Annotated in this window: 89 protein-coding genes and 1 other RNA gene (2 of these 90 cut by a window edge); 55 read left to right on the top strand and 35 right to left on the bottom strand. The window is 36.7% G+C overall.

All coding sequences use genetic code 11. The features are described from left to right. On the top strand, positions 1–1,143 hold the 3' portion of the coding sequence (locus H3T57_RS04985; protein WP_198193381.1) for a hypothetical protein. It extends 570 nt beyond the left edge of the window; only the last 1,143 of its 1,713 coding nucleotides appear in the window; its start codon lies off the left edge, out of view; its stop codon occupies positions 1,141–1,143. A gap of 243 nt (positions 1,144–1,386) precedes the next feature. On the opposite strand, the gene H3T57_RS04980 is transcribed toward H3T57_RS04985, so the two are convergent. Further along, complete coding sequence (locus tag H3T57_RS04980; RefSeq protein WP_198193380.1) at positions 1,387–1,872, bottom strand: ecotin; 486 nt, start codon at positions 1,870–1,872, stop codon at positions 1,387–1,389. Between the two features lie 183 nt (positions 1,873–2,055). Between H3T57_RS04980 and grxB the strand changes: the two genes are divergently transcribed. Next, positions 2,056–2,706 (top strand): glutaredoxin 2, encoded by a 651-nt coding sequence (gene grxB, locus H3T57_RS04975; RefSeq protein ID WP_122123307.1) that lies wholly within the window; start codon positions 2,056–2,058, stop codon positions 2,704–2,706. 7 nt (positions 2,707–2,713) lie between these two features. Here grxB and cysG read toward each other — a convergent pair whose 3' ends face one another. After that, the gene (cysG, locus tag H3T57_RS04970) at positions 2,714–4,105 is read right to left on the bottom strand and encodes a siroheme synthase CysG (protein ID WP_232349732.1); all 1,392 of its coding nucleotides are present in this window, start codon (positions 4,103–4,105) and stop codon (positions 2,714–2,716) included. 460 nt (positions 4,106–4,565) lie between these two features. Between cysG and H3T57_RS04965 the strand changes: the two genes are divergently transcribed. Beyond that, complete coding sequence (locus H3T57_RS04965) at positions 4,566–6,122, top strand: inorganic phosphate transporter (protein WP_155566674.1); 1,557 nt, start codon at positions 4,566–4,568, stop codon at positions 6,120–6,122. A gap of 336 nt (positions 6,123–6,458) precedes the next feature. Here H3T57_RS04965 and H3T57_RS04960 read toward each other — a convergent pair whose 3' ends face one another. Further along, complete coding sequence (locus H3T57_RS04960; RefSeq protein WP_122123309.1) at positions 6,459–7,040, bottom strand: YqgE/AlgH family protein; 582 nt, start codon at positions 7,038–7,040, stop codon at positions 6,459–6,461. A gap of 187 nt (positions 7,041–7,227) precedes the next feature. Here H3T57_RS04960 and H3T57_RS04955 point away from each other — a divergent pair, with 187 nt between their 5' ends. Genes H3T57_RS04955 through H3T57_RS04945 form a run of 3 tightly spaced genes read left to right on the top strand, consistent with a single transcriptional unit; the run spans position 7,228 to position 9,484 of the window. Beyond that, positions 7,228–7,983: an SDR family NAD(P)-dependent oxidoreductase gene (locus tag H3T57_RS04955; RefSeq protein WP_122124253.1), complete on the top strand. Its 756-nt coding sequence runs from the start codon at positions 7,228–7,230 to the stop codon at positions 7,981–7,983. A gap of 41 nt (positions 7,984–8,024) precedes the next feature. Continuing rightward, a complete protein-coding gene (locus H3T57_RS04950) occupies positions 8,025–8,981 on the top strand; it encodes a PPK2 family polyphosphate kinase (RefSeq protein WP_198193378.1) in 957 nt (318 codons plus the stop codon). A gap of 32 nt (positions 8,982–9,013) precedes the next feature. Then, positions 9,014–9,484 (top strand): DUF3465 domain-containing protein, encoded by a 471-nt coding sequence (locus H3T57_RS04945; RefSeq protein ID WP_155566555.1) that lies wholly within the window; start codon positions 9,014–9,016, stop codon positions 9,482–9,484. Positions 9,485–9,562: 78 nt separating this feature from the next. Here the strand turns inward: H3T57_RS04945 and clpA are convergent, their stop codons facing one another. Further along, positions 9,563–11,890, bottom strand: coding sequence for an ATP-dependent Clp protease ATP-binding subunit ClpA (gene clpA / locus H3T57_RS04940; RefSeq protein ID WP_155569034.1), 2,328 nt, complete (start codon positions 11,888–11,890; stop codon positions 9,563–9,565). Positions 11,891–12,013: 123 nt separating this feature from the next. After that, positions 12,014–12,334: an ATP-dependent Clp protease adapter ClpS gene (gene clpS / locus H3T57_RS04935; RefSeq protein ID WP_196424101.1), complete on the bottom strand. Its 321-nt coding sequence runs from the start codon at positions 12,332–12,334 to the stop codon at positions 12,014–12,016. Between the two features lie 414 nt (positions 12,335–12,748). Here clpS and H3T57_RS04930 point away from each other — a divergent pair, with 414 nt between their 5' ends. The 3 genes from H3T57_RS04930 to H3T57_RS04920 all read left to right on the top strand — a co-directional run bounded on the left by H3T57_RS04930 (position 12,749) and on the right by H3T57_RS04920 (position 16,899). After that, positions 12,749–13,822, top strand: coding sequence for a D-alanyl-D-alanine carboxypeptidase family protein (locus H3T57_RS04930; RefSeq protein WP_198193377.1), 1,074 nt, complete (start codon positions 12,749–12,751; stop codon positions 13,820–13,822). Positions 13,823–13,929: 107 nt separating this feature from the next. Then, positions 13,930–14,718, top strand: coding sequence for a type I methionyl aminopeptidase (gene map, locus H3T57_RS04925; protein ID WP_230881019.1), 789 nt, complete (start codon positions 13,930–13,932; stop codon positions 14,716–14,718). A gap of 519 nt (positions 14,719–15,237) precedes the next feature. Continuing rightward, complete coding sequence (locus tag H3T57_RS04920) at positions 15,238–16,899, top strand: dihydroxyacetone kinase subunit DhaK (protein WP_198193376.1); 1,662 nt, start codon at positions 15,238–15,240, stop codon at positions 16,897–16,899. Between the two features lie 79 nt (positions 16,900–16,978). On the opposite strand, the gene H3T57_RS04915 is transcribed toward H3T57_RS04920, so the two are convergent. Next, on the bottom strand, positions 16,979–18,328 hold the full coding sequence (locus tag H3T57_RS04915) for a discoidin domain-containing protein (protein WP_198193375.1): 1,350 nt from the start codon (positions 18,326–18,328) through the stop codon (positions 16,979–16,981). 179 nt (positions 18,329–18,507) lie between these two features. On the opposite strand from H3T57_RS04915, the gene ggt reads away from it, so the two are divergent. From ggt to folB, 7 genes are all read left to right on the top strand, one after another. Continuing rightward, entirely contained in the window at positions 18,508–20,343 is a 1,836-nt protein-coding gene (gene ggt, locus H3T57_RS04910) for a gamma-glutamyltransferase (RefSeq protein WP_198193374.1), read from the top strand. A gap of 91 nt (positions 20,344–20,434) precedes the next feature. Continuing rightward, positions 20,435–20,529: signal recognition particle sRNA small type (gene ffs, locus H3T57_RS04905), an RNA gene on the top strand. Between the two features lie 95 nt (positions 20,530–20,624). Beyond that, a complete protein-coding gene (locus H3T57_RS04900; RefSeq protein ID WP_198193373.1) occupies positions 20,625–22,619 on the top strand; it encodes a DNA polymerase III subunit gamma/tau in 1,995 nt (664 codons plus the stop codon). Between the two features lie 30 nt (positions 22,620–22,649). Further along, entirely contained in the window at positions 22,650–22,973 is a 324-nt protein-coding gene (locus H3T57_RS04895; RefSeq protein ID WP_198193372.1) for a YbaB/EbfC family nucleoid-associated protein, read from the top strand. 80 nt (positions 22,974–23,053) lie between these two features. Continuing rightward, positions 23,054–23,647 (top strand): recombination mediator RecR, encoded by a 594-nt coding sequence (gene recR, locus H3T57_RS04890; RefSeq protein ID WP_198193371.1) that lies wholly within the window; start codon positions 23,054–23,056, stop codon positions 23,645–23,647. Positions 23,648–23,731: 84 nt separating this feature from the next. After that, the gene (locus tag H3T57_RS04885; RefSeq protein WP_347400609.1) at positions 23,732–24,538 is read left to right on the top strand and encodes an SDR family oxidoreductase; all 807 of its coding nucleotides are present in this window, start codon (positions 23,732–23,734) and stop codon (positions 24,536–24,538) included. 14 nt (positions 24,539–24,552) lie between these two features. Further along, on the top strand, positions 24,553–24,948 hold the full coding sequence (folB, locus tag H3T57_RS04880; RefSeq protein ID WP_155566561.1) for a dihydroneopterin aldolase: 396 nt from the start codon (positions 24,553–24,555) through the stop codon (positions 24,946–24,948). Positions 24,949–25,122: 174 nt separating this feature from the next. Here the strand turns inward: folB and H3T57_RS04875 are convergent, their stop codons facing one another. Continuing rightward, positions 25,123–25,446, bottom strand: a complete 324-nt coding sequence (locus tag H3T57_RS04875; RefSeq protein WP_122123317.1) for a TIGR02300 family protein — start codon at positions 25,444–25,446, stop codon at positions 25,123–25,125. A gap of 155 nt (positions 25,447–25,601) precedes the next feature. On the opposite strand from H3T57_RS04875, the gene aroA reads away from it, so the two are divergent. The 9 genes from aroA to H3T57_RS04830 all read left to right on the top strand — a co-directional run bounded on the left by aroA (position 25,602) and on the right by H3T57_RS04830 (position 43,405). Beyond that, positions 25,602–26,945: a 3-phosphoshikimate 1-carboxyvinyltransferase gene (gene aroA, locus H3T57_RS04870; RefSeq protein WP_198193370.1), complete on the top strand. Its 1,344-nt coding sequence runs from the start codon at positions 25,602–25,604 to the stop codon at positions 26,943–26,945. A 42-nt stretch (positions 26,946–26,987) separates the two neighbouring features. Next, the gene (gene cmk / locus H3T57_RS04865; protein WP_155569018.1) at positions 26,988–27,632 is read left to right on the top strand and encodes a (d)CMP kinase; all 645 of its coding nucleotides are present in this window, start codon (positions 26,988–26,990) and stop codon (positions 27,630–27,632) included. Positions 27,633–27,877: 245 nt separating this feature from the next. Further along, positions 27,878–29,605 carry a 30S ribosomal protein S1 gene (gene rpsA, locus H3T57_RS04860; RefSeq protein ID WP_198193369.1) on the top strand — a complete coding sequence of 576 codons (1,728 nt, stop codon included), beginning with the start codon at positions 27,878–27,880 and terminating at the stop codon, positions 29,603–29,605. A 243-nt stretch (positions 29,606–29,848) separates the two neighbouring features. Further along, complete coding sequence (locus tag H3T57_RS04855; RefSeq protein WP_198193368.1) at positions 29,849–33,202, top strand: glycosyltransferase; 3,354 nt, start codon at positions 29,849–29,851, stop codon at positions 33,200–33,202. 95 nt (positions 33,203–33,297) lie between these two features. Further along, positions 33,298–38,370 carry a glycosyltransferase gene (locus H3T57_RS09215; RefSeq protein ID WP_198193367.1) on the top strand — a complete coding sequence of 1,691 codons (5,073 nt, stop codon included), beginning with the start codon at positions 33,298–33,300 and terminating at the stop codon, positions 38,368–38,370. A gap of 9 nt (positions 38,371–38,379) precedes the next feature. Beyond that, entirely contained in the window at positions 38,380–39,384 is a 1,005-nt protein-coding gene (locus H3T57_RS04845) for a glycosyltransferase (protein WP_110438749.1), read from the top strand. A gap of 60 nt (positions 39,385–39,444) precedes the next feature. Further along, positions 39,445–40,131 carry a DUF805 domain-containing protein gene (locus tag H3T57_RS04840; protein WP_198193366.1) on the top strand — a complete coding sequence of 229 codons (687 nt, stop codon included), beginning with the start codon at positions 39,445–39,447 and terminating at the stop codon, positions 40,129–40,131. Between the two features lie 323 nt (positions 40,132–40,454). Further along, the gene (locus tag H3T57_RS04835) at positions 40,455–40,913 is read left to right on the top strand and encodes a DUF805 domain-containing protein (protein WP_198193365.1); all 459 of its coding nucleotides are present in this window, start codon (positions 40,455–40,457) and stop codon (positions 40,911–40,913) included. Positions 40,914–41,008: 95 nt separating this feature from the next. Then, a complete protein-coding gene (locus tag H3T57_RS04830; protein ID WP_198193364.1) occupies positions 41,009–43,405 on the top strand; it encodes a P-loop NTPase fold protein in 2,397 nt (798 codons plus the stop codon). A 48-nt stretch (positions 43,406–43,453) separates the two neighbouring features. On the opposite strand, the gene H3T57_RS04825 is transcribed toward H3T57_RS04830, so the two are convergent. Both H3T57_RS04825 and bfr read right to left on the bottom strand, forming a co-directional pair. Next, positions 43,454–46,168, bottom strand: a complete 2,715-nt coding sequence (locus tag H3T57_RS04825) for a pitrilysin family protein (protein WP_198193363.1) — start codon at positions 46,166–46,168, stop codon at positions 43,454–43,456. A gap of 228 nt (positions 46,169–46,396) precedes the next feature. Further along, positions 46,397–46,885, bottom strand: coding sequence for a bacterioferritin (gene bfr, locus H3T57_RS04820; protein WP_110438757.1), 489 nt, complete (start codon positions 46,883–46,885; stop codon positions 46,397–46,399). Positions 46,886–47,104: 219 nt separating this feature from the next. Here bfr and H3T57_RS04815 point away from each other — a divergent pair, with 219 nt between their 5' ends. From H3T57_RS04815 to H3T57_RS04805, 3 genes are all read left to right on the top strand, one after another. Next, complete coding sequence (locus H3T57_RS04815) at positions 47,105–47,284, top strand: bacterioferritin-associated ferredoxin (RefSeq protein ID WP_155565201.1); 180 nt, start codon at positions 47,105–47,107, stop codon at positions 47,282–47,284. Positions 47,285–47,441: 157 nt separating this feature from the next. Continuing rightward, positions 47,442–47,966, top strand: a complete 525-nt coding sequence (locus H3T57_RS04810) for a hypothetical protein (protein ID WP_198193362.1) — start codon at positions 47,442–47,444, stop codon at positions 47,964–47,966. 127 nt (positions 47,967–48,093) lie between these two features. Next, positions 48,094–48,900, top strand: coding sequence for an STM4504/CBY_0614 family protein (locus H3T57_RS04805; RefSeq protein ID WP_198193488.1), 807 nt, complete (start codon positions 48,094–48,096; stop codon positions 48,898–48,900). Positions 48,901–48,930: 30 nt separating this feature from the next. On the opposite strand, the gene ccmI is transcribed toward H3T57_RS04805, so the two are convergent. The 7 genes from ccmI to H3T57_RS04770 are packed head-to-tail and all read right to left on the bottom strand — an operon-like array spanning position 48,931 to position 54,098. Beyond that, on the bottom strand, positions 48,931–49,659 hold the full coding sequence (gene ccmI / locus H3T57_RS04800; protein ID WP_198193361.1) for a c-type cytochrome biogenesis protein CcmI: 729 nt from the start codon (positions 49,657–49,659) through the stop codon (positions 48,931–48,933). Between the two features lie 15 nt (positions 49,660–49,674). After that, complete coding sequence (locus H3T57_RS04795) at positions 49,675–50,133, bottom strand: cytochrome c-type biogenesis protein (protein ID WP_122123330.1); 459 nt, start codon at positions 50,131–50,133, stop codon at positions 49,675–49,677. Between the two features lie 3 nt (positions 50,134–50,136). Then, entirely contained in the window at positions 50,137–50,685 is a 549-nt protein-coding gene (locus H3T57_RS04790; RefSeq protein WP_198193360.1) for a redoxin domain-containing protein, read from the bottom strand. Continuing rightward, on the bottom strand, positions 50,682–52,676 hold the full coding sequence (locus H3T57_RS04785) for a heme lyase CcmF/NrfE family subunit (RefSeq protein WP_198193359.1): 1,995 nt from the start codon (positions 52,674–52,676) through the stop codon (positions 50,682–50,684). The genes H3T57_RS04790 and H3T57_RS04785 overlap by 4 nt, the downstream gene beginning before the upstream one ends. 15 nt (positions 52,677–52,691) lie before the next feature. Next, a complete protein-coding gene (ccmE, locus tag H3T57_RS04780; protein ID WP_155565208.1) occupies positions 52,692–53,186 on the bottom strand; it encodes a cytochrome c maturation protein CcmE in 495 nt (164 codons plus the stop codon). After that, positions 53,176–53,316, bottom strand: a complete 141-nt coding sequence (locus tag H3T57_RS04775; RefSeq protein WP_196424223.1) for a heme exporter protein CcmD — start codon at positions 53,314–53,316, stop codon at positions 53,176–53,178. Before H3T57_RS04775 ends, ccmE begins: the two co-directional genes overlap by 11 nt. A gap of 2 nt (positions 53,317–53,318) precedes the next feature. Then, positions 53,319–54,098: a heme ABC transporter permease gene (locus H3T57_RS04770; RefSeq protein WP_155569044.1), complete on the bottom strand. Its 780-nt coding sequence runs from the start codon at positions 54,096–54,098 to the stop codon at positions 53,319–53,321. A 127-nt stretch (positions 54,099–54,225) separates the two neighbouring features. On the opposite strand from H3T57_RS04770, the gene H3T57_RS04765 reads away from it, so the two are divergent. After that, entirely contained in the window at positions 54,226–54,519 is a 294-nt protein-coding gene (locus tag H3T57_RS04765) for a YciI family protein (protein WP_122123336.1), read from the top strand. Between the two features lie 6 nt (positions 54,520–54,525). Here H3T57_RS04765 and H3T57_RS04760 read toward each other — a convergent pair whose 3' ends face one another. From H3T57_RS04760 to H3T57_RS04750, 3 genes are read right to left on the bottom strand one after another with little or no spacing between them, the layout of a single operon-like run. Further along, on the bottom strand, positions 54,526–55,290 hold the full coding sequence (locus tag H3T57_RS04760) for an ABC transporter permease (protein WP_198193358.1): 765 nt from the start codon (positions 55,288–55,290) through the stop codon (positions 54,526–54,528). After that, positions 55,287–56,027, bottom strand: a complete 741-nt coding sequence (locus H3T57_RS04755; protein ID WP_155571777.1) for an ABC transporter ATP-binding protein — start codon at positions 56,025–56,027, stop codon at positions 55,287–55,289. Before H3T57_RS04755 ends, H3T57_RS04760 begins: the two co-directional genes overlap by 4 nt. Continuing rightward, positions 56,020–58,029, bottom strand: coding sequence for a glycosyltransferase (locus H3T57_RS04750; RefSeq protein WP_198193357.1), 2,010 nt, complete (start codon positions 58,027–58,029; stop codon positions 56,020–56,022). Before H3T57_RS04750 ends, H3T57_RS04755 begins: the two co-directional genes overlap by 8 nt. A 187-nt stretch (positions 58,030–58,216) precedes the next feature. Here H3T57_RS04750 and H3T57_RS04745 point away from each other — a divergent pair, with 187 nt between their 5' ends. From H3T57_RS04745 to H3T57_RS04735, 3 genes are all read left to right on the top strand, one after another. After that, positions 58,217–59,758: an OprO/OprP family phosphate-selective porin gene (locus tag H3T57_RS04745; protein WP_198193356.1), complete on the top strand. Its 1,542-nt coding sequence runs from the start codon at positions 58,217–58,219 to the stop codon at positions 59,756–59,758. A gap of 209 nt (positions 59,759–59,967) precedes the next feature. Further along, positions 59,968–61,362: an OprO/OprP family phosphate-selective porin gene (locus H3T57_RS04740; RefSeq protein ID WP_198193355.1), complete on the top strand. Its 1,395-nt coding sequence runs from the start codon at positions 59,968–59,970 to the stop codon at positions 61,360–61,362. A 180-nt stretch (positions 61,363–61,542) separates the two neighbouring features. Then, a complete protein-coding gene (locus H3T57_RS04735; RefSeq protein ID WP_198193354.1) occupies positions 61,543–63,045 on the top strand; it encodes an OprO/OprP family phosphate-selective porin in 1,503 nt (500 codons plus the stop codon). A gap of 4 nt (positions 63,046–63,049) precedes the next feature. Here the strand turns inward: H3T57_RS04735 and H3T57_RS04730 are convergent, their stop codons facing one another. From H3T57_RS04730 to H3T57_RS04720, 3 genes are all read right to left on the bottom strand, one after another. Then, entirely contained in the window at positions 63,050–67,624 is a 4,575-nt protein-coding gene (locus H3T57_RS04730) for an AAA family ATPase (RefSeq protein ID WP_198193353.1), read from the bottom strand. Between the two features lie 21 nt (positions 67,625–67,645). Continuing rightward, positions 67,646–68,278 carry a thioredoxin domain-containing protein gene (locus tag H3T57_RS04725; protein ID WP_198193352.1) on the bottom strand — a complete coding sequence of 211 codons (633 nt, stop codon included), beginning with the start codon at positions 68,276–68,278 and terminating at the stop codon, positions 67,646–67,648. A 153-nt stretch (positions 68,279–68,431) separates the two neighbouring features. Beyond that, entirely contained in the window at positions 68,432–68,776 is a 345-nt protein-coding gene (locus H3T57_RS04720) for a DMT family protein (RefSeq protein ID WP_155565218.1), read from the bottom strand. Positions 68,777–69,036: 260 nt separating this feature from the next. On the opposite strand from H3T57_RS04720, the gene H3T57_RS04715 reads away from it, so the two are divergent. After that, positions 69,037–69,996 carry a carbohydrate kinase gene (locus H3T57_RS04715; RefSeq protein ID WP_198193351.1) on the top strand — a complete coding sequence of 320 codons (960 nt, stop codon included), beginning with the start codon at positions 69,037–69,039 and terminating at the stop codon, positions 69,994–69,996. 30 nt (positions 69,997–70,026) lie between these two features. On the opposite strand, the gene H3T57_RS04710 is transcribed toward H3T57_RS04715, so the two are convergent. The 5 genes from H3T57_RS04710 to H3T57_RS04690 form a co-directional block, all read right to left on the bottom strand. Further along, positions 70,027–71,010, bottom strand: a complete 984-nt coding sequence (locus H3T57_RS04710; RefSeq protein WP_198193350.1) for a hemolysin family protein — start codon at positions 71,008–71,010, stop codon at positions 70,027–70,029. Between the two features lie 2 nt (positions 71,011–71,012). Beyond that, complete coding sequence (ybeY, locus tag H3T57_RS04705) at positions 71,013–71,510, bottom strand: rRNA maturation RNase YbeY (RefSeq protein ID WP_198193349.1); 498 nt, start codon at positions 71,508–71,510, stop codon at positions 71,013–71,015. 14 nt (positions 71,511–71,524) lie between these two features. After that, positions 71,525–72,610, bottom strand: coding sequence for a PhoH family protein (locus tag H3T57_RS04700; protein ID WP_370552822.1), 1,086 nt, complete (start codon positions 72,608–72,610; stop codon positions 71,525–71,527). Between the two features lie 12 nt (positions 72,611–72,622). Continuing rightward, positions 72,623–74,005: a tRNA (N6-isopentenyl adenosine(37)-C2)-methylthiotransferase MiaB gene (gene miaB, locus H3T57_RS04695; RefSeq protein WP_198193348.1), complete on the bottom strand. Its 1,383-nt coding sequence runs from the start codon at positions 74,003–74,005 to the stop codon at positions 72,623–72,625. A gap of 275 nt (positions 74,006–74,280) precedes the next feature. Beyond that, positions 74,281–75,060, bottom strand: coding sequence for a 1-acyl-sn-glycerol-3-phosphate acyltransferase (locus H3T57_RS04690; RefSeq protein WP_198193347.1), 780 nt, complete (start codon positions 75,058–75,060; stop codon positions 74,281–74,283). A 566-nt stretch (positions 75,061–75,626) separates the two neighbouring features. Here H3T57_RS04690 and H3T57_RS04685 point away from each other — a divergent pair. After that, complete coding sequence (locus tag H3T57_RS04685; RefSeq protein ID WP_232349727.1) at positions 75,627–77,558, top strand: autotransporter assembly complex family protein; 1,932 nt, start codon at positions 75,627–75,629, stop codon at positions 77,556–77,558. Beyond that, positions 77,558–81,838 carry a translocation/assembly module TamB domain-containing protein gene (locus H3T57_RS04680; protein ID WP_198193346.1) on the top strand — a complete coding sequence of 1,427 codons (4,281 nt, stop codon included), beginning with the start codon at positions 77,558–77,560 and terminating at the stop codon, positions 81,836–81,838. The genes H3T57_RS04685 and H3T57_RS04680 overlap by 1 nt, the downstream gene beginning before the upstream one ends. Before the next feature lie 145 nt (positions 81,839–81,983). On the opposite strand, the gene dld is transcribed toward H3T57_RS04680, so the two are convergent. The 3 genes from dld to H3T57_RS04665 all read right to left on the bottom strand — a co-directional run bounded on the left by dld (position 81,984) and on the right by H3T57_RS04665 (position 85,482). Beyond that, positions 81,984–83,714 carry a D-lactate dehydrogenase gene (gene dld, locus H3T57_RS04675; protein WP_198193345.1) on the bottom strand — a complete coding sequence of 577 codons (1,731 nt, stop codon included), beginning with the start codon at positions 83,712–83,714 and terminating at the stop codon, positions 81,984–81,986. A gap of 205 nt (positions 83,715–83,919) precedes the next feature. After that, complete coding sequence (locus H3T57_RS04670) at positions 83,920–84,507, bottom strand: CarD family transcriptional regulator (protein WP_122123352.1); 588 nt, start codon at positions 84,505–84,507, stop codon at positions 83,920–83,922. A 93-nt stretch (positions 84,508–84,600) separates the two neighbouring features. Continuing rightward, positions 84,601–85,482, bottom strand: a complete 882-nt coding sequence (locus H3T57_RS04665; RefSeq protein ID WP_155565226.1) for a bestrophin family protein — start codon at positions 85,480–85,482, stop codon at positions 84,601–84,603. 407 nt (positions 85,483–85,889) lie between these two features. On the opposite strand from H3T57_RS04665, the gene H3T57_RS04660 reads away from it, so the two are divergent. Beyond that, positions 85,890–87,761, top strand: a complete 1,872-nt coding sequence (locus H3T57_RS04660; RefSeq protein WP_198193344.1) for a site-specific DNA-methyltransferase — start codon at positions 85,890–85,892, stop codon at positions 87,759–87,761. Positions 87,762–87,771: 10 nt separating this feature from the next. After that, positions 87,772–90,417 (top strand): DEAD/DEAH box helicase family protein, encoded by a 2,646-nt coding sequence (locus H3T57_RS04655; protein WP_198193343.1) that lies wholly within the window; start codon positions 87,772–87,774, stop codon positions 90,415–90,417. A gap of 94 nt (positions 90,418–90,511) precedes the next feature. Here the strand turns inward: H3T57_RS04655 and H3T57_RS04650 are convergent, their stop codons facing one another. Continuing rightward, on the bottom strand, positions 90,512–91,231 hold the full coding sequence (locus tag H3T57_RS04650) for a GNAT family N-acetyltransferase (RefSeq protein WP_198193342.1): 720 nt from the start codon (positions 91,229–91,231) through the stop codon (positions 90,512–90,514). Positions 91,232–91,344: 113 nt separating this feature from the next. Next, entirely contained in the window at positions 91,345–92,256 is a 912-nt protein-coding gene (locus H3T57_RS04645) for an AraC family transcriptional regulator (protein ID WP_198193341.1), read from the bottom strand. Positions 92,257–92,444: 188 nt separating this feature from the next. Here H3T57_RS04645 and H3T57_RS04640 point away from each other — a divergent pair, with 188 nt between their 5' ends. After that, positions 92,445–93,470: an aldo/keto reductase gene (locus tag H3T57_RS04640; RefSeq protein ID WP_198193340.1), complete on the top strand. Its 1,026-nt coding sequence runs from the start codon at positions 92,445–92,447 to the stop codon at positions 93,468–93,470. A gap of 76 nt (positions 93,471–93,546) precedes the next feature. Then, on the top strand, positions 93,547–94,440 hold the full coding sequence (locus tag H3T57_RS04635) for an aldo/keto reductase (protein WP_232349726.1): 894 nt from the start codon (positions 93,547–93,549) through the stop codon (positions 94,438–94,440). A 228-nt stretch (positions 94,441–94,668) separates the two neighbouring features. On the opposite strand, the gene rlmN is transcribed toward H3T57_RS04635, so the two are convergent. The 3 genes from rlmN to H3T57_RS04620 form a co-directional block, all read right to left on the bottom strand. Next, positions 94,669–95,874: a 23S rRNA (adenine(2503)-C(2))-methyltransferase RlmN gene (rlmN, locus tag H3T57_RS04630; protein WP_198193339.1), complete on the bottom strand. Its 1,206-nt coding sequence runs from the start codon at positions 95,872–95,874 to the stop codon at positions 94,669–94,671. Between the two features lie 35 nt (positions 95,875–95,909). Then, entirely contained in the window at positions 95,910–97,145 is a 1,236-nt protein-coding gene (argJ, locus tag H3T57_RS04625; protein ID WP_198193338.1) for a bifunctional glutamate N-acetyltransferase/amino-acid acetyltransferase ArgJ, read from the bottom strand. A 251-nt stretch (positions 97,146–97,396) separates the two neighbouring features. Then, on the bottom strand, positions 97,397–98,347 hold the full coding sequence (locus tag H3T57_RS04620; RefSeq protein ID WP_155569067.1) for a peptidylprolyl isomerase: 951 nt from the start codon (positions 98,345–98,347) through the stop codon (positions 97,397–97,399). 286 nt (positions 98,348–98,633) lie between these two features. On the opposite strand from H3T57_RS04620, the gene secA reads away from it, so the two are divergent. The 16 genes from secA to glmM all read left to right on the top strand — a co-directional run. Continuing rightward, positions 98,634–101,276 carry a preprotein translocase subunit SecA gene (gene secA / locus H3T57_RS04615; RefSeq protein ID WP_198193337.1) on the top strand — a complete coding sequence of 881 codons (2,643 nt, stop codon included), beginning with the start codon at positions 98,634–98,636 and terminating at the stop codon, positions 101,274–101,276. Between the two features lie 63 nt (positions 101,277–101,339). Continuing rightward, positions 101,340–102,089 carry a YebC/PmpR family DNA-binding transcriptional regulator gene (locus H3T57_RS04610; RefSeq protein ID WP_155566603.1) on the top strand — a complete coding sequence of 250 codons (750 nt, stop codon included), beginning with the start codon at positions 101,340–101,342 and terminating at the stop codon, positions 102,087–102,089. 5 nt (positions 102,090–102,094) lie between these two features. Next, a complete protein-coding gene (gene ruvC, locus H3T57_RS04605) occupies positions 102,095–102,601 on the top strand; it encodes a crossover junction endodeoxyribonuclease RuvC (protein WP_198193336.1) in 507 nt (168 codons plus the stop codon). Continuing rightward, entirely contained in the window at positions 102,598–103,224 is a 627-nt protein-coding gene (gene ruvA / locus H3T57_RS04600; RefSeq protein ID WP_198193335.1) for a Holliday junction branch migration protein RuvA, read from the top strand. Before ruvC ends, ruvA begins: the two co-directional genes overlap by 4 nt. Continuing rightward, entirely contained in the window at positions 103,221–104,279 is a 1,059-nt protein-coding gene (ruvB, locus tag H3T57_RS04595) for a Holliday junction branch migration DNA helicase RuvB (protein WP_155580231.1), read from the top strand. The genes ruvA and ruvB overlap by 4 nt, the downstream gene beginning before the upstream one ends. Positions 104,280–104,284: 5 nt before the next feature. Then, the gene (locus tag H3T57_RS04590; RefSeq protein ID WP_198193334.1) at positions 104,285–104,749 is read left to right on the top strand and encodes a YbgC/FadM family acyl-CoA thioesterase; all 465 of its coding nucleotides are present in this window, start codon (positions 104,285–104,287) and stop codon (positions 104,747–104,749) included. 152 nt (positions 104,750–104,901) lie between these two features. Further along, the gene (gene tolQ, locus H3T57_RS04585; protein ID WP_110439004.1) at positions 104,902–105,627 is read left to right on the top strand and encodes a protein TolQ; all 726 of its coding nucleotides are present in this window, start codon (positions 104,902–104,904) and stop codon (positions 105,625–105,627) included. Positions 105,628–105,632: 5 nt separating this feature from the next. Further along, positions 105,633–106,088, top strand: a complete 456-nt coding sequence (gene tolR / locus H3T57_RS04580; protein ID WP_110438801.1) for a protein TolR — start codon at positions 105,633–105,635, stop codon at positions 106,086–106,088. 25 nt (positions 106,089–106,113) lie between these two features. After that, complete coding sequence (locus H3T57_RS04575) at positions 106,114–107,115, top strand: energy transducer TonB (protein ID WP_370552871.1); 1,002 nt, start codon at positions 106,114–106,116, stop codon at positions 107,113–107,115. A 55-nt stretch (positions 107,116–107,170) separates the two neighbouring features. Then, positions 107,171–108,529, top strand: coding sequence for a Tol-Pal system beta propeller repeat protein TolB (gene tolB / locus H3T57_RS04570; RefSeq protein ID WP_155565242.1), 1,359 nt, complete (start codon positions 107,171–107,173; stop codon positions 108,527–108,529). A 224-nt stretch (positions 108,530–108,753) separates the two neighbouring features. Further along, the gene (gene pal / locus H3T57_RS04565) at positions 108,754–109,239 is read left to right on the top strand and encodes a peptidoglycan-associated lipoprotein Pal (protein ID WP_155565243.1); all 486 of its coding nucleotides are present in this window, start codon (positions 108,754–108,756) and stop codon (positions 109,237–109,239) included. A gap of 149 nt (positions 109,240–109,388) precedes the next feature. Further along, complete coding sequence (locus tag H3T57_RS04560) at positions 109,389–110,327, top strand: hypothetical protein (RefSeq protein WP_198193332.1); 939 nt, start codon at positions 109,389–109,391, stop codon at positions 110,325–110,327. A 14-nt stretch (positions 110,328–110,341) separates the two neighbouring features. Beyond that, entirely contained in the window at positions 110,342–111,622 is a 1,281-nt protein-coding gene (gene tilS, locus H3T57_RS04555) for a tRNA lysidine(34) synthetase TilS (protein ID WP_198193331.1), read from the top strand. Between the two features lie 201 nt (positions 111,623–111,823). Beyond that, entirely contained in the window at positions 111,824–113,797 is a 1,974-nt protein-coding gene (gene ftsH, locus H3T57_RS04550; protein ID WP_198193330.1) for an ATP-dependent zinc metalloprotease FtsH, read from the top strand. 118 nt (positions 113,798–113,915) lie between these two features. Continuing rightward, the gene (folP, locus tag H3T57_RS04545) at positions 113,916–114,935 is read left to right on the top strand and encodes a dihydropteroate synthase (protein ID WP_198193329.1); all 1,020 of its coding nucleotides are present in this window, start codon (positions 113,916–113,918) and stop codon (positions 114,933–114,935) included. A 50-nt stretch (positions 114,936–114,985) separates the two neighbouring features. Beyond that, on the top strand, positions 114,986–115,343 hold the 5' portion of the coding sequence (glmM, locus tag H3T57_RS04540; RefSeq protein WP_198193328.1) for a phosphoglucosamine mutase. The gene runs 998 nt beyond the window's last position; only the first 358 of its 1,356 coding nucleotides appear in the window; it begins with the start codon at positions 114,986–114,988; its stop codon lies beyond the right edge, outside the window.

The raw sequence follows: 115,343 nt of genomic DNA, 5'->3' as shown, positions 1-115,343 counted from the left end.
CAGGGGGTCGTTAAGCCGATTCCAATTGAATATAACCTTTTTGACAAATCTTATTTATCGCAAATTGAAAAATCATCAAGACCTGATATAAAAAGGAATTCATTGTGTAATGAGAATATTGATGTCAAGTCTATTCATACAGATGCATTTATATCTGGGAATCCTATAGGAAAAGGGATTTCTGTCGTTACAGAAGGAATGATTGCCGGACAAAGTCTTTATATTGGAACAGCAAGAATAAAACCTAAAAATATTTATCTTGGTTGTAACGGGGTTGTTTCGACTAAACATCTTTCAGCAGATTTTTTGCAACTCGCATTCTTTTCCATTAAAGAACTACCAAATTATGTTCCAATAGGCACATTAATATTATGCCATGATTATCCAGGTTATTCTTCACCAGTTTTACTTTGCTCCATCAAGGATAAACCGAAAAATTCTGGGGAATGGAATATTGTTAATGATAAAGTCTTGGTAAAAAATAACATATCGGGAAAACCGGATTTAACTGTAGTTTCTTCCAATTTATCATTATTGGATGATGATAAAATTGTAGAGATAAGACCCTCGGTCACAAACAATTCAAATCGGATTGTCAAGCCTGTTCCATCAGAAAAATCTTTTTCTGCAAATAATCACCATTATATAAGGTTGTCATCCAAAGATTCAATCATACCATATTCAAAGAAAATAGAAAATTCATGGACTAAACTTAAACTGGATAAAATATCCCCTGTTCAAAATATTTCAGATGAATGGCAAAATAAAAATGAATTATGGCGGATTCCCGCAACGGGCTTGTTACAAATAAATGGCTCATTCATATTCAAGGAAGAAAATATGGATTTGTCAGGACCAATCTCTTTTCATGGCGGTGATCAATTGGTTTTAAAAATTGTTAAAACCGATAAAACAATTCGGTTTCAACCTGTTAATCAAATTGAATTTCCCCTGATTCCTTATATCAATGATGTGATGAATACAATTTGTGCCAGTCCAAAGCTAACTTTTTCTAATGCGATTCCTGTAACAAAAGGAGATCAAATAAGTTTTGAAACGGTTTATTTGCATCAGCCTGATACCTTGAAAAACAATCTGGACCTGAAAATTAGTAAAGCTGTTTTCGAGATATACATTTTATAAGTAATTTTATCAGGTTCAAAGTGAAATTAATTGAATAACCATATGATTCTATAGCCTGAAACATATATTCATCAATAAATCCAAATTTGTTTGTATAATATATGACAGTATGACCAAGGAATATGAATCTTATAAATCAATGGGAAGTTATTTAAATAAATATTCAGTTTTGCTGAGGTAGATGAACCAAAAAAGTTTGTTTCAATCTTATCTTTGTTGTCTCTATGAAGTTATGCCGCAAATTTATTTATTTCTAGCTTGATGCATTGAAGAAGATGTCCAAATCCGATAAGCAAGAGTTATATCGTTTGGCACATAAACAACGAGGGGTAGTTTGCTATTGTAGTTTATAAAGGTTAAATTGGTCGTAATTGAAACCTGCTTCTCTTGTTCAATGTTCTGTGGACAGGCCATAAGGGTAGAAGCCGGTTTGCTGATTTTGTCTAATCTGTAAAAATCATATCCCCATCCTTGAATTGTTTGTGTTGTCATATGACCGTGGATTATGACCGTGTTACAGTCTGATTTAATTTTTTTCTGGGGAATCAATTCAACACGTGCATTGTATTCATTGGAAAGGGGTGGTAGTTGAATTACGATTCTTTGATATCCTTTTTCTGCTTTAGGCCATATGGATAGTTGATTTTTACCAAGATTAGCAGAAGCATGATATAGTGGTATTAAATAACACATGGATAAAAGAAGAAGAAATTGTTTTCGAATTAACATTTTTATTTCCTAAATGATAATTTTAGTTTTTAATTATAAGTTATGATAGTAAAATGATTCAATAAGACCTTGTAATTTTATTTTCAAATATAATTTTTAATTAAAGTAAAAGGGATTTAAATATATTAATTTAAATTTTGATAATTTGCAGGGTGATCATTTGAGGGGTGTTGTTTAATTGCTATGAAACTTTATATCTATGAACATTGTCCTTTTTGTGTCATGACAAAAATGATTTTTGTTTTGAAAAATTATCCCGTAGAAATATCATATTTACTATATGATGACATTCATGGTCCCATGCAAATGGTAGGGCGTAAACAGTTGCCTATATTGGAATATCAGCAAAATCGCTTTATGCCGGAAAGTCGTGATATTATTAACTATATTGATACAACCATAGATAAGCCAAAGATTACGTTGCCTGATAATGAAGAAATTATGGAATGGATCAGTCATGTTCAACGTTTTATTTATCGCTTGACCTATCCTCGTTGGGTAAATGCACCGTTTCCTGAATTTTCCACAGAAGAGGCAAAGAAATATTACCGTAAAAAAAAGGACCCCTCTGGCGGGGGATTTGTTTCTGATCTGGCTGATCCGAGCTTGATCCAGAGAACTCAAAAGGCGATTGACTGTCTGGAACCCTTAATGAAAAATTATCCTTTGTTGGATTTGAAACGGCAGCTATCTTGGAACGACTTTTCACTTTACAGTATGCTTCACTCGCTATCGATTATCAAGGGGATTACCTATGGCGTCAATGTTGATCGATGGCGTAAGAAAGTTTCTGAAACATGTTCCATTCCTTTGAATGATGCTTTTGCAAACTGAATGTGTTTTATGTAACTCTGTGATGAATGACTTGACCGATTATTATTAAAACGGGACTACCTATTTTTTTTTGCATAACCAAATCAGGTAAGGTTTTTAAATTTCCGATAATTACCTGCTGATCGTGAAAGGTTCCTTTTTCAATCGCAGCAGCAGGCCATGTTTGTTCCAATCCTTTATCAATAAGTGTTTTACATAAAAGAGGTAAAGAAGAAAGTCCCATATAAATGACCAAGGTTTGGTCTTTAAATATCATGTTCTCCCACGGTAGGTTAAGTTGATCTGTTTTCTTGGTATGACCGGTTAAAAATAAGCAGGCCTGTGCACATTCACGATGTGTTAGGGGAATTCCGGCATATGCCGCACAACCATTAGAAGCGGAGATGCCGGGTATAATTTTAAATGGAATTCCAGCATGCATTAATGCCTCGGCCTCTTCCCCACCGCGGCCAAATATAAAAGGATCACCACCTTTCAATCGTAAAACACGTTTGCCTTGTCGTGCATATTTGATTAGTGAATCATTTATTTCTTCTTGTTTTAAAGTATGGTGATTTTTTTGTTTTCCTACAAAAAATAATAATGCATCACGACGTATGTAATCTAGGATTTTGGGTGATAATAAATTATCATATAAAATGACATCAGCATTTTGCAGGTGATGAAGTGCTTTTATGGTTAGTAAATCCGGATCACCCGGTCCTGCCCCAACCAGCCATACCTCACCTTTCTTCAAAAAAGGTTCTTTTGCAATATTCTTGAGAAAATCAAATGCTTGTTTTTCTTTTTGTTGGCTAATAAGGGAAGTGCCATAGCCATCAATGAATCTTTCCCATAACCGTTGTCGTTCTTGATGGGTTGATAATATTTCCTTGGCCCAATTCCTGTGTTTTCCGATGAATGAAGCTAATGGACCGATGACTTGTCCGAGTAGAGGTTCAATTTTTTGACGTATTCGCCGTCCCAATACAGGAGCGGAACCTCCTGTGGAGATGGCGATTTGTACAGGATCACGATCAATAATCGAAGGGGTGATAAAGGTAGATAATTCCGCATTATCAACGGTGCAGACAGGAATATTTAATTTTTTTGCCCATAGGGAAATAAGAGTATTATATTCATGATCGTCAGTCGTGATAAAAATTAAGGTAGCGTCTTTCGCATTTTGAATAAAATCATTTTCGTTTAGTAAAGGGGAACAAAATTTAATCAGTTTTTCTTTTTCATAGGTTTGCAATTCTTTATTAAAGGTTTGCGCATAAACTTCAATTTGTACATTTTTCCTTAATAAAAGCCTGATTTTACGTGCCGCAATTTTACCCCCGCCAATTATCACTATTCGCGTTCCATCTATACGCAAAGTTATTGGAAAATAAGAGGGAACTTCCGAATTTATCAAATTGTCATTCATGGATAGTAGAGAGTAAATAGAGTTTCAACTGAAGAAATTTATCTGACAAAAAGCCTCATATTTATTTAAACAAATAATTTGTAAAAATAAAGAGAAAACAGAAAAAACACGTAAGAAAATAGTTCTTAATTATTCGGGGTGTATCTTTGCGATGACGGATATGATTTTTTATTCATAAATGTGAAAGATATAAATCTCATATCTTGTGAAGCATATTTTTCTTTTGTAAAAAAAGATTGATGATGATAAATATGAAAACATTATAAATTAAGGTTTGGATGACTATATGAAGACCTATGATAAAGGGGTCAGGCCATTGTAAACAATTAACCTATCCGTAAACAATTCTATCCAACTAAATTGTAGCGTTTCTGAAATAAAGTTAATTTTATGATCAATTTGATGATGCAAGAAACGGATTTTGTCTATAGTGAAAAAAGCCTTGAATATGATCCTACCTAATAATCCACGTTTCAACAAGATCGCTTTTATCTTAGTTTTATTGGGTAGCATAATCTACATTATCCTTCATTTGCGTGAAGATATAATAGGCGTTACCAATCCATCTTTTCTGGCATTTGTATTATTGGCTCTGGCTCTTGTTATTGCTTTGGGTTTTGAATTCATAAACGGTTTTCATGACACAGCCAATGCTGTTGCAACTGTAATTTACAGCAATTCCTTGCCGCCAATTGTAGCTGTTGTCTGGTCAGGTTTATGGAATTTCCTGGGTGTTTTGTGTTCAAGCGGCGCTGTTGCTTTTACAATAGTTTCTCTTTTACCTGTTGAATTAGTTCTCAAGGTTGGAAGTGAAGCTGGATTTTCAATGGTTTTTGCATTACTTCTGGCTGCAGTGATCTGGAATCTGGTAACCTGGTTTTTCGGGATTCCGAATTCTTCATCTCATACTTTAATTGGTTCGATTTTGGGCGTTGGTCTAATGAATCAGTTGCTTATGGGAAATAACAGGGCAAGTGGTGTTGACTGGGGACAGGCTTTGCAGGTTTTCAAGGCTCTTGTATTCAGTCCTTTGGCAGGATTTACGATTGCATTACTGGGAATGTTTCTGTTGAAGAATTTTTTGCCCATCACCTCTTTTTACAAAGTACCTGAAGCAGGAAAGACACCTCCTTGGCCGATCCGTTTATTATTGATTCTTACATGTACCGGTGTAAGCTTTAGTCATGGTTCAAATGATGGGCAAAAGGGTATGGGATTAATCATGCTTATTTTGATAGGAACCGTACCAACCGCATATGCGTTGAATAATGCGGTTTCATCAAAACAAGTCGAGAATTTCATGAATAAAGCGGTAGTTATTGATCAAGTTCTCATGAAATATAATAATAATCTGGATTTACCTACAATTGATCAAAGTCGTCAAATTCTGACAAAAACAATTCAGTCCAGTAAAATTTTTCCCGAAACTATTCCTGCTATTCGGATGATGTTGCAATCCATTCAGCATGATGTAAATAACAAGGAAACGTTTAAGCAAGTCCCTGTTGAATATCAGGCCAATTTAAGAAACGATTTGTATTTGGTTGAACAGAATCTGGTGCATTTTACCAAGGTATCTCCTCTGACATCTTCTCAAAAGGATTTATTTGAAAAATTCGAGAAAGAGATTGTCACGGCAATACAATTCATTCCTCCGTGGGTCAAGGCTGTAATTGCAATTGCCCTAGGTTTGGGAACAATGGTTGGATGGAAAAGAGTGGTTGTTACAGTAGGCAGAAAAATTGGTAAAAATGAAATGAGCTATGGTCAAGGTGCGGTTGCTGAAACTGTCGCAATGACAATGATACAAATGGGAAATCAGTTTCATATGCCTATTAGCACCACACATGTCGTGACTTCTGCGGTGGCAGGAACTGCACTGGCCAATGGTGATGGTATTCAATGGAGAACAATACGTAATATGGCAATGGCGTGGATTTTAACCTTGCCTGTTTCAATTATGTTATCTGCAGTTCTATTTTGGATATTTTTAAAATTTTTTTAGTTTGGAATTTATGTTCAATAAACGAATAAAATTTTTGTGTAAAATGTCTATCTACTACTTGAAATAAATAAAAAATCTGTAAATAATTTGGTAAAATTACATATCGTTTTTCTATATTTGTATATAGAAAAACGTAAAGATAAAAATCTATTTATTGTATGTTTTTATTTCATTCAATAACAAACTGTAAAGAACTAACAAATGAATCATTAAATAATCAAATTTGTTTTGTCATATTAGAAAAAAATCATAACATGCTTTGTTAAAGTTGAGCTGGCTATTCAGAAAACGGAAACGATTAAATATTTGAGTTATTTTTTTATGTATCAAACTAAATCACGCTTCTCCGGAATATAAAGATATTTTTCTTGGATTTGTTAGAATGGATTTATAGCAGTCTGACCATTTATTCTTGAAATTTTTGTTGTATAAAATGCTTTCCTGACAGGGAGCAACATACCAAAGATTATTATTAAGTTCCTCTTCTAGCTGTCCTGGTGACCAATTGGCATGACCAAGAGCTAGTAACGCTTTTGAAGGACCATGCCCTTCTGATAAATCACGTAAGATATCCAGGCTTGTACTCAATTTGATTTGTTTTGTTACATAGACTGATTCCTTACCTTTCCAGTCATTTGTGTGCAGAACCAGACCATGGGCATTTTCAATTGGACCACCCGCTGTAATAGAAAAATTATTTGATGTTGGCATCGTTTTAATTCCAAGCTGATTTAGCAATTCTTTTGGAGTTGGTTTGGCAATATGACGGTTAATGACAATGCCCATTGTACCTTCCTTCGGAGAATATGCACAAATAAAAACAACCGTCTGTGCAAATGCGGGTGAGGTTGTAAAAGGACTTGACATTAGAAAACAGCCTGCCAATCCTTTGGTAAGATCAAGGAAAGAATGTGTCATTTTTCAAAGAAACCAAATATAATAATTTATTTAAAATGAGATGATTCAAATTAAACTATACTATCAGATTTAATGAAATGTAAATGAACAGCTTTTAATGGTCCGTTTCAAAAAAATAATTTATAATTGCGGTAATGTAATTATTATAATTTACTTAGTTTTTTTTATAGTTAGGGGAACGAAAATCATGAGGGGAACGGTACTGGTCACAGGTGCATCGGCTGGATTTGGAATGGCAATAGCCGAAGTATTGGTGCAGGAGGGTTATCAGGTTGTTGCAGCGGCACGTAGGATGAATAAATTGGAATCCCTATCAAGCAAACATCCTGGAAAAATTTTTCCACTTGAAATGGATATGACCAAATCAGAATTGTTTTTGCGTCAATTAGGTAGTTTACCAGCCAAATTTCAGAATATTGATGTTTTGGTCAATAATGCAGGATTGGCACTTGGCGTGGAGCCAATTCCCAATATTGATTTAAAGGATTGGGATCGGATGGTTCAAACAAATATTATCGGATTAATTCATTTGACTCAGTTGGTTATTAGTGGAATGCTTGAAAGAAAGAGGGGACATATTATTTCCTTAGGCAGTATTGCAGGTACGTATCCATATCGTGGTGGGAATGTTTATGGTGCGACAAAGGCATTTGTTAAACAGTTTATGTTAAATCTTAAAACTGATCTGGTTGGCACTGCATTGAAGGTAACGAATATTGAACCGGGTCTTTGTGGTGGAACCGAATTTAGCGAGGTAAGACTAAAAGATTCTGCTAAAGGTAAAGAAGTTTACAAAGGTACAATTCCCTTAACAGCTATGGATATTGCTGAAACGGTACGTTGGATTTTAAGTCTTCCCTCTCATGTCAATGTTAATCGAATTGAACTTATGCCTGTTTGCCAAGCGCCGGGTGGGGTTGCAGTAGTAAAAACAGGAAATTGATATATCGTAATAATTTATCGTTAACATTAAAGGAGCTTTAAATGTCGGATCAATCAATACGTGAGTTGTTAAGAACAAAATATCGTGTAGAGGATGGAAAAAAATTTCTTATAACGGATTATAATGCGGATGATACTGCCGGATTATCCCTATCTCCCAAAGAAGCAAAAAAAGTGCTGAAGAAACGTATTAAACGGTTAAGCTATTTACAAGAGCTGTTATTTGCGAATGGGCATTCAGCTTTATTGGTCGCTTTGCAAGGTATGGATACTTCTGGTAAGGACGGTACGATTAAACATGTCACTTCTGGAATAAATCCGCAGGGCATTACGATAACTTCATTTAAGCAGCCTGGTCCTGTAGAATTGATGCATGATTATTTATGGCGTATTCATATGGCCGTTCCTTCCAGAGGCAAGATTACGATTTTTAATCGAAGTCATTATGAGGAAGTGCTTGTTACCAAGGTTCATCCCTCTATTTTGGCCAATCAAAAACTACCGTTGCGGGTACTTAACAATAAAAATTTCTGGTCTGACCGTTATGAAGATATTCGTAATTTCGAAAAATATATTTATCGACAAGGTATTGGAATAGTTAAATGTTTTTTAAATATATCCAAAGAGGAACAGCGCAAGCGTTTATTGGCACGTTTGGAAAATAAAGAAAAACAATGGAAATTTTCCCCCAATGATCCAAAAGAGCGTCAATTTTGGGAAGAATATCAAGGTGCATATCAAGAGGTCATTGTGCAGACAGCGGCACCAAACGCCCCCTGGTTTGTGATTCCTGCCAACAACAAATGGTTTGCACGTTTGGTTGTCGCGGAAATCATGATTGATGAATTGGAAAAACTTCATATTCCAGAACCCAAGCCAAGTCAAGAAGTTCTGGAATCTTTAAATTCACTGAAAGCTGAATTAGGAGGTAAATTTTCTGATAATAAAGTAGGAAAAAAATCAAAAAGAATAATAAAATCGGTAAAGATAAAAAAATAAAAAATCTAAATAAGTCTAAGGAATAATCTTCAATGATTATTGAAACTCGTTTTTTTTCTTGGCTGTTCATATTGTCCAGCCTCTTTTTTTACTCTTTTCAAAGTCTGGCACAACCTGCTTCTGATAAATGTGATAATGAAAATTTTTTACATATTCAACAAGAGTATGAAAATAATATTGAACATTTAACTTTTAAGGATGTTCCTGTTCATCTTTGTGGTAAGGTGATCACAGTAAGTGATGCACGTTATACCAGAAGTGGCTTACATGGCTATTTTTATCTTTATGTCGGGAAAGGTGTATCCATTCGAATTGTGAATAATCTCGATGAAATGAAAGCTCCAACCTGGCCTTGGGTAAAAAGAGGGGACTATGCTGAAGTTGTCGGGCGATATTATTATGATAGTCCAAGACATCAGGGAGTTGATTGGACGCATAAGGGAGCAAGCAGAAAATGGCCCTATCCAGGTTATGTGATTATAAATGGTATAAAATATTATTAATTCAATTAGAATTTTAAATATAATAATAAGATTATGCGTTTTGAAACATCATTTTTTTGATGATAAAGTAAAATTTATTTAAACCAGCTCGTTTTTTCTTGATAGAATTGAATTTATTTTTTTTAAGCAATTAAGGGATATTTTATTATTTTTTACTACTACATGAACTTTGCCACCTTTTGTTAATGTACCAAACAATATTTCATTAGAGAGGGGTTTGTTAATAAAGTCCTGAATAATACGATGCATAGGACGTGCTCCATACAATGGATCATATCCATTTTCAACCAGCCAATCCTTTGCCGATTTGGAAATTTCTATAATAATGTTTTTATTTGATAATCTAGTGTTTAGTTCATTAATGAATTTATCAACAATTTGAGCAACGATTGGTTTTGATAAAGGTCTAAAATTAATAATCGCATCGAGACGATTTCTGAATTCTGGTGAGAATTTTTCGTTTATGGCCTCGTTTGCATATCCAGCTTGATGATTTTTTACAAAACCAATTGCTGAACGAGTAAATTCTGTTGCCCCTGTATTGGTGGTCATAATAAGGATAATATTTCGAAAATTAATTTCCTTACCATTATGATCTGTTAAAATACCATGATCCATTACCTGTAAAAGAATATTATGTAAATCAGGATGAGCTTTTTCAATTTCATCAAGAAGAAGAATGGCATAGGGATTCTGGTCAATTATATCTGTCAACAATCCGCCCTGATCAAAACCGATATAACCGGGTGGTGCACCAATCATTCTTGAAACAGAGTGTTTTTCCATATATTCAGACATGTCGTATCGGATGAGCTTGATGCCAAGATGAATTGAAAGTTGTCGAGCGATTTCTGTTTTTCCAACGCCTGTTGGTCCTGCAAAGAGGTAGTTACCTATTGGTTTTCTTTCGGAACGCAACCCGGCACGGGAAATTCTTATGGCTGAAGCTAATGTCTCAATTGCTTGATCCTGCCCAAAAATAACTTTTTTCAGTTTATTATCAATTTGAGAGAGAACCTTTTTATCACTGGTTGAAACAGTATTTTCAGGAATGCGGGCGATATTAGCAATTGTTTTTTCAATGTCATTGACTGTAATCGTTTTTTTGCGTTTTTTGGCAGGGGAAATGGCCTGTATAGCACCAACCTCATCAATTATGTCTAATGCTTTATCCGGAAATTTACGGTCATGGATATATCTGGCAGATAAGGTAACCGCTGTTTCAAGAGCATCATGAGTGTATTTTACATTGTGATATTTTTCATAATTTTTTTTAAGACCTTTTAAGATGTTGATTGTTTCATCTATCGAAGGTTCGGGAATATCGATTTTTTGAAATCTTCTGACTAAGGCATGATCTTTTTCAATATATTGCCGATATTCCTTATAGGTAGTTGATCCGATACATCTTAAACTGCCTTCAGCGAGTGCTGGTTTCAAAAGGTTTGATGCATCCATGGATCCGTTTGTAGTGGAACCAGCTCCGACTATTGTATGAATTTCATCAATAAAAAGAATGGCATTTTTTTCTTGTTTAATGGATTGAATGAGGGATTTTAAACGTTCCTCAAAATCACCTCTATATCGTGTACCAGCCAATAAAATTCCCATGTCTAATGCATAAATTATGGAATTATGCAATAACTCAGGTGCTGTCTCGTTTACAATCTGTAAGGCCAGACCTTCTATGATAGCGGTTTTTCCTACACCAGGATTTCCAACCAATAACGGATTGTTTTTTGTCCGGCGTGCCAATATTTGGATTGCACGCTGAATTTCATATTGCCTTCCAATCAAGGGATCAATACGGTTTTGACGGGCTTTATCGTTTAGATTAACGCAATAAAGTTGTAAGGGATTGGTATTCTTAGAGTTTGATTTTTCTTTTTCAGTATAGGTGAACAGATCATTCAACTGGTTATCGATATCATTCTGAGGTAAAAAATTTGATCCAAAAAAATGGGTGGATTCTGTATTTTTTGTTATACCATGTGCGATAAAATTCAGAATGTCCAATTTTGACAAATTATGCATTTGTAAAAAGTAAACCGCATGACTTTCCTGCTCAGAAAAAAGAGCAATTAAAACATGCACGGCACTAATTTTTTCACTTGGGTCTGAAGAAAGATGGACAGACGCGTTTTGAATGACCCTTTGAAATGCATGCGTGGGTTTGGGGGATGGTTTTTTTTCAGTTACTAGAATATTCAGGTCATTTTTAATAAATGTGAAGATATCTTGACGTAATTTTTCAAGATTTATCTGACAGGCTTCAAAAATTACAATAGCATCGGGATCGCCTGTCAATGCATAGAGCAAATGTTCAAGCGTCATGTATTCATGTTGAAAATTTAAAGCAAACTCAAAAGCTTGTCGTAAGGAATGTTCTAAGTTATCAGATAACATCATTTAAACTTTCAAACTGTGAAATATCGAAAGAGAAATCCTACATATTCCTTTTATTTATTATATAGTTATTGAAAAAGGTTTATACAGTTAATATTTTGATCAAATCATATTTAATTAATTTTATTCTTTTTCTAATAGGCATTGCAGTGGATATTGATGTTGTTTGGCAAGATTCATAACCTGCATAACTTTTGTTTCAGCAACCTCGTATGTGAATATACCACATATTCCTATTCCATTGTGATGGATTTTTAACATGATTGAAACAGCATTTTCAGTTGTTTTTCTGAATATTGTTTCCAATGTGTAAATGACAAAATTCATGGGAGTGAAATCATCATTGAGCATAAGAACTTTATACAGGGTGGGTTTCTTCAAATTTGTTTTTGTCAGCGTTTTTGTGTTCTTTCTAGAATCATGCTGGTTCTGGTTGGAAGTCATACAATAAAGAGAAAATGATTTACTAAAGGGATTCATTATGATGTATTTGGAGTGCATTTTATAAATTTCATAAAATATTTTGTTAAGGTTCAAATTAAGGAAGAATCTAATTGAGTGATTTTGATTTGGACTTGTATGGTTGCAAAATATGGCGTAAATTCAGATGTATATTTTTTATATGAATATAAAGTCCCAAATATATATTCGTAAAGATAGTGGTGCAATTTCTTGTAACGTTTTGTTTAACATGGGGATTTGATTCCAAAATAAACAAAACAATTTAAGAAGTTAATCATTTTTAAAGGTCAAGTAAACGTTTAATGAAAAAGAAGCTGGAAAATTAAAGTGTCCACTTATTACAATCATATAAAAAAATTGAAACAGTTAAACTTTACCGTAAGTCTTAAGAAAATTATGAGAAAAACGTCTAGGAATTTTTTCTTAGGTTTTTTTACGGCTGTATATTCTTATACACTATTTTATGCGCATTGTGCCCATGCCCAGTATGTAGGAAGAATCAGTTCAATTGTAATGGACGTTAATGGCCGAGTCTTGTCAGAACAAGATGCTGATTTGAAACGGTTTCCAGCCAGTTTGACAAAAATGATGACCTTATATATGGCATTTCGTGCCTTAAATGCCAATGCCATACGATTTGATCAGAGAATTCCAATAACCATTCATGCAGCTTCAATGGAACCTTCCAAATTAGGAGTCCGTCCAGGTTCATATATTACTGTCAGGGAAGCTGTTTTAGGCTTGATTACTAAATCCGCGAATGATGCGGCTAGCGCTCTTGGCGAATTTATTGGAGGTGGAGACGAAGAACGCTTTGCCAAAATGATGACACAACAGGCCAAAGTTTTGGGAATGAATCGGACACGTTTTTATAATGCTTCTGGCCTTCCAAATTCTGGGCAACTAACAACTGCGCGTGATTTGGCAATTTTGGCACAACATTTGATTTCGGATTTTCCTCAATATTATCCTTTGTTCAGAACACCTTACTTTTATTTTCGTGGACGGACAATTCCCAATCACGATCCCCTGTTAAAAGGTTATGCTGGCGCGGATGGGTTAAAAACAGGTTATACAGCTGCGGCAGGGCATAATCTTGTAGGATCAGCCGTTCATGATAATGTCCGTTTGATTGGTGTTGTTATGGGTGCACCAAGTAATGGTTCACGAAATCAATACATGATGAGTGCACTAGATGACGGATTTGCAAAAAGTGGTGTGGCTCCTGTTGCTAGACCGGTTTATCTGGCAAGAACAAATTCCTTGAAAAAACACCCACGTTATAATAAACATCCAAAAGTAATTCTTGTTCGTGCAGCCCGTACTACAAGAGGTAAAAAGTCGGTTGAAGTGGCACAGGCCTCGTCACGTACTTCAATTGCAAAAAAACGGGATTCGATTTTTAAGCGTAATATCAAAAAGGCGGCTGTGAGACATCATACCATATCCAGACATAATCGGAAAAAGTAAGACTGGACAGGGATCATAATCCTAGCTAGGTATATAAGAAAAGTTCGTAAATTATACCAAGTTATTTATTATTGGTAATTTGATAAAGTCTTATTGGAGAGTTAGGAATGACAGATCGTCGCATGATGTTTTACACTCAAGAGGATTTTGTTGGGTTAAGAGCTGTGGGACGTTTGGCAGCAGAAACACTTGACATGATTACTTCTCATGTTCAGGAAGGTGTTACAACAGACGAACTTAACCAGATTATTCATGATTATACAATTGATAAAGGTGCCATTCCAGCACCACTTAACTATCGTGGTTTTCCAAAATCTTGTTGTATATCTATCAATCATGTAGTTTGTCACGGTATTCCTGGAGATCGTAAATTAAAAAATGGAGATATTGTTAATATCGATGTTACATCTATTCTTGATGGATGGTTTGGTGACAGTAGCCGTATGTATGTCGTTGGCAAGGCCTCACGCTTGGCACAACGATTGATAGATGTAACCTATGAGAGTCTGAAAAGGGCAATAGATATTGTTAAACCCGGGAACACTTTGGGAGATATAGGATACGTCATTCAGCAATATGCAGAATCACAGCGTTTTTCTGTTGTACGCGATTTTTGTGGTCATGGAATTGGACGCGTTTTTCATCAAGAACCCAATGTATTGCATTATGGAAAAAAGGGGCAGGGACTTGTGTTAAAACCAGGAATGGTTTTCACTATTGAACCTATGTTAAACGCTGGTAAGGCAGACGTTAAAATTCTTGATGATGACTGGACAGCCGTAACGCGTGATCGATCTCTCAGTGCGCAATTTGAACATATGATGGGAGTAACTGAAGATGGATGTGAAGTATTCACCTATTCATCCAAAGGTTGGAATTGTCCTCCTTATATTTGATGATTTTTATCAAAATGGAAATTAATAAATCAAAATTTGATAAAGAGTTATATAAAATGAATATTTGTTTGAAATTCTAATTTAAGACTAATAAATTCATCAAAACAATATAGATGAGAATTTCAAAAACGTTGTAATATTGAGTTATTTAGAATTTTTAAACAGAGTTGAAACTTAATTTCAATCAAGTTTTTTATTTTTGGAAACTCCAAATAATTATTTATTTATAAATTATTATAAATTAAAGTATTTACCATAGGATAAGAATGCTTTGGTCTTGTATTTAAACAATATATCAAGACCAAAAGTTTTAATTAGTGTTTTAAAAACGTTCATTAAACTGGCATTATTATAAAATTGACTATCGAGCATTATAAATGATGTTAATTTGTTTAGTTCAATTAAAATTATAAATAATAAAACAAACGGTTGTCTTATTAAGTCTTTATTTAATTATTATATATAGATATTATAAGTCAATTTATAGTGATTTGAACTTTCAAAAATGAAAGATATAAAATGTCCAATTTCTTTTTTAATGATCGTGCTTCATTAGTGAATGATGCTATTGAAGGTACATTAGTCACAGCTCCCTATAATAATCTTGTGAAACTTGATACTGACCCTTCTATGCGAATTGTGGTTCGTAAAGACTGGGATAAGAAAAAAGTTGCCGTTATTTCGGGGGGGGGATCTGGACATGAGCCTACTCATTTGGGATTTGTCGGTAAAGGGATGTTGACAGCCGCTGTATGTGGCGATTTGTTTGCCTCTCCTTCAGTTGATGCCGTATTGACCGCCATTACAACAGTAACAGGTGAAGCTGGCTGTTTATTGGTAATCAAAAATTATACAGGAGATCGTCTAAATTTTGGACTTGCGGCTGAAAAGGCAAAACAGTTAGGCTACAAGGTGGAAGTTGTTATGGTGAAGGATGATATTTCTTTACCTGAAAATAAACAGCCACGTGGTATTGCTGGCACTATTTTTGTCCATAAAATGGCCGGTTATGCTGCCGAGACCGGGTATTCTCTTGAGGAAGTTAAAAAATTTGTTGATTATGCAAATAGGCAGATTTTTAGCCTGGGAGTTGCCATGACTGGGTGTGATTTACCCCAGTCCCAAAGTGATGATAAACGAATTCCGGAAGGATCTATTGAACTGGGTCTTGGTATTCATGGTGAACCAGGCGCCACGACAATTAATACTCAAAATAGTCGTGAAATCATGGATATCATGACAGCAAAAATCAAGGCTTGTATAAATGATTCGGATCGTCTTGCCGTCATGTTGAATAATCTGGGAGGTGTTTCGGTAACAGAAATGGCCATTTTGGCTAAAGAACTTTCATATTCTGCACTTGCTTCAAATATTGACTGGATTGTAGGACCAGACTGGTTTACGACAGCGCTTGACATGAAGGGTTTTTCATTATCAGCCATGGTTTTGGATGACAAGATCGTCAGCGCTTTGACAGCACCTGTTGAAATTACAGGATCTTTTAAGGCTGTTCAACCTGCTAAAATTGTACATATGCCTGTTAATCCTGTTGAAACTAAAGTGCAATTCACACCTTCTGATAATCCAGTTGTGGCACATATTATCGCCGTTGTTACAAAGACATTAATTGATCTTGAAGGAAAATTGAATGATCTGGATGCCAAGGTTGGGGATGGAGATACAGGTTCAACATTTGCTGCAGGGGCAAGAGGTATTGCCGAATTGTTAAATACCAATCAATTACCCTTAACCGATCTGACAAAACTCTGTCTAGTCATTGGTGAAAGACTGGCTGTTGTTATGGGGGGCTCCAGTGGCGTTTTAATGTCGATTTTCTTTACTGCAACAGGTCAAAAAATTGCTGAAGGCTCATCATTTGTTGAAGGTCTTGTATTTGGCTTAAAACAGATGAAACATTATGGTGGGGCTGATCTTGGGGATCGTACGATGATTGATGCATTACAACCTGCTTTGGAAATATTGCTTAAAGATCAGAACGATTTAAAAGGTGCCGTTCAAGCGGCTGAAAAAGGCGTTGAAAATACGGCAAAAGCAACGAAAGCAAATGCAGGACGTTCATCCTATTTGAACAGTGGTAGTTTGGCGGGAAATCCTGATCCGGGTGCTGTAGCTGTCGCAGATGTTTTTGCAGCCTTGTCAAAACAATGTCCAAATAAATAAATTATAAATTATTCTTGAAAAGCTGGCTATGTTATAATAACAAGCTAGCTTTAATTTTTTGATAATGAGAAATCAAATTTTATTGGTCATATACTTCTACTTGATTTAAATGTAATACATTTTCATCATAAAGACTTATTTTGACATACTGGGCGTTAATATTATTCACTCTTATAATTAATGGGTTGCCATCGGCTCCACCAAAAATAATTCCGTCAGGATAATCAGCGACAATTATCCAGTTTTCGTTATCATCAGATATTTCAACTTTTATTTTTGAGGCACGATCTTCAAAGTTTAGACGGTTATAAATTATTATATGTTTAATGTTGATTGTGCGGGGTAATTCCAGTTTCCACCAAGGGTTATATTCCGTTGCAGTATGAAAATTGTAATCTGGACCAATACGTCCATTAACTGCGCCCGCAGCATCTTTGTATATGTCATTGAATTTTGAAAATGCACAAACGGATGATTGTGAAGCTTTACCGCCAAGCGCCCAGTTCACAGCCTCAGGTTTTTTTATCCACCTTTCCTGAAGTGCAATTTCATTGAATTGTTGATAAAAACCCACATTTCCTGTCTTTTTTATTGTATCATGAATATATTGGTAAAAGTCACTGGGCTTAAGATTCTTTAGACCTCTTCTTAATGAAGAACGTGGATTGAAAATTGGATTGATACCATCATGTGTAATGCAACGTTCCACAAAATCTTTGCCTTTGACAGGATGGCATATCGTGCCATGAATGTTAACATATGGATCAAGATAGTAATAACCACTACAAAAATCATATGGTTGTAATTTGCAGAAGTTGCGCAATTCTTCCACAACAGGGTTTTCCATTTCAAAAACAGCTGATGGAATAAATCCCTCACAATATGGCCATATGATGGAATTATCATTATTGTATAGGTGTGAAATCTCCTGTTTTTTTATAAGAAGATGGTCAATTGCCCGGGCGGATAGTGCCAATACCGGTAAAAAACAATATTTAGAATTTTTAAAATAGGGTATTATCGTATCTTTGAAAACCCAATGATCCGGTATGCTTAAAATGTTGTGGGCAATTAAATCTGTCTGTTTTTTTTCAAGGGATGTTATTAAGGGGTCTAGATTAATATTTATTAAGACATCATTTTCAATCATTATATAATGATTATAGTTAGGCAAGGCTTTGCGTAAGGCATATAAAGGATAATCAGCGTTATACCATAAAGTTTTTTGACCGGGAATATTCGGGATATTGAATTCAGAAAAATCAGAGGTATGACCTATTTTAGGAAAATCACCTACATCCAAGATCTCCCTGCTTTCATCAGCAAGAATAACAAAATCAGCTTTGCTAAAAGAACCTTTAAGGCGTCTTGCCATATATTCGATATCATCATTCCAAATATGAGTTCTAAATGCAATAATAACACTCATTGAAAAAACCTTAAAATAAAATATTGAAAGTTAATATATATTTTGTAAGTGTTATTTTGTCTATTTTTATATTAAAAATATAATTGTGTTATGTTTGTTTATGCAAGATATAAAAAATATTTCTTTAATAGATTTTTTCAGAAATATTTTAATTAAATAATACACGTTCAGGAAGTGATATGAAAAGCGTACTCAAAGAAATAAGACAAAAAAAATATAAATATTCATTAGGTATATTGCTCCTTTCAAGTGGTTGTTTTTCTGGGGCAGTTTATGCGCAGGTTGGTAATGGGGTTGATGCCTTAGCATTTGGTGAGGTTGCTCAAGAAACCATGTCTCCAGAACCTGTTGTGGCGTCAAAAGGAATGGTTGTTTCGGCAAGTAATCTTGCTGCAAAAATTGGATCTGAGGTTTTAAAAAATGGCGGAAATGCAGCTGATGCAGCTGTGGCAGTTGCCTATGTAATGGCGGTCACCTATCCTGCCGCTGGAAATTTAGGGGGCGGGGGGTTCCTCACGCTTCGTTTACCAAATGGGCAGGCTTATTTTATAGATTTTCGAGAGAAGGCGCCAAAGGCAGCAACTTCCAAAATGTTTGTTGACAGTAATGGTAAGAAAATTCCCAATGCCTCTATATTGGGATGGAAAGCTGTTGCTATTCCCGGAACGGTGGCAGGTATGGAAATGTTGCGTAAACGATGGGGAAGCAAGTCTCGTGCGGAATTAATGGCTCCAGCTATTAAACTTGCGCAAAATGGATATATCCTGACGCAGGAAGATATCGATCTGATGGCGACTTCTCTGTCTGATTTTGCTAAGGATCGCAATGCAGCTAAAATTTTTCTTAAATCAGACGGAAATCCATGGAAAAAAGGGGATATCTTTCGTCAAAAAGATTTGGCAGATACCTTGCAAACTATTTCAAAGCATGGGGAAGATGTTTTCTATCATGGTTCAATTGCAAAAAAAATAGTTGATGCCAGTAAAAAGCATGGTGGAATATTGTCCTTGAAAGATTTTGAAAATTATCATCCACGAATGATGCTGCCATTAACCTGTTCTTATCGAGGTTATCATATTGATACAGCCCCACCTCCAAGTGGTGGGGGAATAGCTTTGTGCGAAATGTTAAATATTTTATCCGGTTATGATTTACATAAAATGGGTCTTCAGACAGTTCCTGCGGTGGAAAGACAGGTTGAAGCAATGCGTCGGGCCTATTCAGATCGGAGAGATTTGGGGGATCCAGAATTTGTTGATAATCCTGTAAAACACCTGAATGATCCCGATTATGCAGAAAAAATACGCAAAAGCTTGACCTTTAAAAAAGCGGTTGTTTCCTCCGATTTGGTTCCAGGAAAGGTTACCGAGGCAACATCGTCGAATAAGAAGGAAAGAAAAGCATTACTATCACATGAAAGGAATGAAACGACGCATTTTTCTGTGATTGACAAGGATGGCATGGCGGTTTCATTAACCTATACGCTTAATGGCTGGTATGGAGCGAGGGTTGTTGCTGGCAATACCGGTATAATTATGAATGACGAAATGGATGATTTTACCACGGTGCCAGGTGAAGCAAATATGTATGGAATAATCGGGGGTAAGGCTAATGAAATTGCTCCGGGGAAAACGCCCTTATCTTCAATGACACCAACAATAGTTTCCAAAGACAATAAGGTCTTTATGGTTATAGGCAGCCCTGGGGGGTCAAGAATTCCCACTATTATTCTTTCTGTAATAACAGGTGTCATTGATTACAAAATGAATATTCAGCAGGCGATTAATCTCCCCCGTATACATGAACAATGGCAGCCTCAGGGAATTCAGCTTGAACATAATGCGTTAAGCGGTCAAGTTCGTAAAATTTTAAAAAGAAAAAACTATCCCTTGGATCTTTACTCTACTTGGGGAATTGCCGAAGGGATTCTTGTTGGACGTGATAAAAACGGAAAGACTATTTATTATGGCGGGGTGGATTATCGTCATGCTGGCGGGGGAGCTATAGGATACTAATTTTTTTGATTATTCATATGAAAAATAATTTTTTTGAAAAATCAAAAAAAATACTTGCCAATTTTTTTTTAATTTGTAATAGAAAGAAACTGGAAAGCTTGGGTGGACGAACACCTTGTGAACTCGGTCAGGTCCGGAAGGAAGCAGCCATCACGAGTATCGTTTGGGTCATTCAAGCTTTCCCTGGATTTAAGACAAATAAATTAGAATCTCAGGTAATTTAGTGGTATAATCAAAATCCGCAAAAACTGGTTTTATCATATTTTCTGGAATGGTTGTTAATGAAAGATATTCCGGACGAGCAATTACCCGCCCCAGATATTAAGCCCGCTGGATTATTTGAATCCTTATCGAACGATAATTCTGAGATCAAATCATCATCTGATGAAAAGTCCTATCGTGTCTTGGCACGAAAATATAGACCCCGGGATTTCAAGGATTTGATCGGTCAAGAAACAATGGTACGCACTCTGCGCAATGCTTTTGCAATGGGTAGAGTTGCTCATGCTTTTATGCTTACGGGAGTTAGGGGAGTTGGCAAAACAACAACCGCCCGTATTATCGCGCGTGCATTAAATTGTATAGGAATTGATGGTCAGGGTGGACCCACGGCAGACCCCTGTGGTGTTTGTCCAAATTGCCTTGCAATTTTGGCAGATCGACATCCTGATGTATTGGAGATTGATGCAGCTTCTCATACGGGTGTTGATGATGTAAGGGAAATTATAGACGGTTCACGTTTCCGTCCCATTCAGGCCAGGATGAAGGTTTATATCATTGATGAAGTTCATATGTTATCGCGTAATGCGTTTAATGCATTGTTGAAAACACTCGAGGAGCCACCTGACCAGGTTACATTCATTTTTGCGACAACTGAAATTCGCAAGGTTCCCGTAACGGTATTATCACGTTGTCAACGGTTTGATCTGCGACGTGTCCCGCAGGATCAGCTAAGTCAATTTTTTCAAAAAATTTCAAAACGGGAAAAAGTAAACATATCTGATGAGGCTATTCATTTGATTGCGCGTGCAGCTGATGGATCGGTCCGGGATGGTTTATCCTTGTTAGATCAGGCTATTGCACTTGGCCGTGCCACTATTCCTGATCAGCAAGAAAATGATAAGCGGGATCATGAAATAACGGCTGAAGCTGTTTCAGGCATGTTGGGATTTGCGGATAAAACCCTAATATTCGATTTACTTGAAGCAATTATGTCAGGAAAAGCTGATCAGGTTCTAAGCTTGACTGAACAGGCTTATGCAGGCGGCGTTGACCTAGGTGTGTTATTATCCGATCTTCTGGAACTAATTCATCTTCTTTCAAGAATGAAATCATTGCCAAATCTGCGAAATGGTTCTGAATTATCAGAACTTGAACGAAATCGTGGTGGTCATATGGCTTCCATGCTTTCCATACCCGTATTGGGTCGTGCATGGCAAATGCTGCTTAAAGGGATCAAGGAGGTTGATATGGCTCCCAATCGTAAGGCAGCAGCTGAAATGATTTTGATACGTTTATGTTTTATAGCCGATTTACCCACTCCTGGTGAAATAATCAATCATTTATCCAATTCCCCGGAACAGAAGTCAGACCAATATTCTCATCATTCCTCATTATCATTTTCAGATATGCAATCATCAAAGCCAACGTCACTGGTATCTGTATCAAAAGGGGGTAGCAATTTTCATGGATATGGTAAAACTTATGCCTCAAATTCATTGATACAACCAAAATCGGAAGTCCTGTCATTGCCTAAACAAAATTCCGAGATCAAAAACCCCCAAATTTTATGGAACAGTTGGCGGGAAATCATATCTTTTGTAAAGCAGCAACAGGCTGCAATTTTGCATGCCCATTTACGTAACGCGGTTCATCTGGTTAAATTCGCACCACCAATGATTGAAATAAGAATTGAAGATAGGGTTCCAGCAAATCTTCCCCAACAATTATCAAGATTGTTGAATGAACATTCAGGGTTGCGATGGACAATTGTTCTTTCCCAGCAAAAGGGTGAACCAACCTTGATGGAACAGGAATCTTTACAGGTTCAGGCCGATTTTGACAAAGTTGCATCTGAACCAATCGTAAAAGAAATTATGCGTATTTTTCCTGGGGCTGTTGTTAATAAGGTTATTAATCCACATCTTGATGAATATGGTCTATTTCCAGAACACAATTCATTTACAGACAGGGATGAGCAAAGTATGTCATCAGATCTTGAAACTGAAAAAAATTTAGCAATGATAGATGATTTTGACGAATTGACATATAATTAATCCCAAAATTAAATTTTGAAAGAGAATTGAATGAAAAATTTTGCCAATCTTATGAAACAAGCTTCTCAAATGCAAAGCAAGATGACCGAGATGCAAGAAAAGCTTGCCGCCATTACAATTGAGGGTGTTTCAGGGGCCGGTATGGTAACTGTAACATTGGGTGGAAAAGGTGACATGAAATCTATAAAAATTGACCCGAAATTGGTTGATCCGGCTGAAATGGAAATGTTGCAGGATCTTATTGTTGCAGCTTATAGTGATGCACGTAGGCGACTTGATGAAACAACACAGGAAGAAATGCAGAAAGTTACCGGGGGAATAAATCTTCCTGAAGGTTTAAAATTTCCTTTCTGATTGACCAGAAGTTATCTTGTGAATATTGGTAATAAAGGTAATTTGTTGTTAGTTAATTATCTTGGTAAGAAGAGGGTATCGTGGGTGGTCCGGAAATTGAACGGCTAATTACTTTATTTGGTAGATTACCTGGTTTTGGACCACGTTCGGCGCGTCGTGTTGTTTTGTCATTACTAAAACAGCCACATTCCCGTATGATTCCCTTGGCAAACGCGTTAGAACAGGCAGCCAAGATGGTGAGAATCTGTTCTTCTTGTGGTAATTTGGATAGCAGTGACCCATGCCAGATCTGTAATGATTTAAATCGTAATCGTGAATTGATTTGTATTGTTGAGACAGTTGGGGATTTATGGGCACTGGAAAAAACCGGAGCGTTCAGGGGCTATTATCAGGTGTTGGGCGGCACCTTATCCCCCTTGGTTGGGGTAGGGCCAGAGGATTTAAATCTAGCGCCTCTTTTAAAACGGTTAAAGCGCAATGAAGTCAAGGAAATTATTCTTGCACTTGGTGCTACGGTTGAGGGTGTAACAACTATGCATTGGCTATATGATCAATTGTTACCCTGGCATGTAAAAATAACCCGTGTTGGTCAAGGCATTCCAATGGGTGGCTCACTGGAAATTCTTGATGAAGGAACCCTGACAGCGGCTTTGACTGCCAGACGTCCAGCTTAGTTGTGCAAATTCGTAATTTTTTACTGCAAAAATCATGTTGTTTATGATAATAAGTTGCATCTTTACAAAATAAAGGAAATTTCTGTGTCCAATCAAGGGAGATCAATTAATTTTTTCCCAGTTTCTGATTCACTCCCTAAAGTTGCTTTTATTACGGGGGCGACCGTAAGGTTAGGGCGTGAAATTGCTTTAACCTTGGCAAGATTTGGATTTGATATTGTTTTACATGCCCGTAAGCGCACTCAAGAAGCTAAAACATTGATAGAGGAAATTCGGCAGCTTGGGAGAAATGTAATTCTACTGACAGCTGATCTTTCCGATGCTGATCAGGTTAAACGTTTGATTGAACTGGCAGTAGATCAATTGGGATCAATAGGTATTCTGATTAATAATGCAAGTGTATTTGAGCGCGATGAATGGGATAGTGTAACCTTGCAATCCTGGCAAGAACATTTAATGCCCAATTTATGGGCTCCTTTTCAGTTAATTCAGGATTTTGCAAAATTATTACCGAAGCAATCTAGTGGATGTGTTATTAATTTGCTTGATCAACGCGTATGGTCTCTAACACCACATTTTGTCAGTTATACAGTTTCCAAATCCGCATTATGGACATTAACACAAACAATGGCCCTAGCATTGGCTCATAAATCAATTCGAGTTAATGCTGTTGGGCCCGGTCCAGCAATGGCCCATAAACGTCAAACCGCCGAACAATTTGCCAATCAATGCAAATCTGTTCCGTTGCAGCGTGGCACGTCTGCACAGGAAGTGGCGCGAGCGGTACTAAGCTTGATATGTTTACCCTCTGTGACGGGACAGATGATCGCTTTGGATGGAGGGCAACATTTACAGTGGTCACCGACATTAATGCCAGATAAAAACGAGTAAAACAGGATTTATTTATGAATTTTTCCCTAGTATGGTCAGGGCATTATGACATACCCTTACGTCGAATTTTTATTCGTGACTTAATTTTGATGGCACGTATAGGTGTTTATGATTTTGAACAGAAAAAAACTCAGCGTATTCAATTGAATATTTCCATTGGAATTCAGGAAGAAAAAGGCGTTGGTCCAGATATTTTATCCCGGACGGTATCCTATGCGGATATTGTTGACGATGTAAAAGACACTGTTCTTCAGACCCATTTTCATTTGGTCGAAACGTTGGCTGAGACCTTGGCTGATCGTATCTTGAAGGATAAGAGGATTCAGGTTGTTCGCGTCATGATTGAAAAACTGGATATTATTCCGGAGACAGCTGGGGTCGGCGTAGAAATTGAACGATGGAATAGATAAAGTCTGCTATTAATACCAGAAAATTTGCAAAATACTTTTTTATCTTCAATTGATTAAATACAAATTTATTAAAATTCAAGTTTGTTATGATATCAAATGCGATTTAAATGGAAAGACTGGTTGATGTATTTATAACCAGAAAAGAGGAATTCATAATGAATTCCTGTATCATTTTTAAGAATCGTTATCGTCGTCGTTATTTTTAATTGCTTCTATTTCAGAGCCGATAGCATCAACATCGTCCTCAAGATCTGAAGCATCCTCAATTACATCATCGACATCAGCATCTGAATTTTCCAGATCATCAGTATCAATCATGGTATCGATTTCTTTTTCTTCGTCCAGATTGCCGCTTCCTTCAATTTGACGATGACGAGGTAGTTCAATGGGTTGTTCAGTGCCACATTTTGGGCATACAGGTAACATTTTGTTTAAATCATAAAAACGAGTCCCACAAGCACAACATGTTCTTTTAATACCCAATTCTAGCTTGACCATTTATGTATCCTGTTCTCTGATCGAAAAAATAAAACATAAATATGGCGAAATGCCAGTTTATTGTCTTATTGTCAAATGATAAAATACGATTTGTTGATTTAAATCAAAAGTTTTTTTGTTTTTATACTCTATTTGTTAAATTGGAAAATAAAATTATGACAGTTACTCACTCAAAACAACCACTTGTTGTTTCTTTTCTACAACAGCCTTTAAAAGGTAAAGTGAATGTTCCAGGTGACAAATCAATCAGCCATCGTGCTCTAATGTTATCGGCTCTGGCAAATGGAGAAACAAAAATCACGGGATTGCTTGAGGGTGAGGATGTTATGCAAACCGCTCAGGTCATGCGTGCTTTGGGAGCAATTATTCATCAAAAAGCACCCGGTGAATGGCAGGTTATAGGCAAGGGGGTTGGATATCTGAATGAACCCGATGATGTTTTGAATATGGGAAATTCCGGAACGTCGGCGCGGTTGTTGAGTGGGATTTTATCAACACATAATATTTTCAGCGTTATGACAGGTGATTGCAGTTTGAGAAAACGCCCCATGAGAAGAGTTATAGAACCCTTGAGCCAGACTGGTGCCCAGTTTAGTACGCGCGATGGGGGACGTTTGCCTATGGCGATCAAGGGAGTGGAAAAGGCTAATCCCGTTACATACCGGTTACCTGTTGCGTCTGCCCAGGTAAAATCCGCCATTTTGTTGGCGGGTCTAAATGCCAATGGCATGACAATTGTAGAAGAACCGATTGCAACAAGAGATCATACAGAAAATATGTTGAATCATTTTGGGGTAAAGGTTGATATTAGCACCTTAGCTGAAAAAGGGCGCAAAATCTGTTTGCAAGGCCCAACAAAACTAGTAGCTAAAGATGTTAATGTTCCAGGTGATCCATCCTCTGCTGCATTTTTGATGGTAGCTGGCTTGATTATTTCCGGATCAGAAATACTGATAGAGAATGTTGGACTTAATCCTTTGAGAACCGGGATAATTGAAGCGTTGAAAATGATGGGAGCAAATTTGCAGATATCTAATAAGCGTCAGGAAGGTGGTGAAATAACGGGTGATATCATTGTTAAAAACACGACATTAAAGGGTGTTGACCTTCCGGCTTCAATTGTCCCATCCATGATAGATGAATTTCCAATTCTATCGGTTGCTGCTGCGTATGCCAAAGGCGAAAGCCGTTTTAGAGGATTGGCAGAATTACGGGTTAAGGAAAGTGATCGGTTTAATAGCATCATAAACATGTTGCGGAAAAATGGTGTTTCTGTTGAATCTCATGGAGATGATATGATTATTGAGGGTACCTTTGGTAATATTCCAGGGGGAGGCGAAGTTGAAACCCATATGGATCATCGATTGGCAATGAGCGCTTCAATCTTGGGATTGGTTGCAAAAAAAACGATAACTATCGATGATATTCGTTTTATACGCACCAGTTTTCCTGGATATTTTAAATTGATGAATTCACTGGGGTGTGGATTTCAAATATAAAATATAATTATAACTTAATATAAAGGCTAATGAATATTCATTATGGATAAAAATATAATTATAGCAATCGATGGACCTTCAGGTGTGGGAAAGGGAACATTGGCCAAGTCAGTAGCTGATTATTTTCATTTACCTTATCTTGATACGGGATTGCTTTATCGGGCAGTTGGTAGAAAAATGCTGGATGCAGGTGAAAAACCAGATTCCAAATCTGTCCTGACTTTTGCTGAAAATCTTCGAGAAAAAGATTGGTTAAGAAATGATCTGCGTATGCCTGAAGTGGATAAAGCGGCCAGCCAGGTTGCTGCCAATCCAAAAATCAGAGCTGCTTTATTAAATGTTCAACGCAATTTCGCCATGTTAAGAGGCGGGGTTATGGATGGTCGGGATATTGGAACGGTTATTTTTCCTTCCGCTGATTTTAAATTTTATCTTACGGCTTCACCAAGGATACGGGCAGAAAGACGCTGGTTGCAATTTGCTAATTCTTCAAAAGCCGAAAATAAAGAACAGCAGATTAACAAAATAGAGATGGATTTGAAAACCAGGGATGAAATGGATTTGTCTCGAGAAGTAGCTCCGTTAAAACCTGCAGAGGATGCTATTGTAATTGATACAGATCATTTGACAGCTTTGGAGGTTCTAGAAAAAGTGGTTAATAAAGTAAAAAAACATAATAATTGTTAAAAAGATAAGAAATTTAAATTTATCTTTAATAAATTATTGAAAAAAAAGTAACTTCCTTATATGCTCCCCTTTATTCTTAAGGAATAGAATAAAATATTTTTTCGTTGAAATTGTTTCATGAATTTAATCGTGAAAAAGTCGTATTTTTATAAATAGATTCATTACTATTTTGGAAACGCGCAAATTAAAGTCTGTATATAAAAGGCAATATTTGTCTTTAAATGTGACTGGGATTACAGAAACTCATGGCTGCAGCCACCATACAAACCCCTAATGATCATTTTGGTGGGGAAGATTTTGCTACGCTTTTAGATGAAACCCTTGGACAAGATATTGGGTTCGAAGGCTCCGTTGTTGTAGGTAAAATTGTTCGTTTAACGGATGATTATGCGATCGTTGATGTCGGTTTAAAAAGTGAAGGACGTGTTCCTTTAAAAGAATTCGCGCCTGCGGGTGTAAAGGCAGAAGTTAAACCGGGCGATATGGTTGAACTTTATGTGGAACGTTATGAGGATCGTGACGGTTCAATTCTGCTTTCACGTGAAAAGGCACGTCGTGAAGAGGCATGGTCTGCTCTTGAAAAAGCATTTGAAAATAATCAACGCATAAACGGAACCATTTTCGGTCGTGTCAAAGGTGGATTTACTGTTGATTTAGGTGGGGCAATGGCTTTCTTACCTGGATCACAAGTTGATATTCGTCCTATCCGTGACATCAACCCCATGATTGGTGTGGCACAGCCTTTCCAAATTTTGAAAATGGATCGTGCCCGTGGGAATATTGTTGTTTCTCGTCGTGCGGTATTGGAGGAAACACGTGCTGAACAACGCAGCGAGTTGATACAAGGATTAAAAGAGGGCATGATTCTGGATGGTGTTGTAAAGAACATCACGGATTATGGTGCCTTTGTTGATTTGGGTGGTGTTGACGGATTATTGCATGTCACGGATATAGCCTGGAAACGTGTCAATCATCCAGCTGAAGCTTTACAGATTGGTCAGCCGGTACGTGTTCAGGTTATTCGTTTCAATCCTGAAACTCATCGTATTTCATTGGGTATGAAACAGCTTGAAGCTGATCCATGGGAAAATGTCACAACAAAATATCCTGTTGGCTCACGATTTACTGGTCGCGTTACAAACATCACGGATTATGGCGCTTTTGTTGAATTGGAACCTGGAGTCGAGGGGCTTGTTCATATTTCCGAAATGTCTTGGACAAAGAAAAATGTTCATCCTGGCAAAATTGTATCAACATCTCAGGAAGTTGATATTGTTGTATTGGATGTTGACAGTTCAAAACGTCGTATTTCATTAGGTCTGAAACAGGTTCAACCAAATCCTTGGCAACAGTTTGCTGATACACATCAGGTTGGTTCTGAAATTGAAGGTGAAATCCGTAATATCACCGAATTCGGTCTGTTTATCGGTCTATCAGCCGATATTGATGGTATGGTTCATATGTCTGATCTTTCATGGGATGAACCTGGTGAAGTTGCTATTACTCACTTTAAAAAAGGTGACGTTGTTAAAGCAAAAGTACTTGATGTGGATGTTGAAAAAGAACGTATTTCATTGGGTATCAAACAGTTAAGTGAAGATTCTGTTGCAGATGCACTTGCAAAAGTCAACAAGGGCAGTATTGTTACATGTACCATTACCGGTATTCAACAAAATGGTATTGATGTAAGTGTTAACGACATTTTAAGTGGATTCATACGACGTACCGAACTTTCTCGTGACAAGGCGGAACAACGTCCGGAACGTTTTAACGTTGGTGATCGTGTAGATGCCAAGGTTGTTTCAATTGATAAAAATGCACGTCGTTTAACCTTAACGATTAAAGGACGTGAAGTTGAAGAGGATAAACAGGCTATTTCTGATTATGGGTCTTCAGATAGTGGCGCTTCCTTGGGAGACATTCTTGGAGCAGCTTTCCGACGACGGAACGAAAACGAGCCGGATGTAGAATAGGATTTTTATATTTTTAACTTTTAAAAAACAGGCTTTGTAAAAAGTCTGTTTTTTTTATTGATACAATTTATTCTTTTAATGAAAACTGTTAAAAGATAATTTTTATAATTTTAAAAAATTATAATTCAAATTGGTTGTGATTACGCAATCTTTTGTAGTATATCGTATATAAATTATATTTTTTACTAAAATCATAGATTTTGTTACTTTTTCTAATTAATTAAGAATTATTAAGTATTTATCATGGCAGTCATTTACAATACAAATTATACGCATAACTCTAATTCTTACTTAACTCTTGCTGTTTTTTGGGCAGCAAAAAAACTATGGGGGGAAGATAATGTTGTTGTAGTTGATAATATGGATATCTTGTCAGTTGCAGCAAGTGGAGAACATGAAGTTATTATTTGTATTGATGGACAGCGAACTGATTATGAATTGATGAAAAGGCTTAGACCGTGTTTTAAAACCATGATTTTCTGGGCTTTTGAAGATCCCTTCATGTTGGATTTCAATGTTCAGGTAACGACTATTTTTGATTATGTGTTTACAAACGACCCTATTTGCGTGAAGGCCTATCAAACAGAAGCATTTTATTTACCTTTGGCTGCAAGTGATCAAATTCATTATCGTAAAGTGAAAGAAACTGATGCGCTGGATTATGATATATGTTTTGCGGGGACAATGTGGCCAAACCGTGTTGATATTTTACGTCGTGTTATAATTGCCTTTCCCCAAGCACGGTATAAATTGATTTGTCCTGGAAATGAATATTTGCCACCTTTGCCAGCTGATTTGAGTGAAAGGGTTATACATAGACCTGTAAGTATTGAAGCGTTTACTGATTTTGCCAATGCAAGTAAAGTTACCTTAACAATGTTTCGCAATTATGCCAGTCATGGAGATATAGGGCAGGCAACTGCACCTGGCCCACGTCTATATGAATTGGGTTTGGCTGGTACAGCACAGATTGTGGAATTGCCAGCAGGTATGGATGAAAAATATTTAAAAGAGATTAATGGCGTTGCTATTGCCCATAATACTGAAGAAATCATTAAACAGATCGCAGAGGTGATTGAAAAAAAGAATATCAGAAAGAAAATGGCGATTTCCTCCCAGCAATCTGTAATGAAATCACATTTGTATCAAAATCGTCTGAAAGTTATTGAAGATGTGACTCAGGCGGATTTTTCTCTAAAGAAAAAAGAGAAAAAAATTATTTTTGAATCTCAGTTTAAAAAAAAATTGAAGGTCTTATTTGTCACGCATTCCACTATTCGTGAACAAGTATGGGGTGGCATTGAAGTATATCAGCAGATTATTTCTTTTGGACTAGTAAAAGATGTGGAATTTTATTATTGGCTTCGTCGAAGAGGTGCATGTACGCTAACAGATTCCAATGGTCAAGAATTGGAACGGTTTGACATGCCAGATGTGGGCTGGTTGGATTCCATGAATGATGCCGGGGAAGAAACTGCCTTTTCGAATATAATTAATCAATATGGATTTGATGTGGTCCACATTCAGCATTTAGGCCATCACACTCTTTCCTTACCGATTATAGCCAAGGCTTGCGGTATTGGAACGGTTTTTTCTTTTCATGATTTTCTGGCGGTTTGTTCTCATTATAATCTTTTGAATTACGAACAACGTTACTGTCGTATTGAAGAAAATAAAGATGTTGGAACTTGTGATGTTTGCCTTAAAATTTCTGAAAAGCTGGATTTTGGTGTGCAACAGACACGACGTGCATTTGTTGGAAAAGTCATGAAATCCATTGATGCATTTTTATATGGAACACAACATTCGTTTGATGTGGCAAAATATATTTATCCTGTTGTTGAAAATAAAAAAAATTATATTCTTGGTATCCCTTCGCCAGACACAACAATACCTTTGATAAAAAAAGAGTTCAAACCCCTGGAAGGCAGAAAACTGAAAGTTGCGACTGTTGGTAATTTTATCCGTTCAAAGGGTGCAGATACGATTTTATCCATATTACAGACTGCCAATCCAAATTTGTATGAATTTCATATTTTTGGATATATGCAGCCTGACTATGAATCTGTCCTAAAAGATTTGAAACTTGATAATATTATATTGCATGGTTCATATGGATTGGGTGAAGTTTCGGCATTGCAGGTAGCAGATGTAGCCCTAATATTGTCAATATGGCCCGAAACATATTGTATATCGCTTTCTGAAGTTTGGCAGAATGGGTTAATTCCCATTGTGACAGATGTTGGTGCGTTAAAAGATCGTGTGCAGGATGGAATTAATGGATTTACGGTTCCCATCGGGGATGTGAATCTGGTTATTGATCGATTGGAACTGATACGTTCGGATGAAATATTGCGTCAGAAGCTTATCAATAACATTTCACCTGATTTATGGGTCAATTCAAAAGATTATTCTGAAAAATTATTGCAAGTTTACGATGAAGTCGTTCCTATAAATATGTTAGGTAACAGCGGGTTACGATGGGATATAGGGCGGCTTCATTATATTCCACATGCATCTTGGAAAGAGCAGGCACCACCTCGTCATATTTTTGATGCGCCCACAAGTAGCAGTCTTTATATCGAGCTTCCACAGGAAATTGAAGATTGGGCAGTTGTACAGGGAGCGCATTTTTATATCGATGATATCTGTTATCATATTCTTAATGTCGATGATGACAGCAAATTTAAAGAGGCAGATGAATTCCATATTCGTGGATGGTTTATTTATCCTGATATGTCCAATGCAGGAAATTTGTATACGGTTTTGATTCATCAGGATAGTGATTTGACAATTTTCTTAAAATGCGATCGAGAAAGTCGGGAGGATGTGGCATCTAATTTTGTTAATGCTCCTGTACGAAATGGATTTTCGTGTAAATCAGCATTGAGAGGAAAATGGTGTGAGGGCCGTTTCAGAATTGGCTTGATTAATGTTGTCAATGGAATAGCGGCATTTCAACTGGCTGGTTACGAAATAAAGGTTAACGCCGGAAAAGTTGTTAAAATCTATAATGAATTTCATGATAATCAGGTTATATTAGATGATTTTCTGCGTATTACTGAAAAAGATGGTATTATGCGTGGAATAAAATTAAGTGATATTTCTGAAAATAGATTGTTTCATAAAAATTTAGGTAAACTAGAATATTATATTCAAAATTTATCTACGGACGTTAATCCGGAAAATGAAAAAGCAGGGAATTTGCTTAAAATTTCTGGATGGGCCTTTGATCGCACAACAAGTAAGGCAGGGCAGATATATCTTGCCTTTGTTAATGAATCTTTTAAAAACTGTTTTTTTGTTGCCACATCAAGATTTATTCGTCATGAAACAATTTCAGTTTTTCAAAATGTTCCATTAAACAATGGCTTTTACATACAATTGGATTTACAGAAAGGATATTCTCTAAAATTAGAAGGAAAATTTCAAATTTTTCTGATTAATCTCATTCATAATGAATTTTTGGTTGTTCCAGTGAATATTTCTGTGAATTTTAAAAATAACCAGGTCAGTAATATTATGGATGATATAATAAATGAAGATACAATTGATCAATATACGGATTTTTTGAAAAGAAAATTATTTAGGGAGTGATTTTAATTAATAAAAATAATTTCAAATAAATTTTAACTAGCGATAAGTATAATTATTTAAGTAGCTATTTTAATTAAAATATAAGGTGGTAAATTGTGTATGATAGTGAAGAAAAACAACCCAAATGGATGGTTTTCGACTTGGAATGGTATCGTAATCGGTATAAAAGTTTTTCGTTACTGATACAGGATATATATCAAGGCGATGTTTTTGCTTATCATTCAACTAATGGGTATAAGGTTGGAAATTCGCCCAATCCGTATTTTGATGAAAAATGGTATTTGACAAAATATTATGATGTAAAGGAGCTTATAAAAAAGGGGAAATACACTTCTGGATTTGATCATTACTGTAAAATTGGCTTTAAAGATCATTCACCACATTGGTTATTTTCAGAAACATTTTATAAAAAGCATAATCCAGAAATAAATGACCTAATTGGCGAGGGAAAACCTTATATTAATGGTTATGATCATTATTTACGGGTTGGAGATAGATCCTGTCTTAAAGGAAGTTTTTTTTTCAATCCCTGTTTGTATTTATCCCAAAAAGAGAATTTAGACGAAATCACAGAATATGGTCCATATCAATATGTTTTAACAAATGATACGGATGATTTCGATAAATTCAGACTTTCATGGTTTTTTGATCCAAAATGGTATGGAAATACATATTCAAAGGAAACATTAAAAACCACCAATTATCAATACTTGAATCTTCTCCATCATTATCTATCCAATCCAACACCAACATTATTCTCGCCTTTGGAACAATTTTCCGAACAATTTTATCTTGAAAACTATCAGGATTTATCTCCTTCGATTTTGATGGATGGTCATGGACTTTTTCGAAATGGTTATGAACATTTTATTGTATGTGGATGCAAGGAAAAACGAAAACCATTGAAGGATTTTGATTATAATCAATTTTCTGATGAGATATTTGAAAAAATTGCAAAAGACAATCTATATCTGAATATATTTGAATATTGGGTGGCTCAACAGGATTTGCATCTTTTAAATAAATTCATGGAAATCCAAAAAAAATATTCAAACGATAAAGACAAAATCGAAAATAGTTTTGATATACAAAAAACAGTAAAGAATCAAGAGACCGTTGAATCTGGGGATGTTTCAGACTCCATATCTACGCGAAAAAATGAAAAAGGGTTTTCAGTTATCGAGGATAACATTTCTAATATTGAAAAGGAAATAGCCTCTTCAGATTATATGCCAATATGGCAGGCTTTTGATGAAAAATGGTATGTTCACAAATATGATCATGTAACTTCAAAAATGAAGGCACTGGAAGTTGATAGTGTTGAAGAATATTATAAAACATTTGGTTGTTTTGAAGGTCATTCCCCCAATCCTTATTTTGATGAGGAATGGTATTTACAGAAATATCCTGATGTAAAACTAATGGTTGATTGCCATCAATTTACCAGTGGTTTTCAACATTATTGCAAGGAGGGATATCATACCCATGATCCGCATTGGTTATTTTCTGAAAAATATTACAAAAAAGTAAATCCACATTTGACAAATGAGAATTTGGAAAGGAATGGATTTGTTAATGGATATGACCATTTTCTGAAAGTGGGAGATATTGAGGGAAATAGTGGCAGTCTTTTTTTTAACAGTAATTTTTTCATTGGAAAATATCAACAGGCCATTAAGGAAGGGTTATCGCCTTATCAACATTATCTAAAATATTTGGATGAAATTGATGGTAAAATACAGGTATCCTGGTATTTTGATCCAGAATGGTATGCGCAGAATTATCCAGAAATAACAAAGGCAATTTCAGAAGGAACATTCAACAATTATATTCATCATTATCTAGTAAACAGTCAAGCTTTCAATTTCAATCCAAATGCCTGGTTTGATGAATCCTTTTATGATCAAAAATATAAAAGCCAGCTTGAGAATGTTCAAGCGTTCAAAAAATATAGAAATGGATATGCTCATTTTATTTACGAGGGAATACAGCTTTTATGGGATCCCTGTGAAGAAATAAATTTACAGCAATATGCTGCGGATAAAGCTGTAAAACAGGATATTCAAAAGGGACTTTATCCAAATGCCTATATTCGATTGCTAGCTAGCGGAACAAATTATGGGGGACGGAATAAGGATTTACCTGTTTCGTCACAATCTGATAGTTTGCCAATTCAAAAAAATATAGAAAATGACAAGGATGCAGTTGATCAAGCATTATGGGCTAAATTTGATGGGGAATGGTATATAAAAACCTATCCTGACCTAAGTGAAAGAATGAAAAATTGTGGTTTGGATGATGTGGAAATTTATTATAATCAGGTAGGTTCAATTTTAGGTCATTCTCCCAATCCCTACTTTGATGAGGAATGGTATTTACAACGATATCCTGAATTAAGAAAAAATATTGATCGTGGAGCGTTTAAATCAGGTTTTGAGCATTATTGTAATCAGGGTTATTTGACACATGATCCTCACTGGCTTTTTTCAACACATTATTATTTAAAAAATAACGCTGATTTTATTCATGAAGTTATTAATGATTCCCAATATATTAATGCTTATGATCATTATTTGAAAAAAGGGGATGGATTACGTCGTACAGGATCCTTGTTATTCGATCCTTCAATCTATCAACAGGCATGTTATGAACGTGAAGATGTAAAGCGCAGTCAAAATCCTTATAGAAATTTTCTTTATTATCTTAGTGATGTTGAAAAAAATACAAATGTCTCTCTTTATTTTGACACATCATGGTATTTAGAAAAATATCCTGATGTAAAACAAAAAATTGCTGATGGTGAATATCTTTGTGCTCTACATCATTATTGTTTGAATGAAACACCAAAACTATTTAATCCATCTCCATGGTTTGAAGAAGAATTTTACCTAGATCATTATAAGGATATAAATCAAGCCATTGAATCAACAGCAAGTTTTAGAAACGGCTATGATCATTTCATACATTATGGTGCGTTAGAACTTCGTTCTCCAAGGATCGATATTAGTCTGCACGAATATTATCTATCAGGGGATATTCGTGATAAGGTTGAAACGGGTATATTCAGGGATGCTTTTGCAGCTTATGTATTTGAACAAAAACTTGATCAGTGGATAAATAAGCAACCTGATGATTCTCATTATCGCTTAACTAATGAAACAAAGGAAAGCAGAACATATTTTAAAAAAAAATCAAGACTTGTTTTACCATCGGTTGTTCATGAAAAGCTTGATTTCTCTTATAATGGTCAGGCGGATATCTGTGTAATTATGTTGATGCACAATAATCTGACGGTAACATTGACCGCGTTGGCATCCCTTCGTTCTAATTTTAATGGAAATATACAATTACTCTTGGGTGATAATCACTCGATAGATGACAGTCAATTTATCCAAGGTTGTTTGATCGGTGCTTCCGTAAACCGTTTTCCCTATAATTTTGGCTTTGGTAAGGCATGCAACATATTGATGGAAGACGTTGATGCCCCGATTGTTATTTTTTTGAATAATGACATTAATTTATTGCCGGGAGCAATTGATGCACTTTGTAAACGGTTGACTTCAGCAGATAATATTGGTGCAGTCGGAGGTAAAATAATTCATCCAGATGGATTGCTTCAAGAGGCAGGCCAGATTATTTGGCGGGATGGAACAACGACAGGGTATTTGAGGGGAAAAGACCCATTGATTCCCGAGGCGAATTTTGTTCGGGATGTTGATTACTGTTCAGCGGCGATGTTGGCTGTAAAATCAAAAGTGCTGAAGGAATTGAATGGATTTTCCCCTATTTATTATCCAGCCTACTTTGAGGATACGGACTTTTGTGTTCGGATGATAAAGGCGGGATATCGTATTGTATATGATCCCAATGCAGTTGTGGAACATATGGAGTATTGTTCAAGTAATCCGATTATTTCAAGTGGTTTGATAAAGCGAAACCATCGATTATTTGCTAGAGAACATGCGGATTTTTTAAGGTTTCAATCTCCCCGACATAGTGATAATATTTTAATTGCGCGACAGAGACGAAATATAAATAAAAGAATTTTATTCATTGAGGATAGGGTTCCTTTAAAACATCTGGGGTCTGGGTATATTCGTTCAAATGACATTATCTTTCAAATGTCTGAATTAGGGTATGAAGTGACGGTTTATCCTATAAATTACTTTTATCCCCATGTTTATCAGATTTATTCAAGCATGCCTGATACGGTTGAGGTGTTGTTCAATCATACAGTTGAACATCTTCGTGATTTCTTTAAGGAAAGAGCGGGATATTATGATTTGGTCTGGATAGGAAGAACCCATAATTTAAATAGAATATTGCCCATGATGGGTGAAGCTAGCCGTTATTTACCCCAGGAAATAATCCTTGATACAGAGGTTGTTGCGACACCCCGGACACGATTGCAGGCAAAGCTATTGGAAAAGGAAATAGACGAAAATTTTCAACAGGCTCTGGAGGAGGAGTTATCCTGTGCAAAACATTGTCAAGAAATTGTAGCCGTTAATGAAATTGATGCAAATTATATTCGACAGGCAGGATTTAACAATGTCGATATTCTCGGACATAGTATCAACATACGCAAATCACAAAAGGAATGGAAAGAGCGCAAAAATATTCTTTTTGTTGGTGCTTTGCATGATGATCAGGCACCTAATTATGACAGTTTGAAATGGTTTATAACTTCTGTGATGCCGATTTTGATTGATAAAATGGGATCGGATTTTACTTTTTCAATTGCAGGCTATGTAAATCCCTCTGTTGATATATCCGCCTTGATTAATTATCCTGATATAGATTTTTTGGGAATGGTGCCAGATTTGTCCAGTTTATATGATGATCATCGTGTCTATATCGCACCAACGAGATTTGCGGGTGGCATTCCCTATAAGTTACATGAAGCTGCATCCTATGGAATTCCTATCGTGGCGTCAAATTTATTGGTGGAACAACTGGGATGGCAAGATGAGAGGGATATTCTTGCAGCCTCCACGGATAATCCGGAATTTTTTGCCTCGCAAATTATTAGGTTGTACCAGACGGAGGAATTATGGAATCAACTGCGTCAAAATGCCCTTGATCGTATTGCTCGCGAATGCAATCGTGAACGGTTTAAGGAGCAGTTGCAGTCAATTTTATCAAAAGTTATTTTACACAGGTGTTAAAAGGTTCATATGGCTATAAAATCAAAAAATAAATTTCAAAAAACTAAAAATGAAAAAGTAATGGTATGCAGTGGTGGACGTTATGAATCGCAGGCCAATGCGCAGATCCGTGAAGCCATTATATCAGGTTGGGAAAGTGTTTTTGGTGAAGGTAATGTAATTTCCACGAATATTGCAGGAGCCGCGGCTGCAATTGAGTATATAAAACCTAAGATTGTTTTTTCAATTGGATCATATTTGCCGGAAAGCACCTATTTTGGAGAAGTATGTCACAGGGCAAAAAAATTCGGTGCGATCACCATTTTTTGGGCGACAGAAGATCCGTATGAACAAGATGCCAATTACAGAATTATTGACGATTTCGATGTGATATTTTCCTGTGATCGTTGGGGGACGAATTTTTATAATCATCCACATACCCATTTTTTACCTTTGGCAGCTTGTGAAAAGTTGCATTACCGTCCCATTGACGAAACCATTGAAAAAACGGTTGATGTCATGTTTTGTGGTGTTGCATTTGGTAGCCGCAAGGATGTCATGCGCAGCATAAAACCAGCCCTGACAAATCTAAAAGTAAAAATTATCGGCCCGGGTTGGGGTGAATTCGGGATTGGCTTTTCAGATGCCAGGATAGAGAAAGATCAGTTAATTGAGTTATATCAGCGCTCGAAAATTGTTCTTAATTTGGGTCGTAGCCTTCATTTTGAAAATAAACGGTATATGATTATGCCTTCAAACCCTGGACCAAGAACGTTCGAGGCATCTGCCGCAGGTGCTATGCAGCTTTTTCATGAAGATAATTATGCAATTCATGATTTTTATGAACGGGATGAGGTCCCGGTTTTTTCAACACGTTATGATTTTCAACAACAACTTGATAAATATTTGAATGATCCAGATTTATTATTGGAAACGGCTAAAAAAGCACAGGCACGCACTCTGCGGGATCATCTCTATAATAACCGAATTCAGACCGTTATGGAAATTTTGAAAAATGATGGATTTCTAGACTAGATTATATTTTAGAAAAATTATTTGATATCATTTATTTAAGACAGGAAAAAAATTTTAAATATGCGGGGATTTATACTCAATTTTATCATACAGACTAATACAGGGTATATCTCAGGCGATGATGGGCAGCGTTACGAATTTAGTGGCGATGAATGGAAGGAAAATATCGCCCCTCAAAAAGGGACCTGTGTTGATTTTCAAGTCAATCAACTCGGTAGGGCTGTTGCAGTTTTTATATTAATTGATGATAAAAATGTTCATTTTATGAATAAAATTCAATCACGGACCCAATATGAACAAAAACTTGAAAAAGAAAAAAACTATACGATCATAGGATGGTTTAGTAAATGCATCAGAAATTATGTTAATTTTGAAGGAAGGGCCAGAAGAATGGAATTTTGGTCGTTTCAAATTTGTTACTTGGCCGTTTTTTTTATTGGACTACTCATAATTGGCCTGTTATTTTCTGCTACCGTTTTTCAAACGGATACTTCATTTGATGGAATACTAATTTTTGAGGTCTGTCTATATCTATCAATATTCTTGTGGAGTATATTTAGCATTGTAATGTTTATTCCCATGATTTCCGTTGCGGTCAGACGTCTTCATGATATTAATTTGTCAGGTTTTTGGTTGCTTCTTCATTTCATACCCGTTGGTTCAATTGGTGTTTGGATCATGTTTTGCATTGATACTAAATATGAGGATAATCAATGGGGGCCTCCAGCAAAATTAAAATATAGATAACTGATTTTCATCCTTTTTCTTTAACAGTTTTACAGGAAAGGGATTTTTGTTATCAGTCTGGATAATATAAAATAAAAAAATATAAAATAATCTATGTTAATAATTTTAACAGTATTGTTTGTAATTCTTTAATAATATTAATTCTATTATTATGGAATTATTTTGGTTGTTTGTATAATTATTTATTATTACAATATAAATACAAAGATTGGGATATTCCGGAATATTGACCAGAATATTCAATAATCAGGTGTTTCTGATAATTCGGTGAATGCAAAAAGTCCACCATTTATCTTTACTGAAAAGGGTGCAAACAGATGAACATGTCAGAGAATAACATTGATGTATCTAACCAATATGATAATGAAGAAAATAATACAATCATTGATTGGTTTAATAGATGTATAAAAAATTATTTGACAGTAGAGGGAAGGGCTGGAAGAAAGGAATTCTGGTATTTTCTGCTTATCTTTCTTGCCGTTCTGGTTATAAGCACGGTCGTTCTTTTTTATGTTGTATATAATATAGGATCATCATCCCATCCAGTCTTGTCAATTCTTGTATGGGTTATTTATCTTTTTATTTTCTGTTGGCTTTTATTTACGTTCATTCCCCTGATTTCGGTTTCAATCAGGCGTTTGCATGATATTAATCTATCGGGGTGGTGGTTATTGCTATATTTTACCGGCATAGGGTCATTAGCCCTTATTATCATGTTTTGTATTGATAGCAAACCAACGGAAAACAGATGGGGAAAGCCTGCACATAATATAAATCAATAGTGATTACTTGACTATGAAATAATATCTCATTCATTCAAATTTCAGGTTAAAATATTACAAAATCAAAATAAGTGATATTATGAATGAGATATACTGTGGATAAATCTTCTGACATTTTAGGTGGTGATAATCAACATATCACGGAGTATTTGGATTATTATGTTTTTGATAAAAAAGAGCCAGAATTTGCTGTATTGTTAACTGGTAAATGGGGCATCGGTAAAACATATTATATCGATGCATATTCAGGGGCTGATAAATTACAAAATAGCAAAATCATTTTAAATGAAAGTGAATTACCGAAAAAAAAACGAAATTGGTTTATAATATATTTGGTATTTATCTTTCGAAAGTTGGTATCCGTTGGTATAAAATTTGATCATTATCTTGCATTCGAACCTGATCGATTAAATAAAGTATTATCAAGAAATGAAAAATTAAAAAAATATAATATACGATTGATCAAGATCAGCGTATTCGGTATCAAAACTGTAGAAGAGCTTGAAAGTAGATTGACTAAATCAATTTTTGGTAATTTTAATATTCTATCAGATATTGCTTCCTTATTGATTAAAAATGCAAATATTTCTAATTTTGCCAACCCTTATTTTTCCTTACTCAAGGCATTTATTCCATTAACAACTTTTCCAGATTTTAAAAAAAGATTGAAATCTATTATTTCATCAGTGAAAAAACATAATCTGGTTTTTATTTTTGATGATTTGGAAAGATCGGATATTCCCTTAAAAGAGTTTCTGGGCTGGATCAATCAAGTTGTAGAGGTTGAAAAAATGAAAGTTATCCTTATAGCGAATGAGGAAAAGCTTTTGATTGAACAATCTGGAATTTCTGAGATTGAGGATAACGAAAAAAACAACAAAGACAGAAACAGGCAACCTGATAATGTAAATCAGGGTAATGTAATTGATCGCAATAAACAGGCTGTAGATCCTGAAATTCTGAAAAAATCCTATTTATATAAAGAATTTAAAGAGAAAGTTATTGGGAAAACTTTCAAAATTCATTCCAATTTTGAAGCTGTAGTGAATTATTTTTTATTTACTGGCGAGAATGGCACGGAACCCAACAAATATAAAAAGCTTATCGCACAACATCATGATTTTATTAAACGGATTTATAAAGATGGTCAGATTGCCACACCAAATTTAAGAGGGCTTAAACAGGCCATAAATGATTGTGAAAATTTGTTACAAAATATCAAAGACGATTATTATCCCCTGGAAAAGGATAATGAATTAACGGGTGAAGAAAGAGTAGAGAATGAAATAAAAAGAAATTTTATTAATATGTTAATTGAAAATTTTTTCATTTTAAAATTAGCAATTATTGAATGGAAAATAACGGGCAATGATTTATCTGAAAAAATTATGAGGGATGTAAATAAAATATTAATTAACTCTTGCTGTTCTTTTGATAGTTATCCACCAGAATTAGAAGAAATTTATGCTAAAAATTATAAACTTCTGGAAATTATGGATAAAAGAGGATTTTTTTTTAATAAATATTTAGTGAGATTTTTTCATTCATTTAAATTAATACAAGTTACTATATTTGAAATGCATGTATGGGTTAATATTCTATTTAGATCAGATTTTACTAATATAGATAAAAACATTAAAAGTTTTTTTGATAAGAATCGAAAGGATTTATTGGATAAATTATTTTTTTATAGATCATTAGATGAAAAAGATTTTCAAAATTTATTTAATGAATTTAGGGTTAATTATTTTTCGTTAAAATATTTGGATTTCCCTATATTTTTTCACTATTTAGGATTAATTATTCATTTTAATGAAAATAAATTGATTAAGGAAGATATAAATTCAATTAAGAGGCTCGCAGTTGATTATATCAGGAAATATTGCAAGACATGGATAATAAATTATGGAAATATTACAAATTTTAATGATTTATATTGCAATAATCCAAAAAATTATAATTTTGCATCGTATGATAATCCTGTTTTTTCTGAAATATTGAAAAAATTTATAAAGTCCAAAGAAGAATGTATTTCTGAATTGTCTAAAGAAGAAGCAAGTGATGAAAAATTAAAAAAAATAATTCAGATGTTAAGGGGAGAGGAAAATAAGGGTTTTGATGATATAATTTTCTATAATGATAAAAATCGGCAAAAAGAAATTTTTATCAACAATGATTATATTGCTGAATTTGTTCAGGCAATAGTAAATTGTAAAAATTCATTGATACACGATTTTCATCATGCATTACATTTACGGTATAATAGTAACCATTCTTATAATAAAGAGATTCTTATTAAAGAAGAACCTTTTTGGGAAAAAGTTGTTGAAAAACTTACAGAATATATAAAAGATTATGATAGTGATAATCCTCTTAGAACCGTTAAAATTGTAAATTTGGAATTGTTGGTAAAAGAAATTCAGGAATTTATAAATATATTTCAAAAATTAAAGTATGAGGAAGAGAATAAAAACACAATTTTTATAAGATGAAGAGTAAAGATTATAATTTTTAATTCAAAATAACAACAATATATAATTTTATTTCTGGTTAATTGGCCCTTTGGTAATCTGGGCGAGATCATCAATTCTGATCCATGTTTTAAAGGCTTTCCGAATATCGCCGGCACTCATCCGATAATAGATTTGGGCTGATCTTTGCGGTGTGTCCAGGGGCAATCCCAATTCGCTGAAGGTCAAATATTGTGACGCGAGTTTGTCAATGCTGGAACGTTGCAATGGGATACTCTTCAGCAATGACGCCTTGGCCAGTTGCAGTTCATGTTCGCTGACGGGTTGCGTCTGCATGGCCTGCAAGTCTTTCAGGGCTGCCTTGCGGGCGAGATCAACCTTGTCAGGATCCGCACCAAAACTGATGTTATATCCCGCACGTGTGCGGGACCAGTCAAAAGAGCTGTTTATGTTATAGACATATCCTGTCTTAACCCGCAAGTCCTTGTAAAACCGCCCTGCAAATCCGCCACTTAATATTTCATTGCCAAGGTTCAGGGCATAATGATCCGGATGGTAAACGTTCAGCGGGATGGATTCAACCAATGCAACGCTGCTTTGCACTGCGCTTTTATCGGGAACATGAATGTAGGAGGTCTTGCTATTTGGACGTTGAGGCAAATCAAGATTGGGCCTGACACCTTTCGCCTTCCATGACCCGAAATATTTTTCAACGGTTGCCTTCGCTTTTTCAGGCGTTATGTTGCCTGCCACAACAATTGTTGTAAGGTCTGGACGAAAGGATTGCTGATAGAAATTTTCCAAATCATTTAAGGTTAATTTCATAACTTTTTCAGGGACTGGCTGACGTAAACTTGGGTCATTAATGGGATTGACCGCTTTTGCAACGGATCTGTCAAAATGATAACCTGGGGACTGGTATAATCCTTTTAGAGACTGCGTTGTTTGTGATTTGACGATATCTAGGTTTTCTTGTTTGAAAGACGGATTTAACTCGCTATCAGCCAATAACTGCATACCACGGTCAAAATAGGGCGTAAGAACAGATAATGAAAATTCGCTTCCTGTATTGATATCGGCAGCGATGTTATCAATCTGTTTGCGAAAAGTCAGACGATCATAAGTCTTGGTCCCATACTTGAACATCTCATCTGTAATGTCTGAAATACCTTCCTTATCTTTTTCCTCTTGCAGACTTGAGTTCTGTCGAATGGCACCGAATACACTTATGGTATCACTGATATTGATTGGCTGAACAATCAAACGAATACCATTTTTCAGGGTTATATCTGTAGGTAAAGGGGATGCCTTGGGTATATTAAGTTTTTTCAGTGCCTTATCAGCCCATTCAGGTAAGGGGACAGGTCTATCAGGAATTGAGGTAAAAGATTCAGCACCTCCATAACCTTTTTTCGATAAAGGATTTCCGGAATCCTCAGGTGTGAGAATCGCCGTGATCGCTTCTTCCGGTTTTAAAATCCTTTTTGCCAATTGGTTAACTTTTTCTGGAGTGACTGCTTTAAGAGCGGCAATCATATCATCAGGACTATTTAATTCCTGAAAAGCCAAGGCATTTGACCAGCTGCTGGCCAATCCCGTGATACTGTTGGCAGAGAATTTGAGGGATGCAATCTCCTTGCGTTTTGCCGCTTCAACAAGTTCGGCTGGAACACCATTTTCATGAAAATATCTAAGGATTGTCTGAACCTCGTTCAAAAGGGATTGATAATTCCTGTTTTTTGGAAATGCTGCAATAGCCACGCCAAAGCCCGTATTGCCTTTGGGAATATATTCAAAATCAGCTGACAGGGCCTTTCCCTGTGGCACTAAACCATATAACTTTTCCCGCTGGCTTGAAATAACGTCACTCAGAATGGTCGCGGCGGCATAATCACTGGATTTTTCCCCAGGCATACGCCATGCCATTGTTATAAGTCCAGCTGGGAGATCCGTTGGAAAATGTAATGTTTTGGCTTTTATTGGCTTTAATTTGAAAGAGGTTTGTTTGGGTAGATTTTTGCGAGGTAGGGAAGAAAAATTTTGTTTGACAGTTGCCAGGGTTTTTTGGGGATCAATATCGCCTGAGATAACAAGGATTGCATTATTGGGTGTGTAGTAAGTTTCATAGAATTCACGTAAATCCTGAACGGTTGTTTTATCAAAAGATGGACGGGTTCCCAAAGCATCATGTTCATATGGGGTGTCCTTGAATAAAATCTTTTGTAATTCAGAAACATATTTATAAATTGGATTGGACAAATCCCTTGAAACTTCTTGTTCAATCGCTCCACGTTCCTTGTCCCAATCCGCGGCATTTAAGCTTAATCCATTCATTCGTAAAGCTTCAATTTTCAGGATAACATCTAAATCTTCGGCAGGAGCTGTGTAATAATACTGTGTGACGTGTTCTGTGGTAAAGGCATTATAGCTTCCGCCCAATTGTGCCCCGATAATTGCCAGCTGATCCTTGTCTAGACCTTTGCTTCCACGAAACATCATATGTTCCAATGCGTGTGCAGTTCCCGGGAATCCTTTTGGCGTTTGGTTGGAACCGGCAAGATAGTTGACTTGCGCCGTAACAACAGGGGCCAAATTATTTTTAATGATAATCACCCGTAATCCATTTTTCAAAGTGGCGCGAATTACCTGCTGTTTTGAAGAAGATATATTTTTTGATGAAATATGATTGGTGGGAACAGAATAGGCAGGATGAAGAAACCCGCTAAAAGGGGTGGTTGCAAGCAAAGTCAAGCTTAGTGTCAAAGGGGGTAGGATTGATCTCATGTCTTTGATTTCCTGTCCGGTTCTTGTCTATTGAAATATTTAAAACAGGGTTGTTGAATTTGTAAAAGCTAATCTTGCTTAATTACAGAGGATCTGTCAAAGACAATCTTTTGTAAGATTGGATATATTAACTTGATTTGTATGAAAAAGGATAATTCGTAATTTTCTTAAAAAGTAAGATAGTAACATCTTACTTTAATAAGATATCCATATTGAATAAAATTTGAATTACGATTCTTGTTCCGTTGCGTGATCAGAATTTAAAGTAATGTAACGACCTATAGAAATTTGTTTGATCAGATCAAATTGTTTGTCAATAAAGTCAATATGTTTTTCTTCAGAATCCAAAATTGAAACAAAAATATGACGAGTCACGTAATCCTGTATCTGTTCACAATAGGAAACTGCCTCGCGTAAATCTTTGCAAGCCTTCATCTCCATCTGGCGATCAGCATGGAGGATCTCTTCAACTGACTGACCAATCTGTACGGTGTTTAATCTTTGCATATTGGGCAATCCGTCAAGCATGAGAATACGTTCAATCAGCGAATCTGCATGTTTCATTTCCTCAATGGATTCCTGGTATTCTTTTTTGCCAAGAATGGTAACTCCCCAATGACACAGGGTTTTGTAGTGAAGATAATATTGATTGATGGCTGTTAATTCATTTGTAAGCTGAATATTCAAATATTCAATTACTTTTTTATCTTTGATCATTAATGAAATCCTTAATTGTTGTATGTTTAAATTACTTGATATTATTAAAATAATCTTTGTGATTATTTAATTAATTATATGTTTTTTTTGTAAATAAAAAAAGAAATAAATCCATGATCAAAAAAAGTTTAGATACGTAATAAAAAAGTTGTAGACATAGTTATTAAGAATGGTTATTATAATCATTATTAACAACCTAGTTGTGATGGGGCCTTGGCGATGTATATTTGTTCATGTCGTGCATTAACCGACAAGGATATAGGAAATGCTATTAAGGATGGTGCAGACTGTCCAAGCAAAGTCTATAAATCTTGTGGTTCAAAACCCGACTGTGGTCGATGTATTCAACGGATTTTGAGTATGTTGAAAGAACATAGGCAAAATGCGATCCAACCCTAATTTTGTATGTTTGTTTCTTGATATCCTTTAACCCGCTTTTTAATTAAAGCGGGTTCTTTTTGCGAAGGTTAAAATATAATTTTTGGAAATGTATATTGTTTGATTAAGCTTGATATAATGCTATAACTTTTTTTAAAAGTTGCTGGATAAAAGTTTCATGTTTTCAAATAATAAACCCCCCATTTCTGATCGAATTCTCGCTCTTGATCTATGGTTGCTGGATCGTTTTTTCCAACCAATTGCTGACCGTCTGCCAGAAAAATGGTCAGCATTGAAAATTGGAATGAGTTTACAGCTCGGATCGCTGGTTTTTTCAGCCGGTTCCCTGATTCTACTTGTTCTTTATTTTGAAATGAGTGTTTTTTCTGTGCTTTTTAATGTAATGGCATGGTGTCTTGGCGTGTTATTTTATTTATCCATTTATCGTATGCAATCCATTATTCGGATAGGATTTCTCAATCCGTTTCGTATGATGCTGGCAGGCATAAGAATTATCTCGATTCCATTTGCAATCTATTCAATCTATCTAGGAATCGTCGCGGATCAGCGTTTTCAGGAAACATTATTATTGAACAGCATCAGTAATACAATTTTTGTATTTGGCATCTATCTTATCTCCTGTCAGCCCAACCCTCCGCCAGAAAAGAAACGTCAAACCGCTTTTTCATTGAATACAATGTAATAAATATTTTAATTCCATAAAAATTGAAGTTTTTAAAAATGGTAATCTTGAATCTTTATTCAAATCGTATAAAAGCTGAAAAGGCTAATAAAAATGATGTCTATATTTATGACTGTTTTTCTAAAGAATTAAAAATACAGATTTTTTCATTATAAGGAATTTATTAGAAACCATATATAAATATTGTTCAAAAGACAGAGAAGATTTGTGGATTTCTATTTATTATATTGTATCAAAAGAATGGGGAAAAAAATTTTTAGACCCTAATCCATTGAATTTTATTGATCGATTTGAATCTTATATTGTCAAAAAAGATAATAAATATGAACATGTTTTAGATCGTGTAATTGGAATAAGGATAACAATTCTCTCAAAAGTTGATCCTAATTATAAGTTCAATAATGATAAATTCTTAATTGGGTTGATTGAGGAATTAAATAAACGTTTCCTATATGCAGGCGTAGGGTATCAGTATGAAAATGGTGAAATAATCCGTATTGATCATCAATATGTTCATAAGGAAATCGTTAAACCTGCATTGGAGATTATTCATAATCAGGCTTTTGAAAAGGTTAATGAAGAATATAGTAATGCACATAAACATTACCGGAATCAATATATCAAGGATTGTATTGTCGCATGTAATCGTGCTTTTGAATCTTTGTTGAAATCGATTTGCAATGAATGTGAATGGGAATATGATCCAAACAACCGGGCCAGTGACCTTATAAAAATTATACATAAAAATGGATTGTTTCCTGTTGGGATGGAAAAGACAATCGACAGTTATATCATGACTCTCAAAACAGGGGTGCCAGAATTGCGAAATCATTTTGGTGGTCACGGAAGTTCGTCTCAATCTCCATCGCCATCAATTTATATGGCGGAATATGTTTTACATCTTACCGCGACAAATATTGTTTTTTTTATATAATGCTTTCAGGGATTATCAATCCAAACAGAATTAAGGATTGTTTTTCTGATATTCCATGACTCTCTGTTCAGCCATATTTCGCCACGGTGCATCTGAAGGTGCGCGTTGTAAGGCCTGTTGGAAAAGAGTGAATGATTCTTCGGTCATTTGACCATTTTTTTGAATTATCAGTTCGGCAATTTGCGCGGCCAGATAAGGGTCAAAACGTTGGTCAAGAGCTGTTTTCCAGGCTTGAATAGCATTGTCTAACTGACCTTGTTCAGCCTCAATCCGACCCAGTAAGAGGTAACCTTCTATCCGTTTCGGATCATTATAAGCAAGCGTGACAATTTTTTCTTTCAATTGTTTTACATAAGGTGCGAGATCTTTATTCTGTTTTTGCTGTTCAGCTATTCTTGTCCGTAAGGGTTGAGAAGGCAAGGCAGGTACACCATTAAGCAAATAGAGACCTATGGCGGTCAGGGGAATGCAAATCAAGCCGCACAGAATAAAAAAATGACCATTGGTTGCCGGATCACAAGATATGGAATTATTTTTTTCACTTTGATCGTCCGAATTTAAAAGCCGGCGTTGAATTTCAAGTTTTGCCTGATGATATTCTTCTGGTAAAATCAATTCCTGTCGCAATTCACTTTCCAGTTCTTTAAGTTGTAACTGGTAAAAAGCTATTGAAGGATTGTTCGCTATTGAAGGATATTTTTTCCGGTACAGACTTATAAAACAGGGTATCAAACTGATAAGACTGATTAAAATCATCATTATCCATAACATGGATCAAGGTTCTTTCATCAATTTTTCGAGACGTTTTTCTTCATCTTTATTTAAGGGAGATGGCTTCAACCCTTTTTTCCTGAAATTTATGAGAGCTATTAGACACCCTGTCAAAAGGGCAAGTAAAGGCATAAACCACAATAACGCGGTTGCAAGATTAAGGGGAGGACTTAACCGCACGAAATTGCCGTAACGGTCAACCATCCATTGGATGATTTGATCATCGGTTTCACCAGCCTGAACGTGTTGGCGAACGACTTTTCTTAGATCCCTTGCCAGTTCGGCATTACTGTCTTCTATGGATTCATTCTGGCAAACAAGACAGCGTAATTGCGAGCCAATCTCTTCGGCTTTTTTTTCCTGCCGTTGGTTTGGCAATATTTCATCAGGGCTGTCGAGACCATAGGTGGGAATAGAAAAAAAGTTTATGATTATCAGGACAAGAATGATAACTAATCGCATTGATCAGGTACCTACAAGCGAAAGCAGGGATGAAACGGCAGTTTTATCCAAAGGTTTGGCATAATGCCAACGTATAATTCCCCCCGGGATAATAAAAAAACTTTCAGGCACGCCAGAAATTCCCCAATTGATTCCAATCATCCCCTCATCATCCTGTCCTAGATATTGATATGGATTTTCATGACGGTTTAGAAACTGGTCTATCGTATTATTTTTGTCTTTATAAGCTATGCCCCATATGGAAAGCCTGGTGGAAAGCTGATTCAAAATTGGCATCTCACTGATACAGGGTAGACACCATGAAGCAAAAAAATTGATTAATACGGGTTTGTGCTGTTGTTTTAACAATAGGCTGTCAAAATTTTTGTAGGATAATATCGGCTTGAGTTTGAAATTTGGAATAGGTTTGTTCAAATTGGGAAGTTCTATTTTATGCGGATCGAATTTTCCTTTTTTTAAACTGGATAGCATCGTGGCAAACCCTCCACCTGCAAGAACGGTTGCACCCAGTGGTAATCCCCATATCAATCGTCGTCGGGTAATGGATTTCATGATGATTGTTCCATTTTTTGCATAGAAAATTTTTTATTGTTCTTATTGGCGCAAAGATCAATAAGGGTGATGATACCGCCTAATATCATAATGAAACCACCGATCCAGATCCAGGGTGCCAAGGGGTTGAAATGTAATCTCAGGACATAGACGCTAGCTTTGTCATGATTGTTCCTGTTATCTCCAAGAACAGCGTACAAATCAGCGATAAAATTGGTATGAATGGCTACATCTGTTATGACCTGTTGCTGGCGAGGAAAAAAATGTCGGGCAGGAAACATCCAGCATATTGTTTTATTATGTCTACTGATTTTAAGAACCGCTTCCTCGGATTGATAGTTGGGTCCATTTCTTTTCTGTACAGATTCCAGGGTCCATTCATAGCCCGCCAGATGCAGAGTTGTCCCAATAGGTACCTCAACAATTTTTTGTTGACTATAGGCCATTCCCACAATCCCCAATAAGGTAACAGCAACGCCAATATGAGCAATATAGGCAGCATAAAAGGATTTGGGTAAATTTTTCATTCGGCTGATATTATTTTTGAAAGAGGTATGAAATAAAGATAATTTACCGCTGCAATCTGTGAAGGCACCCATGATTACCCAGAATGAAACTCCTGTCGCAATGGCTGGCAAGAAACGATGTAAATAAATAAAACTTGCGATGACGATAATGATCGTAATAATTCCCATAATGGATAAAGGACGAAGCAAATTTTTTATTTTTGCTTTTTTAAATGCCAACCAAGGTGCAAATGCCATAAAAAAAATTGCAATGAGGGCCGGAGGGATAAAGGTTTTGTCAAAAAATGGTTTTCCAACGGAAATAGTTTCTCCATCAATCATTTGTAAAACAGGAGGGTAGAGGGTGCCAACCAAAATAATGGCAGCCAGGGAGCAGAATAATATATTATTGAGTATGATTGAGCCTTCTCGAGATAGGGGCGCAAATAATGCTGTGAATAAAAGAAGTGGAGCCTGCCACGCAAACAGAACCAAAGCACCTCCACAAATAATTGTTAGTAATACAAGAATGAAAATTCCACGGGTTGGATCTGATGCAAATGCATGTACGGAATTTAATATGCCAGAACGAACCAGAAAAGTTCCACATAATGCAAGAGAAAAAGTTATAATGGAAAGAAAAATCGTCCATGCTTTCAGGGCTTCACGTTTTTCAACGATCAAGGCTGAGTGTAATAAGGCGGTTCCCGTCAACCATGGAATTAATGCGGCATTTTCGACAGGATCCCAAAACCAGTAGCCTCCCCATCCAAGAACATAGTAGGACCACCATGATCCAATTGCTATACCAGCGGTAAGAAAAACCCATGCAGTAATAACCCAGGGTCTAATCCATCGTCCCCAGGCTGCATCAACTCGTTTTTCCATCAATGCGGCAACAGCAAAGGCGAATGGAATTGAAAAACCTACATAGCCAGTATAAAGAATTGGAGGATGAAACGCCAATCCCGGGTCCTGAAGTAGCGGGTTCATACCTTGACCTTCCATCGGGGCAGGCCAGATTCGCAGGAAAGGATTTGATGTAATCAGGCAAAAAAGTTCAAAACCAGCTGCGCATCCGCCAAGAATGGCTATGATTTTTATTCTCAATGAAAATGGAAGATGATGACTGAAACTTGAAAAAAGAACCCCGAAAAAGGAAAGTATAAATGCCCACAAGAGAATTGAGCCTTCGTGATTTCCCCATATGCCTGTTACTTTATAAAGAATGGGTTTGTCACTTGCACTATTCTGTAAGATATTTTGCACGGAAAAGTCATTATTCAATGCTGCTGTGACCAAACAAATAAATGTTATCAACAGAGTGAAAAACTGTCCCCATGCCAAGGGGGACGCTAGATTCATTAAATGAAAATTATATTTTTTGTTTCCTAGTAATGGCAGAACAAATTGAGCCCCCGCCAAACAGCAGGCAAGTGCCAATGCAAAATGACCAAGTTCGGGACTTAGAAGAATTGAAAACATTTGTCATTCCATTGCTTATTGGGGTTTTATCATGTGGTTCCAGCTGTCTGGATCGGGTGGTGGACCAAAACGCGGATCCCACTTGCCATTTTTGCGCAAAGCGTCGGCGATTTCTTTAGGCATGTAAGTTTCATCATGTTTGGCCAATACTTCAGTGGCGATGAATATTCCTTGAGGATTTAAGTAACCAATGGCAATAACGCTTTGTCCCTCTCGAAATAGATCAGGTAAAATGCCTCTATATTTTACATGAATGGCAGCTTTTCCATCTGTAATATCAAATATAGCGATTGGTGTGTGATGGTCATTCTGATGATGAAGGGAATTGGCTACAACCATTCCTCCCAATCGTATTGTGGTAGAATTAGATATGGATTGGTTTATGAGTTGGGAAGGAACTTTGAAATAGACTAAATTACTTGAAAAAGCTGATAAAATCAATGCGATTGCAATCGCGAAGCCTATCATGCAAGTTAGGATTATCCATAGACGTTGAGTTTTACGTTTCATGACTAAGTTTTTTCATAATGTCCAGTTTATTTTTTGCCTGGTGAAATCGTCTATAAGTGGTAAGCCATAAAGCCAAAACAGTTAACAGGGTAATTCCATAAGCGGAAATCAAGTAGGGGAGATGCGACATGATCATTGCATTGACAAAGATTGTGAATTGATAAGTAGGCGATGGATCTGGTTTTCAAGAATGGCGGTTCGAATTCGTGTAAATAGTATACCTATAAATCCAAGGGAAAAACCCAGCGAACAGAAAATCAATGGGGTAGCAATGGAAAGAGTGATTGAAGAGGCATGGGTTAAACTGAATGTATTTGGCTGATGTAATGTGTTCCACCATTGAACACTGAATTTGATTATAGGGAGATCAAAAACGCCTGCAAGGGCAAGAATGGAAGCTGCCTTATAACCCTTTTGAGGTTCATCAAAGGCATGACATAAAGTGATATGTCCTAAATAGAGAAAAAACAATATCAGAACTGATGTTAATCGTGCATCCCAAACCCACCAAGTGCCCCACATGGGTTTTCCCCAAATGGACCCCGTTATTAAACATAGGGCAGTTACAATAGCTCCAACAGGTCCAATTTCTTTGGCCGCTAGATCGGCTAAGGGATGTTTCCAGACTAGGGATGAAAAACCGCAAAAAGCAAGTAAAATATAACCGGCACTGGCAAGCATGGCCATGGGAACATGAATATACATAATTCTTACGCTATCCCCTTGCTGCCAATCTGCTGGGGAGATAAAAAGGCCCCATATTATTCCAATGACGATGAAAAACAAAGCAAACCCGTTGATCCAGGGCTGCAGTTTTGTCGTAAACTGAAAAAAAAATTTCGGATTTGCCAATCGATTGATTGAAAAAAATCGATTACTTCTTGGTTTTGATAGAGTTCTCGAATCAGTCATTGAAAAATAATCAGGGTTTATGGAAAATAAGAGGATATTTTATATTTAAAAAACTGGCAAGCTTATCCATTCTTGGTCATAATATGTTTTTTTATTCAAGATTTGTAAAGTAGTGATGGGAGAACAAATGTTATTTGTAATAATGTGTAATGACAAACCTTCGTCTCTAGAAATGAGAATGGCTGTTCGCTCTCAACATCTGGCGTATCTTAAGACTTATGAAAAACAAATAAAAATTGCTGGCCCCTTATTGGATAATGAGGGAAAAAGTTGTGGCTCACTCATTATTCTGAATGTGGAAGATCGTGCGGCTGCCGAGGGATTTGCCATCAGTGATCCTTATGCAAAAGCAGGTCTATTTGAAAGTGTCATAATTCGTTCCTTTAAGGAAGTTTGTTCCGAAGGTCAGATGCTAATATAATTAATTTTATTCATTTGACCAGGAAATTAAGGTTTTTGTTGTTAATGTAACGATTACCCACAAACTCATTGTCATGAATGATAATATCAAAAGGGCGGCAAACATCAAATCTGTTTGAAAACGGTTGTTGGCGTTTTGCATTAAATATCCCAAACCGGAAGACGCGCCGACCCATTCTCCAATGACCGCACCAATGGGAGCGATAGCTGCCGCGATTTTCAAACCTGACGAAAAAGCGGGTAAAGCAGCAGGAATACGTATAAATAAAAGTTGTCGTAAGGCAGATGTATTCATGGTTTTGCTTAAATCAAGATATCCTTGAGGTGTTCTGTTTAGGCCGTCAAAAAAGGATGAAGTTACGGGAAAAAAAATCATTATAACGGTCATTACAACTTTTGAACTTATTCCGAAACCAAACCATAATACGAGTAAAGGGGCTAGAGCAAAGGTGGGAATTGATTGACTGATAATGATGATGGGCATTAACCAGTGACGGAGAAAAGGAACAAGTATCATAAAAAGAGCAAGAAACATTCCAAAAAAACATCCAATTACCAACCCTATTATGGTTTCTTGTGTTGTTGTAAGCGTGGCTTGCCATAAAAGCTGATGATTAATGTTTAGAGCCTGAATGACCGCTGAAGGTGAGGGTAAAAGATAAGCGGGGATGTAATTGAAAAAACTGATCAACCACCAGATAAAAATCAAGCTTCCGATTAATGAAACAATGCGGATACTTATTAAAAAAGATTCATGTAAATGAGTTTTCATGATTGTGTTTTTTCTATCAAAAGAGATAATAAATGGGCTTGGGCCTTTTGTAAGTCGAGATTTTCCAGCGGATGAGGTATAGATCCAGGAACTACCAAAGAATCGTATAGTTTTGCAGGAGTTCCTGCCATAATCTGAATTTGTTCTCCCAATCGACAAGCTTCGAAAGGATCATGTGTGATAAGAATAACTGTTTTACCTTTTAACAATTTTGCCGTATAGGTTTGCATGTTGGTTCGTGTTACACTATCCAATGCTGAAAAAGGTTCATCCATTAAAACGATGGGGCGATTTTCATATAGTGTTCTTGCAAGAGCGATACGTTGACGCATTCCGCCAGACAGTTCGGATGGATATGCATTTGCAACATGGGATAAGCCTACTTGTTCAAGGATATCTAAAGCTTTATACCGATTTGGTTTTTCACCACGGAGTTTACTGCCTAGGGTGACATTATATAGTATTTTTGCCCAAGGCATTAACAGATCCTGTTGTCCCATATAACTGATCCGTTTTGATAAAGATTTGTTATCATCCGCTTTTACGCTTCCCAGCTTACAAGGTTGCAATCCTGCAATAATTTTTAAAAGACTACTTTTACCCACACCACTCGCACCAAGAATAATACTGAATTTTCCGGCTGGGAAAACAGTGTTTAGATTTTTGAACAATTGACAATTATTGAAGGTTAATGAAACATTCTCTATTAAAATGCTTGGGGGATTGCAATCAGACATTATTTTCAGTTAATCCAAATGGAATTGAAATGCGAGGGGGAAAGGCAAGCTGGTAATCTCTTCCACGTTGCAGGGAATAATTGGGATTATAAAATGGATCATAATTTATGATTTTAAAATGTTTTTTTTTCAGGGAAAGAATTTCCTGTCGTTCTTTTCCGGCACGTTCACCCTTGTAATGATTTCCGAGTGAAAGAGATTCGTAATGGATCAGTTGTGCATTCTGACACTGGATGATATGATAATTTTTCTCTCTTAAACGTAAACAGAAATCAATATCGTTATATGCTATTTCAAATGTCTCATCAAATCCATTAACCTCGTTAAAAGCCAGACGACGAATAACCATACAGGCACCTGTCACGGCACTGACCTCATGATCATGCGTCAGGTAAAAATTATCTGACTTGTGAAAACGACCGGCATGTTCACATAAATTAGCGGCACCCATTATAACGCCCGCATGCTGAATATTTTTATCAGGATAAAATAGTTTTGCACCAACAGCGCCTACTTTTTCATTTTGCATATGACCCATCATTAAGGATAACCAGTTTTGATCCAGAGGTTCAATATCATCGTTTATTAGGGCTATAAAAGGGTATTTAGAATGCCTGATGGCAACGTTGCAACTTTTCGAAAAATTGAATTGATCTGTTTTAACAAACAGAACTTTTAAATGTTTATGATACTGGAATGAACTGAGAAATTTTTCCTGTTGTTTTGTCAAAGGTTTATTTTGCGAGATGACAAGAATAATTTCTAATCTTGGGTAAGAGGTTTTTTTTATTAGTTTTGTAATACATTGATGTATGGTTTCGGAACCGAGGGTTGTCGGGATGATGAGACTTACGGGATTTTGATAATTTATATAATTTATATCAAAGGGAAATGTATGGGTATTAACGTTAAATTGCCAATTCAGTTCAGTTTTGAAAATTTTGATGATTTCAATTATTTCATTTTTATCATGTAATGATACTTTTGCAGTCCTATGACTTAAGATCAGAGGGACATGATAAATAAAATGATTTTTTTTCCATAAATAAAGGGCCAAAGCCATTCTAATGGCATAAATGGAACGAATTGGAGAATCAAATTCTTTTATGAAATCATCAAATATATCTTTTCTGATAATCCATATATCTTGGGTAAGAAAACCTGTCAGTAGAATCGACAAGTTAAAATTTTGCTTGAATACAGGGTTGCTGTGTTCATTCAGATTATTGATTTCATCTGAATCAGCGTAAAGTGCGGCCGGATAATGTTGACGAGCAGCCTGATCGGCAAAAACAGCCAAACTGTGTTCTTCTAAAATTTCGTTTGAATTTTTAAGAATGATATAATGTGCTTGAAAAGCTTGGGGAGTGGTTCTTCCTCTAGTATTTGGATGCTGGTAAAAATTGTTCCAGTCAATTTCCATGGTTTTACCATAATATGTAAATAATGAAAAAACAGGCCATAGATGAATATAATTACTTTCATATAGTTTCTTTATCTCGTTACCATTCCAGTTTTCATATAAATTGTACCAATATTTATATGGTAAATTAGGAAAAAATATTTGTTGATTTTGTAATAATCCCATTCGAATACGTTTATTTAGATGAATGAAGGGATAACAAAAAATTTTTATAAAAGTAAAAGGATTTATAATAATTAATATTAAAGCCGTCGTTAAGCGGCTCAGAGCCCGAATTTTTACTGATGAAACTGATTGTAAAGCGGAATTAAAAATTCTGGCGATTGGATAGATTCGTAAACAGTTCGTTTTCTCAGGAAGATAAACAAGAGATACACGCCAAAAGTTGGGAAGAAACCTACCGGAGACAAGATAAGTTAAAGGTTCAAATGTTGGGTCATCCTTATGGTTTATGTATAGATACAATGGGATCGTTTTGGGTAATTTTTTATGTAATTTTACGGAAATCAGGCACCATTTTTTTTGATATTTAAAGGGTAATAACCTTTCAAAATAGAAAAAATCTCGGAAAAGTGACATCTCATCTCACGTTTGTTATTCGACAATTATTTTAAATTATAAAATTATTAAAAACTTAATTTGGTTTATTTTAACATTTTTGAATAAAAATTGAAATATTTGTGAAATTATATTTCAATCTTAAGTTGCTTACAAATGGGTATTGAGCTTATTTTCGTCTAATAAAATTATATAGGGGTCATTGATAATGGTAAACAATATTGAAGCCGTACAAAGTAACCTCTCATATGGACGTAAAAAAGGGTTTTTACGATCATGTACAATGGGTATTCTTTTTTTGAAGATCTCGATTTCATTTTCTTATGCAAATGTCTATCAGACTAACCGATGGAGATCAAATATAACTCCTTTTTTAAATAAAGAAAAAGAAGAAAAAAAAGACAAAGATGAAAATGATCAACAGGCTGAATATATTTGTTATGAAAAATCCATCCGTTGCACAATGTGGAATGCGGATAGGGTCGTAAATGTTGATCCATATAAAGACCTTCATTATCAAGTAGGTTATTCAACGCTTGCCTTTCCAAAGGGAAGACCGACATTTTATTCAGCGAGTAAAAAACTTAGTATCGCTTTTGGTCTTTATATTAATTACGACATTGGGGCTTTATTAGGTCCAAATAAACGAGCAAATGGACCAAAAGTTTCAAGTTATCAAGGAACTTTACGTCGTGGACGTCCGATTATTGTTGTAAAATATACTGATTTCGCCTTAACGGTTACACCAGATATTGGACGTTTTGGACTTGAACATCATGATCTGTTCGGAGCGGATTTGAAATATACAGGTATTAAGAATCTGGTAATTGGAGGGGGTTTACTCCAACCCACTTTATCAATGTTGGATTCTGAAACTTCCAGGGGATTTTTTCTTGCAGAACGACCCATGGTTATCGATATGTTAAGAAATGTTGCCGGAGGGGAACCTCGTGCTGGTTTCAATGTTATTCATTGGGGGCAGCGATACCTTATCAGTGTTGGCTATACAGGGCAACGCGTTGGTAAAAAATTTACCAATTTTCAACAGGGGCAGAAGGGAGGCGTTTTAAGATTGGCGGGTCGTCCAATAGCTTCAAGAAATATTGATCTTCATTTGGGCGTAACAGGAACATTTGCCGTTCATGGTGAAAATAGAAAATATTCTATTGTAAGTTATAATGAATCCCGTCTTTTCCCTTCCGCGGCAGATTTTAAGACAGGAACCATCAATGGTGTCAACAGTATATGGGCTGTAGGTCCTGAATTTGCCTTACGATGGAAAAGGTTGATTTTTCAAGGGGAATATTATTCATTTTTTATGCCAAGAAAGAATGAGGGATATGGACATAATGATAATCTTCATTTTTGGGGATGGTATGGAAGTTTAAATTACGCGATTTTCGGGGCTCATCGTCATTATTTACCCTCTCGCGCTATTTTTGCAGCACCAGAAGGTTCACTGTTTAATCCTGCCGCTGGGGATTGGGGAGCTTTGGAATGGTCAGTCCGTTGGAGTTATCTGAACCTCAATAGTCATGCTGGGGATTATGAAAATAACAAATATGCAGCAGGAGTGCAAGGTGGAAAACAGAAAGTCATAGCAACGGGGTTTAACTGGTATCCGTCACCACATTTCAGGGTGATGATTGATTATAATCATATAATTTCATCACGTTCTAGAAACAATTTATGGCATTTAAGAAAAAAGGATAGCAATCTAATAATTTCACGTTTACAACTAACTTTTTAAGGTTTTGAAGTGCTATTTTTAAAATTTATTTAACATGAAAAATTATTTTTTCTAAATATAATACTATATTTTAACGTAAATAAAAATATATTACAAAAATATTGTATACATAATCAATACTGGATACATTAATATTTGAAAAAAATAATTGAAAATTCTTTCAAAGATTAAACAGGTCTTTATTAAAGAAAATCCATGGAAATTGTAAAATGCGAAAATCTTATGAAACTTCTATGGCTTTTTCAAAATTCGGGATTTATTCAATATCATTATATTTTTTATTGAATTGGGTTTCAGCCGCGAAAGCCAATGACGATTCTTTATTCCAAACAAATCAGGTTACTTATTTAGATCCATATAAAAATATAATTTATGACATGGGTGATTTTAAAATCAGCTTTCCCAAAGGTAGATTTTTATTAAAATCAATGAATAATCATTTCAGTCTATCAATTGGAACGTCCATTCAATATGATATTGGTGGTTTCATAGGATCCGATAAAAAACATAATCAACCCGATATGGGTGGGTCACAGGCTGTATTGAGGCGTGCAAGATTTATCATAACAATTGCCTATGATAACTTTAAAATTATTGTTGCTCCTGATGTTGGACGTGGTGCATTGGTTAATGATTCATTTCATGAGATTAATCTTAATTATACCGGGTTTCATCATACAGATTTATCCATTGGTTTGATACAACCATCAGTCACTTTGCTGGGATCTGAAACATCTGCAGGATTTACCCTGGTAGAACGCCCCATGATCATTGATCTTATAAGAAATATAGCTGGTGCGAATGCCAGAATAGGATTTACAGCCTCTCATTGGGGAAAAAATTATTATATTGGCGCTTCAGTTACCGGACAGCGTTTTGGTAAATTTTATCAGGATTTTCAAAAGAATCAAAAAGGGGGAATTATTCGTGCTGTCATCCATCCAATAAGATCTCAAAATTATGATTTGCATATGGGAGTGAGTGGAACGGTCGCATTTCATGGAGATAATCGGAGATATTCCATGAATGCACTGCCAGAGGCCTTTATCTGGCCGGGGCGTCCCTATATTCGTACCGGAAAAATTAACGGGGTAAACAATGTTTGGGCAATAGGTCCTGAATTCGCCTTTAGATTCAACCGTTTTATTATTCAGTCAGAATATTACTCAATTGATTTGCAAAGAAATTCGGAAAATAATTCACGCCGATCAAATTTAAAGTTTGCTGGATGGTATGTCAGTACAAATTATGTCTTGTTTGGTCAACCAAGACAATATTTTTCCGAACGTGCCTATTTTTCCGCACCAAAAAATGCACTTTTTAATCCAGCGGTAGGGGATTGGGGAGCACTGGAATGGACAGCACGCTGGAGCACCATGAATTTAAACAGCCATCGATACGATTGGGATAACGGCAAACCAAAAAATATACATGGTGGAAAACAGCACGTTATCGCAACAGGTTTCAATTGGTATCCAGCTGATCAGATGCGATTTTCGCTTGAATATAATTATGTTTTTGCCACTCGTTCAAGAAATAATTATTACAATAGTGCTGGTCGTAAAAGTAATATTCTCATTTCTCGTATCGAATTTAATTTTTAGAAATTTAATTCTCCCAAGGGCTTGATTTTTAGAGGTAAGGCTTTAAGCTGTTTTTGAGAATATACAAATTTAAAAGGATTTGAATGATTATTCATTACTGAAATGAGACAAAATTTATAAACAGAACTGCTCTGTTTAATCTTTCTTCAGTTTAAAGCTGTTAATACAGTAGGATCCTTCATGGTTCAAAAAAATCGAATAAATAGTGTAGAGGCCTTATATAGGAATATAAGACCTATTTTGTCATATTCATTTAATATTATTGTTTTAAAAGCTACTATTTCTTTTGCCTATGCTCAAACAGAATGTATTTCTAATTCATTGATTTCTGCGTTGCCTAATTCCAGAAACAAACAATCCATCTACCTATGTTTGGATCATAAACAGGATTGTACAATGTGGAATGCTGACAAAATTCGAAACATTGATATTTATAGGGATATTTCTTATCAAATAGGTCATTTCAATTTGAATTTTCCCAAGGGACGTCCAACTCTGGTATCCAATGATCGTCGATTTAGTATCTCTCTTGGGGCAAGTTTACAGTTTGATATTGGTGGAATTATAGGTCCGGATAATAAACGCAATGGATCTAGAATGGATGGTTCACAGGCATTTTTGCGTAGGGGGCGATTTAATGTTGCTATCCGCTATGATGATTTCATCATTAATATAACACCGGATGCAGGGCGCCCAGCATTGGTTAATAATTCCATTTATGAGGCCTATTTAAAATATGTCGGATTTGAAAACACCATTATCGCTATCGGTCTGTTACAACCTCCCATAACTATGCTGGATACTGAAAGCTCAAATGGATTTATTTTGGTTGAACGTCCAATGATTGTTGATCTGGTTAGAAATTTAACAGGATCAGATGCCCGTCTTGCCTTGATGATGACTCACTGGAATAAACGGTATTATCTTAGCGCTTCAGTTACCGGACAAAGGTTGGGAGGAACCTATCAGGATTTTCAAAGAAATGAACTTGGCGGTATTGTAAGAGCGGCGGTAAGACCTTTAGCTATCAATCATTATGATATGCATTTGGGTTTATCAACAACTTTTGTGACACATGGTGATAGCCGAAAATATTCATTAAGTACGGGACAGGAGGGGCAAGTTTGGTTGGGCCGTCCTTATTTGCGAACAGGAACTATTCAGGGTGTAAATAATATATGGGCAATAGGACCTGAATTTGCGGTAAGATTGAATCGTTTTCTGATACAGTCTGAATATTACTCCATGTTTTTGCAACGGGTTGCGGAAAAGTCAGGCAATAGGCCCAATTTGCATTTTTCTGGCTGGTATATTAGCGTCAATTATGTCCTGTTTGGACAACCAAGATCCTATGATGAAAGTAAAGCTGTTTTCACTCCCCCTGTCGGGAGCTTTTTCAATCCTGTCGCGGGAGAATGGGGAGCTTTGGAATGGTCAATCCGATGGAGTAACATGAACCTTAATCATTATAAATATCGTATGAATGAAAACGGTCATTATCTTGGGGTTCAAGGAGGAAAACAAAATATATTTGCAACAGGGTTGAATTGGTATCCCTCGTCACATATGCGGATATCACTTGATTATAATCATGTAATGGCGACACGGTCTAGAAATAATTACTATAATTCAACTGGACGCACAAGTAATCTGATTATGTCCAGGGTACAATTTACATTTTGACAAACTAATAAAGTTCCAGTTGTTCATGTTGTTTATTTTGTTGAATTTTAACAGCATCTTCAAGATCAATTGAAATCAGTTGGCTTATGCCGCGTTCCTGCATCGTGACACCATAGAGGCGTTGCATGTGACTCATGGTAAGTTGATGATGGGTTACAACTAAAAAACGTGTCCCTGCCTGTGACATGTCAGACAACAATTTACAGAAACGTTCAACATTGGGATCATCTAGAGGGGCATCAACTTCATCAAGAATACAAATTGGAACAGGATTACATCGGCTGACAGCAAATACAAGTGATAAGGTTGTCAACGCTTGCTCACCACCAGAAAGTAAAGAGAGCGTTGCAAGATTTTTTCCTGGAGGTTGAGCATAAATTTCCAAACCGGATTGTAATGGATCTTCATGAGGTAAAAGCTTAAGATAAGCTTGTCCGCCATTAAACATACGGGTAAATAATTCCTGAAAATGATGATCCACTTTCTTAAAAATAGCGTTTAATTTGCTTCTTCCCTGTTTATTAAGTTTACAGATAGATTCACGTAACTGTTGGATTGCTGTGGTTAATTCATTGAATTCGTTTTCAAGATGGTTAAGTTCTGTCAGTTTTTCCTGATATTCGAGGTCTGCCCGCAAATTGACAGCTCCAAGTGCTTCCCGCTGTGCCTTTAATGATGCAATTGAATTTTTTAATTTTTTTTCTGCCTGATCATCCAGATCATGATCATTTCTCTCGTTTGACAGGTTTTTGATTTCGTCGGTAATGTCGCTATCAAGTTGAGCAAATACAATCTCGGCTTGTTCTTTTTTGGTTTCGGCTTTTATAAGTTGTTCTTGAATTTTATTTTTTTCCAGCTTTATATTTTGTAAATTCTGTTCGGCATTTTTTTTTGCTTGATCATATTCTATATTTCTTTTTTGCAATTCTTGATAATTTGCAACAGATTGCCGTTCTGCATTTTTAAATTCATTAAGTTTGGATTTTAAGATCTCAGGTAGTTTATCTATATCTTTAAGTTGATTTTCAAGATTCAGTATTTTTTTAAGAATTTGCTCTTTTTCGTTTTGTCTTTCCCTGAAATGTTCTTGCCATTTGTCCAATTGCTGAGCAAGGGATTTTTTTTGAATGTCCAGATTATCTTTTTCTTGAAGAATTAAATGATAGTCAAGCCGTTTTTTTTCTTTTTCTGTTTCATTAATTCCATAGTCCTCTTTCAGTTTTTTTAATTTATTTTCCATTTCTTCACAATTAATGCGATGATTAAGATTATATTCCGCTTGATGTAAAAGAACGGAAATTTCTTTTAGATCGTTTTCAAGTTTCTGACATCGTGGAGTCAGGGCATCCAGCCGGCTTTGCTGCTGAATAGTAATTTCCTTAAGAGATTGATAAGAAAGTTGAGCCTGATTTAATTCAGTTTCCGTTTTTAGAAAAAATTCATTTTCATTATCTAACTTTTTGCTAAGCGTATTGATCGTATCTTCAATAACATGAACAGATTGAAATATTTCTTTAGGATTTTCTGCTTGATTCAGTTGCCTTTCCAAATTATTTAAATTTTCCCTATTTCTATCAATCTCTATTTCAAGATGTGCAAGTTTTTCCTGTAGAGATTCAATCTGGATTTTGTTTTGTGCATTTTGGTTCAAGCGTTGTTGATATTGTTCTTTGACTAAGGAATATTGATGTTCAAATCTATTAAAATCCTCTTTTTTTTGCTGAACAATCCGTTCTTTTTCTTGTTCTATACGTAAATATTGATAAATTTTCTCTTTATCTGGCAAGGGTATCTGAGTCTTTTTATGTGCTTGTTCAAAATATAATTTTTTTGTTTTAAGCTCGTTTTGAGCCTGTTGGACAGCAGGTTCAATGGCGTTAAATTGCGTCTCAGCCATTCTGGCTTCATTTTGCAAAGCGTAAAAATCCTGAGTAATTATTTGTGCGCGTTTTTCAATATCCCTATATTCGCTTTTGATTTGCAATAATTTATTTTTAAATTTTATTTGTGTATTTTTTAATTGTTCATACAACTTTTCTATCTGTGGTGATTTTTGTAAATGACGTTTTAAATCCTCTTCGATATTTTGCAGAAGGTGTTTTTGAACCAATCGTTGGGCAGATTTGTTTTGAATGGCATGTGTTTGGTAATAACCATCCCAGCGCCAGATATCTCCTTGTTGAGTAGCCAGCATTTGTCCTGGTAAAAGATAGGGAAAAAGTTTATCCCCTTCTTCAACTGAATTTACAATTCCAATTTGCTGAAATGCTCTTTGTAAGGGCGGCGGCGGGGAAATAACATCAAACAGGGTTGGCAATGCACCTGTTAATGTTGTCTTGATATTACTTAGGGTAACCCAGCCCCGGGATGCATCAAGACCAGTTGGTGCATCAATAGTGTCATCAAAAATTGCAGCTATAGTTTTTATCCATTTCTGAGGTATTGATAAAGGATCAAGAACGGCTGGTAATTCAGTATTGATGTTTTCCTTTGATGTTTGTTTGAGGATTTGTGCCAATCCTTGCTGTCTTGCTTCTAAATTACGAATTTCACTTTCATGTTGTTGGATAATGGAAGACTGTTTTTCCAAAGCTTCTGTATTTTTCTTTAGGTCATTTTCAATTTGTTCAATTAATTGATGCTGTTTTTTTAATTGTAAATTAATATTTTCATATTGTGTTTGTTTTTCCTGAAGATATTCAGGAGCAATTAGCTGTTTGGCCAGATATTCCTGTTGTTTGGTTAAAGTCTCGAATGAATTCTGTGCCTGTTGTAAGTTGGTATGAATTATGTCAAGATTCTTTTTGTTTTGATCATGGATCTGTAATGCTTGATTATAAGAATTTTCCTGTTCAAGGCGTTTTTTTATGGCTGCTTGATGATGCTCGAGTGCCAAATCAATTTCTTTTTTACTTTTTTCAAGAGTAATTTGTGTGTTGATTAACTTTTCCTGAAATTGTTGTTGTTTTTCTGTTGCTAAAGACTGACTTTGCAGTTGAGTGATTTGATTTATAGTATTTTGATAATCATCATTTAATCGCTTTTCTTGTGATTTGATTTGTCTTATTGTCTGATTGAGATCATTATAATTTTTTTCAAACTGTTGGGCATGATAAGTTTGTTTTTCCTTTTCAAATTCCTTGGACTGAATGGTTTTCTGAAGAATTTGTCGGTTTGCTTCAATCTCCTCTAGTTTTTTTTCGAGAATATTTAGTTGCTCTCGTTTTTTTTGCAGTTTTTCAGCTGAAGGAAGTTTTTCAAGACAACTTTTTTGTTCGGATAAAAGCTGTTCATATTCGGATTGAAATTTGTTTTTTTCATCATTCACCTGATTAAAATATTGCGTTATCTCATGATTTTTATTTATAGATGTAGACAGTTTTTTTTCATCTTCATGGATTAAATCAAGCAGGATAGCACTTTTTTCTTCTAGGGTTTTAACCTCCTGTTCAATCTGGAGAATTTTTGTTGGATGATGGTCAAGTTTTTCATTAATTGTGTTGATTTTGATTAGAATATTTTCCTGATCGGATTGATTATTTTCAAGATGAGACTGTATGTCTATCAATTGGGTTTTGTTTTCTCTCAGCCGGTCATTCAATTGTTTTATTTCTTGTGTTTTATGATTTAATTCATTTTCAAGTTTAGAAATCTGCTGGCGCTGATGATCACAATGAACGCGCGTCTGAATTTCCTGTTGATGCAGGGTAGCGGATTCTTTTTCCATAGCTTTCAGATTGTTGTGCAAATCCAGAATACAATTTTCTTTTTCCCTAATTCTACTTAAAATAATTGAAATTTGCGTTTTAAGATCAAGAAGCTGTTTTTGCGCTCGTTGGTAATAAAGTATCTGCAAATTGGTTTCTTTATCGCGTACAGCTGTAGATATCTCACGGTATTTAGTGGCTTGTACAGATTGTTCTTTAAGTGTTTGGGTTTGATTTGTCAGCTGCTCTTTCAGGTCATTTAATCTGTCTAGATTTTCTTCAGTTGCTTTTAATTTCAGCTCTGCCTCTCGTCGACGGTTATATAACCCAGATATCCCTGCAGCCTCTTCTAAAACCTGTCTTCTTTCCTCTGGTGAGGCGGAAATAAGTTGTGCTATGCGATTTTGACTTATAATTGCTGTTGAACGTGGACCTGATCCAAGATCAGCAAATAGGGTTTGAATGTCCCTGGCGCGTTGTATTTTTCCATTAAGGCGATATTGACTGCCTCCTTCCCGTTCAATTTGGCGGGAAATCTCAATTTGATTTTGGTTATGAAAACAGTTTGGAATAACCTCATCAAACCCGTTTTCGGTTTGGTTTTTAATATTTTCAAGAGTTATTGCAACTTCGCCAATGTTAAAGGCTGCACGTCGTGCAGTTCCTGCAAATATGACATCATCCATTCCTGTACCCCGCAGGGAACGGGCGGAACTTTCCCCCATAACCCAGCGAATAGCCTCTACAATATTTGATTTACCACATCCATTGGGACCAACTATACCAGTTAATCCTGGTAAAATATCAAGTGAAGTCGTATTTGCGAAACTTTTAAAACCAGAAATTTTTAAATGGGTAAAATATATTGGCATATAAGTTTGTTGGTAATGAAATTATGAAGGTACAGGTCTTGTCAACGCATCATTAACTTCCTGATCAAATTTATCAAGCGTTAATTCACCGACAACTTTTTTACCGTTGAAGATAAAGGTTGGTGTACTATCTATTTTGAAATGTTTTTCAGCGTAATTGCTTTCTTCCAATATTATTTTTTGAATTGCGTCATCATGAGTTACCTGCTGAAAACGCTCTTTGGACATACCAGCCAAAATCGAATATTTTTGCAATTCTTGCAAAGGATCAGCATTTTCATTGAAAGCCCATTGATCAAGATTACTCAGGAGGGCTGTAATAAACGGTTTATATTGATCTACTGGTAGGGAGCGTGCCACAATCGCGGCTTTTAGAGCTACTTTATCCAGGGGAAAATCTTTAAAAATGTAGAAAACTTTTCCAGTATCAATATATTTTTTTTGTATTTGGGGAAGTATATCATGTGCAAAACGTCCACAATGCACACAGGTTAGCGAAAACCATTCTTCAACATGAACTTTTGCATTGGAATTCCCGAGTGTACGAGGAGTTGAAAAATTTTTAGGTATTTCCGCATGAGTCGGAATTTTGGTTGCCATAATAGTCAAAACAGGCAAAACTGAGGCTAGTAAGGAGCGTCGTGTTATGGACATGATATTATTTCCAGTAAAATAAGTTCAAGTATGAGATAAATTTCAATTTAGATAATATCCCAAAGGATTGGTAAAATTATTATTTATTTCTCATTTATAATTTTTATAATAAAGAAAAACCATACAGTTCTGGAAAGCAAGTAAAAAAAACTCTCAACCACCACGAAATATAAAGTATACAGCTCCCATAACGCATAAACCGGCCCATAAATAATCAAGCTTAAAAGACTGATGCATGAAAAATATGCTGAAAGGGATAAATACGGAAAGAGTTATTGCTTCCTGCATAATCTTTAACTCACCAAGGGATAGTTTTGTAAACCCAATCCTGTTGGCAGGAACCTGGATAAGATATTCTCCGAGAGCGATGCCCCAGCTGATTAATGCAGCTATATACCAGGGTTTGCCGGATAATGTTTTTAAATGACCATACCATGCATAGGTCATGAATAAATTTGAGCAGACAAGCATCAATGCTGTAATAAGCCAAACAGGCATAGATTTTCCTTATGTTCGTAGGGTTGTTGGTGATATCAATCTTGGAATGATTGAAATGAATAAGGTGTAAAGAGTAATATTATTTCCAATATAATTTATTTAAAAATGAATTTTTAAATAAATTGGGATTGTTATTTGTGTCTCGATTTCTATTTTTTAAAATATTAATACTGGTTTTTTAATTTGTATTCCCTAATATAATGTTGGTAACATCTTGGTGATTCATCAAAATATGCAGTATTTTCAAAAAGGAGATTTGGATGATTATTGTTTGTGGTGATGTTTTAATTGACTTCATTCCCGATAAAACAAAAGATGGTGCAGATTGCTATTGTCCAGCCCCGGGCGGATCTTGTGCAAATATATCTGTTGCAATAGGTCGTCTTGGTGGCGCTGTCGGATTTATGGGCGGAATTTCCACTGATTTTTGGGGTGAGAAATTGATGGAATTTCTTGAGACATCCAACGTTGATGTAAGATATGTTGCCAGGGGAAACCAACAAACAACCCTTGCCTTTGTTGAATTGGGCAATGAAGAACCCGCCTATGCCTTTTATGATGAAAATACTGTATCGAGATTATGGGTCCGTTCACAATCCCCCGGATTTTCCGACGATGTCAATTTGATCCACATTGGTTCTACTTCTCTGATTGAACCTCCTATTTCTGAATCTTGTGAGCAGATGTTCAGAATGGAAAAAGGAAAAAGAATTTTATCAATTGATCCAAATTGTCGACCCAGCAATACACATCATCCAGCTGTTTATAGAGCACGTATGGCACGTCTGACAGCCATGGCGGATATTATTAAATTATCCAAATCTGATCTGGAATTCTTATTGCCTGACACCAGAGTTGATGATGCTGCCAAACATTGGATCAATCAGGGTACCTCCATTGTTATTATTACACGTGGAAGCAAGGGTGTTCTTTGTTATCTGCCAGGTCATGAAGTCATTGATGTTCCACCTGATTATATTGATGATGTGGTAGATTCAATCGGGGCAGGGGATACCTTTATGGCGGCAACCCTGACCTATTTACAAAAAAATGGATTTTTGACACTTGACAAAATTAAGACTATCACGCCTGCTGAAATTACCAAAGCCTTAAAATATGCATCGGTTGCTGCGGCAATGATTTGTGAACGGCGTGGAGCCAATCCTCCTTGGGAACAAGAGGTTGATGAACGGATTAAAAGGAAAGCTATAAAATTATAGAGTGATATGAACCCTGTTTGATAATCAGGGTTATATATTGTTTGAATTGGTTTCTGATAGGGTGTCTGAATCGTTGGATGCGGGTAAAGACCAGTTCTGAGGGATATGCATTCGCAGACGACGTATATGTCGCGGGTCAGCCTCCAGAACCCTGAATATCAATCCAGATGGGTGAGTTAATACCTCTCCCTTGGTCGGAATATGTTCAGCCAGATGGAAAACAAGTCCACCCAACGTATCCATATCTGAATTTTTTTCTTCTTCGGTCAAGAATGTTCCAATTTTTTCCTCAAGATCTTCAAGATGTGCTCTTGCATCCACATCCAGCGTATTGTTTCCCCGTTCGATAATCATGTTGGCCTCAGGTTCATCATGTTCGTCAGCAATATCGCCCACGATTGTTTCCACCAGATCTTCAATCGTTATCAATCCATCAATGCTGCCATGCTCATCAATTACCAGCCCCAAATGAATCCGGTGTACACGCATTTGTAGCAGGAGATCAAGAACTGGTATTTGAGGTGCGATAAAAAGGGGCTGTCGAATGACTTTACCAAAATCGAAATCTTCACTGTGTCCAATATAGGAAATAAGATCCTTAACGTGCAACATCCCCTGGATATTGTCTAATTCCTGATGATAGACAGGAACTCGGGAATGATTTTCATGCTGCATAATTTCCAGTGCCTGCTTGAAACTGATTGAATCATCAATGGCAAATATATCAGCCCTTGGTATCATTACATCATCAGCCGTTTTATCTTTCAATCTCAATATATTGGAGATCAGTAATCGCTCATGCGGATTGAATTCCTCCTTGTTGTCATCGGGAATTGTAGGTAAATGATTGTTTCTGTCATCTACAAGGTTGACAATTGATTGTCGCAAATTGTGCTGATGTCTTTGATGGAACCAACGTTTAAAAAAAGATTTGTAACGGTTTGGCTTTGTGTTTGATTGTGACTGTTCTGATGCGGTATTATTCGGCGCATTATTACCTGGCGCACGAAACATGGCTATATACTCCCAAAAGACGAATTTTTCCAGGGATTCGGGATCCCGATTTTACCTAAAAGATAGGATTCCTTCATTTCCATGATTTTTGTTTCATTACATTTAAGGTGGTCATATCCCTCTAAATGCAATAAGCCGTGAAAAATAAGGTGTGTCAAATGATGGCGCATTGGTTTTCGGGCTCGACGGGATTCTTTTTGAATGGTTTCCAGGGCAAGAATAATGTCCCCTCCATAGGATTGGGGATCTGGATGCTCAAAAGTAAGAACATTTGTAGGTTTATTTTTATTCCTGAATTGGCAATTAAATTTTTGTATTTTCTGGTCATTGGCAAAACAAAGCGTGGTTTGTTCAGCAAAAGGATGCAGGGTATAAATACGGTATATTAATTCCTTGAGATCAGGAATCAGTTTATACCACCTCTTGTCTTGTATAATTATTACTTCACTAAAAAGAAAATCAAGAATTTGATATCGATATTGCCGGAAGAGGAACGTCATCAGGAAATTTCTTTCTAGGATTTATTCTCGGAAGATATTTTTAATTTTGCTGATTGTTTGTCATAAGCCCTTACAATACGATTAACAAGAGGATGTCTGACAACATCTTCTGCCTTGAAACGAAGAATCTCAATACCGGAAACACCCTGTAATGTATCAACTGCATCCTTTAATCCTGATTTGATCATGGGGGGCAGATCAATTTGGCTAAGATCACCGGTTATGACCATTCGTGAACCAGCCCCTAACCGTGTCAAAAACATTTTCATCTGAGCAGGAGTGGTATTTTGGGCTTCATCAAGTATGACATAGGCATGTTCAAGTGTTCTACCTCGCATAAAGGCAAGAGGAGCCACTTCAATTTCCCCGCTGGTCAGTCTTTTGACAACTTGATCTCCTGGCATCATGGCGTATAGAGCATCGTAAAGGGGACGAAGATATGGGTCAATTTTGTCTTTCATATCTCCAGGAAGAAACCCCAATCGCTCGCCAGCCTCTACAGCGGGACGAGATAGAATAATACGATCAATCTGACCAGATAAAAGCATGGAAACTGCCTGGGCTACAGCAAGAAATGTTTTTCCTGTTCCAGCAGGACCAATTCCGAAAACCATTTCATTTCTTGCCAGCATTTTCAAATAGTTTGCCTGTCCCGTTGTGCGAGGTGAAATGGTACCTTTACGTACAGAAATTGTTGGAATTGATTCTGGTTGTTTGAGTTCCATGGATTCAGGAGGTTCATTTTGTTTTGATGGATAAAGAATGGATAAGAGTCCGTTATAGGCCATGCGTATGAAATTATTAACGATGGTAGAGTTAATTTCATTATGAGTATATATATGTTGATACAGATTGCTTACTACTGTTTTGGTAAGTTCAACCTGTTGGATATCCCCTTCAATGACCAGATAGTTTCCCCGACAACCCATGTTGACCTGAAGTTCGTTTTCAATTTGAACCAAATAGCGGTCATGATCTCCCAACATTTGAGCCAGTAATAAATTGTCAGGAAATTGCAGGGTTGTTTTTAAAAAAGATTCGTTTTTTACTTCTTCTGATAAAAGAATGGGATAAATCTGTAGGGAAACTTTATTATTCAAAATGGTTCCTTTTTAAACTAATGTTCCTGAAAGCGAATTTGTCAAAGATTTATCAATTCTAACTTGACATTCCCGACCGATTAGCGATGTGTCACCCTGAATGTGAACCGCTTGCAAATAGGGGGATTTTCCCGTTATCTGACCTTGTTTTCGACCTTTACCAACAAAAAGGATGGGAATGGTACGTCCGACCGTATTCTGGTTAAATTGATCTTGCTGTTCTTTTAACAAAGCCTGTAAGGCCTGAAGACGAGCATCTTTTTCTTCTTCCCTAACCTGATGCATGGAAATAGCGGCAGCCGTTCCGGGTCGGGGAGAATATTTAAAGGAAAAAGTTTGTGAAAACTGAACGTCACGGACAAGCTGCATGGTATCTTCAAAATCTTTCGGGTTTTCACCAGGATGACCGACAATAAAGTCTGAAGATAAAGCAATATCAGGACGTGCCTTGCGTAATTTATCAATAATCTTACGGTATTCATCAGCTGTATGCCCACGGTTCATGGCCCTGAGAATACGGTCTGATCCGGACTGAACCGGCAAATGCAGAAATGGCATTAACGCAGGTAAATCACGATGTGCGTTGATAAGGCTGTCATCCATATCCCTTGGATGGGAAGTCGTGTAACGAATACGGCTTAATTCTGGTAATGTTGAAAGTTTTTCTGCGAGACGAGCCAGATTCCAAATGTTTCCGTCAGGACCCTCTCCATGATAGGCATTGACGTTTTGACCCAGTAAAGTGATTTCCTTTACGCCAATACTGCAAAGATGAGTAGCTTCATCAAAAATTGCCTGAACTGGACGACTGACTTCGGAACCACGTGTATAGGGAACAACACAGAATGAACAAAATTTGTCACATCCCTCTTGAATTGTTAAGAAAGCACTGTAACCTGTATTTTCCTGAGGTGTGGGCAAAAAATCAAATTTACTTTCAACAGGAAAATCGGTTTCGATTATATTCCCCGATTGCCGGGCCACTTCCAAAATCATTTTTGGAAGACGGTGATAAGTTTGAGGACCTAACACGATATCAACATAGGGAGCCCTCTGAAGAATGATTTTTCCCTCAGCCTGCGCTACACATCCAGCCACTGCTATAAGGGTGGGGTTCCCCAGCTGATTGCGATATTCCTTTATCTGTTTCAAACGTCCTAGTTCTGAAAAAACCTTTTCAGTGGCTTTATCGCGTATATGGCAAGTGTTAAGAATGAGAACATCCGCCTGTTCAGCTTTATCCGTTACTTTGTATCCTAATGGACGCAGCAAATCGACCATTCGGTTGCTGTCATAAACATTCATTTGACATCCCCATGTGATTATATGCAGATATCGCCGTGATGTTTCATTATCTAAATTTGCATTTGTCAAAGTAAAGTCTCGTTGAACCATATCAGGATTTGGCCTTGGTATTAGGATATTTTTGAATTACAATAAAATACACTTTTTATAAAAAGACAGGAATAGATACAAGCTATTTATCCATTAATATATGAAAATTAATATTCAAATTGAAGATAAGTAAAAGGTTTTTATTATTTAAATATGAATTAATATTTTGTATATCCAGAAATGTTGCAAGAAAAAATTGAATTAGTTCATTAACATTTATATAATTTAATACAGGTATGATAAATCGTAATTCATATTTTATCGGATAGAAAATATTAAATTATTTTCTTTATTTCATCTTTAGAATGATTTGATCTTAATGCAACAGTACCCTTGGCAATAATATCCCAGGTTTCCTGCGCAAGATGTTTACGGGTCTTGAAATTTTCTGGATATAAAGGATCATGAAAAATAACGGATGCATGCATATCGGAATATTGACTGAGATTCCATAAATGTGGTGCCAATTCCATATCACCATACCAGCAGTAAATGGGTCGGGTGAACCTGTTGACAGGTAACATGTCCAAACGATCATATGTAATTGAAATTGGTTGAATAATGGGTGTTTTATAAGTTATGGTTTTCTTACCATGGGGTTTTGCCAATGCAAAAAAAGAGGACATAAAAGGGTATAAATGCGATCCATCAGAAGAGGTGCCTTCTGGAAATAAGATTAGGCTATCATTGTTTCTTAATCTTGATTGTAGTTCAATTTGTTCTTTAGCTGTTGAGTGTCGTTGTCTGCTGACAAAGGAGACGCGGCCAAGTTTACATAAAATACTGATAAGAGGCCAGGTTCCGACCTCCTTTTTTGCAACAAAACATCCAGGCAATAATCCGCCTATAGTGACGATATCCAGCCATGAACAATGATTGGCAATGTATAAGATTGGACGATCCTGTCCTTTTTTCGAGTCCAGGGCAATAATCTTGCCGAAGGTATGAAGGCGTAGCCCCAGTAATTTTCCCACAATATACCAATAATACCTTGCAAAATTGGTTTTTAATTTTCCAGGGAGTTTGACAAAGATTGATTGTACTGGAATAGCCATTCCAGTCCATCCCAAAATGGTGAAGATTTTGAGTATTGCCCTAATTTTTTTCAAAAATTTAGGATTATAGGCATTAACTGCATTTTCATTATTGTCAAATAATGAATTGAAACCTATACGTGACCTATTTTTAATTTTTTTATTATTTGACTGAAAAATAATATTCTTAATTTTGGATAACATAAATAACAAAATTCATAATTTTAACAAAAAATAAAATACAGTTTTCTCAGTATTGTAATATATAAGTAATAATCACGGGCTTTATAATTGTTATCTGAAAATATGTGTAACGACAAGATTTATTCATAAAGAAAAATTTAAAATAATTTACCAAATTTTTGGCGTTTTTTTATTTTAATATATTTTTCTTTTGAAGAGTTCCTTTAATTTTTATAAAAGAAAATACTTTTTATAAAATCCAATTTTTATTCAGTATACTATAGGGAATATGCGTTTTGTCATCTTTGTGGTTTTGGTTTGAAAACGAAAAATCCATACAATATAAAGGTGATAATAGAAAATTAGGCATTCGTGATTATTTCATATTCATGGTGTTATTTATTTTGAGCTGTTTTAAGCAGGGAGTGGCTGCAGATCCTCAATATTATAGAGTGAAAATATATTCAACAGGAAATGAGACAATTGATAAAGTTTTGTCAAACACATCCAATTTGGTTACTTTACAAAAAACAAATGCTGTAAATGCGTTTGCGTTGGCTGGTCGAATTAAAAGTGATTATGCCCGTTTTAAAAATGCTATGGACAGTTTCGGATATTATGATGCGAAAATCAGTATCAAGGTTGGAACTGCGGCTGCGTTACATAATCAAAAAAATGTAAAATTGAATAAAAGAGAACAATCCGATGATATATTCAAACATGAAAAAGATATCATTGCCAATGGAATAATTGATGGTGCAAGTACGGATTTACCAAATTTTATTGATAAAGTGCCTGTCCAGCAGGATGTTATCATTATTGTTCATATCCAAAAGGGATCCCAATATCGCATAGGTCAGTTAGAGTTCAAGAACTTACAAAAAAATGAAATCATCCAGTTATCAGCTAAGCAGCAAAGGGAATTCGGATTGAAAATTGGTGATCCTGCCGTTTCCGCTGATATCGTTGCCGCTCGGGACAAACTGATCAAGGGGTTGCAGGAAGAGGGACATGCCTTGGCTAAAATGGGAGAGCCCGTTGCCTATCTGCATCCAGACAATAAAACCTTGAATGTTGTTTTTGGTATGAATATGGGTCCTGTAGTGGACATAGGTGATATCGATTTCAAGGGTTTGAAAAAGGTCAACGCGAAATATATTCGTCGCCGGTTGTTATTGCATGCTGGACAGTTATATCAACCCTCAACTATTGAAAACGCACGCATGGATCTTTCTTCAACTGGTGTTTTTTCGAGTATTGATATGCACGTTGCAGATCATGTTGATCAATCGGGTCGAATACCATTAACCATAACCTTTAAAGAGGCTAAACGAAGAACCGTAAGTGTTGAAGCGGGATATTCAACGGATCTTGGGGGAAGGTTAGGTGCAAAATGGACGCATCATAACATATTTGGTAATGCCGAACAGTTAAAATTGGCAGCCATAGCGACGGGTATAGCAGGAACAGCCCAACGGGGACTGGGATATGATGTGTATGCGGATTTTACCAAGCCTGATTTTGGACATCGTAACCAGGATTTTAATGCACGTGTTGAAGCTGTAAAACAGAAGCTGTACTCGTATAATCAAACAGCGTTTCTTGCAAAGGTTGGAATGACAAGAAAATTTGGTAAACGCTGGAGCATGTCAGCTTATTTGGGTGGAATACAAGAACATATTATTCAGCGAGGTGAAAGAAACAATTATACCATGATCAACCTTCCACTGGGTGCGGCATATGATGGAACGGAATTGGCCAATCCAATGATGTCTCCAGATCACGGAATGAAAGCGTCTGTCTCTATAACGCCGACGGAATCTTTTGGAGACAAGACTATATTTTTTGCAATCATGCAAGGAACAGCCTCTACCTATTTTGATTTAACGCATCTGGGATTAACGAAACCTGGTCGTTCAATTTTTGCATTTCGTGGAAACATTGGCAGTATTCAAGGGGCCTCACGAATGAATCTTCCCCCTGACCAACGTTTATACGCAGGAGGTACTTCAACTGTAAGAGGATTTCGTTTCCAGGGTGTCGGTCCTCAATTTAAGGGGAGTAAATATGCAAAAGGGGGAAAGGCAATGGATACGGGAACGGCTGAATTCCGGCAAAGAATACTTGGACAATTTGGTGCCCAAGCTTTTATTGATGCCGGTCAGGTCAGCAGTGACAGTATGCCTTTTGAGGGGAAGGTTCAGGTAGGTGTTGGTGGTGGATTTCGATATTATACGCCCATGGGGCCCATACGTTTAGATATCGCAGTACCCGTTAAGCGACCATATCGAGGAGATCGGTTCGAAGTTTATATAGGTTTGGGGGAAACTTTTTAATGTCTCAATCTAGTAAGGAACCTGAAAAGAAGCAATCCATTGACAAAGTGCCAAGGAATATAAAGGTTAGAAAAGTCAAATATTCTATAATCAAGTGTATATTATGGTTTCTGGCAAGCATATTCATATTGCTTGTAGCTATGGTTTTTGCATTATTCATTTATCTTGATACGCAGAGTGGAAAAGAATTTCTTTCAGATAAAATTGATGTTTGGACCGATCATTCCATAAATGTTAAGGGAATTCACGGGAATTTTCCTAATCATCTGATTGTTGAAGAAATCACGTTGAAAAAATTGCCATCAACGGATAAACCGTGGTTAATATTAAAAAAAGTCAAACTTGATTGGTCTTTTTTTGAATTACTGTATAAAAAATTATTTATTCAAAGTCTTTTGGCTGAAGAAATAGATATTGAGGATTTACCAAAATCCGTACAATCACCAGACGCATCATATTCCACATCATCCGATTTGTCATTTTTATGGTTATTTGCCTCGATTAACCATTTACAAATTAATAAATTGCATCTTGCTCAGACAATTTTTTCAAAAACGTTAGATTTAAAGGTTAACGGAAAACTATCGACTTCTAATCTATTATTCTTTCTAGATGAATTTAAACTGAATGCATTGCCTGACACAAATTTGGAGCTTGATGGTGAAGAACTTAATAAATCAACAAATCTTTCCTTGAAGTTAACAGTTAAAAATCATCAGGTTTCAAAAGGACAGTTAACTTTTTTGGCAAAATCCAATCCAGATGGAATTCTTGAACGTTTATTAAAGTCCGATCAATTAACTCCCTTATCATTTAATTTGTCGCTTGATGGACCGTTTGATTCATTGAATACAAAAATGGAACTGAAATCAAATCGGACGTATTTAAGGGAAAATGGACATATTGACCTTAATCATTCAAAAATGAATGTTGATTTATTCGGTCATTCTCCAGCAGTGACCTTGAATCCACAAATTCATTGGGATGGATGGGATCTAGATGCCAGATTGACTGGATTATTGACAAAACCAATCGGTCAGGGAAAATTCAAACTGGTCAATCTAGCGGCTGGTAAAACGTTTTTGAATAATCTTATTGTTTCTTTTTCGGGAGAGCAAAATGATGATTTGCAAGCCATAAATTCAAGGCAAATCGATAGAGCCCATATACATTTAGTTGCAGAGGGATTGCGTGTTCCCGGAAAACATCCAATGATGTTTGCCAAAGTTCCAATTATAGCTGATGCTGTATATGGAATAAATGAACCTGAACAATCAATTGATTTTCGAGTTCAACATGATCTTGTGAAGGCTGTGGGACATATCTTTTTTCACCCTGTCTTAAAAGGATCAATTGATCTGGCTCTACCACATTTAAGTGATATAGCCAAATTTACAGGTGTTAGGTTGGGAGGTCAATCAGTATTCAATCTTGCTTTTAAAATGCCAGAGCATGCAGATAATCCAATTTTATTTGATTTGGATGGTCCCATACAGGTCAATCAAGGATTACCTGAAATAGTAAATATGGTTGGATCCAAGGGACATCTTGGCATTCATGCACGTATTTTCCATAAAGAAAAACCTGATATCTATTTGGATAATTTGACAATATCAGGTCAAAATTTATCAATTCAAGGTAATGGACATTTATTGGATCAACAGGTCAGGGCGGTTGTTAATCTTAATATAAATAATCTTATGGCACTTTCCCCGTTATTGACGGGTCAGGGAAAGGCGGTTTTAAAAGCTGATGGATCTCTGGAAGATCTGGGTTTGAAATTTGAAATGGCCACTAAATTTCAAACATCATCAAAAAGAGATTATGCAATAGCGCCAAGCGATTTAAAAATGAAGGCTGAGCTGAATCATTTATTTGCGCTACCAACGCTTTTGGTATCCTTGAATGGAAATCTTGACCGTTCACCGATAGAAATGGAACTGTCGGCAAGTCAAAAGAAAAATACTGATAATTATTATTTTAATTTAAGAAAATTGAATTGGCGATCCTTGAATGGTCTCGCTGATTTTAGTATTTCCGGTAAAAATATAATTCCTAATGGTAACCTTGATATAAAAATAACTCGACTGGCCGATTTTAAAAAATTGGTTCGAAAGAATATTGAAGGCAATCTTGCCTTACAAATCCATTCCTCACCGCATACAAACCAAAAATTATTCGTTAATGCAAGCAGCAAAGTGAATATGCCTAATTACAGGTTCAATAATTTGCTTTTAACGGGTTATCTTGATCATCCATTAGACAAACCCTTAATCAATTTAAAGGCGCAAATTTCGGATTTTCAGCTTCCACAGGCAAAAGGTAATATCCGGTTAAGTGCTAATGGTTTTATCGATAACTTGAAAGTAATGGCAAATGCTGATTTTCCTTCGTTAATGCAAAGTAAAGGTGCATTTGATACAGCACTAGTGTTGGATTTGAAGAAAAAAAATGTTTTTTTACAAAAACTAAATGCATTGGCAAAAGGTGAAAATATACACCTGACTGCTCCAGCCAAGGTGGATTTTGGGGAGAAAATAGCCATAGATCATTTTCGTTTAACTTTGGCTCCTCCAAATGCGCCCTTGGCCATTATCGATTTGACTGGAGTAATTATGCCAGCATTAAATTTGAATGCTAGTATTCAAAATGTGACTCCTGCCATTTTAAAACCTTTTTTACCTCAGTTACAGGCTAATGGAACCTTAGATGCCCAGGCCAGGTTAAAAGGGACGTTGGAAAAACCCACAGGTTCAATTCAAATTAATGCAACGAATATTAAAATGCTTACAGGAGAAGCCGCCTCTCTACCTGTTGCACAATTGATTTCTCGGACAAATTTGATGGGTAAAAATGCCCAAACGCATACGCATTTACAGATGGGAAAGAAATTTGATTTGAGTATGAATGGTTTAATACCTTTAAATTCAAATGGTAAGATGGATTTGAATCTTGAAGGAAAAATTGATTTGGGATTGGGAAATGCGATTGCGGGTGCCTATGGTCAGCAAGTCAAGGGCAATATCAATCTTGCCATGCAAATTGCGGGTAGTTTTATGGAACCAATTGTTAATGGAACTGTACAGCTTTTCAAAGGAAGTTTTAGAGATTACGCACAAGGGACAAGTATTCAGGATATACAGGCAAAGCTTGTTGGGAAAAAAGATCATATAACCCTTGAATCACTTACTGCCAAGGCGGGACATGGGGATATATATGCCAATGGACAAATTGGAGTTTTTCAACCGGGTATTCCGGTAAGCTTGCATATGAATATGAAAAATGCCCGTCCATTGGTTAGTGATTTGTTAACAGCCATTCTTGATGGCGATATCGATGTTAGTGGAATGGCAAAATCAAAAATTGATATGAAGGGAATAATTCGGATCAAACATGCCGAGATTAATATACCGCATTCTATTTCAAGTTCTGTTGTTCCATTAAAAGTAATTCGTCCAGGTGACAAGATTGAAACAGAAAGCAGGCCAAATCTTCCAGGACCCATTATCGGTTTGGATTTAACCATTAAATCTGCCGGTCAAATCTTGGTTCAAGGTTTCGGACTGTTTACAGATATGGCAGGCGCATTGCATATCACGGGAACAGCTGATGCGCCTTCAGTTGCGGGAGGAATGAAGATGCAAAACGGTCATATTGATCTTTCAGGAATATCATTGGATTTCACAAGGGGTGTGATCGGGTTTCAGGGAAGTAATGTAGATCGCAAGATTGATCCCTCTCTGGATTTTGAGGTAAAAAAAACGGTTGAAGGAAACACGGCCAGATTATTGATTACAGGTTTTGCAAGTTCACCCAAAATCACGTTAACCTCTTCCCCTCCATTGTCACAAGACAGGGTTCTAGCCATTCTATTATTTGGTGTTGATTCACAAAGTCTTTCGGCAACCCAAATGGCAGAAATAGGATTGGCATTGGCAACGTTGGGTGGACAAAGTGCAGGGATTGATCCCTTGGGTACCGTGAGAAAAAGCCTTGGATTGGATCGACTTTCTTTAGGAGGAGGGAGTCGTAGCAATGAAAATGGAGGCTCCAATAATGGAGCAAGTGTTGCGGCAGGGAAGTATGTGGCAAAAGGTGTTTATATTGGTGCCAAACAATCTACAGGCAATGCAGGTACACAGGCCGAGATGCAGATTGATATCACCAAACACTTGAAAGCTACTGCAGCGGTTGGTACGGGAAAAGACAATTCAAGATTTGTTACCCCAGATAATGATCCAGGTAGTAACGTGGGATTGCTTTATGAGTTTGATTATTAAGGTAAATCAGAAAATATAAATTTTAATTTGATATAATGAATTTATACAACTAATCAGGAATTCGCTTATTTAATATTAAAAAAAGACGGCTTGAATATGTTTTGAAACAGTATTATTATTCAATCGTCTTTTTTTCTTAAAGCTGTTATTCTTTCCAGTTTTTTAATTTGCTAGTTTTTCCAATGCCAGGATTGAAAGCATTGCAAGGATCAAGGTCTTTGTAAAAATTCTTCAAAGGATCTTTGGCTGGGTAAAGATGACCGACATTATGTTCAGCGGGATATTCCGCTCCTCTTTGATCAAGAATTCTCAACATTTTTTCTTCAAGTGCAAATACATCATATCCTTTTTGAATAATATAATCCTGATGAAAAACGTGACAAAAGAAATGACCGTAATATAATTTATGGAGAATTGGTTCTTCTATTTCTTCAGGCAAATGTTCCACCCATTCTTTATCATTACGGCGTAGGGCAACATCAATGGCCAGAATATTTTCAACCGTATCCGTATGGACATTCCTGTAACGAACAGCAGCGCCTGCCACGGCAAAGCGATGCAGGAATGCTTTGCGACCTTCTTCGGCATTGCATTCAAAAAAGCTTCCCGATGTTTTTTCCTTAAAATAAGATTTTAAATGGGAACGAACAGGTTCAATTTCTTCTTTGCCCACTTTCAATAGCAAATGATGTTCATATTTTTTTGCATATTCGTTCATTCGTTCCGGCAAATGCTGGGGAAATAATTTGCTAAAAAACTGTATTGCCTTGTCACTGAAATGTTTTGGGAAAAACGGGATTTTATTTGTAATAAAATCAAATTTGTTTTTCAGGGAAAATAATTGTGGAATATGTGCAGTACCCAGACAATTTATAAAAATGAATGTATCTTTTCCGTAAATAGCGGCAATATTGTAAGCATCTTGATGGATATACTCACCGGATATGGGAACTATTTTCTTGCTGAGCATATTATATCGAATATTGGTAAGATCATTTGGATCGTTTGTACCGATATAAAAAACTCTTGTTTCCTTTTCCTGTGGAAATGTATCAAGGCGTACAGCAAAAATTGAGAGTTTACCGGCACATCCAGAGGCTTCATATAAATGATTGGGATCGGCATTATAACGGGCGGGTGTAGGGGCATCAACTTCGCAGACATGATCCCTATAATGATGGTCTGAACAGCATTTATCAGATTGTTTTATCAATTCATGATCGAAATTACCGTGATCAAGTCGTCCCAGAATTTCCTCAGGTGTGTTTCCCAACTCAACGCCAAGATGATTAACAAGTTCTAATTTACCCTCTTTATTACATTGGGCATAAAGGGCCATCTCGGTATAGGCGGGGCCTCGCTGTACCAATGCCCCACCAGAATTATTGCTTATTCCTCCAAGAACTGAAGCACCGATGCATGATGATCCGATTACAGAATGAGGATCACGATGATAGGGCCTTAATTTTTGTTCAAGTTCATTTAAAGTCGCCCCGGGAAGACATATTACCTGTTCACCATTATTAATCACATAAATTTTTTTCATTTTCATGGTGTTAATAATGACAATGTCACGATCATAATCATTGCCATCGGGGGTAGATCCACCAGTCAGTCCAGTATTGGCGGCCTGCATGATAATTATTACATTTGATTCTATACAGGCCTTGACAACATTCCACTGATCCAGAATATGCTCTGGCGTTACAATTGCTATTGCTTTCCCAGATCCATATCGAAAACCATTACAATATAATCCCATTTTGGATGGGTCAGTTATAACGTTTCTGCTTCCAGATATTTTTGTTAATTGAGCAATCAAATTTTGATTGGATGTATTATGAGAGGCAGAAATCGATTTTTTTTGAAAAAACATTTTGTATACGCTTTTGACAATCTAAAAATTATTCAGGTTCTAATAATCTTTATAAATAGTTAACAAGCCTTTTATCATACTCGTTTAATATCATTTGTAAAGGATAACAAAATGTCATTATATATTCATTTATTATAAATAAAGACATGAAAAAAAGGAGAGCAACTCTCCTTTCGTTGTAATTGTAATGATCAATTGATAAATTCTAAGCTGTTTTCATCACGTTTGTTAATTCGTTGAGAACGTCTTCTGGTTTTTTTGATTCCAAAACGGCCACCTCGGTTACAAAACGGTCTTGAGCCGCTTCAAATAGTTTTCTTTCGCTAAAACTGCCATCAAGACTGTCAGCATTTCTGCGTAGATCCCTTAAAACTTCAGCAATCTGCATCAGATCACCAGAATTGATTTTTTCCTGGTAAACCAAAGCCCGTCTTGCCCACATACCTTTGCTGGTTTGCGGCTTGCTTTTAATAATTGACATGGCTTTTCCGACAATTTCACGGGAAGCAATTTTGCGTAATCCAGCTTTTTTTGCTTTATCTAAAGGAATACGCAGGGTCATCTGATTATCTGGAAAAGAGATCTGGATCATTTCCAGTTTCGTGCCTGCAATCTCTTCCACGCCAATACGATCAATTCGGCCTACACCATGTGCAGCATAGACAATGGCATCGCCTTCTTGAAAAGGAAAAGAGGTTTTACTATTGGATTGTTGTGCGGCGGTTTCTGCGACGGCTGCTTGAGCCATTTCGTCGGTTACGCCACCTTTGGAAGAATTTTTCAATACACTCATTTAATATACTATACCATATTCAGGATAAATTGTCATTTGATATTTTAGAAAAAAATTTTATATAATGTGTATATATAGGTATTTTATTTTAATTTACCATTGAATTCCGTTAATGGAAGGAATAGGGCGTTGAGAAGATTGATTGATTTGTTCAAGCAGATCGATCTCGATGCTGCGTGACATTGTTAACATGGGCAAGGAATGCGGACTTTCATCAAAGGGATCTTGCAAATCATTTCCAATTCGGTCCAGAGCCAAAAATAAGAAACCCACAAGTGCGGATCCTAATGGTGTGATCCACCCAAGTGTATCCACCATTGAAAAAGGAAGAATGATGCAGATAACTTCACTTAGTAAACGGGGCAGGGTGGAAAACTGGATTGATAAGGGTGTATTTTTAATTCTTTCCAAGGCACCTTGTGCATTGGCCAAGTCAGATAAAATTCTGTCGATTTGAGAGTGAAGGGCACCGTCAATATTTTTTTGGCGGCTTTCCTGGGTTACCATATAGCCGATCTGAACGAGAATGCCATTAGGCTGGTTGCGTTGATTTTTAATATAGGTTTGAATGGAATGGGGCAATATTTTTTTAACATTATAGCTGGTCAGGGAATTTTTACCTCTTAAATGATAGGATAGACTGTATGCATATCCGGCCATGGCATATATAAGCTCGGGTTTGCTATCGAGAATACTCATGCATTGCCTGGCAAATGATCGACAGTTATTTGTGACTGATCCCCAATGTATACGTGCCTCCCACCATCGATTATATGCCGTATTGTTTCTGAAATTCATAAAAAGGACGAGCACAGATCCAATCAGGGCGGTTGGTAATGCGGATTGATCAAACCAGTGTAGATTAAAAATTTTATATCCAATGACGACTAGCATGTCCCAAATAAATAAAATGAGTAAAGGTTTAAAACTTGTCTGTATAAGAAAAAGAAGTCCACGTTTCGGGTTTACAATCATAGTTTAATTTTCATCATTATAATGGATAGTTATTGATTTTATTAAATAAATTAATGGAAAACTATGGTTTATTTTTGTTGATTGTATTTTTTCTTAAAAAATTGATAAGATTAAGAAAATAGCTGGTTTACTTTCAAGCGCATAAAATCACCAAAAACTAGACAAAAAACGAGTATAAACACTTTGAATTGATTCAAATTATCTTATAAAATTATGCTGATTTTAAATCTGTATAATTATAATACTAAAACATGTTTAATTTGTGTTTTAGATGCTAGATTAAGCTACTTTTGTATGTAGAATTCAAACCGGATATATATTGTAGTAAAAAAATTAGTATAAAATCAAGTTCGTTTAAAAATTCTCCATTTATAAGGGGATTTTTTATTAAAGGGTTAATTATTTAAATGAAGAATTCTTTGTCTCCGCAACAAGAAAAATTAGAACAACTAAAACAATTGCTGCCAGAGGTTTTTACGGAAGGTAGGGTTGATTGGGAAAAGCTAAAATTATCTTTGGGAGAAGATATTAATATTGCAAATGAACGTTATGTTTTGAATTGGGCGGGTAAGAGTAATGCTTATAAAGTATTGCAAGAACCGACATCTAAAACACTCTCCCCAGACAAAAATGAATCCGTTGATTTTGATAAGACAGAGAATTTATTCATTGAGGGCGATAACCTAGAAGCCTTAAAAATACTTCAAAAAAGCTATTTTGGCAAAGTTAAGATGATTTATATTGATCCTCCGTATAACACGGGTAATGACTCTTTTATTTACCCGGACCGTTTCAAAGAAAACCTTGAGGACTATCAAAAAAATGTGGGTGATAAAGACGAGGATGGATATTTAATACAAAATTCTGTTTTTAAGAAAAACAGGAAAGAAAACGGACAATATCATAGTAATTGGCTTAATATGATGATGCCACGATTATATCTCGCCAAGAACTTACTGAGAGAAGATGGCGTTATTTTCATTTCTATCGATGATAATGAGGTTCATAATTTACGCCTGTTGATGAATGAAATATTTGGAGAGGAAAATTTTCTGCAGCAAATAATATGGAAAAGACATAGTGGAGGAGGGAATGATGCGAAATTTTTTGCTTTGGATCATGAGTATATTTTGTGTTGTGTTAAAAATATTTCAAAAATAAATAATTTTAGAATATCTTTAACTAGTAAAGAAAAAAAAGAATTCAAATTACAAGATGAATATTTTGATAAATTAGGTTTTTATAAAACAAAATCTTTTAACAGAATGAGACCTGATGATCCTAGACCTGGATTACAATATTTAATTAAATGCCCAGATAACTCCACAATCTTCGGAGAATGGAGGTGGGAACAGGATTTATTTTTAGACGCTTATAAAAAGAATAAAATTCTCATTAAAAAAAATAAAGATCACAAGTGGATAGTTGAATATAAATTATATGAAAAAAATGAAAATGGAGAAATAAGAAAAAAGGTTCCTCGTTCTATGATATTAAATGAGATTGCAAATAGTAAAGGTAAGAGTTTATTAGCAAAAGTTTTGAGCAGTAAAAGTATATTTAATAATCCTAAACCTGTTGAGTTAATAGAGCATTTGATTAGAATAAATGCTTTTGATACAGATTCTATCATTCTTGACTTTTTTGCAGGATCAGGAACAACAGCACATGCGGTGATGCAATTGAATGCTGAGGATAACGGTCATCGCAAATGTATCTCTATTCAATTACCAGAACTATGTGATGAAAAGTCAGAGGCCTTTAAAGCTGGATATAAGACCATTGCTGATATTGCCAAGGAACGTATTCGAAGAGCTGGCAAAAAGATCAAGGAAGACAATAAGGATAAAGAAAATATTGATCAGCTTGATATTGGATTCAAAGTCTTAAAAGTTTCTGATAGCAACTTTAGAGAATGGCGAACCGATATATCCAGTGAAAAACTTGATGAACAATTAGATCTTCACGTTGATCCCATTGCGGAAGATGCTTCAACAGAAAATATCGTTTATGAATTAATGCTTAAAAATGGCAAGGATTTAAATAGTCATATCAAGCATCATAATCATATCTATTCTATATCCGACCAAGAAAATCATGATGAAAATATCCTCGTTTTGCTTCTTGAAGAGGTGAATGAAGATGTTATTGAGAGTGTTCTTCAAGAAAATCCCAATAAGGTTATTGCCCTGGATAAACTTTTCAAGAATAACGATCAATTAAAGACCAATACCGCATTACAAATGCAAGATGCAGATATCAAGTTCGAAACAATCTAAGGGTTTGGTTATGAAGTTAGAATTTGAAGCGAATTTAGAGTATCAAAAAACTGCGATATCTGCTGTGGTTGAGTTGTTTAAAGGGCAATCTAAGCATACAGCAGGGTTTAATTTATATTCAAATGGAAATAATGATCCAATTATTGCGGTAAAAAATAATTTGGATATTGGTCAAACACAAATCTTTCAAAATTTGCAGGAAATTCAAGAAAAGAATGGTGTTGCAAAATCTCGGTCGTTAGACAGTATGGACTTTTCTGTGGAAATGGAAACAGGCACAGGAAAGACCTATGTTTATTTAAGAACGATATATGAACTCAATGCCCATTATGGGTTTAGTAAATTCATTATTGTTGTACCTTCTATAGCTATTCGTGAAGGCGTTCAGAAAAGTCTTGAAATAACACATGAACATTTCCAGAATATTTATGCAAGAGAGCCTCTGAATTATACTATTTATAATAGTAAGCGACCTGTTGATATCAAAAATTTTGCCCAAAGTAATAATATAGAAATCATCGTTATGAACATTGATTCATTTGCTAAAGATCAGAATGTTATCAATAAAATCAATGAAACAGGTCACAAGCTTATTGAATATATTCAGGAAACTTCTCCTGTTGTGATTATTGATGAGCCTCAGAATATGGAGACAGAAAAGCGGAAGGAAGCGATTAAAAGCTTAAACGGTTTATGTCATCTACGATATTCCGCAACCCATAAGCATCAATATAATAGTGTCTATCAGCTTGATCCGGTAAAAGCTTATGATCTGGGATTGGTTAAGCAAATTGAAGTTGATTCCATTTACAGTGATGCAGCTTATAATGGTGCTTATGTTTTTGTCGGTGATTTTAAGACAGCCAAAACCAGTTGTTCTGTTAAACTTACTATTCATGTGAATGATAAGGTTGGTGTAAAGAAAAAGACCATTTCTGCAAAGGTTGGTGATGATTTATTCGAATTATCCAATCACAGAGAAGTTTATAAAGATGGATACATTCTTAATGAGATAAATGCACAAGATGAAAGCATTACCTTTTCTAATGGTCATACTCTCCATAAGGGGCTGGAAAACGGTAATGATGCAAAAGATGCTATTAAAAGATGCCAAATTAAAGAAACGATCATAGAGCATTTGGCTAAAGAAGCCAAATTAAGCAAAGATGGTATAAAGGTCTTATCCTTATTTTTTATAGATAAAGTATCTAATTATCGAGACTATGAAGAGAATCAAGCAGTAAAAGGTAAGTATGCACTTTGGTTTGAGGAAATTTATAGAGAAGAATTCAAGAAATGTTATAAAAAAGATATTTCAGATGAGGAACTTGATCGAATACATAATGGTTATTTTTCCCAAGATAAAAAAGGAATATTAAAAGATACCAAGGGCAATACACAAGCTGATGATGATACCTATAGTTTGATTATGAAAGACAAAGAGAAGCTTTTAGATATTAACGAGCCGTTACGGTTTATATTTTCTCATTCTGCATTAAGAGAAGGTTGGGACAATCCTAATGTTTTTCAAATATGTACTCTGAATGAAACAACCTCTGAAATGAAGAAACGCCAAGAAATAGGGCGAGGATTGAGATTGGCCGTTGATAAAGATGGGAAAAGAATACGGGATAAAAATATCAATCGTCTGACGGTTATTGCCAATGAATCTTATGATGATTTCGCAAAAGCTTTACAAAGTGAGATTGAAGAAGATTGTGGCGTTAATTTTCAAGGCCGGATTAAAGACAAAGCACAAAGAACGAAGGTTATTTATAAAAAAGGTTTTCAAGCAGACCCGTTATTTTTAGCAATATGGAATAAGATTAAATATAAAACAACCTATCGTGTTCATTATGATACCAATCAATTAATAGACAAAGTTGTCGAAGCTATCAAAATTTTACCTAAAATAACAGAACCTATTCTTTATATGGAAAAGGTATCTTTGAATATTGATGAAGAAGGTATCCAGACTAATTATTTGGCAAGTGAGCGTAATAAAACTCAAATAATTGCTAAAAATATTCCTGATATATTTGCTTATATTGAAAATAAAACTCAACTGACGAGGACAACAATTTTAGAGATATTGAAAAAATCTGAACGAATTGGTGATATTTCCAAAAATCCTCAAGATTTTCTTGATAAGGTTTGTGATGTTATTTCTAGAGAAATGCAGGAATTAATGATTGATGGTATTCGGTATCAAAAAGTTGGGCTTACTGAATATGAAATGAAGCTGTTTGATAGTAAAGAACTTGAAATCTATATGAATGACAATTCTTTTCAGGTCACAAATACTGGCAAAACCATTTATGAAAATATAGTTCCTTTAGATTCAGAAACAGAAAATCAGTTTGCTAAAGAGTGTGAGACTAGTGAACAAGTTAAATATTATTTTAAACTTCCAAATTGGTTCAAAATAAAAACGCCTATTGGAAATTATAACCCTGATTGGGCATTAGTGTTTGAAAATGATGCAAAGATATATTTTGTTGTGGAGACTAAAAATACAGGAAATAATGTTGTTGATTTATCAAAACTATCTAAAAGTGAGCTATTGAAAATTAAATGTGGCAAGGCACATTTTAAAATTATGGATGATGTTAGGTATGAGGTTGTAACGAAAGTTTCAGATCTTAGTCATATTTAAAATAATTATTACATCTTGTAATTAGACGGTAATTACAACTCATCGTCTTTTTTTAACAATCGGTATGTTTGTGTATTGATTTGATTACATGTTTTTATTTAACATAATAATTCATCAATTTCTGCAAGGATTTCTTCTGAATTCCTTCAGAATCAAAATTGTCAGGATCAAGCCAGTCATTAAATGCCTTGGAAAGTTTTGGAAATTCAAGATCAAGAATTGAATACCATGCTGTATCCCGGTTACGGCCATGAATAACCAAAGCTTGACGGAATATTCCCTCGAATGTGAAACCATAGCGTAATGCCGCAGCACGAGAGGGTGCATTTAAGGTATCACATTTCCATTCAAGACGACGATAACCAAGTTCCTCGAATGCATATTTCATTAAAAGATAGATTGCCTCCGTGGCCATTGTTGTTTTTTTTAATCGTCCAGAAAAAATAACGCTACCAATTTCTATCACTCCATTTGTTGGATCTATTCGCATGAGAGCAATTGAACCGATTGCTTGATTGGAATTCTTATCGAGAATGGCATAATGAAATGGATCTTTGATATTTTCTAATTTAAGTAGCCATTCCCGATATTCATTAAAATCATTAAACGGACCGGATAAAAGATAGGTCCATAGCCCTTTATCAGTACCGTTAAAAAAGGCATCATAAAGTTGCAAAGCATGTTGTCTGACATTTATGCGTTCAAGCCGGCAATATTGTCCCGTGATTGTTTCTTTTTTGGGAAGCTTTGCTTTTTTCCATGAAGGAAGAGCTTGACCAATCGGTTGTTGATAAGCATTAAAACGGATCGACATCGTGGACCTTTCTATGAGGAGAATAATTCCAGTCAGGCAAAATTACTGTTAGAAACTGAATAAGCATTTTTTTAGTGGAGCTATACGAAAGAATGACATTCTGGAATGAAAAACTATATTTGATTAAAATTTTTTATATCTTTTTGGGGAGACTTGCCAAATATGGCTTTGTAATCACGACTAAAATGTGAGGGACTTTCATAACCAACCTGATAGGAAGCAGTGGCAGCGTTAAGATTATTATTGATCATCAGACGTTTTGCTTCATGAACGCGTAACCATTTTTGATATTGTAACGGGCTTTTTCCGGTTAGTTGGCGGAAATGATGATGCAAGCTTGAGGGGCTCATGTTAACAGCACTGGCAAGATGGCTTATTTTCAAGGGTTGAGAATAATTTTGTTTAAGCCATTCGATTGCTTTTCTGATATTAGATCCTGTATTACCAGTTGTTATAATCTGTAAAAGAATTGGTGCGGCATCGCTGGTTAGCAGTCGATAGTAAATTTCCCTGATGACTAACGGGGCAAGAACTGGAATGGTTTCGGGCTCATCCATTAAGGATAAAAGCCTGTACATGGGTTCCAAAAAGGATACATTAACACTGCAAATAGATACACTGCTACATTTCGTTTTGTTTGAATTCCTAAGATCAATTTGTGTACTTAACTCCGCAATAATATTGCGTTCCAAATTTAAGGAAATTCCAAAACAGGGTTTAATAGGGGATGCTTCCGTTATTTGGCTGTTCGTAGGGATGTCCAGAGAAGTAATGAGCAAATGATGTGTGTCGTATGGAAAGATATTTTTATCAACGATTATCTGTTTAGTACCCTGGCATAACAAACTGATACTCGGTTGATAAAAACAGGCACATGCTTGACGAGGTGTCTCTTGTCTAAAAAGTTTGAGATCTTTAATCAGGGTGGTATGTGCACCCATTGTTTTAACATGTCGTTCAAGAATATTGATTATTTTTTGATAAAATAATTCGGTTTGACTGTCTGAAGACTGATTGAGTGTCATTATAATGGATTAGACAAATTGATGATTATTCAGATTTTATAACTAAACATAAATTATTTGCAGGATCAGGTAATTATTACGGAATATCAAGATATTATACAACGCTTTTTTTATCGTATTATTTATTTGAAAATCAAACAATAAAAAAGATTTTCGATAATTTTCATAATATATTTGAGATAAAAAAAATGAAGTATATAAATCTAGGTCGTACAGGTCTTAAAGTATCGAGATTATGTTTGGGATGCATGAGTTTCGGTGAACCCAACCGGTTGCCACAAGCCTGGTCAATTGATGAAATTGCTGCACGCCCTTTTTTTAGACAGGCCATTGAGGCGGGAATTAATTTTTTTGATACGGCAAATATTTATTCTGGAGGCAGTTCAGAGGAAATAACGGGGCGAGCATTGAATGATATGGCACGGCGAGAAGAAATTGTGGTGGCGACCAAGGTTTTTTTTCCTTGGCGGAATTCGCCTAATACAGGTTTTCTATCGCGTAAAGCTCTTTTTCAATCAATTGATGACAGTTTGTCACGATTAAAAATGGATTATGTAGATCTTTACCAAATTCACCGTTTTGACCATGGAACCCCGATCGAGGAAACCATGGAGGCCTTGCATGACATAGTGAAATCAGGAAAGGTTCGCTATATCGGAGCATCCTCTATGGAAACATGGCGTTTTGCCAAAATGCAATATATTGCAAGGCAAAATGGATGGACACGTTTTGTTTCCATGCAGCCTCAATATAATTTGCTTTATCGGGAAGAGGAACGGGAAATGTTGCCTTTTTGTGCGGATCAAGGTATTGGTGTCATTCCTTGGAGTCCAATGGCAAGGGGACGATTGACTCGTGATTTTGATGAAGTTACACGACGTACTCAAAATGATGCTTTTGCTTTGAAAATGTATCAGGATGCAGAACAGCAGGATCGAAAAGTCGTGGAGATTGTCGCAAAGATTGCCAACTTGCATCATGTCCCTCGTGCATATGTCGCATTGGGCTGGTTATTATCAAAAAAATACGTAACGGCACCTATTATTGGGGTAACAAAGGCTGAACATTTGACAACGGCTGTAAAGGCGCTTGATTTTTCTTTAACAGAAAATGAAATAAACAGTCTTGAAGCACCGTATGTACCGCATCCTGTAAATGGAATTATTCCTCCATTGTCAAATGAACCTATGACGATTACACCACCCAGGGTGTAGATATTCCAATTCATTTGAATTGCGTTATCTGCAAAATCAAAATATTTAAAATTGCAAACAAAAAGATTGAGGTATCATGAGATATCGATTTTTGGGAAAAACAGGTCTGAAGATAAGTGATTTATGTCTTGGAACCATGAATTTTGGTGATGTCACGGATGAAAAAGAAAGCTGCATGATTATGGATAAGGCAATTGATGCAGGAATTAATTTTTTTGATACGGCAGATGTTTATGGAGGATTACAATGGCCAGAAATTCCTAAGGGATATGGCATTTCTGAAGAAATTATTGGACGATGGCTTAAAAAGAGCGGTCAGAGAGACAAGGTTGTATTGGCTACCAAAGTTTACCAGCCTATGGATTTTGGGCCGAATGACCGGCATTTGTCAGCTTATCATATTCGAAAAGCGTGTGAAGACAGTTTACGACGCTTAAAAACTGATCATATTGATCTTTATCAAATGCATCATATTGATCGAGAAACTCCATGGGAGGAAATATGGCAGGCAATGGAGTTATTGGTTCAACAGGGAAAAGTTTTATATATAGGAAGTTGTAATTTTGCTGGTTGGCAAATAGCCACAGCTCAGGGATTGGCCAAGGAACGTCATTTTTACGGACTGGTTTCTGAGCAAAGCCTCTATAATCTGACAGAACGTACAGTTGAGCTGGAAGTCCTTCCATCCTGTCGATATTATGGTCTTGGATTTATTCCCTATTCTCCATTGGCAGGTGGACTGCTTGGGGGTGTCCTCTCGAAACAGAAAAATGGCGAGCGACGTTTTGGAGAACAGGAACTGAAAATAATTGAAAAATTAAGATACCAACTTGAAAAATATGAGAATCTTGCTGCTGAACATAAAATAACTCCTGCAAATTTAGCCCTTGCCTGGTTAAGACATCAACCTGATGTCACAGCACCGATTATTGGACCTCGTACTGAAACACAGCTGGATAAATGCTATTGAAGGGCTTTCCATTACATTGTCAGATGAAATAATACATACTTTAAATGATATTTGGCCCGGTATGGGGGGTGAGGCACCTGAAGCCTATGCCTGGTAGAAATTTTTCAAGTCTATAATTATTGATGATAAATTCATATAATCATGTGAATGAATTTATTTCGAAAAATTGTGAAAATAAGATTAAATAAATTATTTTCACAATTTTTATATGATTTTAAAACAATATTGTCAGTCAGAAATTGTTTCGTTACGTTTTAAATTTTTAGAAATTTTGGCTTTTTGACTTTCAGTGCGTAATTGTCCGCATGCTGCAAGAATATCACGCCCTCTTGGGGTGCGGATGGGCGAGGAATAACCTGCCTGCATAATGATATCGGCAAACTTTTGCACCTGTTCAGTTTTGGAGGGTTTGTAATCACTGCCTGGCCATGGATTAAATGGAATTAGATTAACCTTGGCATGAATACCCTTTAATAGATGCACCAGTTCACGTGCATCTGATTCACTGTCATTAATTCCCCTTAACATAATGTATTCAAACGTTATACGACGTGAATTACTTGCTGCAGGGTATCGACGGCAGGCTGCCAGAACGTCTTTTATAGGATATTTACGATTTAAGGGAACGAGCTCATTTCGTAAATCATCCCTGACAGCATGAAGGGAAATGGCTAGATTAATTGCCAGTTCCCTTCCACATTGATCCATCATGGGAACTACACCGGACGTTGACAAGGTAATCCGGCGACGAGAGATTCCAATTCCCTCATCATCCATAACGATACGCATTGCCTTGGCAACATTGTCATAATTATAAAGAGGTTCGCCCATTCCCATCAGAACTATGGTTGATAGAAGACGGGGTCTTCCAGCGGTCGGGGTTGGCCATTCATTATAACTATCCCTTGCCGCCATGAATTGACCTACGATTTCTGTTGCATCAAGATTTCGAACCAGATTTTGCGTGCCGGTATGACAAAAACGGCAGGACAACGTACATCCGACCTGTGAGGAAATGCAGACAGCACCACGATCTTCTCGACGATCGGGAATATAAACTGTTTCAGCTTCTTGTTTATCCCTGAAGCGAAAAAGAAACTTGCGGGTATCATCTTTTGAGGTCTGTTGCATAACCACTTCCGGTCGGCTGATCACACAATGTTCTGCCAATTTGGCTTGTAAGGGTTTACTAATTGAACTCATCAAAGAGAAATCGGTAACACCTTTATGATAAATCCAGTGCCATAACTGTTTCGTACGGAAGGATTTTTCCCCCATATTCATTAGGACCTCTTCCAATTCTTCCCTTGAAAGTCCAACAAGTTCTTGTCTTCCATCTGATAATTTCAAGGACGGAGGACTGAAAAGTGCTGACTTTGCTAGAATTCTTTTTTTTTCTTCTTCAGAAAAATCGGAGATAATAGGGGTATTCATAAAGAAACGATTCAATTGATAATAAATAAAAGAAATTAGGAACGCAGATAAGAGCCGTTAATTTCAATATAACCTTGTGTTAGGTTACAGCTCCAAATTTTTGCGTGTCCCTCTCCCAGATTCAGGTTGACTTTAATTTTTATGACTTGTTCTTGCATATGCTTGTTAACTTTATCTTGGTCATAATCTGATAAAACCTCACCTTGTTTGGCAACCCAAATATTACCTATTGCCACTGACAAAAGGTCACGGTCGGCTGGTTCGCCGGCTTTGCCTACCGCCATTACAACACGTCCCCAATTGGCATCCTCACCTGTTATTGCTGTTTTCACAAGAGGGGAGTTACCGATTGATTGTCCGATTTTAAAAGCTGATTCATTGTTAACGGCACCTTCAACCTTGATTTCAATCAGTTTTGTTACGCCTTCACCATCCCTAATAACCAAAAGAGCCAATTCTTGTAATAATTTTTCTAAGGCATTTGAAAAATTGCTTAATCTTGGGTCATCAATATCATTGATTTCGGTATTGGGGGTCTGACCCGTGGCAAATAAAAGAAGGGTATCAGAGGTTGATGTATCGGAATCAACTGTTATTGAATTAAAGGTTGTTTTGACTTTTTCATTTAATAATTTTTGTAAGACAGTAGCGGGCAATTTTGCGTCAGTTGTAACAAAACAAAGCATAGTGGCCATATCAGGTGCGATCATACCGCTCCCCTTGGCGATTCCCTGAATAGTGACAGGAATATTGTCAATATCTGTTTTAAGGGAAAAGCCTTTGGCAAATGTATCCGTAGTCAGGATTGCTTGAGCTGTTTCCTTCCATTGATCAGAAGCCAATTTCGAATAAAGTTCTGGAAGATAATTGATGATTTTTTGATAAGGAAGCTGTTCGCCAATAACCCCTGTAGAGGCAACAAAAATTTCTTCGGGTGCGCAGTTTATTGTTTTTGCAGCTGCCTGTGCTGAATATTTAACTGCATCAAAACCTGCCTGACCCGTAAATACATTGGCAATACCGGCATTGACAAGTAATCCCCTGGCCTTACCGCGAGATAAAATTTTTCTGCACCAATCAATAGGTGCACCTGGACATTTGTTTTTGGTAAATACTCCTGCGACGGTTGTGTTCGGAGCGAATTCCATTAACGATAAATCAAGACGTCCAGTATATCGTAATCCTGCTTGAACAGATGCAAGTTTTACACCGGCAACGGGGCGAAGTTCAGAGAGGGTTACGGCAAGCGGAGAAACAGGATAACTCGACATGGTAGACTCTTTTTCAACAATGGAGCAAAATAATGGATACGACAGGGTTGATTCATATCCGGTTATAATGAAATATTTATATTTTACTGAAAATGTTTTTTACAAGTTTTCTTTATAAGAAAAAAGGATTTAATGATATGTTTTTTGAACTAAATTTTTTAGGGATATTAATCAATAAACATTTTGAATTTATAAAAGGGAAAATTTATTTTCCCTTTTATAAAAATTTTTAATGATTTGTTCTGTCAGAGTTATTTTTTTTGTGTGGCAGGCATTTGTGTTAAAGAATGAATGGCTTCATCATTTTTGGTAATTTTACTTTGTTTAATTACATTTTCAATAATGGTTTTCATTCTTTGTTGATACAGGTTTTTGCGAATTTCATCTTTTACTTTATCCAATGGTGGTACCGGAGCGTTTCTATAACCAAGAACCTTGATGACATGCCAACCAAATTGGGTTTTCACCGGAGCGGTTGTAATTGTATTTGCTTTCAGTGCAAAGGCTGCATTGATGAATTCCGGTGCAAGAGGGTCATTTTGTTTGACCCATCCCAAATCACCGCCATTTTCGCTGCCGCTCTCTTTATCGGTTGAATATTGTTTGGCAAGATTAGCGAAATTTTTGCCTGCATGAAGTTGACTGATGATTTTTACAGCTTCCGGTTGTGTTTTTACGAGAATATGACATATATGCGCCTCTTTAACAGGGGCTGCGTTGGCGAAATGCTGATCGTAAAAAGTTTGAATGGCTTTATCGTCAATTGGATTTTGTTTTAAATTCTTTTCCAATTCAGATTTTTGGAATGTCGAAAACAGGATATCCTTTTGCATGAATTCAATTTGTTGCTTGACCTCAGGGGAATTCTGTAAATTCTGTTTTTCAGCAACTTGTAGCACTGCATTTTGAACAATTAATTGCTGAAGGATTATTGTTGTCAAAACAGGTGCAGGCAGACTTTTATATTGATCGGGCAACATCTTGCGCATGTTTTGGACATCATGATACGTAATATTTTTATCATTAACAGTTGCCAAAACAGTATTTTCATCTATTTTGCTAGGACTTGACTGATTTTGAGCGGCAGGTGCTGACGGGGTAGTTGTGACAGCAGGTTCAGCGGCAATAACTGCTGTTGTCAAAAGGCTTGAGGAAAAAAGAAGGGTTGCTGCAAATTTGAATGATTTGTTGTAAAAAGACATATAGTACCTTTATTTATTGAGAGGATTAAAGATAATTTTGAATATGTTTATATCATGGAAAGGTGAAATTGTCCCATTATTTTAATAAAGTTCCTTTCTTGAAAAAAGTTAAACCACTTTTAAAATTTTAAAATGATATTTATGGTGTAAGTAAAGTTGGTTATAATACCGGTGAACTTATTTCTATATGTATTTTTCTGTCTGGATTGAATTGTGTTCTAATTTAATTATAACTAGCCCTTTGTAATGACAGGCAGGATTACAAAGCGTTATTTGGAAAACATTGATGTTTGCAAAATTTGCCCGTGTCTTTTTCGGCACCTCTAATGAGCGTTCATTAAAAGCTTATCAAAAGCGACTACCTGAAATCAATCAATTGGAACCTGAAATACAGGCTCTGGATGATGTTGCATTGGCTAATAAAACGGTTGAATTTCGTCAAAGGTTAGCTGATGGAGAAACACTGGACAATTTATTGCCAGAAGCGTTTGCTGTAGTCAGAGAAGCTTCGAAAAGGGTTTTGGGAATGCGTCATTTCGATGTCCAGCTGATCGGGGGAATGGTTCTTCACGATGGTAAGGTTGCCGAAATGCGTACGGGTGAAGGTAAAACATTGGTGGCAACCTTGGCCGTATATCTGAATGCACTATCGGGAAAAGGGGTGCATGTTGTAACGGTGAATGATTATCTTGCCTCACGTGATGCTGCTGAAATGGGCCGGCTCTATAGTTTTCTTGGCATGAATGTCGGAACGATTATCGCGGATTTGAGTGATATTGAACGAAAGGCTGCTTATGCCGCTGATATTACATATGGGACAAATAATGAATTCGGCTTCGACTATCTTCGCGATAATATGAAATACAGTCTTGATGAAATGGTTCAGCGTCCGTTTAATTACGCCATTGTGGATGAAGTTGATTCGATCTTGATAGATGAGGCTCGTACTCCATTGATTATTTCGGGGGTTGCGGATGACAGTTCAGATCTATATCGTTCCGTTAATGAAATTATAAAAGAGATAGTCAAAGATCCTGCCAATTATGAAAAAGATGAAAAATTCCGTAATGTCATTCCAACAGAAATGGGAACCGAACATATAGAGCAGTTAATGCGTGAAAAGGGTGTATTGAAAGAGGGGGGGCTGTATGACACTCATAATATCGCGTTGGTGCATCATATGCAGCAGGCATTACGGGCGCATACCTTGTTTGCCAGGGATGTGGATTATATCGTCCGTAACAATAAGGTCATTCTAATTGATGAATTTACTGGACGTATGATGGATGGACGTCGATATTCCGATGGATTGCATCAAGCACTGGAAGCTAAGGAACATGTGGAAATACAGCAGGAAAACCAGACTCTAGCTTCAATCACTTTTCAAAATTATTTTCGTCTTTATCCGAAACTCGCCGGTATGACGGGAACGGCAATGACAGAAGCCGATGAATTTGCCGAAATTTACAAGCTGGACGTTGTGTCAATTCCAACCAATCTTAAAGTTCAGCGTAAGGATGAACATGATGAAATCTATCTGACCGCGGCTGAAAAATATGATGCGGTTAGCCAGCTTATCGAAGAGGTTCATAAAAAGAAACAGCCTATCTTGGTTGGAACAACATCGATTGAGAAAAGTGAACATCTTTCAAATTTGTTGAATAAAAAAGGCATAAAGCATAATGTATTGAATGCGCGTTTTCATGAAAAAGAAGCGCAGATAGTTGCTCAAGCTGGAGTTCCGGGAGCCATTACAATTGCCACGAATATGGCGGGTCGTGGTACTGACATTAAATTGGGAGGGAATGTGGATATGCTTATCCATCAGCAGCTTTCCCATATCGAGAATGAAGATGAACGCTTGAAACAAGAAACGGCCCTTAAAGAAAAAGTTCAAAAAGATCATGAACTGGTTAAAGAGAGCGGCGGACTGTTTGTAATTGGTACGGAACGTCATGAAAGTCGTCGAATTGACAACCAGTTGCGAGGACGTTCGGGGCGTCAGGGAGATCCGGGAAATTCACGTTTCTTTTTATCCCTCGAGGATGACCTGATGCGGATATTTGGTTCCGAACGCATGGGTGGTATGCTTCAAAAAATGGGCTTGAAAAAAGGGGAGGCCATTGTTCACCCCTGGATCAACAAAGCACTTGAAAAAGCCCAGAAAAAAGTTGAGGCGCGCAATTTCGATATGCGTAAAAACACTTTAAAATATGATGATGTCATCAATGATCAACGTAAGGAGGTATATTCTCAGCGTCGGGAATATATGGCTCTGGAAGATGTTTCAGAAGTGATTGCATCTATGAGACATGATGTGATCAATATGTTGATCGAAAAATACATACCTGAAAAATCCTTTGCAGAACAATGGCATATTAACGAATTAACCGCGGATGTAAAACGGATATTAAATCTTGATCTACCGATTAAGAAATGGTCTGAAGAGAAAGATATTTCAATTGATACACTTGAAGAGCGCATTACGAAAGCCGCCAATGAAATGATGGCCACCAAGGTCGCGAATTATGGGGTTTCAATTATGCGATATGTTGAAAAGCAAGTTTTGCTAACAACGCTTGATTCTGTGTGGAAAGAACATTTGTTGCGATTAGATCAAATGCGTCAGGGTATCGGACTGCGGGCTTATGGTCAGAAAGACCCGCTTAATGAATATAAGAAGGAAGCTTTTGTTCTTTTCAATTATATGCTGGATGAGCTTCGTGAACGGATTACCTCACTTTTGGCCAAGGTTGAAGTCAATGTCTCTGATGATGAAGGGGAAAATTCTTCTTCGGATCTTTTAGAGGAAGGAAGCCCTCAGACATTATCTGATGCACCAAAAGAATGGGCAGATACGCCCAGAAATGCACCATGTCCATGTGGTTCAGGCAAAAAATTTAAACATTGTCATGGTCGGTTTGTTTAAAAATCGGGACATGTTTATTAGATTAAGATTGAAATCAAACTGTAAGAATTAAGAGAAAAATTAATGGCAGGACATTCGCAATTTAAAAATATTATGCATCGCAAAGGGGCTCAGGATGCCCGTCGGGCAAAAGAATTTTCAAAAATAATTCGTGAAATAACCGTTTCAGCAAAATCAGGTTTACCTGATCCAGCCGCCAATCCCCGTTTACGTGCAGCTATTGCGGCAGCTCGTGCTGTCAATATGCCAAAGGATAATATTGATCGTGCAATTAAGAAAGCCGCAGGTGGCGCAGATGGAGATAATTATCAAGAAGTGCGTTATGAAGGATATGGTCCATCCGGAGTTGCCATTATCGTTGAGGCATTGACAGATAATCGTAATCGTACAGCTTCAGATGTTAGGGCCGCATTCAATAAATATGGCGGATCCTTGGGGGAAATGAATTCTGTCGCATTCATGTTTGAACGTATGGGTGTTATTACCTATCCCAAAACGGTTGCAAATTTTGATTCAATATTTGAGGCGGCTATTGAGGCAGAAGCGGATAATGTTGAAGAAAATGATGATGTTTATGAAATAACATGTGCGATGGAAAATTTCTTTGCAGTCCGTGACGCATTGGAAGCCCGGTTTAAAGATCCTGAAAGTGCAAAAATTGAATGGCGTCCATCCAATACAGTTGCATTAGATGAAGATAATGCTCGCACTTTGCTAAAATTAATTGAAGTTCTGGAAGATCATGATGATGTTCAGAATGTTTTTGCCAATTTTGACTTTTCGGACGAGATTGCTGAACGGCTATCGGCTTAAGAGTTGTGGTTAGAATTCTTGGGATAGATCCCGGTTTACGATTTACCGGATGGGGGATAATTGATGCACGTGACAACCGTCTTACCTATGTGGCAAGTGGTGTCCTGTCTACGAATAGTGATCATTTTGTTCCTCAACGTCTCTGTGTATTAGCATCAGGTTTGGAAAAACTGATTGGTCTTTATCAACCTGAAGAGGTTGCGGTTGAAGAAACCTATGTCAACAGGAATGGCTCTGCCACCTTGAAGTTGGGATATGCTAGGGGGGTGGCATTATTAGTGCCCGCGCAAAAATATATTAATGTTAATGAATATGGTGCTAAAACAGTTAAGCGTGCCGTGGTTGGAACGGGAGCGGCGACCAAAGATCAGGTATCTGTTATGATTCAGCGTTTATTGCCGGGAGCCAAAATTCCAAGAGCTGATGCAGCTGACGCTTTGGCGATAGCGATTTGTCATGCCCATCATCGGATAAGTCAAATTCGTGTTAATAAAGGAACAATAATGGCATGATAGGACAATTGACTGGGTTTTTGATTGACCAAAATGACAAGGATCGTTGTCTCATTGACGTGAATGGGGTGGGATATGTGGTCTATGTTTCAAGCCGGACCTTATCAAAATTGCCTCGTCCTCCAGAAATTGCCCGTGTATTGATTGAAACCATCGTCAGAGAGGATGCCATATTACTTTATGGATTTGCTGATGGAAAGGAACAGGAATGGTTCAGGCTGCTAACAACGGTACAAGGTGTTGGGGTTCGTATGGCGCTGGTGATTCAATCCGTCCTTACGCCGGATGAATTGACTTCGGCCATTATGACAGCTGACAAGGCAAGTTTAATGCGGGCTTCAGGCGTAGGGGCAAGATTGGCTACGCGCATCTTAACTGAACTAAATGGTAAAGTGGCTTCTGGTTCAGATGTGATTAATTCAATTACAATTTCAGGTCAGATAACCGAAAATAATGAGACTAATATTGTTGCAGATGTGTTGCTGGCCCTGGAGGGACTTGGATTTCGTCGAATGGAATCCCAACCAATCGTCGGGCGAGTGATTAAAGGTTTAAAAGAGAAAAATCAACCCCTTCAACTTGATCATATTATTCGAGAAGCTTTACGTGAGTTGGCCCGATGAAGTCTGAAATAAATCGTCCCATAGATGCAACAAAACGTCAGGAAGACACTGTGGAGGTCGCGTTAAGACCTCAATCTTTGGCTGAATTCATTGGACAAAAATCATCACGAGAAAATCTTTCAATTTTTATAGAGGCGGCAAGACAGCGAGATGAGGCGTTGGATCATGTTTTGTTACATGGACCACCAGGGCTGGGAAAAACAACCTTGGCGCAGATTGTTTCCAGGGAGTTGGGGGTTGGTTTTCGTGCAACATCTGGACCTGTAATTCAAAGGGCTGGTGATTTAGCGGCAATTTTAACCAATTTACAACCAAAGGATGTATTATTTATTGATGAAATTCATCGATTGCATCCTTCAATTGAAGAAATTCTTTATCCGGCAATGGAGGATTTCCAGCTTGATTTAATAATCGGGGAAGGGCCCGCGGCTCGATCGGTTCGTATAGATTTGCCCCCTTTTACGCTTGTCGCAGCAACAACACGGTCAGGTTTGCTTGCCACACCTTTGCGGGATCGGTTTGGCATTCCGTTAAGGTTGATATTTTATACAACAGATGAACTTAAATTGATTGTTGAAAGAGGTGCCTGTAAGCTTGGATTTGAATTGACTGAAGATGGGGCTGCGGAAATTGCCAGAAGATCTCGTGGGACGCCCAGAATAGCGGGCAGGTTATTACGTCGTGTACGTGATTTTGCATTTGTCAAGCATAAGAGTGAAAAAGCGGTTGATCGCGAGATTGCTGATGCAGCCTTATCAAGACTGGAGGTTGATCAGCTTGGATTGGATGCAATGGATCGTCGCTATTTATTGCGTATTGCTGAATTTCATCAGGGTGGACCGGTTGGTGTTGAAACGTTAGCTGCGGCCTTGGCAGAATCAAGGGATACTCTTGAAGATGTTATTGAACCTTTCCTGATCCAAGAAGGGTTGGTTCTTCGTACAAGTCGTGGCCGTGTATTGGGAGAGAGAGGCTGGCAACATCTTCATCTGAAACCCCCAGCATTATTAAATGCACAATTTGATTTGCTGGATAACGATGTGGTGGAGGAATGAAAATTATGGAGATCATCCCTAGTAATTCATTTGACGAAGGTATAAGTAATCCTGCTTTGGCAAAAGAGGGAGTCAAAACTTACCGGTTCAGGGTTTGTTATGAAGATGTTGATGCGGCAGGTATCGTCTATCATGCCCGTTATTTCGGAATTGCAGATCGCGCTCGGACAGAAAGTATACGACGGTTGGGTGGAACAACCAGTGATTTGTACAAGGATTTCGGCTTGATTTTGGTTGTGAGGGAAGCCGAGATTAAATTCCGAAAACCCTTGTATATTGATGAACTGGTTATTGTAAAAACAAATATAATCATAACTTTGGGGGCAAGTTGTTGGTTATCACAAGTTTTTTTCCGTAATGAAGAAATTGTGACTGAATTAAAAATTCAGCTGGTTTGTCTGAAGAAGGAAACCTATATGCCAGCTCCTTTTCCAGCAGATTGGAAAAGAATTTTTGCCGCTATGATGTAGGTAAACCAGTTCGAATAAATTTTTACTCATTATCAAAACAAGATTGTTTTTATTGGAAAAAAAATATATCAAATGGATATTGGAAAATAATAAATAGTCTCAAGTTATATATGAAATTAAATTGAGTGAGACTAATTGTGCAGGAGGCATTTTTGGATCCATCAATTAATGCAGCAAATCTGGCCACACCATCGGCCAGTTTGTCCCCTTGGGCGCTCTTTGTTCATGCGGCGCTAGTAGTTAAACTTGTTATGATCGGCCTGGTCTGTGCCAGTATTTGGGTATGGGCTGTAATTTTTGATAAATATTTTACTCTCCGCAAGGTTAAACGTCAGGCAGATGAATTCGAGGATTTATTCTGGTCAGGTGGGAGTCTTGATGAATTATATGAAAATATTGGGGTGAAACCAACCCATCCCATGGCTGCAGTGTTTAGTGCGGGTATGGGTGAATGGCGACGATCAGCAAGAATTAATGGAATTGAGATGAGCAGTGAGGGAGTCAAACAGCGAATTGATCGTGCCATGTCAATTACTATTACCCGTGAAATGGAACGCCTGGAAAGATGGGTGACCTTTTTGGCAACAGTAGGGCCGGTGGCGCCTTTTATCGGATTGTTTGGAACAGTGTGGGGTATCATGCATGCTTTTGCTTCCATCGCACAATCCAATAACACAAGTCTGGCAGTGGTTGCCCCCGGTATTTCAGAGGCATTATTCGCGACGGCACTGGGTTTGTTGACAGCCATTCCCGCTGTAGTGGCCTATAATTTTGTTAATAACAAGCTTAATTTATTTGCTGAAAGACTTGAAGGTTTTGCGGCTGAATTTAGTGCGATTCTTTCTCGTCAATCTGAAGCAAAAGAAAATCAGGAATAAAATCAATGGGATTTTCTTTAGAGGGTCGAAACAGACGGGGGCGTGGCAGACGTCCACAGGCAGATATTAACGTTACACCGATGGTTGATGTCATGTTGGTTCTGTTAATTATTTTCATGGTTGCGGCTCCTATGATGACAAGCGGAATTAATGTTGATTTACCAAAAACTGCCGCGAAGCCTGTAAATGCAGATACCAAACCGATTACTGTTACAGTCAGGGAAGATGGATCCGTTTATTTGGGAGACAATGTTGTAGATATGAATCAATTGGTGGAGCAGTTGAAAGTCATGTCTCAGAATGATTCTGAACATCGTATCTTTGTTAAGGGAGATCAGCATATCAATTACGGCAGGGTCATGGAAGTGATGGGACGTGTTACAGCTGGAGGATTTACGCATGTCGCGTTACTTGCACAAATGCCTGATACAACATCCAACCCTTCTTCAAAAACGCCATAATTGAGGATTATGTATTTTGCTGGGCATGTACCGTTCTGAGAGAAAAATTTTCAGATGCTCTTTTTTGGCATCAATCGGAACGCATTTTGGGGTTATCGTTCTGGCGATTCTATTATCATGGTTATTTCATTTTGCGCCTCCACCCCCACCCCCTGAAGAAAAACCAGTAGAGGTTGAATTTACAAGCGATAATGCAGGACAAGAAGTTCCAGCTAAATCGGAGCAAGATTCCCCGAACCCGAATGCGCCTGCATTGGAAAAACTGGATGCTCCACCTGCGCCAACACCTACTAAAACTGAACCTGTCGAAGAAACGCCTCCACCTCCGCCTCCACCTCCGCCAATGCCCCCTTCACCTGATGCGGTTGCAAAAATGGAAAAACAGGATTCGATTTTACCTAAAGCTGTTGAAACCCCCGCACCTGCAGAGGTAACGTTACCACCTACTGTTTCACCATTGGCATCCTCTTCAAATTCTCATGTTCCATCCCCACCATCACCAATGCCTATGCCCACCGCGTTACCTCAGGTGCAGAATTTCTCTCGATTGACAAAAATGGAAAAAGCAAAAAAAGAAATTCCTGATACACATTCGCTTGAATCGACGTTGGATGCCTATCAAGCTGACCAGAAACAAACACATCCTCCCAGAGCCAAAGCAAATCCAAGACAGGGAGGGGCTCCCAATGGTGGTGGAGCGAGAAATGGTGATATCACAAGAGGGCTTTCAGCAGGTCAGCAGGGGAAAATAGCGGCATCTGTTCGTCGATGTTATGTTGAAGACACAGCGGCAAAAGATTATGCTAATTTTGTGGCACATTTAATTGTAACAATTGATGCTTCAGGAGAGGCTAGAATAGTTAAATTTGATTCAGTAACTCAGGCAAAAATGAATGCTGATTCAACATATAGGGCATTAGCAGAACGGGCAAGGGACGCCGTGTTAAGTCCTGTATGTTCAAAATTGCCGATACCTTCAAATCTGTTGGGAAAGACGGGTCAGATTCGTTTTGTATTCCGTCCATAATTATGTCTAAATTTGTAAGTTAATATGCATTATCAATAATAGGGAAAATAGGATTATGCGCTCAATAATTTCTGATAATGATGCTGATATTTTACGGGATGTTTTAATTCCTCGCCGAAAAATTTTGTATGGATGTGTAGCAGGTGGAATTGTGGCAACACCTTTATCATCTGCATTTGCGCAGCAAGCCGGTGGTGCAGATGAAATTACAGTTGATCGGGCAAGAAACGAGCCTATCCCTATTGTTATTCCTGATTTTGGTTCTGGGAATGGCGGTGCCATAACTCAGGTATTAACAGATGACTTGAATAATACAGGGTTATTTCGAGTTATTAGTAGTACATCACCAACCTCTACACCTGATTTTGCCGCCTATAAAGCCATGGGGGCTCGGGCTATCGTGACTGGATCAGAGGTGAATGGGCGAGTTGAATTTCGGCTATGGAATGCGTTGACCGGTGAACAGATTCAGGGAACAGCCTATTCGATTTCCGGGTCAGGTGCCATAAGGGAGGATCTTCGTCGTGTTTCCCATATGATAGGGGACGTTATTTATGAGCGTTTATTGGGGGATAAGGGATATTTCAATACACGAATTGCATATGTTGCACAGACAGGCCGCCGGTCAGATCCCACAAAACGTCTGGCAATCATGGATTATGACGGTGCTAACAGTCGAATCTTAACCAGCGGGCGCTGGCTTGTCTTGACACCCCGATTCAGTCCTGTTTCTAATCAGATAGCATTTATGTCTTATGTCAATAACCGTCCTCGAGTTTACTTGTTTGATCTTCAATCAGGCAGACAAAGGATTTTGGGAGATTTTTCGGGTATATCTTTTGCACCGCGTTTTTCGCCTGATGGAAGGTCTGTCATTATGTCTGTAACAAGGGGAGGGGGTTCTGATCTTTATTCTGTTGATCTGGGTTCGGGCAGCAAACGTCAATTAACCAGCTCCGGAGCTATCGATACGAGCCCTTGTTATAGTCCTGATGGATCTCAAATTGTTTTTTCTTCAGATCGGGGTGGAAGACAGCAATTATACATAATGAGTGCAAATGGTGGTGGAGTCCGACGTATTTCTTATGGAAACGGTAGTTATGCAGGCCCCGTATGGTCACCAAGAGGTGACCTTATTGCGTTTGTGAGAATTGGCGGCGGTGGATTCTCATTGGGTGTTATGGCGCCTGATGGTACTGGAGAAAGAATTTTAACCCAAGGTTTCACTGTCGAAAGCCCAACATTTTGTTCAAATGGCCGTGTTATGGCGTTCTGTAACCAATCGTCTGCCGGTACGCATGGAAGCGGTTTTTCTTCATCCATCAAGATGATTGATGTTTCCGGTTTTCATGAGAGAAGCATTCCTACATCAACGATGGCGATGGATCCTTCTTGGTCTTCTGGCAACAGTTAAAATAAATTTTGGAAATAAAATAAAATTATTGCGGTAAAAAATTCAATTTTTGTTAAAATCGCTTGTGTATTTAACTTGTTTAGATATAAATGAAAGACTAGAATTGAAATTGATATGTCTTTCATAAAATAAGACTTTTTGGATTTTGATTTTGATTTTTTTAGGCAATATTTACCAACATAAAAGTTGAGAAAATAGAAAGCCGTTTTGTAGGAATACATACAATGAATATAAAGCTTATTAGTGCTTTTGGTGCTGCGTTATTACTAGCAGCATGTTCTGGCGGAGATCATAAAGGTGCGACAACCGGTAATGGTGGTGGAACACAAGCTCCAAGCGTGAGTGGTCCAGTTCCTGGAAGCCAAGCTGATTTAGTTGCTAATGTTGGTGATCGTGTTTTCTTTGAATTCAATTCAAACAAATTAACGGATGATGCCCGTGCAACCTTGAATCGTCAGGCTGATTGGTTGAAAAAATATCCAAATGTCCAGGTCATGATTGCCGGTAACTGCGATGATCGCGGCACAGAAGAATATAATATTGCATTAGGGTCTCGCCGCGCAAATGCAGCTCGGGATTATTTGGTATCCTTGGGCGTTGCATCAGATCGTATGACAACCATCTCATATGGTAAGGATAAACCTATTGCTGAAGGTGATAACGAAGAAGCATGGTCACAGAACCGTAATGCGACTACTTCAGTTCGTTAATTCCTAGCTCGATAACTTTTCAATAAAAGCCGGTAATACGTATATACGTTATGCCGGCTTTTTGTTATGTAATGTAAAAGAACGTAATTTATAAATGGTTAAAGCTTTTTGAATTTATTATCAAATGAAGGATAGTAAAGGGTTTGGCAATGATAACGAAGCAAAAACATTCAAGAATTTCTAATTTACTTTCAATTGATCATCCAAAGGTCAAAGGAAGTATAACAGGTTTATTTCTATCAATTATGATTTGTCCTTTTTACGGTAATGCCCAGGAAAATAACAGTCGTCAGGTTATTGCGCTACAAAACCAGGTCGCACAATTAAAATCGCAAATCAGCCAGCTTCAGGCACAGAATACTAATTTTAATGATGATTCTGATAATTATCGTAAAAAAAGGCATAAAGATAAAGATGAGGATGATAGTTTATCAATAAATAACGGTTTACTTCCCGATTTAGTTAGCCGGATAAACAATCTAGAAGATCAGCAGAGGGTTATGAGGGGCGAAATTGATGATTTGTCAAACCAATTGAAAACTCAAAACGATCTTGTCAATAAGAAAATTGATGATATGAATTTTGCGGCTGGTCGTGGAGGCGCTTCCAATGGTTCTTCAGATGATGTGGTAACTGATTCAAAAAGTGAGGTTTCTAAAAAATCATCAATTTCGGATGATTCAGGAACAATTAAATCTGTAAAACCTGAAACAGGTTCAACCTTGAAAGATGGTCAACAGGCATTGTTGAATGGTAATTTTCAGATCGCAGAATCCATCGCCCAAAAAATTTTATCCACGCCTGAAGGTGCCAAGTCCCCTAGTGCACGATATTTGCTGGCTCAGGCTCAGGCTGGACAAGGAAATTTCAAGGCTTCATCAGTAAATTATTATGCTGTTTATAAAAATTTTCCTAAATCTCCCAAGGCTCCATCTGCTTTGTTGGGTGTAGGATATTTAATGTTAAAAAATGGCAAGGTTCAGGAAGCTTGTCAGGCTGTAAGTCTGCTTCATAGTAAATATCCAAATGTTTCAACCCAGGTGAAATCTTCTGCCTTGAATTTAAGTCGTAAAGCTAAATGTTCCTGATTTGTTAAATCTGTATGGATGATATTTTAAAACCTGTATCTCAAGATGAATTTAATTCTTGTATTGAGTCATTGGGACCTTGGGGTAACGATGATGAAAAGTTGCCACCCATTGTATTGGCTGTATCTGGTGGTGCAGATAGTTTGTGTCTTGCATTGCTGGCATCCCGTTGGCGACGAAATGTATTCGCCTTAATTGTTGATCATGGAATTCGGTCAAATTCGGCTATAGAGGCAGCTCTCACACAAGAAAGATTGAAGGATCTTGGAATTGAATCAAAAGTTCTGACATTAGATAATCTAAAACCTGGAGCCGCATTGGAAGAAAGAGCGCGTATTGAGCGTTACAAAATATTAATTCAGACATGTTGTAAAATGGGAAGCATAGATTTGCTTTTGGGTCATCATGCTGGGGATCAGGCGGAAACTGTACTGATGCGAATACGTGCCGGAAGTGGTGAGGATGGAATTGCCGCTATGGCTGCGATTACGGATTTGCCGCAGATAAGGTTAATAAGACCTTTACTATCGATCGCACCACAACGTTTGAGAATAACCTTAAAACAGGAAGGGATTATATGGGTCGAGGATCCATCCAATCAGGATCTAAAATTTCAGAGAAATCAGGTGAGAAAGGAATTGTCGTCGGCCTGGGCATCTTCAGGATCTGTCTCAATACTATTACATCGCTCGCGGGAAGAGAGTAAAAAAAGAATGAAAAAAGATCAGGATCAGGCTGTTTTTGTTACAGAAAACATTTTGATCAGATCAGAAGGATTTGCTTATTTTTCCACCAAAGGTATGGATGAAAGAACGTTGGGTGCTTTAATCAGAACAATTTCCGGTTCTGTGTATGCACCCTTGAAGAAATCAATTAATCGGCTTGTTCAATCAATGCGCAAAGTTACTCTTGGTGGCGTACAAATTATGCCAGCTGGAAGGTTGGGAAATGGTTGGTTGATGATTAGAGAAACAACTGTTATTGAAAAGGCAAAAATGGCCCGGCCAAATACGATTTGGGATTATCGTTTCCGAGTTATTATGCCAGAATATGATATTAGTGATAAAGTTACGATTGCTGCATTGGGTAAAGCTTACAAACAGTTTTCATGTAGAGAGGGATTGCCTGTTTGCATTTTGAAAACATTACCCGCTTTTTGGCATAATGATAAATTATTGGCTGTGCCTTATTTGGGAATATATTCGGACGAGTCCGTTAAAGAATGGGATATTGTTTTCCAGCCTAGACAATCCTTGACACAAAGTCATCTTTTTTCGACCACAAAATTAGCTTAATTATGTAATTATGTTTATAATAAATCGGTTTAAATTCAATATTTTTAAGGAAAAATATTTTTTAGGGTAGGAAAGATTTGTTTCAGTTCTTATGTTATTAAGTAAGAGATAAATTGTAATATGAAGAATATAAAATGATATATATTAAATATTCTTTTTTTAAAAACGTGTTTATCCTAAAACATGGAAATATAAAGTAGAATGAAAAATTTTGGGCGTAATTTAAGTTTATGGATACTCGTTATTGTATCAGTAATGTTAGTGGTTGGATATTTTCGACCAAGCAGTAATGTTGTTGTGGACAATCAAGTTAGCTATTCTAAATTCCTAGGCGATGTTAACGCTGGAAATGTTAAATCAGTTGTCATACAGGATCGGTATTTAACTGGAACAAGTCAGGATGGCAAGAAATTTCAAACCTATTTGCCAACACAGGATACTTCGCTTTTATCAACCCTCACTGACCATAAAGTTACAATAGAGGTTAAACCTGTAGATAATCATCCAAATCTTTTTTGGCAGCTTGTGTTGAATTTATTGCCAACCTTGCTGATTATCGGTTTATTTATTCTTCTTATGCGCAATATGCAAAGCGCAGGGGGAAAGGCAATGGGATTTGGTAAATCCAAGGCCCGTTTGCTGACTGAAAAACAGGGACGTGTCACATTTGCGGATGTGGCGGGAATTGATGAAGCTAAAAGCGAGCTGGAAGAAATTGTTGAATTCCTTAAAGATCCACAAAAATTTCAGCGGCTGGGTGGCAGAATACCAAAAGGGGTCTTGTTGGTTGGCCCTCCTGGAACAGGGAAAACCTTATTGGCGCGTGCGATTGCTGGTGAGGCAAATGTTCCATTTTTTACAATTTCAGGTTCTGATTTTGTAGAAATGTTTGTTGGAGTGGGGGCTTCTCGTGTTCGAGATATGTTTGAACAGGGTAAAAAAGCTGCTCCCTGTATTATTTTTATCGATGAAATTGACGCTGTTGGACGTCATCGTGGTGCCGGTCTCGGTGGTGGTAATGATGAGCGAGAACAGACTTTAAATCAGATGCTGGTTGAAATGGATGGATTTGACAGCAATGAAAGCGTAATTCTCATAGCCGCAACGAACAGACCTGATGTTTTGGATCCGGCATTGTTACGTCCAGGAAGATTTGATCGTCAGGTTGTTGTGCCTAATCCTGATGTCGGTGGTCGTGAAAAAATCCTTCGCGTACATATGAAAAAGGTTCCGTTAGCATCTGATGTTGATCCAAGAGTAATTGCCCGTGGAACACCAGGTTTTTCTGGTGCTGATCTTGCAAATCTTGTTAATGAGGCGGCTTTGTTGGCTGCACGGTTAAACCGTCGAACAGTATCGATGCTGGAATTTGAAAATGCCAAAGACAAGGTCATGATGGGTTCAGAACGTCGTTCACTGGTCATGAGTGAAAATGAGAAAAAAATGACCGCTTATCATGAAGGCGGGCATGCCATTTGCGCATTATTTACTCCTGGATGTGATCCGGTACATAAGGCTACAATTATTCCACGTGGACGCGCATTGGGAATGGTGATGAGTCTGCCGGAAGGCGATCGCTATTCAAAAAGCAAATCGAAATGTTTGGCTGAACTGGTTCTTGCCATGGGTGGACGTTGTGCCGAATCAATGATTTTTGGTCCGGAAAATGTTTCAAACGGTGCATCTGGCGATATCAAAATGGCGACGGATCTTGCACGACGGATGGTTACTGAATGGGGTATGAGTGAAAAAATTGGACTTGTTTCTTATGCTGAAAATGAACAAGAGGTTTTTCTCGGTCATTCCATGGGACAAGGTAAAAATATTTCTAGTGAAACCGTTCATGAAATAGAAGCCGAAGTTAAACGTTTGATTGATGATGCACATAAACGTGCAACAGCGTTGTTAGAAGAGCACAGGGAAGATCTTGAAAGATTGGCTCAAGGTCTTTTGGAATATGAAACTTTAAGTGGAGAGGAAATCAGACAGGTTCTTCGCGGTGAAAAAATCGAACGTAGCCTTGTTGATGACACGACAAAAAAATTGAGATCATCAATCGATGTGGCTCATCATTCAGGTGATAATTTCGGTTCTGATAAAATAAAAAAGGATGATGCTGGTCATGTTGATAATCCTGTTCCTGCAACAGGTGTTAATTTTGAGGAACATAACTAGGGTTTTAATTTTTATGGATTAAAACTATTTTTTAAGTGAAAAGAATATATTCTTTTCACTTATTTTATTTGAGATTGATATTAGATGATAGTGTCATGGTTATAGTGTTAAGAATGATATGATTATAAATCCTACAGGATTTTTATTTGGAAATTCAGCCCAGTTTGCAATCAAAAATGAGCTTGCATTACCTTTTGCAGGTCAAGAAAAAAAAGTTGCCTTTTCAATGATTGAGATAATTGAGAATCAAAAACTGGAAATTGGGTATGTCAAAGATTGTTTTCATTCACCCTTATATTCTAATCAGATAAGAAAAATAACAACTGCCTCGCCTTTGGCTGGATTGCCTGAAGATTCTCTAATTATGGGTATACTGAATGTAACGCCTGATAGTTTTAGTGATGGTGGCAAACATTATTCAAGTTCAACTGCTATTCGGGCCGCTCATAAAATGGTTGAGGATGGTGCGACAGTAATCGATATTGGTGGTGAAAGTACACGGCCTGGCTCTCAACCTGTGTCAACTGAAGAGGAATGTCGTAGAATTATTCCTGTTGTCAAAGCATTAAAAGGATGTGGTGCCTATTTGTCTGTTGATACGCGTCATGCTGAAACAATGAAATATGCCTTAGATGCAGGAGCTGATTTAATTAATGATATTTCTGCTCTTGATGATAGGGAAAGTGCACAGGTTATTTCTCAGGCTCAATGCCCTGTGATTTTAATGCATATGCGTGGAAATCCCCAGACAATGCATCAATATAAGAATTACAACAATGTTTTGGTTGATGTTTTTGCAGAGTTGCAAAGAAAAATTCAAAAAGCGGTAAATGCAGGTATTCGTCGTGAAAATGTAATACTTGATCCGGGTATAGGTTTTGCAAAGAATAATTTTCAAAATATGGAACTTTTAAAAAAATTCGCCGCTTTTGCTAACTTAGGTTGCCGTTTGCTTCTAGCAGTCTCCAGAAAACGTTTTATTAGGGAAATTGCTGGAGAAATGAATTTTGAGGAATATGATGCCGCTACCATGATAGCGTCATCTCCGGCATTTTATTTTGGAAATTCAATTATTCGTGTTCACAATGTGCCCGCTGCGGTACAAAGCATGAAAATGTGGCAGACTTTATATGGTTGATTTCTGTCATATCAATTGTGATGTTTTATTGTTTAACATGGGAAAAGTTAATGAAAAATCATAGATTACTTTTTGGAACAGATGGAATTCGTGGTACAGCCAATAGTGATCCTATGACGGTAGAAGTGGCACAGAAGCTTGGTCAAGCTGCAGGATTGATGTTCATGGCTGGAAAAGACCATAGAAGACATCAAGTTTTGATCGGCAAAGATACACGTTTATCAGGCTACATGATTGAAAGTGCCTTGGTTGCCGGTTTTTTATCGGCAGGAATGGATGTGATTCTGGTTGGTCCGATGCCTACGCCAGCGATCGCAATGTTGACTCGTTCCTTGCGTGCTGATCTTGGAGTTATGATTTCTGCATCACATAATCCATTCCAAGATAATGGAATAAAAATTTTTAATA

This window comes from Commensalibacter sp. W6292M3, from assembly GCF_016101315.1.
GTDB classification, from domain to species: Bacteria; Pseudomonadota; Alphaproteobacteria; order Acetobacterales; family Acetobacteraceae; genus Commensalibacter; species Commensalibacter melissae.
The sequence above is the reverse complement of the archived record's forward strand: the minus strand, read 5'-3'. Positions and strand labels throughout refer to the sequence as shown.

What these genes read in the sequence shown, in the direction of transcription:
- H3T57_RS04650 (WP_198193342.1), bottom strand. Translation starts at nt 91,231, where the DNA reads ATGTCGATCCGTTTTAATGCTTATCAACAACCGATTGGTCAAGCTCTT.
- rlmN (WP_198193339.1), bottom strand. Translation starts at nt 95,874, where the DNA reads ATGAATACCCCTATTATCTCCGATTTTTCTGAAGAAGAAAAAAAAAGA.
- H3T57_RS04920 (WP_198193376.1), top strand. Translation starts at nt 15,238, where the DNA reads ATGTCCAATTTCTTTTTTAATGATCGTGCTTCATTAGTGAATGATGCT.
- folP (WP_198193329.1), top strand. Translation starts at nt 113,916, where the DNA reads ATGATTATAAATCCTACAGGATTTTTATTTGGAAATTCAGCCCAGTTT.
- argJ (WP_198193338.1), bottom strand. Translation starts at nt 97,145, where the DNA reads ATGTCGAGTTATCCTGTTTCTCCGCTTGCCGTAACCCTCTCTGAACTT.
- H3T57_RS04815 (WP_155565201.1), top strand. Translation starts at nt 47,105, where the DNA reads ATGTATATTTGTTCATGTCGTGCATTAACCGACAAGGATATAGGAAAT.
- H3T57_RS04660 (WP_198193344.1), top strand. Translation starts at nt 85,890, where the DNA reads ATGAAGAATTCTTTGTCTCCGCAACAAGAAAAATTAGAACAACTAAAA.
- H3T57_RS04715 (WP_198193351.1), top strand. Translation starts at nt 69,037, where the DNA reads ATGATTATTGTTTGTGGTGATGTTTTAATTGACTTCATTCCCGATAAA.
- H3T57_RS04730 (WP_198193353.1), bottom strand. Translation starts at nt 67,624, where the DNA reads ATGCCAATATATTTTACCCATTTAAAAATTTCTGGTTTTAAAAGTTTC.
- ccmE (WP_155565208.1), bottom strand. Translation starts at nt 53,186, where the DNA reads ATGAAACGTAAAACTCAACGTCTATGGATAATCCTAACTTGCATGATA.
- H3T57_RS04755 (WP_155571777.1), bottom strand. Translation starts at nt 56,027, where the DNA reads ATGTCTGATTGCAATCCCCCAAGCATTTTAATAGAGAATGTTTCATTA.
- ruvA (WP_198193335.1), top strand. Translation starts at nt 102,598, where the DNA reads ATGATAGGACAATTGACTGGGTTTTTGATTGACCAAAATGACAAGGAT.
- H3T57_RS04785 (WP_198193359.1), bottom strand. Translation starts at nt 52,676, where the DNA reads ATGTTTTCAATTCTTCTAAGTCCCGAACTTGGTCATTTTGCATTGGCA.
- dld (WP_198193345.1), bottom strand. Translation starts at nt 83,714, where the DNA reads ATGTTTTTTCAAAAAAAATCGATTTCTGCCTCTCATAATACATCCAAT.
- H3T57_RS04930 (WP_198193377.1), top strand. Translation starts at nt 12,749, where the DNA reads ATGAGAAAAACGTCTAGGAATTTTTTCTTAGGTTTTTTTACGGCTGTA.
- H3T57_RS04945 (WP_155566555.1), top strand. Translation starts at nt 9,014, where the DNA reads ATGATTATTGAAACTCGTTTTTTTTCTTGGCTGTTCATATTGTCCAGC.
- H3T57_RS04810 (WP_198193362.1), top strand. Translation starts at nt 47,442, where the DNA reads ATGTTTTCAAATAATAAACCCCCCATTTCTGATCGAATTCTCGCTCTT.
- clpA (WP_155569034.1), bottom strand. Translation starts at nt 11,890, where the DNA reads ATGTTATCTGATAACTTAGAACATTCCTTACGACAAGCTTTTGAGTTT.
- H3T57_RS04840 (WP_198193366.1), top strand. Translation starts at nt 39,445, where the DNA reads ATGCGGGGATTTATACTCAATTTTATCATACAGACTAATACAGGGTAT.
- H3T57_RS04745 (WP_198193356.1), top strand. Translation starts at nt 58,217, where the DNA reads ATGGTAAACAATATTGAAGCCGTACAAAGTAACCTCTCATATGGACGT.
- H3T57_RS04955 (WP_122124253.1), top strand. Translation starts at nt 7,228, where the DNA reads ATGAGGGGAACGGTACTGGTCACAGGTGCATCGGCTGGATTTGGAATG.
- H3T57_RS04875 (WP_122123317.1), bottom strand. Translation starts at nt 25,446, where the DNA reads ATGGTCAAGCTAGAATTGGGTATTAAAAGAACATGTTGTGCTTGTGGG.
- tolB (WP_155565242.1), top strand. Translation starts at nt 107,171, where the DNA reads ATGCGCTCAATAATTTCTGATAATGATGCTGATATTTTACGGGATGTT.
- pal (WP_155565243.1), top strand. Translation starts at nt 108,754, where the DNA reads ATGAATATAAAGCTTATTAGTGCTTTTGGTGCTGCGTTATTACTAGCA.
- H3T57_RS04855 (WP_198193368.1), top strand. Translation starts at nt 29,849, where the DNA reads ATGGCAGTCATTTACAATACAAATTATACGCATAACTCTAATTCTTAC.
- H3T57_RS04575 (WP_370552871.1), top strand. Translation starts at nt 106,114, where the DNA reads ATGTACCGTTCTGAGAGAAAAATTTTCAGATGCTCTTTTTTGGCATCA.
- secA (WP_198193337.1), top strand. Translation starts at nt 98,634, where the DNA reads ATGTTTGCAAAATTTGCCCGTGTCTTTTTCGGCACCTCTAATGAGCGT.
- ccmI (WP_198193361.1), bottom strand. Translation starts at nt 49,659, where the DNA reads ATGATGATTTTAATCAGTCTTATCAGTTTGATACCCTGTTTTATAAGT.
- H3T57_RS04835 (WP_198193365.1), top strand. Translation starts at nt 40,455, where the DNA reads ATGTCAGAGAATAACATTGATGTATCTAACCAATATGATAATGAAGAA.
- H3T57_RS04670 (WP_122123352.1), bottom strand. Translation starts at nt 84,507, where the DNA reads ATGAGTGTATTGAAAAATTCTTCCAAAGGTGGCGTAACCGACGAAATG.
- H3T57_RS04770 (WP_155569044.1), bottom strand. Translation starts at nt 54,098, where the DNA reads ATGACTGATTCGAGAACTCTATCAAAACCAAGAAGTAATCGATTTTTT.
- H3T57_RS04960 (WP_122123309.1), bottom strand. Translation starts at nt 7,040, where the DNA reads ATGACACATTCTTTCCTTGATCTTACCAAAGGATTGGCAGGCTGTTTT.
- H3T57_RS04765 (WP_122123336.1), top strand. Translation starts at nt 54,226, where the DNA reads ATGTTATTTGTAATAATGTGTAATGACAAACCTTCGTCTCTAGAAATG.
- H3T57_RS04740 (WP_198193355.1), top strand. Translation starts at nt 59,968, where the DNA reads ATGCGAAAATCTTATGAAACTTCTATGGCTTTTTCAAAATTCGGGATT.
- rpsA (WP_198193369.1), top strand. Translation starts at nt 27,878, where the DNA reads ATGGCTGCAGCCACCATACAAACCCCTAATGATCATTTTGGTGGGGAA.
- folB (WP_155566561.1), top strand. Translation starts at nt 24,553, where the DNA reads ATGAATTTTTCCCTAGTATGGTCAGGGCATTATGACATACCCTTACGT.
- grxB (WP_122123307.1), top strand. Translation starts at nt 2,056, where the DNA reads ATGAAACTTTATATCTATGAACATTGTCCTTTTTGTGTCATGACAAAA.
- H3T57_RS04825 (WP_198193363.1), bottom strand. Translation starts at nt 46,168, where the DNA reads ATGAGATCAATCCTACCCCCTTTGACACTAAGCTTGACTTTGCTTGCA.
- tilS (WP_198193331.1), top strand. Translation starts at nt 110,342, where the DNA reads ATGGATGATATTTTAAAACCTGTATCTCAAGATGAATTTAATTCTTGT.
- bfr (WP_110438757.1), bottom strand. Translation starts at nt 46,885, where the DNA reads ATGATCAAAGATAAAAAAGTAATTGAATATTTGAATATTCAGCTTACA.
- H3T57_RS04775 (WP_196424223.1), bottom strand. Translation starts at nt 53,316, where the DNA reads ATGTCGCATCTCCCCTACTTGATTTCCGCTTATGGAATTACCCTGTTA.
- H3T57_RS04680 (WP_198193346.1), top strand. Translation starts at nt 77,558, where the DNA reads ATGTCTCAATCTAGTAAGGAACCTGAAAAGAAGCAATCCATTGACAAA.
- H3T57_RS04590 (WP_198193334.1), top strand. Translation starts at nt 104,285, where the DNA reads ATGGAGATCATCCCTAGTAATTCATTTGACGAAGGTATAAGTAATCCT.
- ybeY (WP_198193349.1), bottom strand. Translation starts at nt 71,510, where the DNA reads ATGACGTTCCTCTTCCGGCAATATCGATATCAAATTCTTGATTTTCTT.
- H3T57_RS04900 (WP_198193373.1), top strand. Translation starts at nt 20,625, where the DNA reads ATGAAAGATATTCCGGACGAGCAATTACCCGCCCCAGATATTAAGCCC.
- H3T57_RS04965 (WP_155566674.1), top strand. Translation starts at nt 4,566, where the DNA reads ATGATCCTACCTAATAATCCACGTTTCAACAAGATCGCTTTTATCTTA.
- clpS (WP_196424101.1), bottom strand. Translation starts at nt 12,334, where the DNA reads ATGACTTCCAACCAGAACCAGCATGATTCTAGAAAGAACACAAAAACG.
- aroA (WP_198193370.1), top strand. Translation starts at nt 25,602, where the DNA reads ATGACAGTTACTCACTCAAAACAACCACTTGTTGTTTCTTTTCTACAA.
- H3T57_RS04560 (WP_198193332.1), top strand. Translation starts at nt 109,389, where the DNA reads ATGATAACGAAGCAAAAACATTCAAGAATTTCTAATTTACTTTCAATT.
- ruvB (WP_155580231.1), top strand. Translation starts at nt 103,221, where the DNA reads ATGAAGTCTGAAATAAATCGTCCCATAGATGCAACAAAACGTCAGGAA.
- H3T57_RS04915 (WP_198193375.1), bottom strand. Translation starts at nt 18,328, where the DNA reads ATGAGTGTTATTATTGCATTTAGAACTCATATTTGGAATGATGATATC.
- miaB (WP_198193348.1), bottom strand. Translation starts at nt 74,005, where the DNA reads ATGGTTCAACGAGACTTTACTTTGACAAATGCAAATTTAGATAATGAA.
- tolR (WP_110438801.1), top strand. Translation starts at nt 105,633, where the DNA reads ATGGGATTTTCTTTAGAGGGTCGAAACAGACGGGGGCGTGGCAGACGT.
- H3T57_RS04980 (WP_198193380.1), bottom strand. Translation starts at nt 1,872, where the DNA reads ATGTTAATTCGAAAACAATTTCTTCTTCTTTTATCCATGTGTTATTTA.
- H3T57_RS04735 (WP_198193354.1), top strand. Translation starts at nt 61,543, where the DNA reads ATGGTTCAAAAAAATCGAATAAATAGTGTAGAGGCCTTATATAGGAAT.
- H3T57_RS04725 (WP_198193352.1), bottom strand. Translation starts at nt 68,278, where the DNA reads ATGTCCATAACACGACGCTCCTTACTAGCCTCAGTTTTGCCTGTTTTG.
- H3T57_RS04760 (WP_198193358.1), bottom strand. Translation starts at nt 55,290, where the DNA reads ATGAAAACTCATTTACATGAATCTTTTTTAATAAGTATCCGCATTGTT.
- H3T57_RS04845 (WP_110438749.1), top strand. Translation starts at nt 38,380, where the DNA reads ATGGCTATAAAATCAAAAAATAAATTTCAAAAAACTAAAAATGAAAAA.
- H3T57_RS04645 (WP_198193341.1), bottom strand. Translation starts at nt 92,256, where the DNA reads ATGACACTCAATCAGTCTTCAGACAGTCAAACCGAATTATTTTATCAA.
- H3T57_RS04620 (WP_155569067.1), bottom strand. Translation starts at nt 98,347, where the DNA reads ATGTCTTTTTACAACAAATCATTCAAATTTGCAGCAACCCTTCTTTTT.
- H3T57_RS04690 (WP_198193347.1), bottom strand. Translation starts at nt 75,060, where the DNA reads ATGGCTATTCCAGTACAATCAATCTTTGTCAAACTCCCTGGAAAATTA.
- H3T57_RS04655 (WP_198193343.1), top strand. Translation starts at nt 87,772, where the DNA reads ATGAAGTTAGAATTTGAAGCGAATTTAGAGTATCAAAAAACTGCGATA.
- ggt (WP_198193374.1), top strand. Translation starts at nt 18,508, where the DNA reads ATGAAAAGCGTACTCAAAGAAATAAGACAAAAAAAATATAAATATTCA.
- H3T57_RS04710 (WP_198193350.1), bottom strand. Translation starts at nt 71,010, where the DNA reads ATGTTTCGTGCGCCAGGTAATAATGCGCCGAATAATACCGCATCAGAA.
- ftsH (WP_198193330.1), top strand. Translation starts at nt 111,824, where the DNA reads ATGAAAAATTTTGGGCGTAATTTAAGTTTATGGATACTCGTTATTGTA.
- H3T57_RS04665 (WP_155565226.1), bottom strand. Translation starts at nt 85,482, where the DNA reads ATGATTGTAAACCCGAAACGTGGACTTCTTTTTCTTATACAGACAAGT.
- cmk (WP_155569018.1), top strand. Translation starts at nt 26,988, where the DNA reads ATGGATAAAAATATAATTATAGCAATCGATGGACCTTCAGGTGTGGGA.
- H3T57_RS04790 (WP_198193360.1), bottom strand. Translation starts at nt 50,685, where the DNA reads ATGAAATCCATTACCCGACGACGATTGATATGGGGATTACCACTGGGT.
- H3T57_RS04895 (WP_198193372.1), top strand. Translation starts at nt 22,650, where the DNA reads ATGAAAAATTTTGCCAATCTTATGAAACAAGCTTCTCAAATGCAAAGC.
- H3T57_RS04610 (WP_155566603.1), top strand. Translation starts at nt 101,340, where the DNA reads ATGGCAGGACATTCGCAATTTAAAAATATTATGCATCGCAAAGGGGCT.
- H3T57_RS04795 (WP_122123330.1), bottom strand. Translation starts at nt 50,133, where the DNA reads ATGCGATTAGTTATCATTCTTGTCCTGATAATCATAAACTTTTTTTCT.
- H3T57_RS04750 (WP_198193357.1), bottom strand. Translation starts at nt 58,029, where the DNA reads ATGTCACTTTTCCGAGATTTTTTCTATTTTGAAAGGTTATTACCCTTT.
- H3T57_RS04635 (WP_232349726.1), top strand. Translation starts at nt 93,547, where the DNA reads ATGAGATATCGATTTTTGGGAAAAACAGGTCTGAAGATAAGTGATTTA.
- map (WP_230881019.1), top strand. Translation starts at nt 13,930, where the DNA reads ATGACAGATCGTCGCATGATGTTTTACACTCAAGAGGATTTTGTTGGG.
- H3T57_RS04950 (WP_198193378.1), top strand. Translation starts at nt 8,025, where the DNA reads ATGTCGGATCAATCAATACGTGAGTTGTTAAGAACAAAATATCGTGTA.
- H3T57_RS04720 (WP_155565218.1), bottom strand. Translation starts at nt 68,776, where the DNA reads ATGCCTGTTTGGCTTATTACAGCATTGATGCTTGTCTGCTCAAATTTA.
- H3T57_RS04640 (WP_198193340.1), top strand. Translation starts at nt 92,445, where the DNA reads ATGAAGTATATAAATCTAGGTCGTACAGGTCTTAAAGTATCGAGATTA.